Below are 84,358 nucleotides of genomic sequence, written 5' to 3' on the forward strand. Positions count from 1 at the left end.
AAACCTTCAAAATTCTTGCTGAGCGATATCGCAATCGAGGCAAAAGACTAGCATTAAGATTCAATCTAATTGCTGGAATTTATAACTTGGAGCTGAGTGAAAAATGACTTATGAAAGAAATCTATTTCATATTAGCAGAATAAATGCAAAAAACCGTATTTACCTGACCAAATACACACTTGCACAAAATTTAACTAAAATACTGTTTTAAATCAATTTAATAAAATATTTTTCATATTAAAAAATAATCAATCAATATCCTTTAGGAAATATAATAAAACTTTAAAAATGAATTTTATTTACTAAAAGATACAAATGAATTTAATATCAATCTTTCTAAATTTTTCACACACTTTATAGAGATATTTAAATTATTTATATATCCCCAGAATTGGGGATATGGCGTATATCATGTTTCATATTTAAGCAGAAAAACTAATTTAAAGCTGTAGATATGCAGCGCATAGTATGCGTCCTAAAGATATCAATTCAACACAGCAGGTTTTATGAACGGTGAGCATTCACATGAATATGCTTTAAAATTCTGCCGCGCAATGAATATGAACAGCTTGTTGGGTTAAGGGCTGGGTAAATGCCAGATCGCAAGCATGTAAAGCCATCCGTCCGAGTGAGCTCTGTTTGGCATTCGGGTGATACAGTTGATCCCCAGTAATTGGGTGCCCAATATGCATCATGTGTACACGTAGCTGATGAGAACGCCCAGTCACTGGTGTTAATAATACTCGGCTAATATCCTTGCTTGCGTCATAGCTGATGGCTTGATACAAGGTTTTTGAAGGTTTGCCCAATTCAAAATGCACCATCTGTCGTGGGCGATTTTCCCAGTCCGTAATGAGGGGCACTTCAACACTACCCTCACCTTCGAGTTTGCCTTGAACCAAAGCCACATATTGCTTTTGAACCGTCCTCGCTTGGAACATTTTACTCACCGCCACTTCTGCATCGCGGTGTTTCGCAAACATCAAAATGCCTGATGTTGCCATGTCTAAACGATGGGTAATTTTTGCAGCAGGATACTGCTCCAAAACACGAAGATAGGCACTGTCATGATGCTCAGGCAAACGTCCCGGAACCGACAGCAATTCCGCCGGTTTTTCGATGACAACCAAGTCTGCATCTTCATACAAAATACGTAGAGGACCTTGAGGCGGCGCATAGACAAAGTTGGGATCTAAAGGCATGGACAGACTGTGTACTGGGAGAATGTCGGCAAAATAACAACTGACTAATTCGCTGTCAATCGACTTTAACCGATCAGGTCTAACCCTAACGATTATTGGTACCCAATTTACCAAAGGCTGGTGCTAATGAATGAGACAAATCATCCTCCAGTAACTGTAAGATGCTTGCACTCGTGGTTAAAGGATACTGATGTAGTGTGATGCGATATTTGCCCTGAAACCACTGCGATAAATGCAATGCATAGGTTTGTTTAGGCCCAAGACCTAGATGTTGTTTTAAACGGCTCTTTATACCTGTCCGTGATGATCCGACATACAGAATGTGATTGGGTTGATTTAACTTGGCACAGGCATGGGTTTTCAATGCCTTAAATGCGGCGTAGTCTTGATATGTCTGCTGTATATCGCCACCGACTAGCTCTATCACGTAAATATAATGTGCGTGTTGAGCAAGATCATCAAAACTTGAAAACTCAAATATACATTCCGCTTTAGTCTGCTGTGCTTGCAGACAATCCTGTATCAATTGATCCAGATAATCCATAACAAAATTATTTAAAATTTAGATAGTTAAGCATAACAACTTTGTTGAAAAGGACAATCTGAAGCTTAGATTAAGTTTGATTTCTTCTGCGTGATATTTATTACATCAGCAATAATCAAAGTGTGTTGGGAATGAATGCGAAGTTTGGAATTTTGAAAAGATGGAATAATTTATTATTCGATTGAATTCTTAAAAATTTTTTAGGGTGTAAGAGAAAACAGTGTTGTTTACTTCAACTATCATCACTTTGTAAGTCATGATCTTATAGCCTATAAACTTCTGGTTTATAGCGTCCTAAGCTGAATCGAGACCTTTTGGGTGAGTACTGTACACGTGTTTTGCACCACTGACAGCATGCTACTCTTTTCAATCTCTGTAACACCCTTGAGATATATAGTAGTGATATCGAAGAGGGATTGTTTCCCTGAAAATTACTGTTTTCAGCTTATTTTAAAAATATTTTTCACATTTAAAGATATATTGAAAATATTTTTCCTAACTATGGTTTTTTATCACTTTTTTCATCTTATAAATGACTTTTCCCGAGAATTTCCGCCACAACTTAGTACTCAAACAACAATTATTTATGCTGTTCAAAGCCAACTATTGCTTCTTTTTACTCATTTCGGACAGCAAATCCAGCTGAATTTCCTGAATCTTGGCAAGACGATCCCATTGATGCATCAACAAATGATCTATCTTTTCATGTAAATGGCGAATTTCTAATTCAGCTTTTAAATTCACCTGATAATCATTCTCCGAACGCATGCGGTCTTTAGCTTCTTGACGGTTTTGGCTCATCATAATAATGGGCGCTTGTATGGCAGCGAGGCAAGACAACATCAAATTCAGCAAAATAAAAGGATAAGGATCAGCAGGATGCTTCACCATCACCACCGTATTGACTAAAATCCACACCGCTAAAAACAATGTAAAACAAATAAGAAATGCCCAGCTGCCGCCGAATGTTGCAATTTTATCCGCTAGCCTTTCGCCAAAACTCCACTGCTGATCCAGCTTTTCTTCAACATTTTTGCTAATCAGCTCATGCTGCTGCATGCTGTTCAGCACCTCATATTCTAAATTGGAGACTTCGCCTTGTTCGGAGTTCAGAATTGACTGCACATACTGCATACGGTATTTGGTTAAATCAGTTTGGCATATATAGTCCTGAGCACCAGATTCAGGAAAATCCTGTGCAATTTCTTCTGTAATGACTTTACGCACGGTTCCCATTGGAATCATATTTTTCAGTGGGAAACTTTTTTTGCACACCAAACAAGTACGGCATTCTACTTTCCCGTTCATTCTTGTCTTGCCCAATTGAGTTTTATGTTCTTTTGAGCATACTGTTTTGCCTAAATTTAATGCAAGCAGCTTGTGCTTTTACACCCAGTATTTTCTATGATTTGAGCCTATTTTAGATAGTGCAATGCAATGTAGGGGGTTAAATTCAAAAGTAAAATACCAATTTTATAGACAGCCATTCCACCATAATGAATAGCGTCAAACTGCTGATCGCTCAGCTTAAACCACTGCCCATGCAGGCGTTTCACCCAATCTTTAGCAAAGACAAATACCACAAACCAAATGATTAAAATCAGATAGTTAATCACTAGGCTATACAGCAAGAAATCGCTTAAATGACTCAAGTTCATGGCAAATCTCCTAAGCGTATTTTTATCCTTAGTTTATGCCCCTTTCGAGCAATTGAATATTGCTTTTAAAATTCCGCTTAGATTTGGACTATTTTATGAGAGATGCCTGACGATCTTTGAGCTTGTGCTGATTTCACTGGTGTGGTTTGTTTTGTGCGGATTAAAGGAGTAATTATTGTTTTTTATTTTGGCTTAAATTTTTGGGGTGCTATAAGAGAAAACAATGTTGTTTACTTCAACTATCATCACTTTGTAAGTCATGATCTTATAGCCTATAAACTTCTGGTTTATAGCGTCCTAAGCTGAATCGAGACCTTTTGGGTGAGTACTGTACGCGTGTTTTGCACCACTGACAGCATGCTACTCTTTTCAATCTCTATCACACCCTTGAGATATACTTTAACCAAAGGGCATCGGGATTAATTTCCTAAGTTTTTCTAATTTTCTGCAAATTCAGCAAATTTTTTCAGCCATTTTAGGTTTAGCAGGATATTTTATCTTTTCAGCTTATTTCAGCGTTTTTTATCTGCAGATTTGCCCAATTATAAGAAAATTTTCTTTTACAACAGACCAAACGTCCAAACACAGCGTCAAATTTAAAAATATATCGCCGCTGAACATTCCCCCTACGCTTCAATTATCTACGTTGATTATGACTCACAAAACACCGCTCAGTGAGTAACTAATGATCTAGATCTATCTTTGTTCTACTTATTGAACTGATGTTACGCAGTAACATCAGAAGCGCAATTTGCTTCAAATAAATGAACGATACGCGGCAACGTCATCCGCAAGTGTTTGAGACAGAGCTACTTTTAATCAAAAATGTTTTTGCGATACTGTGAATAATTTGACGGTAATGAGCGAGTTTTGCGGTGAGGAGCATTGCTCCGCAAGATGGTTTCCTTGCGAAGCTTCGTAAGAGTACCTCTAGCCGAAGGCTAATCCCTTTATTCAATCCCTAGATATAAGACACCGTCGAATAGAATTAAAAATCATTTTAAAAATGCAAAACTACTTTTAAGTGTGTAACATCAGTTATTTAATGGATGATCTATTCAATGCATTATTGGTCAATGAGCTAAATAGCTTTGTACCCACTGTGCGCTAAACCACCAACCACTACATGCCGCCATACCACAGAGTAAATTGGCCAAAATTTTATTCATTCGACTGAGGTCTGATGCATATATTTTGAGATTGATCAGATATGCAATCACGGCATATACCAGGCCAATCGCACCACCAATGATGATCAAGATCAAGGGCCATGCTGCATAGGCATGTGCCTGTGCTGGATATTTTGTAGAACGGATGGTTTCTGTGGTCATGCTGTATATCCTATTAATAACGCGATTACCTTTTTTAGTTAGCAATTTCTACGCCATTTTTCTTGGATATACAGCTTTATTTCAAGGTTAATGCATGTTGAATTTCTAGCTTTGACTACAGCATTTATCGCAACCGACAACTTTTTCTGTTGGCCAACTCATTCGTGCACGCTTATAGGCGAGTTCGAAATTGGCAAAATAACCAATCAATATTTGCTGGTCAAATTGCGGCATGTCTACACATCCTTGCGTACCATTGTGAATTAAATGCGAGCCATTCGTTAAGGCATTTTCATCGACTATAAATTTAATCATCTACCATTCCCCTCATTATTTTTTATAAAATTCAAAGATTAAATAAATCCATATAAAAAGTATGTGATTTATAATCACATACTAAAATTATGCCTTTATTGTTTAAAAATCAACCGAATTTTAAAGATTTTTTTAGCCGTCTCTTGGATGACTTAAACGCAGAATGATCTGCTCTTTTAGGACGGATAGGTGAAATTGCTCGATAGTATTTTTTGCGCTTAAGCCAAGTGCTTTGAATGTTGAGTAAAGGTATTTTTCACTCGAGCTGACATCAACAAATATGGCATCCAAATCAGACACCCCATAGTACTCGTCGCTAACTGTATGATGCTTTCTGTATCAGTAGCACTTCTTATAATTTTTTATAATCTTTATCAAACGCTGCCAAAAACTCAGTTTCGGATTTTTATTTCTATATTTATTAAGCAAACACGCAGATCACTCACTCTAAAAGATGGATTCATTTTAGAGTGAAATCTTGACTGGTTTATAAAGGGGTATCGACCTGTACAGTTCGTTTTTGGCGAATACGGCGAACCAACCAGATCACGATCGCAATCACTAAGATCACCACAAAAAATGGGACTAAAAAGGCCAATACTGACAAGACAGCCGCGCCAATCCATTCCCCTGTAGATAAGATCGGATTTGCAACGCCACCTGTGGTTGCGGTAGATACACCACGCGCAGCGACGGTACTCATTTGCACTGCTGTTGCTGTACCACCACCGACAATAATTGCTGCCGCCCAACTGGCAAACTGTGACATTTCACCTGAGCTTACTGCCATTGTGGCAATCGTCCCTGCAATCATAGCTGCGGGTGTTGAAATAGTGTCGAGGGCATTGTCTACCCAAGGGATATAGTACGCGGCGATTTCACAGACAGTCGCAATTGCTAAGCCAATACAAACCGCAGGCATAGACAACCATTCGAATCCTTTCATCGGTTCGAATAATCCTAAAATGGAAGCAACACTCATCACCAATAAAGGTACAAAGACACGGAAACCACAGGCAGCACTTAGGCCAATACCAATACACAGTCCTAATATTGTTTCCATGGGCTTCTCCGAACGGTTAAACGTACAATTTGTTTTTATAGATGCAGTGTTATACGTTAGCAAAAAGCCCTATCGTGTGATAGGGCTTTTCTTTCTAAACAGCGGATAACTGTTAGTGTTTTGCAGCTTAGGCATTCTTATTGTTAAATTGATTGCCTTGGCATTTGGTACACGGTGGTAAACGATCAGTACCAATTTCTAAGTAGACGCGGTGTCCGCATTGAACACAAAAATAGAAGCCTGTTCCGGGTTTTTGACCAGCAGTAACCATTTTTGTTCTCCATGTGTTTTTAGAAATGGTAGATTCAGTATAACCTTCTTGTGATGAATGTCTATTGGTCATTTCGACAATTGATAATGGCATTTAGGCAAAGCATAATTTCGTGTGGAAATTTTGGTGGGTTTACAGAGATTTGCTGAGCCAGTTTTCTACTTGCAGTTCGTCTACACGCAGAAATTCTTTTTCATTGTTTGTGACCATGACCCAATTATTTGATCGTGCATGAGCAGCTAGCCATAAATCGTTATTGCCAATTATTTGCCCCTGAAGCGCTAACTGTTTTCGAATTTGAGCATAGTGTACGGCGGTGTGTTCATCTAACTCTATAACAGGAATGATTGAAGTTAATTCATCAATCACTTTGAAAGCTTTGTCTTTCCATTGGCTTTTTTCCGCACCAAAGCGAAGTTCCCCCAAAGTAATCACTGAAATAAAAATATTGCCGTCAGGTAAATGTTTTTCAAAATGCTGACGGACAATTTCGGGTTGATGCTTGGTGATATAAATACAGATATTGGTATCTAATAAATATTGTGTTGGCATTAGAACTCTTCTCGTTCTTGCGGTAGTTCATCCACTCTTGTTTCTGCATAAAAGTCGTCTGGCATTTGCGCCAAAACTTTAAATAGTTGGTCTGCTGTAACTGGTTTTTCTCGCAGTATAACCTCATCACCACGGCGGAAGATTTCTACTTCTTTGCCTTCAAAGCGAAATTCTTTGGGTAAGCGAATAGCTTGGCTGCGACCTGTCATAAAAACTTTTGCTGTAGTCATAAAGCGACTCCATCAGTTTTGATATATACCTTATGATAGGTATTTATTGAGTATTTTTCAATCAACCAATATTTTTTCTAAGTAAAAAATACAATATCTAGGTGACTGCCATAACTCTGGGTATAAAAGTTGAATTGATTCTTCTGGAAAAACCTCTTCAAGCTCAGATATTTTGAAACCAGCCTTAGAAAATTTATTAATATAGTAGCTAATTGGTCTATGAATATACGGAACTTCAACCTCGTTTGTATTATCTTGAGAAATTTTAAAAAGAGTATTTTTTTTAATTTCTTCATGATAAGAATACTCATTTTTGCTAAAAATCTTTTTATAATCATTATAAAAAAATGGATGAGGCAATGAAATTACAAGTGTGGCGTTAGGTTTTAACCTTTTAAAACTTTCCTTCAACAAACTATCAATGTCTTCCACTACATGAAAAACTAAATGAGCTAGAATAATATCAACCTCAATCGAACTCTTTAAATCGCTTATATAAAAGTTATTTAACTCTAAATATTTACAGTTTTTTAAAGTATCTTTAGCTTTTTCATACATCCCTAAAGACGGCTCTAAAGCAATATAATGTTCAAACTTTATTAAGTTTGTTAATTCTTTTGCCAAATGTCCTGTACCACAGCCAATCTCAATAATTTTTTTTTCATTGAAGTTGGATAGTTTTTCTAAGTATTTAGGCACAAACACTTTTGAAAAAGTTAGGTCTTTATTACTTTCAATTTGGAATTTCCTGATTTCACTTAAATCACACCAACTCATTTTCTTGCTAGCTCTTTAGATTTACAAATAATATCCTTTGCCATAGCTATAATTTGTGGTCCTGAATTATGATCAAAAATAGTAATTTCATGTTCGGGATGAACACCTTTAGCAATAGCAAGTTTTTCGCATCCAGTTCTATCACCATTTATAAGAGTAAATCGTGCTTCCGGTGGCAAGTTTTCATTAGTAATGATAAATATTGCACCAGCTAAACTCGACTTAATCTGAGGACTCACTTCACTAGGTGTAATAATTTCAAGCTTAATTCCGTCTTCTATTTTTTGATTTAATATTTTTAATAAATCATCATTTTTAATAAGCCATGAAACCCTATTACTAACTATCGTTGCACTTGTCCCCATTCCTATAAACTCTTGCATAAAGGCTAAAGTTTCATCGATCTTAGAATTATTTTTAATCTGTGGAATATACTTAAAACCTTTTTTTACAAATAGTATGCTAATTCCTATTATTTCAATTAAACAAAGTGTTACTAATTCTTTTAGGTACGGTAAATTAAAAAACTGTACAACTTGATTTTCATCCGAATAAATTGTTGTCCAAGTATATATAATGCCACCTATAGCTAATAAAGCAGTAAAAACCGTAATTCCCAAGAAAAAATATAATGTAATTTTAATAATTGATTGCACTTTATATTCCATAAAAAACCCCACATAAATGTAGGGTCTTTTTACAACAATATCAATAACTTTTAGCTTAAAATCTTACGCCACATTCCCTTCTAAAAAGTCCTGCGCAAAGCGTTGCAACACACCACCCGCTTCATACACATGCACTTCTTCCTCAGTATCCAAACGGCAAGTCACAGGCACTTTAATGATTTCATTTTTGCCGTCTGCCGTCGAACGCTCAACCACCAAAGTTAAGTCAGAACGTGGCGCAATATTACCAATCACGCTATACAACTCTGTACCATCCAGCTTTAAGGTTTTACGGTCAGTACCCGCTTTAAACTCTAGCGGCAGCACACCCATACCTACAAGGTTAGTACGGTGAATACGCTCAAAACCTTCTGCCACAATCACTTCTACACCAGCAAGGCGCACACCTTTAGCAGCCCAGTCACGGCTCGAACCTTGACCGTAGTCTTTACCTGCAATAATGATCAAAGGTTGCTTACGGTTCATGTAAGTTTCAATCGCTTCCCACATACGCATCACTTCGCCTTCAGGCTCTACACGCGCTTTTGAACCTTGCTTGATCGTACCGTCAGAGCGAACCACCATTTCATTGAACAATTTCGGGTTGGCAAATGTTGCACGCTGTGCCGTCAAATGGTCACCGCGGTGGGTTGCGTATGAGTTAAAGTCTTCCTCAGGCACGCCCATTTTATGCAGATATTCACCTGCAGCCGAATCCATCATGATCGCATTCGATGGCGATAAATGGTCAGTGGTGATGTTGTCAGGCAGAATCGCAAGCGGACGCATATTTGCAAGTGTACGTGGTGCAGCCAAAGCCCCTTCCCAATACGGCGGACGGCGAATATAAGTACTTTGCGGACGCCAGTCGTATAGTGGGCTTGCCGCTTTTTCACGCTCACCCAAATCAAACATTGGGATATACACTTTCTTAAACTGTTCAGGTTTAACCGCTTCTTTCACCAATGCATCAATTTCAGCATCAGACGGCCAAATATCTTTTAAGTAAATTGGATTACCGTCTTTGTCATTGCCCAGTGAATCGATTTCGATATCAAAACGAATCGTCCCTGCAATTGCATACGCCACAACGAGTGGAGGCGAAGCCAAGAACGCTTGTTTTGCATAAGGATGGATACGTCCGTCAAAGTTACGGTTACCTGAAAGTACCGCAGTTGCGTACAAATCACGATCAATAATTTCTTGTTGGATTTTTGGATCTAAAGCACCTGACATACCATTACACGTGGTACATGCATATGCCACGATACCAAAGCCTAGTTTTTCTAAATCACCCAATACACCTGCTTCTTCTAGGTATAAAGCTGCTGCTTTAGAACCTGGTGCAAATGATGATTTCACCCAAGGTTTACGCACAAGTCCTAACTCATTAGCTTTACGTGCAAGTAAGCCTGCTGCCACGGTATTACGTGGGTTAGAAGTGTTTGTACATGAGGTGATTGCTGCAATGATGATTGCGCCATCAGGCATTAAACCTTCAGCTTCCTGAGCTTTAGCCGCTTCTAAGTTACCTGCAATGCCTTTGGCTTTTAAGTCAGCCGTCGATACACGCGCATGCGGGTTCGATGGACCTGCAATATTACGAGTGACTTGTGATAAATCAAAACGTAGTACACGCGGGTATTCTGCCGCTGTCATATCCGACGCCCAAAGACCAATTTCTTTGGCATAAGTTTCAACCAATTTCACTTGATCCGCTTCACGGCCTGTCAATGTCAGGTAATCAATGGTGTTTTGATCGATGTAGAACATCGCAGCCGTTGCACCATATTCAGGGGTCATGTTAGAGATCGTTGCACGGTCGCCTACAGACATACTGTCTGCACCTTCACCGAAGAACTCTAAATAAGCACCAACCACACGTTCTTTACGCAAGAATTCAGTTAAAGCCAATACGATGTCAGTTGCGGTAATGCCTGCTTTACGCTGACCGACAAGCTCTACACCAATGATGTCTGGCAGACGCATCCAAGATGCTCGGCCGAGCATCACGTTTTCAGCTTCTAGACCGCCGACACCGACAGAAATCACACCCAATGCATCAGTATGCGGCGTATGTGAGTCTGTACCCACGCAAGTGTCTGGGAATGCGACACCTTCACGGTTTTGAATTACTGGAGACATTTTCTCCAAGTTGATTTGATGCATGATACCGTTGCCCGCAGGGATCACATCAACATTTTCAAATGCTGTTTTGGTCCATTCAATGAAATGGAAACGGTCTTCGTTGCGACGGTCTTCAATTGCGCGGTTTTTCTCAAATGCGTCAGGGTCAAAACCGCCAAATTCTACAGCTAGAGAATGGTCAACAATCAGCTGCGTTGGAACAACAGGATTGACTTTTGACGGGTCGCCGCCTTGGTCAGCAATCGCATCACGTAAGCCTGCAAGGTCAACCAATGCGGTTTGACCGAGGATGTCATGGCACACCACACGTGCAGGGTACCAAGGGAAATCGTAGTCTTGTTTACGGTTAATCAGCTCTTTTAAAGATTGTTCTAAGATTGCAGGGTCGCATTTACGAACCAACTGCTCTGCAAGGACTTTAGATGTATATGGGAGTTTTGCGTATGCGCCTGGCTGAATATCTTCTACGGCTTGGCGTACATCGAAGTATTCTAGCTGGGTGCCTTGCAGCGGTTTACGGTAGTTGTTGTTCATAGCGTTCCTGCCCTCGGTCTTTCATTTTTTTGCGTTGTCTTTTTCATAGACAATTCATCTTTGTTCGATAGGCATACTACACTGCCGAAAACCCATTTCCCAAATCTCATATATTTCATATAGTTAAATATAAAAATAGGGGTTTTTGAAATATTTAGTTACACTAACTTTGGAATATTCGCTCTAAATATGAATTTTTTTGAAAAATAGCTGCAAATCCGCCTCATTCTTTAGTCTAAGGTAAATTGCACTGCATAATATTTAATCTAAATATCAACCAAATTGATTAAAAATCAGTCTTATCAATTTTAGTATTTAATAATCAAGGCATTAAATTACTTCATTAGCTCATTGCGCCTCAAAGTCATAATGTGAATCAAAACACGGTTTTATTATTTATTTTATCTTAATTCTCAATTTATCCCTATTTGCAGGGATAGCGTCGAATCACCCCTCTCTCAGATAATAAAAGCACGACATACAAGCACAGTAATTCGCTGTACTCGCCAAAATAATCACAATATTTACAAAACCTTAGCTAAATAAATCAGCGACTACTGTTCTACCGTCATTATGCTTTGGGGAAAGATCATGACAAAATTTAAAACCATCATTGGGGCTGGCTGCCTCTTAAGCTGTCTCAGCTTCATTGCCTGTGGCGACAACGACCAATCGACAACGGATTCGACGATTCAAGAAGAGGAAGTAGACTCACCGACTGTCGTCTCGAATCCACCACGTTTGAAAGCCAATGCACAAGGTCAACATGAACTACTGATAGCGTATAAACGCCAAGCCTTATACGACCCTGAAACCGGTGAAAATGACCTATTACAGGTCAGAGGCTATCTGACTAAACCTGAACTCTGGAACTCAAAAAATACTGATGGCAGTGTTTCGGATGTGTTGGTTGGCCCACAAATTCGTGCGAAACAAGGTGACAATTTAAAAATTCATCTGGTCAATCATCTTCCTGTTGAATCGACGGAGACCTGTCCAAGTCCAGTGACCAATATTAACCAAGGGAACTGTTTTAACACTACAAATTTACATACACATGGTCTTTGGGTTAGCCCGCAAGGAAATAGTGACAACGTATTTTTGAGCTTAAAACCTCAGCAAGATTTTCATTACGAATTTAAGATCGAACCGAATCATCCTGCGGGAACATTTTGGTATCACTCTCATGTACATGGTTCAACTGCGATTCAGGTCTCAAGCGGCATGGCTGGCCCTTTAATTATTGAGGGTGAGCGGAAACCCGTCATTCGTCAGGGGCAAATTCAGCAGACTGGTGATTTGGACATCTTATGGAAAAATCAAAAAACCCAGCAGTATGACCATGAAAAAATCATGCTGTTCCAGCAGATTCAATACAATGAAGATTGCGACAGCAATTTGAGCCAAGTAAATGGCACACCCTGCATCTATAGCTTAGAAGATTATTCAAAACTCGATATACCGACCTCCTGGGCGGATGAAAATCGTTTTACCAGTATCAATGGCAAAATGTTTGGTGAAATTAAGGTGGATCAGAACCAATACCACCGCTGGCGCATGATTCACGGCGGTATCCGTGACACCATTGCTTTGACCATCAAAGAACTGCCTGATTCTGCGCTCTTTACCGCAGAGCAAACCCTTAGTGAATGTCAAAAATATCAAAGCAAGTCGATGTCTTCACAGTTTAAAACGCTGAAAACATTACCATTATATACCCTTGCACAAGACGGCTTGACCATGGGAAAAATCCAAAAGCAAGGGATTGAAATTTTTCAGCCGGGTTATCGCTTTGATGCCATGCTCTCTTTCCCGACCACCAATAAATACTGTGTATACGATGCCAAGCTGAATCTAGAAGATGAAATTAATGCGCCTGAATCAAGTCCGCTACTGCGTCGCGCACCGGAAGAAAAACTCAATACGCAGCTCCTCGGTTGGGTCAATGTGCAAGCAACCCAACTACCGCAGCAAACGCCGTTTAACTTCTTAAAAAGTCAGGCCACCCAACTAAAACTGGCACCAGAAGTGATTGCACAGCTCGAACAGGGTGATTTATCAGCCTTTATCTCGCATGCGAGTTTAATGACTGCTGAAGTCGATGAAATGCTCAAAACGATGGCGAAGCAAATCACCAACTTTGACATTCTGTTCAATACAGATGGCAGCTTTAAATTTGGTATTCGTCATGCCGAAGAAGGTACCTTGATCAGCTTTGGCGATGCCTACCATGATGAAGACCATACCCACCATAGCTATGTCCGCAAGCTTCCAATCGGGCAAACCCAAGAGTGGGAGTTGAGCAGTAATGTTGCCAGTCATCCCTTCCATATTCATGTCAATCCATTCCAAGTCGTGAAAATATTGAATGAAAATGGTGTCGATGTCAGTGCGATCGGCAGCTCAGATAAAGATGGTGCAGGAAATATTGACTCGCAATATCATGGAATGAAAGGCGTTTGGAAAGATACGCTCTTCGTCAAACAGGGCTATAAAATCTTTGTGCGCAGCAAGTACGAAAAATTTGAAGGCGACTTCGTGCTGCACTGCCATATTTTAGACCATGAAGATCAAGGCATGATGGAAACCGTGCGTATTTGTGGCGACCAATATGATTGTAATAGTGAACCGCCTTCACATCATTCCACTATAGATATGACTGCAAGCGATATGCCGACACACAATCACTAAGACAGATCTCTGCTGTACAAAAGCCCATATCAATATGGGCTTTTTGTTTGCCTAACACTGCGGCTTGCTGCAAAATAACATGATTAATGATATCTAAAATTTATACTGAGGCTGGTCATGACAACGTCTATGGCATTCACATCTTTTTCTCTCAACGGTGTCGATGCACAAAAATTTCTACAAGGGCAAGTGACTTTGCATGTTGAACGCCTTGAAGAAAATGCAACACGTTATACTGCAATCTGCGACCTCAAAGGCCGTATTCACTTTGGTTTATGGCTCACCAAACACAGTGCTGAAAGTTTTTCTATTGTCACTACAGCAGATCAAGCCGAAGAATTTGCCAAACATATTAAAAAATTTGGTGCATTTTCTAAGATGAAACTTGAAGAAACTGGTGCAGTTTTTCCAAGTTTAGCCGGTGATGACACGACTTTTGCTTCGGCGCCGACGGATATTGCAGCATGGGAAGTTCAAGCCATTCAAGCGGGTCAGGCCTATATTGACCAAGCGCTTGAACATGTGTTCCAACCGCAAGAGCTACGTTTACATCAGCGTGAAGGTGTACACTATGACAAAGGCTGTTATTTGGGTCAGGAAGTGATTGCACGTTTATGGTTTAAAGCCAAACCCAAAGCTTGGTTGCATGCGATTTCAGGTACAGGCGCTGCTCCTGCACAAGGCGAACAGCTGAATAAAGGCGTGCAAGTGGTAAATAGCGCGGCTGTAGAAAATGGTTATGTAGCACTGGTTGTTGCTCGTCCTGAAGCCTTAGAAGAGTTAGACGTGACTGTTTTAGCCTTGCCTGAAGCATTGAATGGTGATGTGGCGCGTCCGCAGTCAGCTTAAATAAATTCAGAAGATAGCTACATTTAGCTATCTTCTTTTATAATAAATCTAAGTTTTAAATTTTAAAATTCATCATGTTAATTTGACTATTTTTAAACTAAAATGCACTCCGAATTTTAACAATAAACTATATAACGATGCATCAGACACAATTTCAAGACCCAAAGCACAAGATCATTGCCCTTTATTACGGAATTTTTGCCCTTCTAGGCATGGTCATACTCGGCAATCAATTGTTTTCAATTCAGCTATCTCTACTTGTTTTGATTATTATTCTTGTACTGTATGTCCAACTCTTTTTCATGCTAATGGGCGCTATCAAATATTGGAAAAGAGATGTTCTAGGCTTGAAAATACTGTTTTGGATCAGCTTAAGCCTTGTCCCGATTATTATCACACCCTTAGTCATTTACTATCCAAAAGTAACAACTGGCTTTTTTCTCTTTATGCAAAGCTCATTTGGCTTCAGTAGCACAGGCTTCGAGTTTCATGTTGCCTACGACACCCAACTCACCCTCTTAAATACATCTTTTTGGGGAATTGGAATCAATCTTATTGAATTTTTTCTATGGTTACGCTTTAAGAATATTGCAGCAAATAATCATATTTCGATTGCCCATTTCAAGAATGAAGACTTAGAACTGAAACGCTATGATTAGCCATTTTTGACCGTATATAAACTAGAATTCTGACATCTGGTCTGACCTTCTAAATCTTCTGACCATCCCTAAGCACTCAAAGCCAAAGCCTAAAAATTTTGGCTTTTTAATCACTCATTTTTTTCCCTCACATAATAAATCACCCCTGCCCGATCATCCGAAAAATAAAAAGATTTTTCATCGATCTTATAAATATCTGCAGGTCGCCCATACACCGTTTTACCGACTAAAAAACCATCCATAAAGGTTTCAAGTTTTTGTCCTTTACGCATCATTGCAATTTGATAGCCATGACCAATCGCCTCGTCGGTAGAGCCATGCAAAGCCACTAAAAAAGCATTTTTAATAGTGGCATCGGTATGAGGGTCATCAAAATAATCAAAACCCAATGCAGAGGAATGTGCAGGAAAATAAGCATAGGGCGATGGAACATTTTTACAGCCAGATGCACGTTTAAATTTAGAATCCGCCAAGACTTTGCCCTGCCATGAATAACATGCGGGCCAGCCATAATCGGCATCCCGCTTTAACGCATAAAAAGTTTCATCGGGCTTTTTACTTCCCAAATGATCGGAACCTTGATTGGTTGCAAATAGAAATTTTCCGATCCATTTTAATCCAACTGCGTTACGTAAACCTGTCGCATACATCCGTTGCTCTGAACCATCAGGATTCATCTCGATGACTGAGGCTCGCACTTTTTCTTTCTCTACACACGCATTACAACTCGAGCCAACCGACACATAAATCTTTCCATTTCCACCGACTGCAATCGTCCGCGTCAGATGCCAACCGCCGTATTTATAACTCAAACCATAATCAGGAAATGTCGCTAAAACTTCAGCCTTACTCGAAGGCTGAGTTTCTCCTTTGTTGAATTTTTGCCGTGTCAGTTGGTGCGTTTCTGCCAAATAGAGCCAATCCTGTCCTTGAGCATCGGTATAAAACTGAACTGAATTTGGATTTCTCAAACCAGTCAAATAAGGAATGATTTTGCCAAATTTACCTGTGTCAGCATTCCAATCATCCAATATATATACAGTACCTTTTTTATTATCTGTTAGATCATACATATCCGTGACAAGCATTCTGCGATCAGGTGCTTGCGCAAAAAAACGAACACATTTGAGACCTTCGGCAGCAGGAATAATTTCATACTGCGCAGGCAAATTTAATGAAAACTGCTTGCCATTTTTTAAATGGATTGGATGCGGTACAAGTTTGGGTTGTTGCGCCCAACTGGTCATTGAACAGACGAAACTAAAGATCAAGATGGCGCTTATTTTTATCATATTTAAATACATCTCAATGAATCATGTATATCTATATTCATCATAGATGCCTTGTATCTATTTTATTCAATTTATATTTTTAGAAAATATTATACTTTTGAAAAGAAAGGTTTTTTTTAATCACATATGCTGTTGCAGCACACAACAGTCAAAAATAAGGAGGAACTTTATTCCCCCTCACGTCTTCGTTTTTAAATCATGATTTTAATCAAAATCCATGAAACAACTTATTCATGTCTTTGCATACATATTCTTTAAAATGATAGGCGCGCGCATGTTTGGCATCAAATTTAGCTTCTAAATCGCCTTTTTTGAAAATATAAACCCGATCCTCTTTACTGACTAAAAACTCTGCACCCAGTTTCATCAAAAGCGCATCTATTTTATCTTCATCTGCAATCGATTCATCTGCATTGATTTTATCGTAATTGCGTTTAATGCCTTTAATAAACATCGCGCTGCCTCTGAGAAAATAACAATGCGCGATTAAATCAGAGTCCTGCTTTTTTGCAAAGGCTTTTGATGCAATAAAGTCATGGCATTTAAAGCGCTAAGGGCAATCAACATTATTTTATAAAAACGCTTTAAATCACAATTCCTCACTTTACATTTACGTAAATCTACCTATGATGTAAAAACCGACAAAAATAACCACCAAAACACATAAACGGAATTATGTGTATGATTTACAAAAGGTTTCAAGATGAAAAAAATCCTACTCGCAAGCATTATAGCAATGAGCGCTCAATTCGCTTTTGCTGAAACTAAAACAGATGCCGTCGATCCTGAATTTGCTAAAGTGGAAGCCATGGTCAAGGCCAAAGATATGAATGGCGCCTACCAAACACTGAGCAAGCTTGCAGCAAAAGGTAATGCTCAGGCCATTTATAATTTGGGCTATCTTACTCAAACAGGTCAAGGCGTAGCGAAGGATGAGAAAAAAGCCATCCAACTCTATGAACAGGCTGCAGCCAAAGGCTACCCTGTTGCTAACTATGTTTTAGGTAAAAATTATGCAACGGGCACACTGGGCTTAAAACAAGACACCAATAAGGCCAAACAATATTTAGAACGCGCATCTTCGGCAGGTTTTGACGATGCCTCCATCGACTATGCCATTTTACTTTTTGCAGAAAATAAACCTGAGTCAGATAAATTGGCACTCAGCAAACTTGTTCCGCTGATTAAAAAAGGCAACTACCCTGCGATTCATGCCAAAGCACTTTATGACATCAGTGCGGGCTTTAAAGCTAAAAATGAAAAGCCTATTCAGCAAGGTCTAAATAGCATTCAAGAGTTAGCAAAAAAAGGCTATGTCCCTGCATTGATGGCGGTGGGCAATATGTTTGTAAATGGCAATATCATCCCGCAAAATTTGCCTGAAGCTAAAAAAATATTTAGCGCATTAGCCAAAGAAAATATTCCGCAAGCCAAAGAATCTTTAGCAACCGTGGATAAAATGATTGCTGAACAAGCCAAAGCACCTAAAGCCAATGCGAAAAAGAGTTAATTAAGCATTAAAAAAAGCCCTGCATATGCAGGGCTTTTTTCATAGGTTAATGCAAATCTTGATCTGATCAAAATCACGCCCACCACAGACTAATTAATACGCCTGTTACGACAAAGCCCAAGATGGTACTCATCAACAAAGGCGTTAAGGTCTTTTCATTTAAGCCATAAACTTGCCCAAGCATGGCAAAAATCGTCGGCATCGGCAATGCGGCAATAATCGTCCCTGCATATAACATCTCTTGGCTGACATCGGTCAAATAACGTAAGCCTAAATAAGTCAGTAAAGGCATCACCAAGTTGCTTGAAATCACCAAATAGAAGCTCTGAGCATTCACATACTTTAAGCTCATACCGACAATCCCACCACCAATTGCAAACAGCGCCAATGGTGAAGCCGTTTGACCTAACATCGCCAGTACATCATTGATTTGATGAGGCAAACGGATTTGGAAAATTGCAAAACCAATCCCTAGCATTACCCCTGCAAAGAGTGGATTTTTTAACAGGATCAATAAGGTATTTTTGATGATGTCGCCAATATTGGCTTTTTGCTGTGAACTTCCTAATTGCGCAAGGACCAGCACCGTTGGAATCAGCAGCACACTTTCAATGATGACGATTAATGAGGTATAGGTCATCGCATTTTGACCGACCAATAAGCTTAGGACTGCAGTGCCAATTAAGCCTGTATTTGACATGCCAGCGCCTAATGACAGTACCGCTGTTTGCGACATATTATTTTTAAAATGTGTCGACAATAGCCAATAGGCCATGCCATACAATAAAAATGTGACTCCGGTATAAACAAAGAAATAGCCAGGATACCAAATTTGATGCAAATCTTTAGAAGCTAATGACTGAAAAAACAAAGCCGGCAGTGCAATTTTAATCACAAATGCACCAATGGTTCCGACCTGTTCTTTACTCAATAAACTGCATTTTACAGACAGATATCCCAAGGCCAAAAGAAAAAAGATTGGACCAATCACCTCAAAGACCATACGAAATATCCTGTGTAATAGACTCAGCCATCCACACCCTCAACCTGAGAGTGTAGATCGGACCGCTATAAATTTTGAAAATTAGAAAGCCGTAAATTGACTTCTTTGTGCATGCGGCTGACAGCGTAAATACTGCGGAGAAATTTTTAGGTTTTCACCGAGTTCAGCAGCGGCATGCCATGGCCAACGCGGGTCATATTGAATTGCACGAGCAAGACCAATCGCATCTGCCATGCCATATTGTAAGATGCCTTCGGCTTGCATTGCTTCGGTAATTAAACCCACAGCAATTACGGGAACCTGAACGGCTTGCTTAATGGCTTCAGCAAAAGGCACTTGATAACTGGCTTGTAATTGAATTTTTTGCGCAACATCTAAGCCGCCACTAGAAACATGAATATAGGCTGTGCCTAGTTGTGCAAGCGCTTTTGACAAACCAACAGCCGAGTCTAGATCCCAACTCGGTGCTTCAGTATATTCCATCCAGTCAGTTGCGGAAATACGTACCCCTATTGGATAATCTTCAGGCACGGCATTTTTCATGGCTTGGAACACTTCAAGGGTTAGACGAATGCGATTTTCCAAACTGCCACCATATTCATCGCTACGATGATTCGACAATGGTGACATAAATTGATGCAGTAAATAACCATGTGCAGCATGTAGCTCAATTAAGTCAAAGCCTGCATCTACCGCGCGTTTTGCTGAATCGGCAAAGTCTTGAATGATCTGCTGGATTTCATCTCGACTTAAAGCATGGGGTGCATGATCTGTGACATTAAAGGGCAACTCACTTGCTGAAACAGTTTGCCATCCTTGAGGATGATCTGGGGGTAATTGTCCACGTCCTGCCCATGGTTTATCTGTCGATGCCTTACGACCCGCATGTGCCAGTTGGATAGCAAATGGCATAGGTGAAAGTGATTTCACCTTGGCCAATAGTGCCTTCATCTGTGCGCGTTGCATATCATTCCAAAGACCGAGGTCTGCATAGCTAATGCGTCCCTCTGCCTGTACAGCCGTTGCCTCGACGATACAAAGTCCGGCACCTGACAAGGCATAATTCGCCCATTGTTGTTCATGCCAATAGCTTAACTCCCCTTGCTCATTGGCAGAATATTGACACATGGGTGCAATCACGATTCGATTAGTCAGCCCCAATGTTCCAAACTGAATTGGTTGAAATAACAACGCCACATTACTCTCCTTTTAGAAGGCTTTGGTCACACTTAATCCTGCACTCCAATTCACCCCATCCGCGGGTTCAAAGAAGCGTCCGTTTCCATCATTGACGATCACTGAACCGACATAGTTCTCATCAAACAAATTATCTGCACGTACATAGGTTTTAACTTTCCAATCAGCTTGTTTCCACACATAACCTGCGTTGGCAGAAACCACGGTATAGCTCGACGCGGCATCACTGTTGGCATCATCGACATAGACTTTATCCATATAGCGAACATCTAGGCCGGCATTAAAGCCAATATCTGGCTGCCAATTCAGTGCGGCAAACGCTTGGTTTTTGGCGATACCCGGTATATAAGTGCCTTTGACGACATCACTGTCAGGAATTGCGGCATCAAAAGTGGCATCGATATAACTGTAGCTTGCTTGCGCGCTTAAATCTCGCCATAGCTGTTTATTCCACGAAAGCTCAACACCTTCACGTAAGGTTTTATCGGCATTTTTATAGGTTGCACGACCATTGATACTTCCTGCAGAGACGATGTCATCTTGGGTTTTACTTTGGAACACTGCTGCAGTGAAATTCCCCCATGCATTTTGTGATTTAAGCCCAAGCTCGTAGTTATCGCTACTGGCCGGTTTTAAATCAAAATTCATGCCGTCATCTTTAGAATAGGCCATTTCTGTAAAGGTCGGTGTTTCAAAACCTTTGGCATAACTGACATAGGCATTCAGTTGAGGTGCAATATTCCAGCTTAACGCTGCTGAAGGTAAAACTTTGTCATAGTCAGTTTTACCGCTGTCGTCACCATTGTCTTTATCTGCTGCATATACTGCTTGCTGCTGATAATGATCTTTAGACTCATAGTGTACATTGCTATATCGTAGCCCTGTATCTAAAGTCCAATTGGGTAAAAAATTCCACGAAGCTTGTACATAGGGATCTAAATTCCACAAGGTATTATTTTCATCACGGCGTAAATCACCTTTCACGCCATAATTGTCATTGGCATCAAAATTTTCATAGCCCTTACGGTCTTCATCCATGTAATCAAAGGCAAGGCCTGCAGTTAAACGCGTATTCGGCAAGAGGTCTTTGCCTGTCCAGCGAATATCTGTTCCATAATAGTCACGGCTAAAATCAATCACACCGCCTGCATGGCGAGGGTTTCTTTGACTTGTTGATGATATTGGATTTCCATCTTCATCTAAGCCTAAATTGATTGAATACTCACCTTTAGGAATCGATTGATACTGGGTTACATCACGTTGCCCCATATATACCATTGCATTAAGTTCATGCTGATCATTCAATGGTTTTTTCCATGTTAAGCCCGTTTGAGTTTGGTTAATTTCTTTACGTACATCAAACTGCTTTAAAAATGCTACTTGCTGTTTCGGATTTTGACGCAATTTCTCCCGAGTCAACCCTTGTGGATCATCGGCATTGATATCCACATGATTCACAATCCAATTGACCTTGGAACCATCATCCAGATCCCAAGTCAGTTTTGCATTGCTAAGTACCTTATTTGCGGCACTATGATCACGGTACCCATCGGTTTCAAAATAAGAAGAACTGACAACATAGCTAGGTTCATTGGCCTGTTCTGAGCCACCTTGCAGCACAATATCAGCACGGCTTTTATTATGACTGCCGCCCGAATAGCCGAGTTCGATCGAGTCTTTTCCAGTACCTTGCTTGGTTGTTGTTAAGATTGCCCCACCCGAAGAGTTGCCATATAAAGAAGAAAATGGCCCGCCCAATACCTCGATATGATTTAAGCTACTCATATCGATGTTTGACGTCTGTCCTTGCCCATCCGGCATAGTCGCAGGGATTCCATCAACATATAAACGGATACCACGCACACCAAATGTTGAACGTGCGCCAAAGCCTCGCATAGACAGTTGCAAGTCTTGTGCATAGTTTTCACGGTTATTCAGTTGTAGTCCGGGCACACCTTTTAAGGTTTCAGACAGATTGACGCCCGTATTGTTATTATTTTCAGCCTGCTGTACACGGTATACCGATGCAGGTGTTTTTAACCACGTGGTATTGGTTCGTGGTGCTTCAATGGTAATCTCAGGAAGTAAAACAGGTTCCGTAGAACCTGTTTCTGCATACAGCTGTTGGCTAATACATGCCGTCAGGCAAAGTAAATGTGTCTTAAATGATGTGACGTTAAATTTACTTTGCATAGAGCACCTATTTTGACATTAGAAGATTACCTTAGAGCTTAAACCAATTAGGAAAGCATCATCAACTCGATTTGTTGAGCCTGGGTTAATCACATATTGTAAACTAGGGCGAATCATCAACCATTTCGTCGGGTTATGGCTATAGTTCAACTCGACATTATATTCTGCACTTGCATCAAATTTCTCAGCAGAAAGTCGATCATTGACATGCACACGGTTCACGCCCAAGCCGACCATATCGTTAGGTAAACGATCGGCCAATCCAATGTATTTCAAACCCAACTGCTGTGAGTTATCAACTTTTGTGGTGACACGATCATGCCAAGTAAAATTGGCAAAGCTATGCAAACCACGTTTGCCTTCACCTGTAGACGTCAATTGCTGTTCTACGGCTAACCAACCTGCAAAAGTACGGTTTTTAGCATCAGCTGGATTTGCAATGTCTTTTTGATTTTTGACATCATCAGCCGTGTTATATATACCGCCAACACGGTAACTGCCTGCTAAACCATTCACCAATGCTTTCGGTGTCCAAATGATTTCTACAGGAATAGTTACACCATCGGCATCATCGGTATCCAAATTCCAACCATGGCGTTCCAAAGCATTTTCAGGGTTGTATTCATACACACCCGCTTGTACAGCAAGTTCTGGGCTAAGCTCTTGCTTCACACGTGCGCCCCACTGTGAAACTGGGGTATTCATCCACATAGAACCTTGCCATTTACCCATTTGCGCAGCGCAAAACGCAGTACTGGCAAAGTCACAGCCCATCACGTTAAAGTCCATGCCCAAACCTAAACGGCCTGCTTTAATGCTTAAGCCTTGCTGTTTAAATTGCTTTTCAATAGACAGTTCAGATAAGCGAGTTTTCTGATTACCACGACCAAAATTGGCTTGTGCATTTGCCAATTGAGGAACATCTCCTTGCAAATCACGAACTGAGGTACTTTGACCTTGACGTGCAGTCATCACGGCACGCACAGTCACACCATCCCAACCTGCGAGTTTTTCCATATCAAGCTGTGTACCTAACCACAATTGGCTAGCTACCGTTGCTGAATGTCCCGGATTACGACCACCATCGGCAAGATAGGCTGCATCAGCAGCAAAATTGGCCTCAAACTTCACACCTTGTTGTGCAAGTTCGGTACGTTTACCATCCCAATCCCCGAGCATGTACTGACCTTTAGTATCGAATGCTTCTGCGGCGTGAACATGTGTCATGGCTGCTGCAACAAATGCAGGTAGAAGAGCTAGACTGTATTTTTTCATGGTAAAACCTAAATCTGGAGAGAGTCTCTAGACAAGCCACATGGCTTGAAATCTAATGTCACAAAAATTACATAATTTTTCACGTTCTATCTCAGCATTATTTTTATCATTCACAAAACTTTAATTTATCAATAAGTGACTTTAAATAAATCTATTGTTATGCAATATTTTTAGTGATTATTTTTCAATATCTTATATATCTATTAATTCAATTGTTTAACTTCTGATCGCTTTTTCAAACTCATTATTGTGACTTGTTGGTTTATTATTCTCACAATTAATAATCAATAACCTATTCATACACTCCCTTAGGCCGCGATGAAACTTGCATTATGTAGGGCTAGACCCAATAGTATGCATAACTTGAATGATCCATTGCTTCGACCTTTATGCCTGAATTACCAGAAGTAGAAACCACTAAAACCAGTTTATTGCCATTATTGAACGAAAAGGTTCTCAAAGTTGAGGTTTTTCAGTCGAGCCTGCGTTGGCCTATTCCTGACGACATTCAAAAACTCGTCGGACAAAAGCTGCTTCAGCTCAGCCGTCGATCAAAATATATTTTGGCTGAATTTGAACATGACTGCATGCTGTGGCATTTGGGCATGTCTGGCAGTTTTCGGATTTGTGAAGGTCATGAAGCATTACGAAAGCATGATCATCTGGTGATTCATTTTGAAGATATGCAATTACGCTATCATGATCCGCGCCGTTTTGGCTGTATTTTATGGTTAGATGCATCATCTCAAAGCAAACTGATTGACACGCTTGGCCCTGAACCGCTGAGTGATGCGTTTAATGCTGAATACTTATTCCAAAAATTTAAAAATAAGCAGACCTGTATCAAAGTATCGATCATGGACAATCATATCGTAGTCGGTGTGGGCAATATTTATGCAACGGAAAGCTTATTTAACTTAGGCATACACCCTGCGCAGCCTGCATCAAGTTTGAGTTTTGAACAAGTTGAAAAAATGGTCATCGAAATCAAACGTATTTTAAAACAGGCAATTGATTTAGGCGGTTCGACGTTACGTGATTACACCAATGCGATGGGCGAAAATGGTTATTTCCAACAAACTCTGCTCGCCTACGGACGTGCCGGTGAAATGTGCATCAACTGTGAAACCATCTTGCAAAATATCAAACTAGGGCAACGTGCATCGGTGTTTTGCCCAGAGTGTCAGCCTTTAAAAAAGGTTAAAATGCTGACTAAGAAAACCGTGAAAGGAAATAACGCATGAAGTCTGCGATTGTTCGCCACATATTAGTTAAAGATAAAGAACTATGTGAGCAACTGAAAAAGAAAATCAAAGGCGGTGCGGACTTTGCCAAAATTGCAAAGCAGCATTCGACATGCCCTTCGGGTAAAAAAGGCGGTGAGCTTGGCGACATTAAAAAAGGCCAACTGGTTGGTCCAATTGATAAGGCGGTTTTTACTTTGCCCGAACGTGAACTACATGGCCCAATCAAAAGCCAGTTTGGCTGGCATTTATTAGAAATTAAGTTTCGGATGTAACATAGCACCCACATTGAACATGCTATAACGAGTATATCGCGAATATGTGCTTTTCATCTTAAAGCACATAATCCCAGTATTTTTTTCAATCGTTCAGAACATTGGCTGGCGGTTTTCAATCATATAATATAAATCATAGCAACCAGATAACATTGCACTAAATCAATTCTACTTAATAATAAATAAAGGACATTCCATTGGGCTATTACAACTATTTTCGTCTTGGCACTGTCGATACAACAGATTTTACAATCATTCGAGGTGAACGAAAGCATGCACTTATCCAAGCATTATATGATGATCAAGATATGAACCCTCATGGTGAAGTCCAGTTGGCACTAGATTTAGATGGGAATCGTAACGATGAATCAAAATGGTATGATGCGATACAGCAAATTAGCAAATTATCCAAAAATCACCCTTTAGTCTTATTTATATTAGGTCAACAAGCCTGCGCACCCGAATCACCTGAAGAAGCAAATGAAGTATTTACAGGCATTCGAAATGGCATTGTTTTTTCGACATCAGAACCTAAGTTTATGAAAATGACGCCTCAACAAAATTCACAATAAAAAACGGCACTTCAAAGTGCCGTTTTAAATGCTAAAGGATTAACCTTTACGTTTTAATTCATCACGAATTTCACGAAGTAATTCGATATCTTCTGGAGTCGCCTCTGGAGCTGGCTCTTCAACTTTTTGACGGCGCAATTTGTTCATCAATTTCACTAACCAGAATACGACCCATGCCAAAAGCAAGAAGTTGATTAAGATAGTTAAGAAGTTACCGTAAGCCAAAACATTAAGGCCTGCATCCTGTGCTGCTTTTAGCGTGGTTAAATTGTTTGGGTTATCGCCCAATACTAAGAACCAATTTGAATAATCAACGTCACCACCAAGGATCCAAGAAATAAAAGGCATGATAATGTCTTTTACCATTGAATCGATGATTTTACCGAAAGCACCACCAATGATGACACCTACAGCCAAGTCCATCACGTTGCCTTTTACGGCAAATTCTCTAAATTCTTGAATAATACTCATGTGATCTCCAGAAATTTTTTCAGCTTTAATTTTGTGACGAAGTATACATTATATCTGTATAACTATTTCCACCTAATTTACTTGGTTTTTATTAGATTCTAAATGCCATGTATAAAAATTCACACAAAACATTTTTGATTTTGGTAATACATTCTATTAAAAAGGATTTATCAAAATTATACATGTCGAATGAAATGAATAAAGTCATTCAATTTTTGCATTTTTATTCAAAACGCCCATGCATAAAAAAACCGCTAACCTAAGTCAGCGGTTTTTTTGAAACTGTAAAATTAAACGTTACGGTTACGTTTACGTTCGTTTTCAGTCAACCAGCGTTTACGGATACGGATTGACTTAGGCGTTACTTCAACTAATTCGTCGTCTTCAATAAATTCAAGCGCTTGTTCAAGCGTAAATTCAATGTGCGGAACAAGAGTCAACGCATCATCAGTACCTGAAGCACGTACGTTAGTTAACTGTTTCGCTTTAGTTGGGTTAACAGTCATGTCGTCTGAACGTGAGTTAATACCTACGATCATACCTTCGTAAACTTCTAACTGAGGTTTAGCGAATAGACGACCACGGTCTTGTAAGCTGAACAATGCATAGCCCAAGCAAGTACCTTGAACCATAGAAATCAACACACCGTTTTGACGTTTCGCAACAGTACCTTGTTTCATAGGACCGTAGTGCGAGAAGCTTGAAGTCATGATACCTGTACCTGAAGTCATAGTTAAGAATTCAGAACGGAAACCAATCAAACCACGTGAAGGAACTGTTGCTTCAATACGGATACGGCCTTTACCGTCAACTTCCATATTGGTCATTTCACCTTTACGGTGACCCATTTGTTCCATTACAGCGCCTTGGTGCTGCTCTTCAACGTCAAACGTTACGTTTTCGTATGGCTCTTGTTTTTCACCATCAATTTCTTTGATGATTACTTGTGGACGAGATACGCCCATTTCGAAGCCTTCACGACGCATGTTTTCAATAAGAACTGAAAGGTGAAGCTCACCACGACCAGATACTTTGAAACGGTCAGGACTGTCAGTATCTTCAACACGTAATGCTACGTTGTGAATCAATTCGCGATCTAGACGTTCACGGATATTACGTGAAGTTACGAATTTACCTTCTTTACCAGCAAACGGTGAGTTGTTTACTTGGAAAGTCATCGATACTGTAGGTTCGTCTACAGAAAGTGCAGGTAAAGCTTCAACTGCTTTTGGATCACAGATTGTGTCAGAGATATGAAGTTCATCGATACCCGTTACACAAACGATGTCACCAGCAGAAGCTGATTCAACATCGATACGCTCTAAACCATGGTAACCCATGATTTTTAAGATACGACCGTTACGTGTTTTACCGTCTTTGTCGATTACAGTTACAGGAGTGTTTAATTTCACTGAACCACGTTGAATACGACCAACACCGATAACACCTACGAAGCTGTTATAGTCAAGTGAAGACACTTGCATTTGGAATGGACCGTCAACGTCAACCGCTGGTGGTTCAACGATGTCTACAATTGTTTCGAACAATGGAGTCATGTCTTCAGCAAGTTCTTCTGGAGATGGACCAGCCACACCACGAAGACCTGAAGCATATACAACTGGGAAGTCTAACTGTTCGTCAGAACCACCAAGGTTGTCGAACAAATCGAATACTTGGTCAATTACCCAGTCTGGACGAGCGTTTGGCTTGTCGACTTTGTTAATAATTACGATTGGTTTCAAACCACGTGCGAACGCTTTTTGCGTTACAAAACGAGTTTGTGGCATTGGGCCTTCTTGAGAGTCAACAAGAAGAAGTACGCAGTCAACCATTGACATTACACGTTCTACTTCACCACCGAAGTCGGCGTGTCCCGGGGTATCCACGATATTGATACGGTATTCAGTGTTAGTACGCTTGTCTAACCATTTGATTGCAGTGTTTTTTGCAAGAATGGTAATACCACGTTCACTTTCAATAGCGCCAGAATCCATTACACGTTCGATCTCGCCTGCGCGATCGCCAAGAGCACCTGATTGCTGTAAAAGTTTGTCTACAAGAGTAGTTTTACCATGGTCGACGTGCGCGATGATGGCAATGTTACGGAGAGTTTTAATATCTGACATGTGAATTCGATACGCCTAAAGTTTGAGGGCAAATTATACAGAAAAAATATAGATTTTAGTAGTGACAGTTTATTGACAATCGCATTTTTTTTGACGACTGGCACGCTTTTGGTTTTGTAAAGCTGTGTAAACAGATTAGAATAGCGCCACCTAGCCTTAATTTTCAGTGCCGCATGTCTGATTTAAACCAATCTCCCGAAGCAAAAGATCAACTCGATTTAGTCTATGGATTGAATGATCGACCAAAACCTTTTATTGCTTTTCTCGCTGCGTTTCAACATTTATTGGCCATTATTGTCCCAATTGTGACGCCGGGTCTGCTGATCTGTTTGGCACTTGGTGTGTCAAAAGAAGACACCAATATGATTCTGTCGATGTCATTGGTGATCTCTGGTATCGCAACCTTTTTACAATGTAAAAAAGTCGGTCCATTTGGTGCAGGTCTCCTGATTGTACAAGGAACCAGCTTTAACTTTATTGGTCCTATTATCGGTATTGGTTCTGCAATGGTTGCGGCAGGTACACCTGTAGAAGCAGTGATGGCATCTATCTTTGGTGTGGTGATCGCGGGTTCATTCATTGAAATGGGTGTGTCACGAATTTTACCGTGGGTGAAAAAACTGATCACTCCATTGGTAACAGGTATCGTGGTGTTATTGATTGGTCTGACTTTAATTAAAGAAGGCCTGATCAGCATGGGTGGTGGTTATCAAGCCATGGGCGATAAAACATTTGCCAATGCAGACAACCTCATCATGTCATGTACCGTTTTGGCACTGATCATTTTATTGAACCGTGTGCGTATTACATGGGTAAAAAGTTCTGCCATCCTAATTGCCTTAGTCGTGGGTTACATCCTTGCAGGCTTTATGGGTCATTTAAACTTTGATGGTTTAAAAGATGCGCCACTGGTTCAAATTCCAACACCGATGCACTTTGGCTTAAGCTTCTCTTGGAGCTTGTTTATTCCAATGGCATTTATCTACCTTGTGACATCTTTGGAAGCGATTGGCGATATTACCGCGACTTCTAAGCTTTCAAATCAAGCTGTAGATGGCCCTGAATGGATGAAGCGTATTAAAGGTGGTGTATTGGTGAATGGTGCAAACTCATTCCTTGCCGGTATCTTTAACACGTTCCCAAGTTCTGTATTTGCGCAAAACAACGGTGTTATTCAGTTAACAGGTGTTGCAAGCCGCTATGTAGGCATTTGGATTGCTGCCTTATTGGTTATTTTAGGCTTACTTCCTGCTGTAGCAGGTGTCATTCAAGCGGTTCCACAAGCCGTGCTTGGTGGTGCTGTGATGGTGATGTTCGGTGCTGTGGCTGCCTCTGGTATTAATATTTTGTCAGGCATTCATTTAGACCGCCGCGCACTATTAATCATTGCGATTTCATTGGCATTGGGTCTAGGTGTTGCACAAGTACCACAAATCCTTGAACATCTTCCTGAATTGTTCCGTAATATCTTCAGTTCAGGCGTTGCCACTGGTGGTATCGCTGCCCTTATTTTGAATATTGTTCTTCCTGAAGTGAAGAAGTAAGTTCATTTGTCAAAGAACACTGCCTAGGTTCCGCCCTAGGCAGTGTTTTTTATGATGGAGAAATCTATGGATCTCACAAGTGAAGTCGTTATACGACAGATCGATTTATTACAAGATCGCGTGCTTTTCGTAAATGCACCGACAGATGACTTACTCAGTCAATTGAATGACAATATTAAGCCATCGATTTGGTGCTGGAATTTTAATGATTTTCAGTACTTTCAAAATCAACAGTCAAACGTCCATTTTGGTGTCGATTTTCCTGAGGGTCAGTTTGATCAAGCGGTTATTTTTGTTCCAAAATCAAAAGAACTGCTAAATTATTTATTACACAATGTCGCAAGTCATCTTGCTCAAGGTGCTTCTATTTTCCTCGTGGGTGAGAAAAAAGGCGGTGTTGAACGCGCTGCAAAACAATTACAGCCCTTTGGTAAAACACTAAAAATTGATAGCGCGCGTCACTGTCAAATGTGGCAAACCCTATTGGAAAAAACTGTCACACTGAAGCCACTGCAAGATTGGGTGCAAAAATATTCAGTTGAAACCCCAAATGGTGAGCTTACGATTTGCGCACTGCCTGGCGTATTTAGCCAGAACCGTTTAGATGTGGGTACGGCTACCTTATTGCCTTATTTATCACAAGTCACTTCGGGCAAAATTGCAGATTTTGGCTGTGGTGCGGGTGTTATCAGTGCTTATTTAGCCAAACTGAATCCTAAAAATCGTATCTTTGCCATGGATGTAGATGCCTTTGCATTGGCGTCTACACAAATGACATTTGAACAAAATTTGCTTGAACCTGAACAACTTGAGATTAAAGCGGTCACAGGAATCGAGGATGCTCCATTATTTTTACATGCCATAGTCAGCAATCCACCCTTCCATCAAGGGATTCAAACCGACTACAATGCCAGTGAAAATCTATGCAAAACTTCGCGCAGACATTTGAAGTCTGGGGGTGAGCTTTGGATTGTTGCCAACCGATTCCTCAATTATCCGACTTTAATTGAGCAGCATTATGGTCAATGTACAATCAAAGCCGACCAACAAGGATTTAAAGTCTTGTTTGCGAGCACGCAAAAAAATCTTAAGGAACAATGATGAGCGAAATTCAAAAACCAGCTCAACTTCAACGTAAGTTGGGTGCTCGCCATCTCAACATGATTGCAATTGGTGGTTCAATTGGTACAGGCTTATTTCTAGCCTCTGGAGCAACCATTGCCAATGCAGGCCCGGGTGGCGCCCTGCTTGCATACTGCTTAATTGGTATCATGATTTACTTCTTGATGACCAGTCTAGGTGAGCTTGCAACACATAATCCAACTTCGGGTGCATTCTTTACCTACGGCACCAAATATGTCGAGGGTGGTTTCGGCTTCGCTTTGGGTTGGAACTATTGGTATAACTGGGCGATTACCGTGGCATTTGAATTGGTTGCAGTCCAATTCATTATGAAATTCTGGTTTCCAGATATTCCGGGCTTCTACTGGAGTGCGATTTTCCTCGCAATCGTCTTTGCTATTAATGCGCTGACCGTAAAAGGCTTTGGTGAATCAGAATTCTTCTTCTCCCTAGTTAAAGTGCTCGCAATTGTTGCCTTTATCATTATCGGTTTGTTTATGATTGGCAAAATCATGCTGACACCGGGCGTAGAAACATTTGCCAACTGGACCAAGGGTGAAGCCCCATTTGTCGGCGGTTTATCTGCCTTGATTGGTGTGGCCATGATTGCCGGTTTCTCTTTCCAAGGGACTGAAATGGTTGGTGTGGCTGCAGGTGAATCGAAAGATCCTGAAAAGACCATTCCTATTGCCATCAAGCAAATTTTCTGGCGTATCTTGTTGTTTTATATCGTGTGTATTTTCATTATCGGCACTCTTATTGCCTATGATGACCCACGTTTATTACAAGCAGCATCTACTGAAAATATTGCACTATCACCATTTACCTTACTGTATGAAAAAGCAGGTTTTGCCTTTGCTGCATCGGTGATGAATGCGGTGATCTTAACTGCGATTTTATCAGCGGGTAACTCTGGTATGTACTCCTCTACCCGTATGCTCTTTGATATGGCACGTAAAGGCAGTGCGCCGAAAGTCTTTGGTCGCTTAGATGCACGTGGCGTACCAATGAATGCACTTTATGCAACTACAGCGATTGCGGCACTGTGCTTCTTAACCACATTTATCGGTGAACAAGCGGTCTTTAACTGGTTACTGAACATGTCAGGTATGTGTGGCTTTATTGTGTGGCTCGGTATTGCAGTTTCACATTATCGCTTCCGTAAAGGCTACTTGGCTCAAGGCAATAAATTAGAAGATCTTGCTTACCGTGCAAAATTCTTCCCATTTGCACCGTGGTTTGCCTTTATTTTGTGTGCCATCGTGGTCCTTGGTCAGAACTATCAAGCCGTTTTAGATGGTGAATGGTTGGCCGTTGTTTCTACCTATATTGGTATTTTCTTATTCCTTGCTATTTGGTTCGGTTATAAGTGGAAACACAAAACCAAGTTGGTTCCATATCAAGAAATGGATGTAAAACCAATGAAAGTTGATCAAGAATAATCTGATCACTGAATAAAAAAAGCAGCCTAAGGGCTGCTTTTTTTATGGCTAAAATTGTGTCTCAATACATTCACGCTTTAACAAAATGCTTAGTGAGTAATGTTGAGGAATGCTGTCTGATTTATCACCAACAACTGACACGCTCACTCAATCATGTTAAGCAGCAAAATAAAAACGCCCAATGCAATGCATCAGGCGTTTGTTCAAAAGTCACAACCTTTTCAGGTTTGATTTTCAATACTTAAGAAGCATTATGCTGTTGTACAAAGGCAATGAACTCTTCTTCGCTCATCACAGGTACACCCAGCTTTTCAGCCTTTTCTAATTTAGAACCTGCCTTTTCACCCGCAACTACACATTTGGTTTTACCCGAAACGCTCCCACTAACACGTGCGCCTAAGGCTTGAAGCATTTGCGTCGCTTCATCACGACCCATGGTACTCAAGGTCCCTGTAATCACCCAACTCTCACCATTCAGTGGCTGACGACTTGGCGCAACGGGTGCATCCCAATGAATCCCTGCTGCCAACAAACGATCAACCACTTCGAGATTATGCGGCGCTTGGAAAAAGTCGACAATCCATTCTGCGGTAATATCACCAACGTCTGGTGTTTTCTTCAAGGATTCGAGATCTGCATGGCGAATCGCATCAAAGGTTTGGAAAGTATTGGCGAGCATGCGTGCCGTGGTTTCACCCACGCCTCGAATGCCGAGTGCATAAATAAATGCACCTAGTGTCGTTTTCTTACTATTTTCAATGGAATCGATAAGGTTTTGAACCGACTTCTCACCCATTTTTTCAATGGTCAGTAATTTTTCACGATGCTCATGCAAGCTATAAATATCAGCAACATCTTTGAGCAGATCCAAATGTAAAAGTGATTCCGCCCAACGGTCGCCTAAGCCCTCAATGTCCATAGCTTTACGCGATACAAAGTGACGAATCGCCTCAATACGCTGTGCAGCACAGTACAAACCACCTGAACAACGTGCCAAGGCTTCACCTTCTGGCATCACGACAGGAGATGCACAGACTGGGCAACATGCAGGTAACTGAACTTCTACCGTATCTACAGGGCGGAATTCAGGCCATACTTTTTCCACTTTTGGAATCACATCACCACTACGGTATACACTGACCGTGTCACCCACACGTACATCTAAACGATGAATTTCACCAATATTATGTAGGGTGACATTGGAAACTGTTACCCCACCGACTGCCACAGGGTTTAAACGCGCGACTGGGGTCAAAGTCCCTGTACGCCCCACTTGCCAATCAATATTTTCAACCGTCGTGAGCGCTGCGACTGCAGGGAATTTATATGCCGTTGCCCAGCGCGGTTCACGACTTAAAAAACCCAGTGTTTGCTGTTGCTTCAGGCTGTTTACCTTAATCACCATGCCATCAATTTCAACACTCAGGCTTGGACGATCAATAATCATTTGCTCATACGCAGCTTGTACGTCCTGAATGCTGTCACAAATAAAGTGACGTTCACCGACAGCAAAACCAAACTGTGTCAGCCATTCTAAGCTAGCAGACATGGTGGTTTGACCATGATGTGGTTCGCACTGTGCAATGCCATAGGCATAAAAAGCCAAAGGACGTGAAGCCGCAATTGCAGGGTCGAGTTGACGTAAGCTGCCTGCTGCTGCATTTCGTGGATTGGCAAAGGTTTTTTCACCTTTGGCTTCGTTTTCAGCATTGAGCTTTTCAAAGCCTGACTTTGGCATCAGGACTTCACCACGGACTTCTAGCAGACTTGGAATATCAGTCTGTGTAGAAGTCAGTACTTTAGGTAAATTACGAATGGTTTTTACATTTTGGGTAATGTCTTCCCCAGTTTCACCATCACCCCGTGTCACACCACGGACTAAAATGCCATTTTCATACCAGAGAGAAATCGCCAGTCCATCAAATTTTAATTCGACATCATATTCAATTTTTTGATTCGGTAAGCGCTCTTCCGCACGACGGGCAAAGGCAAATAAATCTTCTGCATTAAATACATTACCCAATGACAACATGGGTACTGCATGGGTTACAGATTCAAACTTAGACAAGGCCTTTCCACCCACTTTTGTGGTTGGTGTATCAGGTTGCACTAAATCAGGATGTTGCTCTTCTAAGGTTTTTAATTGGTGAAAAAGTTGATCATATTCACTGTCCTCAATTTCTGGCGTGTCCATGACATAGTAGGCATGGTTATGTTTCGCCAATAGTTGAATCAGTTGTCGCATCTGTGCAACGACAGTGGATTGTTGTGTCATACATTCACCATAAAAAAGGGCGGTTCATGCTCCGCCCTCAAATTTCATTATCTGTTGCTATTATAGAAACCCACTCGGTGAGTTTCAATCAAAGACGTTTAGACTTCGATAGCTTGACCTTGACGATAATCAATCGCTTGATGACGCCAATGTTCACGCATCTGCGGTGTAAATTCTTGGTTATTTTGATCATACACAGTACCGTCAATTTCACGGGCAATTAGACGTGAAATGCTATCCATGGTATCAAAGGCATTTTGTACATCGCTGTGTGGCAGCGCTAAGAAGAAAGCCAAACCTTTTACTTCTTCAGTCGATAAAGTTTCAAGATCAAAACCTTGCGCAGCGCCATCATTATTCATTTGCAATACAGAGAATAATAACTTTGTACCTTCTTCATCATAGCGATGGAAACAGGCCATTTCGCCAAAGCGTAAACCGTATTTCAGTAAAACTTTTAATGCTTTTTCACCCGACAAGGCACGGCTATCTGGGAACACATTTAAGGCGATATAAGTTTCCGCAGTTGCTAAAGCACTTTCTTCATCAACAATTTTTTGTTCATGTAAATGCGCATCCAAAATACTGCTTTCTTCATCAAAATCGCTGATTTCAGCTTTTTCAATTGCGCTATTTACACTAAATTCTGGCGCTTTTTCTACAGGAACAGCGTCTGCCTGAACGTTCGTCGCAGGAGTCGCGGCGTCATTGGCATCGGCGGCTACAGATGCAACCGTTGTAGATTCTGTTGCTTCGGTAGACAAAGTACTGTCTTCTGTTGCAGTTTGAGCTTTTTCAACTGAAACGGGATCCGTCGTAGTCGTCTCAGTCTTTGCAATAGCCTCAACGCTTTGCTCAGCTTGTTCTGTTGCCATTGCTTCTTGCGTTACATTCGCTTGAGCAGTTTCAATCGTTTCAACCGCTGTGACTTTTTCCTCAGCTAAGGTCGGCTCTACACGTTGCGTGGTTTCAGGTGTATTTAACTGATTTCGTACATGGCGCGGAATAACAGGTTGCTGACTATCAGGGTCAATATGTAATTCAGTGTCGAGTGATGGCGCTGCATCTGCAGGTTTACGAAACATCATTCGAATGCCCACAACCATGATAATTACAGCGATTACAATCCCAGCTATAGTGGTGATTTCCATGTTATGCCTCCGCAGCTAAACCGTATTCTTTGGCCTGCTCAATATTCACAGTCACTAATTTTGAAGTTCCTGGTTCTGGCATGGTCACACCAAGTAAGTCAGTTGCCATTGTCATTGCCAGTTTATTGTGTGTAATGTAGATAAATTGCACTTGTTCTGAAAGCTCTTTTACAAGATTACAAAATCTTCCTACATTTGCATCGTCTAAAGGTGCATCGACTTCGTCTAAAACGCAAAATGGTGCAGGATTTAGGCGGAAAATCGCAAAAACCAAAGCCAATGCGGTCAGTGCCTTTTCACCACCTGACAATAATGCCAAAGAGCTGTTTCGTTTACCCGGTGGTCGTGCCATCAGTTTTACACCCGATTGCCAACCATCTTCAAGGCTTAAACTTGCTTCACCACCATTAAATACTTTCGGAAATAACGCTTGAAGTTCTGTATTGACCTTATCAAAAGTGGTCATAAACAGCTTTCGCGTTTCCTGATCAATGCTTTTCATCGCAGCTTGCAGTTGTTCAACGGTCTTTTGCAAGTCATCAATTTGGTGGCTTAAATCATCAAAGCGTTTAGAAACTTCAGTATATTCTTCTGCCGCAGCCAAGTTGACTGCACCCAATTTATCAAACTGCTGCTGTGCTTTTTCTAGTTTTTGCTGATGGGATACCACATCAATGCTTAAACCTGTCAGCATTTCGCTGTTCATTTCTTTCAGCTGTTCAGAATAATGCTGCAAATCAGACTGCGCGGATTGCCAAGCCAAACGCTTTTCTTCCAATTGCGTACGCAATTTTTCATCTTGCTGTTGATGTGAATGGCGTTGTTCCGTCAATGTCTGTTGTTTGCTCTGAACATTATTGAGTTCAAGCTGCCAGTCATTCCAGGTTTTTTGTAAACGTTCAGTGACTTGAGCCTGCTCTGAATACTGTGACTCAAGCGCAGGCAATTCTAACTGTACCGGATCGACAAATTTCTTTGCCTGCTCCATCTGTCCAATAATTTGCTGAGTTTGCGCTTTCAAAAAGACCGTGTCTTTTTCTAATAATTCAATCTGTTGTTTTGTCTGTACAGACTGACGACGCACAATTTCCAATTCTTGCTGACTGTGTAATGCCACTTGCTGAGCACTTTCCAGTGCTAGACTCAACTCTTCAACTTGGAATTGCAAGGTTTTATAATTAGGCAAAGCTTGCTCAAGCTTCATCGTCAGCGCATGCAGATCTATTTCCAAATCATCTTTTTGCATGGCATCTTCTTCAAGCTGTGCTTCAAGTTGCTGCAATTGATCTTCTAACTGCTGCTTTTGTAAGGCAAAAGCCTGATGGGAACTTTGTACCTTCGCAATCGCAACATCAGCATTTTGAATGTCTTTTTGCCAATTTTTTAATTGGCTATGTTGCTGTTGCAGATTTTGCTGTAAAGCTTGTACGGCATTTTGTAACTCAGGCAATTGGCCTTCTAGTTGCGTCAGCTTTGGCTGCTGCTCTGCAAGTAATTCAGTCAATTCATCCAAACGAATACGGTGGCTCAATGCACCTTGCCCTGCTTGGCTGTCCTCATCATAGTCTAGACCAATAACCCAATCCGCACCGACATGATAACCATCGAGCGTGAGTATTGACTGACCTGCGGCCAGTTTAGCCTGATGGCTCAATGCCATCGTCAATGTTTCAGTAATCGCGACCTGCTGCCAGATCGAAAGTTGTGGTGCTTCAATCCACGTCGCCAAAGCGTCTAATCCAACGATTTGTGCTGCTGTGTGAAGACTGCCTTTGACCTGACGTGCAATACTGTCTTGAAAATTATCACTGTGTCCTAAGACTTGGGCACTCAGCCATTTAGACAAAAATTTCTCGACCAGTTGTGCATGCTGTTTACCTTGTGTGCTCAACTGCAACTGCTGCATTAAATGTTGACGCTGACTTTGCTGCTTTGGACTAGCTTTAATCATCAATTGATTTAGGTTTTTATGCTCTGACAACAGCACCTGTATCTCTGACTTTAGCTGCAACACCGTATTTTTGTGCTGTGCCTGCTGTTCTTGTGCAGCTGCAAGCTGTGCTTGAGTTTCGGCAATCACCAGCTCTTGTTGCACAATTTGCTGTTCGAGCTGCTGCTTATCTTGCTGATACTGCTCCAACTCATCTTGCTGCGCCTGATGCTGAATTTGACCTCGTTGCTGTTGCAGAGTCTCACGCTGTTGCTCAATACGACCAATATTTTTGGTCAATTGTTCACTCTGCGCCAACATCTGTAGCTTTTGCTGTTGCTGCTTTTCAACTTGCCCACGGCATTGTTCAAATTGTTGAACCGCTTGTTGATGCTGAGCTTTCAAATCGGCCAATTGTTGAGTCTGATCTTGACTACTGCTTTCTTGGCGCTGTAATTGCTCAACAAATCCATCTTGCTGTTCTTGCAGCGTTTCCAGTTGTAACTCTAATAGCTGTAAACGTTCTTTGGTTTGAGCTTTTTGCTTTTCAAGCTCCACCAAACTTGCCGAATTTTGTGCAAATAAACCCTGCTTTTGCTCCAGCGTCATTTTCAACTCAGACAGTTTCTTTTCCGCCTGTTGCCATTCACTTTGTAATGGCGTGGACTGTTGAATAAGCCGTTGAAATAAAGCACTGGTGGAAGATAAGTCATGCTCTAGAGTATTCAGCTCAGAACGAACCAGTTTGAAGGTTTCCCCGAGCTCATTCATCTGAAGCGTGTATTCTTGCTGTAAACGCGTGCTTTGTTCACATTGGAAAGACAACACTTCGATCTTAATGGTACGAATTTGGGTTTCTAATTCTTTGTATTGCACCGCCGTTTCAGACTGGCGTTTTAAGGTTTTCAGCTGAGATTTCAGTTCTGATGCAATGTCTTCGAGACGTTCTAAGTTTTGAGTGGTGTGTTCTAGATGCTGTAAAGTTTCACGACGACGAGCTTGATAGCGAGAAACCCCAGCGGCTTCTTCAATATACACACGCATTTCTTCAGGTTTGGCATCGACCAAACGGTTGATCATGCCCTGTTCAATAATCGCATACGAACGTGGACCTAAACCGGTACCTAAGAAAATATCGGTAATATCACGACGGCGGCATTTGGTGCCGTTGAGGAAATATTCGGATTTACCATCACGATTGACCTGACGACGAACTGCTAGTTCAGTATAGGCATTATAAGCGCCACCTAGCTTGCCATAGGTATTATCAAAACGCAGTTCAACACTCGCCATCCCGACTGGTTTACGCTTGGCCGTTCCGGTAAAAATAACATCTTGCATGGTGCCACCACGCAATTGACGGGCACTGGATTCACCCATAACCCAACGAATGGCATCAATCACATTGGATTTACCACAGCCGTTCGGTCCAACAACCGCACTACGGTTGCCTTCAAATTTTAGAGTTGTGCTATCGGCAAAAGATTTGAAGCCGGAAAGTTTTAAACTGCTTAAACGCATAATGTCCTGATCAGCGGCGTGAACGTCTCGCCCACGCTAATTCGATTTGTTTCATCCGTGTTAGTGATTCCAACACAAGGTTGCGTAAGTGTCGACAAAAATCTTCCATAAATAAAGTGGCTTGATGTGATTTTCTGATTAAAACTGCATCAGTCACTAATTTAAACAAATCAAAAGATTCTTGTATTTCACGTCGTGAAATATTCAGTGTCAGGAAATAACTGCGTCTGAGTGATGGCAACAATTCTTGGTAATAACGCATCAGGTAGGTATTTCCCACCATTTCATGCTGACGAGCCATGCCCTGAAAAATCAGATCATAAAACTTTTCAGTATTGCCTTGGCGAGTTTCCACGTCTAATTGTTCAAGTAATAACTGAATACGCTCAGCTTCATGGCTGCGCCACGTTTCCGCCATACGATGCACAATTTGACCCAACAATAATGCTGCAATATCAAATAATGAGCGCACTTGTAAAGCCGACATTTCAGAGACTAAGGCGCCACGGCGTGGGTAGATTTCAATGAGCTGGGTCCGTTCTAAAATCAATAAAGCTTCACGAACAGAGCCACGGCTCACATCCAATTCGGCCGCAATTCTGAGTTCCTGAATACGCTCGCCTTCGACCAACTCACCGCGAATGATTTGTTCACCGATGTGTTTGGCAATTTGTTCTGACAAACTGTCCGCTTCTTGTTGTTGCATACTGTTCCTATCTTTTTTTATAAGATGCAATGTTCAGATTTACACTCAATCTATTTGCATTAGAAACGATAAGCAACCTAATTGAACATGACATTGTCTGACAATCTTGTGTCAACAAAGCCAATTTTTTCAGTCAAAACGGACAATCATGCGCCAAAGGCTTGCATACCTTGGTAAATAAAATAGCAGCCGACTGTTGTTAATAAACATGCAAAACAACGCTTTAGCATAAATGGCGACAACATATGAGCCACTTTCGCACCCAATTTCGCAGTGATGAAGCTCATTACACTAATCCCGATAAATGCATAAATATGGATATAACCAATGGTATTGGGAACCACGATATCGGCTTGATGACCAAACCACATAAAGCCGAGTGCCCCAGCAATCGCAATCGGTAAACCACATGCAGCAGATGTCGCGACCGCTTTTTGCATAATGACGCCGTTTTTATTCAGATACGGGACGGTTAAGCTACCACCACCAATACCGAAGATCGCAGAAGCAATCCCAATACCACCGCCTGCTGCCATTTGCATGGCTTGTGAGGGTAAATGTTTATTCGGATCGACTGGTGTCGCTGCACCGCGAAACATTTTAAAGGCCACCCAGACCGCAAAAAAGCCAATTAACAGTTGCAAACCCTGCCCTGATAAATAATCTGCAATGCCTGCACCGAGAAATGAACCGATCACCAAACCCGGTGCCAAATTCCGAAAGACATTCCACAGCACGGCACCTTTTTTATGATGAGCCGAAACCGAGCTAAGTGAGGTCACAATAATCGTGGCCAAAGACGTGCCCACCGCCATGTGCATAATCACACTGGGGTCATACTGAAGTTGGGTAAAGACGATGAATAAAATCGGTACAATAATCAGGCCACCGCCAACACCAAATAGCCCCGCAGCAAAACCAGCGATTGCACCAATCAGTAAATATATGATTAACTCCATCAATATTATTCCACAACTCTCAGATTCAAATGGATTTAGAGACCAGACACTTACAGCAATTGCTGAGCACAGCACCTCAACCGCCTGAAGTTTTATTACTGAAGCCCATAACAACATCGACCAATGACGATGTCCGTGAGATTGCCAAAAAAGGCATTCAACATGTTTTGGTATGCAGTGAAGAGCAAACTCAGGGGCGTGGGCAACGCGATCATCAATGGGTCTCACCCGTTGGTAATATCTATTTAAGCACATTGCTGAATTTACAGACAGCGATAGATGGACGGCTTGCACTCGAAATTGCCTTAAATATCTTGCAAATGCCAAGTTTGCAAAATCTCGCATTACAAGTGAAATGGCCCAATGACCTATATAGCCCACAAGGCAAATGGGGCGGGATTTTGATTGAACCAATTTCGCCACATCAAGCGATTGTCGGCGTGGGCATGAACTTATTTCCGATTCCATCCAGAGGAATTGAGCAACGCGCAACGTCGTTATATGAACTCGGACTTCACTCGCCAAACCGTTTACAGTTAATCGCTGAACTCTATGCAGCGATTCAACTTGCAGGTGAATGGTTCGATCATAACTGCTATAACCTCGCTGCACGATTCAACCATTATGCTGCATTTATGCAACAGCCCGTTGAGCTTGAACACCTGCAAGGCAAAAGCCAAGGTCTCTTTCTCGGTATTGAAAATGATGGTTCGATCAACATCCAAACTTCGCAGCGCTTAGAAAATCATTTCCAAGGTCGCTTACGTTTAGCAGATCAATCATAAACAGGATTGCAAAGGCCTACTGATGAAAAAATTATGGCTCGATGTCGGTAATACCCGGCTGAAATACTGGATTACCGAACATGATCAAATTATAGAGCATACTGCGGAACTGCATTTACAGTCGCCTGCCGAACTCCTACTCGGTTTGATCCAGCACTTTAAAAGCTTGGACTTAGATCAGGTCGGGATTTCTTCAGTACTCGACAAGAAAAATAATGATCGGATTCAAAAAATTCTTAAATTTTTAGCGGTTCCTGTCACCATTGCCAAAGTTCATGCCGAATATGCGGGCTTACGCTGTGCTTATGAAGACACCAGTAAATTCGGGATCGACCGTTGGCTGCAAATGCTCGCAGTGGTCAAAGACCCTACTCAAAAATACTGTGTCATTAGTTGTGGAACGGCACTCACCATTGACTTAACGGATGGCTTACAACATTTAGGCGGTTATATTTTGCCAAATTTGTATTTGCAACGTGATTCGCTCATCCAAAACACCAAAGGCATTAAAATTCCAGATGCCACCTTTAACGAGCTGTCTCCTGGTAAAAATACCATCGACGCTGTTCATCATGGCATATTGCTCAGTTTGGTCAGCACCATTGAAAAGGTGCTTGATAAATATCCCAGTCGCTTAATTTTAACTGGGGGCGATGCTGCGCTATTTGCACGCTATTTAGAACAATATCAGCCAGCTGTCGAAGCAGATTTACTGCTTCGAGGCCTACAAAGTTATGTAAATGGTGTGTAATTTAGCTATTTATTTGATAGCAAACTGTGAAAGCGTGATGGCCAATGGTGATCACGCTTTTTTATTGAGGGTCATTTCATATAAGCGTGGTTACAAATTGTATCGCGATTCATGACCTTTTTTCGTCCAAGGAATTACAATAGCCTGCGATGATCGACAGATACATCAGCAACTTTATAATTTAAAAATGTCTTTCAAGATAGAATATAAGACGAAGAGTATAGATATGAAATTTAAAAATTTACTGGGTTTAAGCCTGCTCACCTCTACATTATTCTTCGGCGGTTGTACCACCACACAAAATCTAGCCAACTCTAAAATCCCTGCCGAAATCAAATCTCAGCTCAGCACCTCTGAAGCAGTTTTGGGCTATTTTGGAGATGAAGATAATCCTGATTACTGCGGCTGCGTATCGTATATTGACTCAAGCTATTACATGACCCCAGTCCAAGACGGCTATTACCGTGTACTTTTAGGTCGTAATGCCACAGGTGATTTTTTAGTCCAAGATTTTTACCAAGAAACCAAAACCCCTCAATCCTCACCTGCTTGGGTTAAAGATCCGATGAAATTATTTAGTTTCAGTGGCAGTGACATCGAAGGTCCGGTAACGCTTTATCGTAAAAACGGCAAAGTAGAATCTACCTTTGTAAACCAAGATGGCGTGAGCATCCAAGGCGAAGAATTTTATCCAACAGGACAACGTGGCGCAGCGTATAAAGTCGATGAAAATGGTAATGACGCCTATCGCTTATGGTATGCCTCAGGAAAAATTGCGGCTGAATATGTGGTCGATACCGACGGTGAATATGTTGGTGGCTATAAAGCTTGGCAGGAAGATGGTCGTGAAGCCAATGACGACATTGACGACATTCGTGAACGTGTTGCTTTAGAACTCGACTGATCTTTCAACAGTTCGAACAAACAAAAAAGGCGCAGATTGCGCCTTTTTTCTCTTCAATTGCACCAATTGCATGATTGCAATCTCAGTCTTCACTAAATATCTTATCTACAAAACACGCGATCTATTAAACACGCGCACAGAACCTAGCTAAGCCGTTAAAATCGGCTTTAACACGTGCCACAGTTGTGGAATCTCAGAAAAGCCATCCTGTGCTGTGAAATGCCCCGCTTCTTTCACCTCATAAATTTGTGCATTTATAAAATTGCCCAATTGGATCGCAACCGGCGGCGGCACGATAGGATCATTGGATGAAATCAAACTAATACAAATTGGCATATAGGTCTGTAAAACACCACTATCCATTTTTGCACGTTGAATAAATGCGGTTAATTCAGGTTGTGTCGGTAAACTACTTTTAAAACCCGATACAAAAACGCCCGCTTTAATCCGTGTGCCATGCTGTTCAAAATATTGATTGAGATAATGCAGCGTGGTTAAACACCCCAAACCATGTGCAATCACAATGGTATTTTCATCCAAATCAGGCATTTGCAACGCTAGAAATTTCTGCCAATGGTCAAAATCAGGTTGTGCCGCATTTGCCATCACGATGCGTCGAGAATAATGTCCTGCTTCTTGCAGCTTTCGTCCCAACCAAGGAAACCAATGATCATTCGGCGATGCATCATGACCATGAACAATATAGATCTTTTGGCTTTCTGGCGTATGCGGTGTATTCATGATTTGATTCTTATTTTAGGTGATTATTTTTAGTGAAGCTTTCAATTTGCAGTTCGGCAAATTTTCACCTCTGTTTTAAACCTGTCACCTACACGCTCTCAATGTCAATTTGGCATCTTTTTGTAATGATTTAGCTCAGTTCGGTATCTATCGGCTCGTATAGCCAGATTCCCTCATCCAGTACTTGCTATCAAATGCACTCGATCACTTTGCTTGAGCGTACAGTCTCGTTAAATTTCAGCCATAAAAAAAGGCGCTGAATGCGCCTTTTTTTAAGTCCAAATTACTTCGGATCTTTACTGCCGAACAATGGACCCATGCCACCGCCGCCAAATTGTTTTTGCATATTGCCCAATGATTTCATCATTTTTGCCATACCTGTTGGGTTGGCAAACTTCTTCATCATTTTCGCCATTTGCGCATGTTGCTTAATGAGTTTATTCACTTCCGCAACATCCATACCACAGCCTGCTGCAATACGTTTTTTACGGCTTGGATTCATCAAGTCTGGGTTACGACGTTCTTTAATGGTCATCGATTGAATAATCGCTTCCATTTTCTTCACTTGCTTTTCAGGATTTGCTTGTGCAATTGCATCTTGAATCCCTGAGTTGCTCATGCCTGGAAGTTTATCCAGGAAGCCCATCATGCCGCCCATTTTGTTCATTTGTTCAAACTGCATCAGCATATCTTCAAAGTTGAAGCTACCGCCTTTTTGCAGTTTTTTTGCCATTTTTTCGGCTTTTTCTTTGTCGATTTTACGTTCAACTTCTTCAACCAAAGAAAGTACGTCACCCATACCCAAAATACGCTGTGCGATACGTTCAGGATGGAATGGCTCTAGGGCGTCGAGTTTTTCACCCATACCCAAGAATTTAATCGGCTTGCCAGTAATAGCACGAACAGAAAGTGCCGCACCACCACGTGCATCACCATCTGTTTTTGTCAGGATCACACCCGTCAAAGGCAAGGCATCATTAAAGGCTTTTGCCGTATTCGCCGCATCCTGACCAGTCATGGCATCAACCACGAACAATGTTTCAGTTGGCTTAATTGCTGCATGTAGCTCTTTAATTTCATCCATCATTTCGTCGTCTACATGTAAACGACCTGCTGTATCGACAATCAAGACATCAGCAAATTGAATTTTTGCTTGCTCAATCGCACGATTTGCGATGGTAATCGGTTTTTCGTCTGCGCTTGATTCAAAGAAAATCGCGCCAACTTCACCTGCAACCGTTTGTAGCTGCTTAATCGCTGCTGGACGATAAACGTCGGCAGACACCATTGCTACTTTTTTCTTTTGACGTTCTTGTAAGAAACGTGCAAGTTTTGCCGCAGTGGTTGTTTTACCCGCACCTTGTAAACCTGCAAGAAGCACAACAACTGGTGGTTTTGCCGCTAGGTCTAGGCTTTCATTCGCCTCACCCATCATTTTGGTCAATTCGTCATGAACGATTTTGACGAAAGCCTGCCCCGGTGATAACTGAGTCATCACTTCTTGGCCCAATGCTTCTTCCTTAACTTTCGCGATGAATTCACGAGTTACAGGTAACGCAACATCGGCTTCAAGAAGTGCCATACGTACTTCGCGTAACGTATCTTTAATATTGTCTTCGGTTAGCTGCCCTGAGCCAGTAACATTTCTTAAACTCTGCGTGAGTCGTTCTGTTAAGGTATCAAACATTGCAAAATCCGCTTAAAATAGCCATGAGCAAAAAATTGTTTCTTAAAATAGAAAATTTATGCATAGAATGCTATAGGATACTTTAGTTCTCGCAGAATTTATATAAATGAATATTCAACATCCTGAAAAAGGTTTGACATGATCAGTCTCCCCTTGGTTTACACGATCCTAGCATTAATCGCTTATACCACGTCTTTTTGGTATTTATTCAGCCATTTAATGTCTAAACGTGCGCCGAACCATTGGTTTATTGGTGTTGTACTTGGTTTAGGCATGTTATTGCATGCAGGTGTTTTATATAACGATATGTTGACGCCTATGGGTGTGAACTATGATGTGTTCAACCTGATGTCATTTACTTCAGGTCTCATGCTATTACTCAGTGTGTTATTTAGTACCTATCGACCTGTGCTGGCAATGAACCTGTTGGGTATTCCTGTGGCAGCGACGGGATTGATTTTAGGCTTTGCATTTAGTCGACAAAATCAATTCATAGAGCAACATTCACTGGGTTTAGACATCCATATTATTTTGTCGCTTTCCGCGTATGCCGTCCTACTGATGGCAACTATTCAAGCGGTCATTTTGCGTTTACAAGACCGTGAACTGAAAAACAAGCAGAAAAAACGTGTATGGGTGAGCCTGCTTCCATCCTTCCAAGCCATGGAATCTTTACTATTTGATTTATTAATTGCTGGTTTTGCACTACTGACCGTGGCGCTTGGGTTTGGTTTCTTCACCATCGATAACTTCTTTGCACAGCATTTGGCGCATAAAACTGCATTTAGTATCATTTCATGGTTCGTCTACGGTGCTTTGCTCATTGGACACTATCGATTCGGTTGGCGTGGTCAAAAAGCCATTCGCTTTACCATTATTGGTTTTTGTCTCTTGGCAGTCGGCTTTATTGGTTCTAAGTTTATTTTAGAAATGGTTTTGGGTCGCTAAGTCGACGATGAAACGATTTAATATTTTATCAAAAAGTAAGTTTTATCAAGAAGGGAGCTACAGCTCTCTTTTTTATAGCTTGATTATTCACATAAAAACAACAGGCATAAAAAAAGCGCTATACAGCGCTTTTTTTTCATTACGTCTAAATTATAGAGCAACGATGTTTACAGCATTCGGGCCTTTTTGACCTTGAGCGATGCTGAAAGAAACCTTTTGGCCTTCTTGCAAAGTTTTGAAGCCAGAACCAGTGATTTCGCTGAAGTGAGCAAAAACGTCAGGACCGTTGTCTTGTGCAATAAAACCGAAACCTTTAGTTTCGTTGAACCATTTAACTGTACCAGTAACTGTATTAGACATAATAATACCTATTAATTTGTTGATTTAGCCATTGGATGATGACTGACTATAACTTGGAAAATAATAAAGAATTGAACTTCATTTCTGTAAAAAACGAAGGATTATGACTAACACTGCGATACTTAAAGAAAATTTACGAAACAATACTTTTTTTCTAGTTGCAGCCATCATACATGAAATCTTAAAAGATTCAAGCACAGTATATGTTGTTGATTCCATTAAAAAACAACAGTAAAAGCCATCTTCTTATTATTACTATCCATCTGTATTTACTCATTTTATTGTTTAAGTTTTATGTCAGTCAAGACATTACGACTTTGGTCCTAATTTCACCAAATAATTACATAAAATCTTGTGATTTCGTATTCCGCGTCACCAAAAGCACAAAACCTAGACATCCCTTTCAAAACCACGTATAACTCCGTTTTTCAATTTTTGGCTGTGTGACCGTGAAACTTGTTCTTGCGCCGATGGAAGGCTTAACCGACCCAATTATGCGAGATGTGTTGACGCATGTGGGGAGTTTTGACTGGTGTGTAACCGAGTTTATCCGTGTCACGGACTCTGTCCTGCCCGACCATATTTATCATAGCTATTGTCCCGAACTGAACAATGCAGGCAAAACTGCAGCAGGAACACCAGTTCATGTACAGTTCTTAGGTAACAATCCGACCATGCTCGCGGCAAATGCTGTACGCGCGGTAGAACTTGGTGCCCCTGCGATTGATATGAACTTTGGTTGCCCTGCAAAAACCGTCAACCGCCACCGTGGTGGTTCAGTTCTGCTAGATGAGCCAGAAGTGGTGTATGAGTTAGTCAAAGCTGTGCGTGATGCTGTTCCGAGTCATATTCCTGTATCGGCAAAAATGCGTTTGGGTTATATGGACCGTAACTTCACCATGGAAAATGCGCATGCCATCGAAGATGCAGGAGCTGCATGGGTTACAGTCCATGCGCGAACCAAAGCCGATGGTTATACCCCGCCTGCCTTTTGGGATCAGTTGCAACCCATTCGTGAAGCATTAAAAATTAACGTGATTGCCAACGGTGAAATTTGGAACAATGCCGATGCCAAACAGTGCCAACTCGAATCGGGTTGTGAAGACCTGATGATTGGTCGTGCTGCAGTGACCACCCCTGACATTACACAGTGTATCCGTCGTAATACCGATGAGCCGCTGATTACATGGCATGAACTACTTGGCTTACAAATTCGTTTCTTAAATGGTTCGTATAAGAAAGAAATGAATATGGTCGGTCGTTATAAACAATGGCTCGGCATGATGTCAAAACATTACCCAGAAGCCAAAGTCCTTTGGGATGAAGTAAAACGTGTCAAACCACTCGATGAAATCGTGGAAAAACTCAAAGCAGGTATGTAAGTTTTAAAACACATCGCTGAATGTGAAAAAGAAAAAGTGTGAAAACACATATCTCAGCGTGGACACAAAGCCTTTGTTCATACCCACAGTGTTCAAAGGCTTTGTTGTTTGGCAAACTCTAAAATTGCATCAATCTCATCTGCCAAAAACTCTTTTGGATGTTCCGAAGTCGGATTCATCACCAAGCTTGCGCCTTTGGTAATCGCAAATAATTTTTCAGCACTGATCATGACAAACTCTGCATCTGCACCAACATCCTGTTGAAGCATCGTAAGACTCAGAAAAAATGGAATGGCTTGCTCGCCCTGCTCCGTTTCCATCAATTGAAAATGTAAATGCTGCTCAGCATCACGCTCACCCAAACAATATACTTGGCTGGCTAAAAGTTGCTGATAAAAGTCTTGGTATTGCTCAGGATGATCTAAAGTCGATTCATAAAGATGTTGAAGCGTGTCGTTCATTGTTATTGTCCGTCTATTTTTATCAGTCAGATACTGTTCACAATCCATAGCATACAGGAAGTTTATGAATTATGCCGTTGATTTAAATCTTCAACGTGCTGTCGATTTGTTTTCCACGATTTTTCTAAAATTTATTTTTCTAAACGCAACTGTATTCGTTTAAGTTTCATTTCAGAGATCACCGGTTGCTGAAAAGTTTGAACATAGTCCACCCAAGCTGTACCCCCGAAAAACATTCGACGGCATCTCTGTTTTAAACACCGCTTCAGGCATAAAAACAATCACAGAATGCATATTGTCTTTATCCAGTATATCGTTCAACACCTGTTCTAACACTTTCATATGTTTATAATTTTGGTGAATCGGATTTTGAAATTTAAAACTTTTTTTATAAATCTTTTGCGTCCATTGTTTTTGTCTCTCGCTCCCAAAAATCCAACCCTTATAGTTTTTAGTTTCAATCACAAACACACCAAATGGGCTTAACAGAAGATGATCAATTTGTGTCGTAGCTCCCTCGCCATCTGGTAAGGTCAAATCATTTAACAATATATAATGGTCTTTCAAATAAAGTTTGACATGAACGGCGACAGCAAACTCCCCCATTTTCCCCTTTAAATAAGGTTTAAATGCTTTGATTGCCCCCACAATCAGTAACAATGGAATTAGCCACCAAAACGTCGAAATGAGGGGGGCAAAAATTTGAGAAAGATTCATTGATTTGATTCATTACTTTAAATTACTGATGTTACCCACATAAAAGTAATTTCGCATTTTTAAAATGATTTTTAAGCCTATTCGCCGGAGTCTTACATCTAGGGTTTAAATAAAGGGATTAGCCTTCGGCTGGAGGTACTTTTGTTTCGGCAAAATGAGAAGCGAAGCTTCGCAAGGAAACCATCTTGCGGAGCAATGCTCCTCACCGCAAAACTCGTTCACCACCGTCAAATTATTCAAAGCATCGCAAAAACATTTTTGATTAGGCGGCATCCTGTCTCAAACACTTGCGGATGACGTTAACGCGTATCGTTCTTTCTTTGAAGCGAATTGTGCTTTGATGTTACTGCGTAACATCAATTAAATAAGTATATTTTCTATTTTATTGTAATTTCTCAATTTTTAACAATATTTCTTTATTTTCTAGACCGCCTGCAAAACCCACTAATTTTCCATTTGCGCCCACGACACGATGACAGGGTGCAATAATTGAAATTGGATTTTTACCGTTGGCTGCACCCACAGCACGTACGGCTTTGACATTGCCGATCTGCTCTGCAATTTGTTTATAGCTGCGAGTTTCTCCGAAAGGAATCGTCAGTAAAGCTTGCCAAACCTGCTGCTGAAATGCGGTGCCTTCAAAGTCTAGCAGCAGGTCAAATTGCTGTCTTTTACCTGCAAAATATTCGTTTAATTGCTGTGCAGTTTTGAGCAAAATCGGATGTTTCAAATCTTCAACCAAAGCCGCCAATCGCACACGATTTGGATTTTCATTTTCCCAAAGGACAGCCACCAATGCGGTTTCATGTGCAACAAGTTTTAATTGTCCAACGGGTGAATCTAAAAACTGATAAGAAAGTTGCATGAGATACTCCAAGCTCAAAAGCGCAGCACTTCATTATTCATGAGGACGATAATTTCATCAAGACCAGTCCTGAAATAATCAGTACTGCAGCTAGCATGCGCATGCCATTGGCAGGCTCACCCAATACAACGATGCCGAGGATAAATGAACCCACTGCACCAATCCCTGTCCACACCGTATAGGCTGTACCCAGCGGTAAGGATTTCATTGCATAAGACAATAAAGCGAAACTTGCGATCATGAAAACGATGGTCAAAATACTTGGCGTCAGTTTGCTAAAGCCTTCAGAGACTTTCATACAATAGGCCCAAACCACCTCAAGCAATCCCGCTACAATTAATAAAACCCAAGCCATATTTTTACCCATAAAAAAAGCACAGAGGTCAATGACCGCTGTGCTTTAAAACATATTAACTTGAAGATAATTTCATCAAGATTAGACCAGAAATGATCAGTACTGTGGCTAACATCCGCATAGCAGTTGCAGGCTCACCGAGTATAAACACCCCCACGAGGAAAGAGCCAATCGCGCCGATTCCAGTCCAAATGGTATAAGCCATTCCTAGAGGCAACGTTTTCATGGCATAGGCCAATAAACCAAAGCTCAGGATCATAAAAAATAAAGTGACTAAACTTGGGCCAAGTTTTGTAAAGCCTTCTGAGAGCTTCATCGAATAGGCCCAAACGATTTCAAAAATACCAGCGAATACTAGAACAACCCAGACCATGATGCCTTCCTCCATATTAGTAGAGTCAGGTCGTCCTGACGATTTTTCTTACTGGCTTTGAACAAAGATGTAAGGGAGGTCGTTCCTCCGAGTATTGTCTTAGTATAGCAAACATGCTGAATTTTAGTGCAGTCTTTACATTTTTGACCAAATTCAGGGCGTTATTCAGTTAATGAAAAAACTTGCACAGATGAATTGCACCAAAACATGGCATGTCTGTTCAAAGGATAGATTCAGACATAAAAAAAGGCATCACCAAAACCTGTTGATGATGCCCTCTTTATTTGGTCTATTTGACTGTTAGAACTTCAGACGAAGTCCTGCGCCATACCACCATTGTTTTTCACTTCCAGTTTCAGCTTGCCATGCCGTATGCTGATTTCCTTTTTCATAGCTGTAAGCAACATCGATAAATGGCATCAACTTTTTATTGATTTCATAGCGTGTTTCTAGCCCTAGCCATACAGCACTGAGTCCTGTTTTTTGTGCATAGGCGGAATCATCACTCAGCACCACATCTAGGTTCAGATACGGTTTTAAAATCAATTTTTGCGTCAGCAGCAGATCACGTTCGGTTTCTAAAGAAAAACTGACCTGATTATCTGTACCAAGATATAGATAAGCATCAGTTTCAAAGAAATACGGTGCCAGACCATGCAGACCCACCGCAGCATCTAACTGTTCTTTGTCCGTCACTTGATGTTCATCGACCCGATAACGCGCACCAATTTGTGCATCCCAAAAGTCGGAGATCATACGGCTATACATCACTTGAGCCGCATAATCAGCGTCTTGAGATTCTGCTTTATCGGCATGTAGTTTGATGAATAGCTTATTTTCATCGGTCCCGATTCGACTCTCAATTTCGGTCTTTAAACTTCCTCGGCCATCGGCATTATTGAGCCATCGATTGTCTATTTCGGTCGCTTGATAAATCTGTCCACCATGTTCACGCTTATGATCAACAGGATGCTGCGCAAAATCAGCACGTGACGCAATAGATGATGCTTTTGCATGTTCTGCATGTTCTGCATGTTCTGCATGTTCTGCATGTTCTGCATGTTCTGCATGTTCTGCATGTTCTGCAGTATGCTCTATCTGGCTCGATTCAATCCCTGTTTGCAGCTCTTGATGCGACGAATCATGTGAGGAATGCGACTCATGTTGAGCTGACATCGGCATGCTGTGATGTGCATCTTGCGCCATGGTTATTTGAGTGACCGATGCCAAAGCTAAACTTAGAACCGTATATGTGCATGGTTTAATGATGCGCATGAGACACCTCCTTTTGCGGTACAGACGCCGTTTTCGTATTCTCCGCGACATTTGCGACCACGAGTTTATTCATCATCCCTGCGGACATGTGATACAGCAAGTGACAATGAATCGCCCATTCCCCTAATTCATTGGCCGTTAACAGAGCCGTCACTGTTTTCCCCGGCGGCACAATCACCGTATGTTTATTTGGCATTTCAGAAGACACTTGCCCATTTTCCAATTGCATAAACATGCCATGTAAATGCATCGGATGCGCCATCATGCTGTCATTGACAAATTTCAGTCGAATTCGCTCACCATATTTCACCCTTAGTGGTTCAGCTTCACTGAATTTTTTGCCATTCATGGTCCACATATAGCGTTCCATCGTTCCACCCAAATGAATGACCAAGTCTTGCGTCGCTTCACGTGTATCAGGCTGCGGGGTTAACGCTTTTAGATCACTATATTGCAGTGCCTTATCACCGACAGGTGTTGAAGCATTGGCCCAACCCATAACCGTTGCTGAATTTTCAACTACTTGCTTCTCCTCTTTAGACTGTGCATGCTCCATCGCTGCATGCGTATCATGTTTCATTGATGAATCCATTGAAGAGTGGTTCATAGAGGAATGATCCATCACGCTATGATCCATATTGGCATACGCTGAATCAGACATGTTCTGTTTATGCATATCTGGATGCTGCATAGTAGTATGCGCAGGCATTGGGGAATGGTCCATGTCATGCCCCATTGCAGCATGATCATGTGCTTGATTCGGCTGAATATTTGATGGAATGACAGTATGCGCGCTGTGCTCATGAGCATTCGCTTGCTGGCTTGCTGAAGTTTGGGTTGAACCTGTAGCAGTATGTCCCATGTTGCTATGGTCCATACCCGACATTGAACCATGGCCCATATCTTCCATGGTCAGCAAAGCGCGTGGCCGAGCTTTTGGCATGTGAATGCCTGAGTGCTGAGGCTGCGTTTCATCATGTAAAGTGCCTATCGCAAATCCTGTCCGATCGATCGACTCAGCCTCTATCTGATAGTGCGCAGATTTAGGCTCTACGATCACATCGTAGGTTTCCGCAGCACCAATGCGGAATTCATCAACATTGACTGGTTTGACCGCTTGGCCGTCTGCACTGACCACCGTCATTTTGAGCTGAGGAATGCGCACATCAAAAAACGACATAGCCGCAGCATTTACAAAACGAAGTCTGACTTTTTCATTGGGCTTAAACATCCCCGTCCAGTTCTGCTGTGGTGTTTTGCCGTTTACTAAAAACGTATAACCCGTGACATCAGACAAATCCGTTTTCAGCATACGCATCTGATTCCACATCGAACGGTCTTGCCACGTATTTTTAAAACCTGTTCGTTGAATCTGCGTCCATACATCTGAAACTGTTTCACGCTGATTTTGATAGTATTCGGCAGACTTTTTCAGATTTGCCATAATCTGAGCGCTAGATGATTCATGAAAATCCGACAGCATGACCACATAATCACGTTGCGTCTGTTCATGTGCTGCAAGTGCTTGTTTGCCTTTCGGATAAATCACTAAAGCGCCATACAATCCGTCTTGTTCTTGGCCTTTGGAATGCGCGTGATACCAATAGGTTCCGCTTTGACGGACTTTAAATTTATAAGTAAAGCTACCATCGGGCTGAATTTCATTGAAACCATTAAAACCGGGTACACCATCCATTAAGCCGGGCAGCAATAGACCATGCCAATGCACCGAGGTATTTTGTTTTTTGAGCTGATTATGTACATGGATGACCGCATCATCGCCTTCTTCAAACTCCAGTAAAGGCGCAGGAAACTGACCATTAACACTGATTTTTTTGACCGCTTTACCTGTCAAATTGATGGTCTTTTCATCAATATTCAGATGATATTCTTTAATGGCTGCAAACGCCCACGTTGGAGACAGCAGACACACCCCGAGCACGAGGCATGATTTAGATAAATTAGACATGACTTAACCTTTATAAAATAACGAAAAAACGTATTTAAAACTCAGGTTAAGCTTGCGGAGGTCTTAGAATTTCTTGCCAAAAGCCTTTTGAATGCTGTCCAGCAAAAATGAAACGAGGAGGTTCTGTATAGTGATGCACATGGACGGTCTGCAATGCGACCAAGGCGCTATCGACATAAGAGGTACTGATTTGGCAATGTGCGAGTGTACAGTCCTGACAGTCTGTGTTTTGTATCGTTGAATGATGCACCTGATCATCTTGCTGTGCAGATGTCGCATGACAATCCGTCATTGAAATGACTTCAGGTGTCGTCTGCTTGCCATGATGTGCTGCATGCTCAGGAACAGCTTGCCGCTGATTTTGATGGCAATTTGCCATATTTGAATGTGAAGGATCAGTATGTGCTGCATGAACTGATGCCTGATGGGCATTCGCAGTCATCATTTGTTGATGTTGAAAATTTTGCTGTGCACTGACCACACTGCTCCATCCCATGACAAACGCCATGAGCCAAGCAAAGCCAAGATGCTTACGCAAAAAATTGAACAATTTAGTATCCTAATTCAACCCAATGATGTACTGTGACAACATATCCCTATTAACACATCTTTAGAAACATCACGCGATCGGCTCAGCCGAAATCCGCATGAAACACCATGATGATGTTATTTATGATTCAACGCAATCACATGACATTCGTATCTACATGACATGCAGCTCGACCAATTTATCCATCATGAACGATACATATAGGAGTATCTAAAAGCACTATCCAGTGCGATCGATGATGTGTTTTGCCAGTCGCAGCTTATCTCAATACTTGCTAACAGCATAATTAATTGTGCAGTTATTCACAACAGTTTTAAATTTATTGCGCTGTCATAAAAATCAGCGCATATCGTCCAGTTAAAACATAAAAGTTATTTTTTAAACTGATTAATTATTTACCACAGATTAATAAATACACAGTATTTCAAATACTTTGACCCATATAAAAAGGACTCAATTGAGTCCTTTTTATACTTAATACGTCTAATTATTAAACCATTGATGCACAATCGTTTATAATTTATTCAAGTTATCCATATAGTTATCTACACAGATATCCATACGGTTATCCATATAGTTATCCACAAGCCATGAATAACTTATACCCAAAGGCTTAAGCCTCTTGAGCATGCACTTTTGCCAACTCAGAACGCATGTCATCAATCACAGCTTTATAATCAGGCTTACCAAAAATCGCTGAACCTGCAACGAACATGTCTGCACCGGCTTCAGCAATGTCACGGATATTGGCTGGGGTAACACCACCATCCACTTCTAAGCGAATATCACGGCCTGAAGCATCAATAATTTTTCGTGCTTGACGCAGCTTTTCCAAGGTCATTGGAATGAACTTTTGACCACCAAAACCTGGGTTCACACTCATCAACAAGACTTGGTCAACTTTATCTAAAACGTAGTCTAAATAATGCAGAGGTGTCGCAGGGTTAAACACCAAGCCCGCTTGCGCACCGCCAGATTTGATTAACTGTAAAGAGCGGTCAATGTGATCAGTCGCTTCTGGGTGGAAAGTGATGATATCTGCGCCAGCTTCCAAGAAATCACCAATCATACGGTCTACCGGTGAAACCATAAGATGAACATCAATTGGCGCTTTAATGCCGTATTTTTTCAATGCCTTACAAACGCCCGCACCAAAAGTTAAGTTCGGTACATAATGATTATCCATGACATCGAAATGAACAACATCTGCACCTGCTTCTAGAACATTTTCAACTTCTTCACCTAAGCGCGCAAAGTCTGCTGACAAAATTGAAGGTGCGATTAAGAATGGCTTGGACATGAAAAACCTAGCTTTGAAAAGGGAGTGATTGACGCATTATAGCAAATTGTCCCCCTATTCGCTGCCCACGCCCTCAGTCGTTTTTTCGATACTGATGATTGAGATCTCTATAATAAAAAAACCTAGGATTAACTGATGTTACGCAGTAATATCAGAAGCGAAATTTGATTCAAATAAAAAAACGATACGCGGTAACGTCATCCGCATTTGTTTGAGATAGCACGACTTCTCATCAAATTTTTTTTTGCAATACTCTAAATAAATAGACGCTAGAGAGCGAGTTTTGCGGTGAGGAGCATTGCTCCGCAAGATGGTTTCCTTGCGAAGCTTCGCATCTCATTTTGCCTAATGAGAAACATCGTTTCGTAAGAGTACCTCCAGCCGAAGGCTAATCCCTTTATTTAAGCCCTAGATGTAAGACTCCGTCGAATTGACTTAAATATCATTTTAAAAATGCAAAATTATTTTTTGCGTGCGTAACATCAGTGATTAATATGGATAAAGATCTCAGGGATAGAAACACAGCGTTGCATATTTAGACTTAACGAGCATCTATGTACTTTGCTAAGTTAAAGGACTGACGGCTTAATAATAAAATTGCATTTATGAAAAGTTCAACACAAATCACCACCGCCCAAGCAGCGCGTGTTGCTAAACGCCTAGTCAATCATTGGAAACATAAATTTGAAGTCAATGAACAGCTCATTGGAGAAAATACTGCATTCAAGATTCAACTACCCTCTGCAGAGGTCAGTCTTTTACCACAAGCTGCTTTTTTAGATGTAGTAATTTCAGCCCAAGATCCAAGTGCAAATCTAGATCAATTGGAACATGTGGTATTAGATCATTTGATCCGCATGGGGCAAGAAGAACTCAGTGCAATATGGCAACGCGAACCGTAGTCTACGTCGCCATATTGTCAAAGCCTTTCACTCAATGCTGATGTGATTGGTAATTTCTGACTGCATCAATACGGGCTTTCGTCGCTGGATGTGACTCAAAGAAGTCTGTCCAAGATCTCTGATCTTTGGCACTTTCATCCTTTGCACCTTTCTCTTTTGCTGTTTCACCATCAGCTTCATCTTCCATACGTTGTAAGAAGTTTGCAAAATGTGCCGTTGGAATTTGATGTTTTGAAAGTTGTTTTAGGGCATATAAATCTGCTTCAGATTCAAAATCTCGAGAGTAACTCGCACCCACCGCAGCCACCGGCAAACTGGTAAGAATGTCAGAGCCATCTCCTGTAATCATCAACAAAATAATACTGATGCCTAAACCTGACAAACTTTGCTGCAAACTATGGCGTTGAACTAAATGCCCCTGCTCATGTGCAAGTACACCAATTAACTCATAATCATTTTTCGCTAATTTAACCAACTCATCTGTCACGATAATGGTGTTATTGGGTATCGCCAATGCATTTGCACCGATGCTGCCACCACCGCGGAATAACAACTTCGCAGGTCGATTTTCAGCCACCAATTGTTGATACTCTTGCATCAACTTGTCTTGTCGTGCTTGTGGCAATTTTGTGGGTTCAGTCATATCGATAATATATTTTTCCGCCTGATCGCCCCAACTTTTTAAAGCTGTCTCAGGAAGTTGATTAGCCACCACATGCGACGCCGCAGGTATGCCCCATTTAATCAATACAAAAGCAAACGCCACCACGAAAATCACACTAAAAATGATTAAGGAGGGTGAACGCTCTAACTTCCAAATCGAATGCCAACGCGACTTTACGTCGAGATTAAACCACTCTGGCAAAGGTTGATGAAACTCTAAACGAGCATCATCCTTTAACTCAATCACTGGCTGAATATCACCTAAAGCACCGATCAGCGTCATATCTTGATAGGTGTAGTGCTGCGTTTGTTCTAGGTCTTGACCATAACGCACAATCACAGCATGTTCCCCATCTGCGCTGATTTGAGCAACAAAGGGTTTTGACACTTTCCCATCATAATAGGTTGCATTCACTACTGATGTTTTCATGTAATTCACCTACGTTATAAGGAAATATCTAGGTCAAAAATATCGGATAATTCTTCAGCAATTGCATTGTGATCTTGCTGCATTTGATTTTGTAATTGGTCTGGATCATCGACCAACATTAAGTGTAAGGATTCAGTCTGATATTTATATAGTCGCACAACTGCCCATGGTGTCAGTAAACCGAGGCTAATCACTTTAGCCAACCAATTACTCAAGACAATCCATGCATAGCGCCATTGATTACAGTCCGTATGAAACTGACTGCGGCTCAACGTGGTGTTATTCCAAGTGGTAATAAAAATACGTGCAGCGGTGAGTGGCCAAATAAACATATAGCCAATCAAATACATACCAAAAATAATGAAGACATAAGATGCGTCATTTAAACCATCTGAACTACCAAACAGTATTGCAAAGATCACTGCCAGCAATGCACCAAAGCCCATAAACAGAAATAAAGGCACATACATGGCACGCATATAATCGCCCCACGTATTATTCAGATTAAATTTCAACTGACCCAGATACAAATGATTCAGACATTCACGTTTATATAGCCAGACCGCAACTGGTGTAAACAAACCAAGGGTAAAGACAACCACCGCAAGACATTTAACAAAGCACCAATACGCGCTTTTATTTGTCCCAGAAAAAAAGAATCGGCTATTACTAAACTTACTGTTACGGGCGCGGAAACGAATCGTAGATCGAATGAGCCAAGGAACTGCGAAAAAGATCAGGACAAAGCCCGCTAAGAAAGCTTCCCAAGAATATTTTGCAGCAAAAGAGAAACCACCATAGACCACTAGCGCAATGATTCGTCCAACTAAAATTTTTGTAGGCAAACCAGTAAAGTCAAAACGACGCTGAAATACCCAAGTATTACCGTAAAAATAACGTAAACGGCGGACCTTTGCCCAAGGCGCATAAAGTCCAAGCGTGACAATTGTCAGTAAGATATTCACGATCCAAATACCGAAATATTCAGACGCATTACCTTTAAACCTAAAATGATAATTTCGTCCCAAAACTTCAGCCTGTTCTGTATCACCAAATAGACTCGGTGGATTCAGTACGGGCAGCTCTGGCGGAAGCGGCGTTTCCATTTGTGAATTTTGCATAAGTACCCTAAATTATTTTTTTTGGTATGTCGAATTTATTCATTTGCATGGCAATGCTCATCACCATGCATTATTTATACGTATATCAAAGCAAGCTATGCCTCAATATTTCTTAACCACTGGCTTTAGAATTAATGAACCGCTGTTTGCAATTGGACAGCGTGAAATTGCAAATGATCGTCCATAAAACTTTGAATAAAATAATACCCATGATCATAGCCAACATGTTCGCGCAGTTCGAGTGCCTGCCCGACTTGCTCACACGCTTGCTTAAACAACGCAAGATTTAACTGGCTATAAAATTGATCATCAATGCCTTGGTCAATCAAAATGGCTTTAAACAAAGCCCCTTTAGTTTGCACTAAAGCTGTAGCATCATGCGAAAGCCACTGCTGACGGTCTGAACCTAGATATTGACTAAACGCTTTTTCACCCCATGGACACTGACTCGGCGCACAAATCGGTGCAAAAGCAGAAACCGATTTAAACAGGTCAGGATGCTTCAACGCTAAAGTTAATGCACCATGGCCGCCCATACTATGTCCGAATATGCCAATCGCAGCTTTTTGTACCGGAAATTCAGTCTGTACCAGCGAATACAATTCTTCAGTAAGAAAACGTTCCATTTGATAATGCTCGGCCCACGGTTGTTCCGTTGCATTAATATAAAAGCCCGCACCCTGCCCAATATCCCAATGATCGCCTTGCGCTACCTGTTCCCCACGTGGAGAAGTATCAGGGCTGATTAAAATCAGGCCGAGCTGCGCAGCTAAACGCTGTGCATGCGCTTTAATGGCAAAGGTTTCTTCGGTACAGGTTAATCCAGCCAAATAAAACAATGCAGGACACGCTTGGCCTTGTAAGGCTGCTTCTGGCAGAAAAATACCAAACTTTGTCGTGGTCTTTAGACTTGAAGAATCCAATTGATAAATGCGCTGCTCACCCGCAAAACAGGTATTTCGTTGTACTAATTCCATGATCTTTATCCTAAACTTTTTAATCTTTTAAGGCGTAACCGTCGTAGCCGGTGCAGTAGTCGTCGGCGGGAACAATCGTTGTTCTAATTGAGGCAACATTAATGCCATGTTTTTCCCCATCGACCACTGAGGTTCAGAAGGTTCGAAACCCTGCGCTGCTTCCCATTTCGCAACAGTCGCTTTGGTTTCATTAAATGCCGCTTGAATACTGGTCTGTTCACGCATCGCCTGATCAAAGAACGCACGGCCAAAATAAGTGTATTCAGCTTCATTCGAACAGCCAAAAGACTGTCGATCAGCTGCCGATGCAGTAATAATTAAAGTATTATCATTTTGCAGTGCTGGAATAAAACTGCCTGAATAACATGAAGAAATCACAATTACACGCCAACGAATTCCGGATGCATCCAAGGCTTCTTTTAACCATTTAGGATCGACTTGCGCCAAATCCAAAGGTGCATTTTCCATTTCAAAGACATTAGGTAAACCGTGTGAGGTCATATATAAAAATAAGACGTCACTTTCTCGGTTCATCTGTTGACCAATACGACGCAGCGCCAACTCCATACTGGTTTTAGATGCCAGCGGAATTTCAGTACGCGTTGCGGGGTTATTGATAAGCTCAACCGAACGCCCATAGGTGCCAAAACGTGTATCAAACTGTTCTTTAATCCGTTCAATTTCCAGTTTAAAGACATCTTGATAACTCGCACCAGCCACCCCTAAGAAGTACCAATGGGATTGGGCAAATTCACCATATTCCACTGCGTCTAAAGATTTATTGAGCAAACGGCTTTGTGCATAGAAGGCATCTTCAGCAAAGCTTGGTGGAACTTCTTCCACTTTCCAAATCGGCTGATCTTTGACTGAGACTTGCCACACGACCAAAGTAAATAGCGTCGCACCCATAATCAGTGCTCGCTCCCACCATGGCCATTTCAGTTCACGTGAAAATACCCAAACGACAGCTAGACTTTGCCAAACAAATAGAATAATGAATAACGTTGGAATGTAGTCATATAGGAAGTATGGGAGAAAATCGAGATCTCCCATATATTGAATCAAACATTGAAACAACATGATGTGCGTATCAAGCACCAACCAGAGCAATGCTGGGACCAACATTAACCGTGGATTATTCACACGTTGTGACAGGAAAATCCCCACGATTAAAGCAATAAATGGCCACAATGCGTAGCTAATGAGACCTTGGGCATTAAATTCGCCAATACGCCCCGTGCTGAGCCAACTAAATAAACTGTTGGCACAACCACCTAAAATCCCCCAAAACACCAATTGTAAAATCGATGGTCGAACGATTTGTAAAGAACGACGAGACCCCAAAAATAACCACATCCCCGCAGTTTGGTTGCTTTTAAAATCATGCCAAAAATTGATGGAGGGTTTGAAATCAATCATAGAGTTCTGATGGTGGCCTTGGCTCGCTTAATTGCACAAATAATTTTATGCCTGATGTCGTTTTTAGCAATGCTATTTTTTAACTATATAACAAATCTTTGAACAATATTGAAGCAAATATCATTTTAAGTCACAAGATCATGTTGGAAATATGCATCAAAGCGACAAGCATCACCTTGCCACTGATGTTGCGGCTCTTGATTCGCTAAAAAAACCGCCAATCGTGGACGTTTAACCACGACACGTTTAGCAATTTTTTGTGCTAAATCCAGTAAATTATCACCTAAATCCATTTCACCATCTTCAGGTAACAGTAAATGCAATAATTGCATTTGTTTTTTGACCTGAGCTTGCTTTTTGACGGCTTGCTGGTTTTGGTCTCGCTGCGGAAACATCGGATCGAGATAAACCACATCAAAGATTTGATTGGTCGTCGATAAATGTTGCAAATAATCTGCCGAATCTGAAAAGACCAATTCAATTCGAGCCACAACCGAACTTAAAAATACATCTTGCTGCGCACGTTGATGTGAGTCTTCCAATAGGGTAAATAAAATCGGATGACGTTCCACAAGAATCACATGCGCACCCAAATGGGCCATCAATAAACTATCGTGCCCTAGCCCTGCGGTTGCATCCACAAGCAGTGGTTTTTCTGCCAAATTACACGCACGTGCAATCATCTCAGACTTTAAAGATGCTCGCTTTAAACGTCCAACTTCTGCTTTCCAATCGGGTTGCATCTTCATGCCATTGGTCGCTAACCACAAACCATCTGCATCGACACACAAACTGAGTTCAGAGTTTAAACGTAAAAAACGCGCGTTTAATTTTTCAATCAATTCAATATTTACAGATACACCACGTGAAGAAAGCACAGCAGAATACTGCTGTGCTTTCTCATGAAATTCTTGTTCTGTGTATAAGCGGATTTCGCTTACCATAATTTCCAGCCTGTAAATGCGAACAATAAAATCAATAATCCCGAAACAATTCGATACCACGCAAAAATCATGAAATCACGTTTTGCCACGTAAGCGACAAGCGCACGAATTAAAATCAATGCAGAGACAAATGAAACGATTAAACCAACGGCGATCACAGTCCAATCTTGAGTGCCTTGAAATACATCATAGCTTTGATATAAATCCAGTAAACCTGCACCGACAATAACAGGAATACCCAAAAAGAATGAAAACTCAGTGGCCGCTTTACGAGAAACCCCTAAGAACATAGCACCAATAATGGTCGCACCTGAACGTGAAGTCCCTGGAATTAAAGATAAAACTTGAATTAAACCAATCCAAATCGCATCTTTAATGGTTAAATCTTCTACTTCTTTGGCACGCACTTGCGGTGGATTTTTTTCGATCCAAATAATGATCAAACCACCGATAATCAACCCCATAGCAATCGCAATGTTATTGAACAGCAGCTCTTTCACCGTCTGACCAAACGTCAAACCAATCAACACGATTGGAATCGAAGCGAGAATTAAGCCAAAACCTAAACGGCGACCTTTTTCTTCACCAGTCACCATACCGGTTGCTGCGCCCCACAGGCGGCCCCAGTATTCATAAATCACCGCCGCAATCGCACCCATTTGAATTGCGATCACGAAAACATCACTTTTTTCTTTGGTCCAAAAGTTCATTAATTCTGAAGCCAGAATTAAATGCCCTGTACTTGAAATCGGTAAAAATTCGGTAATACCTTCAACAATACCCATGATTGCCGCTTTGAGCAGCAGTAGAAGATCCATATATAACCCTAATTATGGCTTGCCTTGTTCTGAAATTTTCTTCCAGGCGTTATCTCGTAAATAAACGGGCAATGCAAGTTCAGCACTCACCCATGCTTTTCTTTGCGCCGCTTCGCGGGCAATAGTAGCAATATCTTGTGCTGTTGCACTTAAGTCTTTGTATTGTGTTTGTTCTGATTGAATGAGCTCACTACCAGAACCCACGACGGTAAATTTGATCTGCGGTGTGGCATCGGCGTAGCTTAATAGTTGTTCTTCATCTACAGCCTGCATAATGCCATTGGCATCGAGTTGATAGCTAGCGATATACACTTCTTGCATGCGTGCATCAAGGACTGCCGTTACTTGGGTCAAACCATATAAACGATGCGCCGCTTGAGCCAAAGCTTGCAAAGTCGATACTGGAACAACAGGTACGTCATTGGCCCATGCCAAGGCTTGTGTTACCGCTGCATTAATACGAACACCACTAAATGAGCCAGGCCCACGACTAAAGGCAATCGCAGTTAAATTCGCTAACTCAATAGCAGTTTGATTAAGCCCTTGCTCAATCATTGGGAGAATGGTTTGCGTCTGCGCTTTTGCCCGTAAATCGAGTTGAAAATAAAGCTCTTGAGTTTCATCTACAATCGAGACGGAACACTGCTCATTGGCAGTTTCCAATGCCAGTAATTTCATGCGCAACCTTAATTAAATTTAATCTTAAAAAACGTTGAATATGATACTCCACTCCATCGCAGTTCGCGAGATGTTCCACCTCAGACTCAGCGCTTTCTGTATTTAAGCCATAAAAAAGCCTGGAAAAACGTCGAGGCTTTTTTGCTTACCATGTATAACGTTTTAAAGTTCAGCGACTTCGAGTTGAGTAAAATGTTTAAAATGAGCGGCATAGTGCATGGCACTCATTTTTAGACGTGCTTCGGCTTGCTCATCTAAAGTCTTGACGACTTTACCCGGTGAACCCATCACAACAGAATTATCCGGAATCACCTTCCCTTCTGGAATTAAAGCATTCGCACCAATGATGCAATTTTTACCAATCACAGCATGATTTAGAACCACGGCATTGATTCCAATCAGACTATTATCACCTACGGTACATCCGTGTAGCATGGCTTGATGCCCAATCGTGACATAATCACCAATGATCATTTCAATGCCCGCATCGGTATGCAGCACCGCATTTTCTTGTACATTGGTAAAATCACCCAGTTTGATACGACTGTTGTCCCCTCGAATGACGGCTCCGAACCAGACACTCACTTCTCGGCCTAATTCAACTTGCCCAATGACCGTTGCATTTTCTGCAACCCAACCATCCCAAGGTTGATGCGTGGCTTTCGGGCTATATCCTTGAAATTTGTACAACATGATCAAACATCCTATTTTGACTTTCTAAAAATGATTTATGGCTCACGGCCCAAATGAAATGAAGGAGAATTTAATAAAAAAGGCCATTCTTTTTGATAATTCAGACCATATTGAAATAAGGAAATCAGCATCCGTGCAGTCAAGCCCCATACGATTTCGTTTTCGATTCTTAAACTGGGAAAATAAAGCGATTGCTGGGCAAAACGAACTTCATATGGCGTTGGCGGTGTTTCTAAAAGCTGTCTTAATGATGCAAAAAAAATACGGTCAATTTCAGTGGGTTGAGGTATTAAATTTACGTCAGGCGGGATCAATCCCACGATCGGTTTAACCAACATCCCATTCCGTGCTTTTTGCATCGGTAAATCACCCAAAAGCTGCACATCAAATGGATTTAGAGCGGTTTCTTCTTGAGCTTCTCTTAACGCCACCACGATATTACTGGTGTCTTGGGCATCACGTTTGCCACCGGGAAAGGACACTTCACCGGCATGATTATTCATATAGAGCGAGCGGCGGGTCAATAAAATACGTGGATTATCTTCTTGGGTAATCGCAATCAATACAGCAGCATGCGCAGGTTGAATACGCTTAGAAAAACGTAAACTTTGCTGCAATCGCTGAGTCAATAAACCCTCATCCATCCACATTACATCCTTATAATTATCTTATTTTCATCATAGCTGAATTTCGGCCAAGCTGGTTAGAAATGATGCCAAAGTTTTATTTTTAAGTTATTCTGACGGTTCACACAATCCATGACGATGAATATGAACTTTTGCTCAAACTGCGGACAAAAAACAAAAGAAGCGATCCCGCTTGGAGATCATCAGATACGCCGTATTTGTACCGCATGTGGGTTTATTCATTATGTGAATCCTAAAGTTATTTGTGGTGCTTTAGCCGTTTGGGACAATCAAGTTTTACTTTGCCGTCGTGCGATTGAGCCACGTTATGGGCTATGGACATTACCCGCTGGCTATATGGAACTCTATGAGACAATGGAGCAAGGTGCAGCGCGTGAAACTCGCGAAGAAGCCGAAGCAGAAGTCAACATTGAGCAACTATATTGCATGTATAACATTCCCCGTATTGGGCAAATTTATGCCTTGTTCAAATCTGAACTAATCAATGGTGAATTTGGTGCGGGTGATGAAACCATTGAATCACGATTGTTTAGTGAAGAAGATATTCCTTGGGATGATTTAGCCTTTCCTAGTGTGGAAAGAACGCTGCGGCATTATTTTGCTGACCGCAGAACAGGTCAGTTTGAAATGCATCTCGAAACTCTCGGTACGCGACTCGATCACACAGGTTAGTTTGCAGATCTCTTAAATAAAAAAGCCCATCACGGATGGGCTTTTTTATTTTTCCAAGATTTAAATTTTTATTTTACCTTGATGGTGTAACACGGGGCCAATTCTAAAGAAATATCACCACCGCTTAACTTCGCTGTTTGAGCCGCAGCAGTATCATTTGGATTTTTTAAGCTATAAATATAACTAAAGCTGGCCAAACTATTCCCCCACTTCACCACTTTATTATCCGAATCCGACAAAGCAACGCCAGAGGGACGCGTGCCTGCATTGGCGTTAATCATATTGTGTAACTGCACTAAAGCACCGCCCACAACCATCGTGGTATCCGCTGAAGTTTTCACACTTGAGTTCATTCCAATCAACGCGCCATCAAGCGTATGGAAATATGGGTCAGCTAAAATCATACGAATCGAAATGGTATTTGGATTGATATTTCCTTCAGGCGTAAAGGTACGGGTTGTTGTTCCGATACGATATTGCTGTACACCTTTATCATCTTTCATTAACAGTGGGTCAAGCACATCTTTTCCGCTACAGCCTTCCGTCGCGTGTGTAGACAAGTCGACAATTTGGCTATCTTGACGAGTAAATACATCGTCTGGCACGCCAGATTTTATATTTGTGCGAATATCACCATTACGGTCAATCACCACACCCAATTTCACTGTTTTAATCGAAGTATCGGTAAATTTAAAGGTTAAATCTGCATACAAGGGGAAGATATAATTTTGTCCAGCAGCAACATTTTCAACAGACTTAAAGACTTTTTTGTCTAAATACGACAGCGGATAAAGCTTGTATAAATCCATCGTGCCTTTAAATTGCACTTGGTTAATATTTTGCTCCCAAAGACCTAATTTTTTCTTATCATCGGCCGTCAGAACATAATCATCTTTTTTAGCCGTTAACGTTTTATATAAACTTCCACCTGTACCGACCACCATTTTGTCGGCAAGTAGCGTCCCTTGTTTAATAATCAGTGGACCTGAGTTTGCTTCTTCTGCATCAAAACGGAAACCCAGTATGCCAGGTTTATCAATTTGCTTTGTAAGCGGATCAATCCAATTATCCTGTGGTGTTGCAGTTAAACGCGTTGGTCGTACCTGCGTCAAGAGCAAGACATTCACACCACCAATGGTACTCAACTGTTGATCAACTTTGCCCTTCCACTGTAAACCACTACCAAAAGTCATGCCTTGGCGGTCCGTCATTAACATGAAATGACCAAACAAATTGACTTTTGAACTATCGGTCGGCAAACATTCATTTTTGTCGCAGCCCACCAGTCCATTTGAACCGCTGGCATTGGTAATCACGCCATCCGTTGAAAACAACGCAAACTCAGGCTGATATACCGCAGCGGTTGAGATATTCATGAGTTTTGAAACTAAGGTAAATGCGTTTTCATTGCTGACTTCGGACAAGTCTAGCCAAGGTGTAAACAGGTCATTAAATTCCGTATCTGAACTGATACTGAAATCTGCTGTCGCGACATTTCGAGTGATTTGATCAATCAAAACTTTATCTGCATTGTTGATATAAACCGCTTGGATGTCTGTAGCTGTAACTGCGCTATTATTTTTCAAAGCCAAGGCTTGAATGATTTTGGCTAAACGCATGGCCACTTTAACTGTTGCGTCGGTATTTGAAATCGTTGCAGCAGGTTTACCCGAGATGCCAGCAGCCAAATCCAATAAGGTCAAACGAGGTGGTGTCGTGCCACTGGCTACATTTGAAATTTGCTTCAAATCTACTTTACCCAAATCAATTCGACGTGATTTTTCACCTTGGACAAAGAAAGTCACCGTATCGCCAATTTTACAGGCACCTGTCGAAACACCCTCTTTAAGATCGAACAAGGTAATGTAGGTATTTTTAACGTCGCTCGAACAATTAAAATTCAGACCTTCAATTGGATAATCTAAAACGAACTCAACACAGCCTTCGGTATTACTTTTACAAGTACCATTGGTCGTACTGGTATCATAAATTTCAGGATTCACATTTGCACTTTCACCGCCACAGCCACTGAGCGCTGCAACCAATGCCGTTAAAGCAAACGGTAATAAAATTTTATTTTTCATCCTAATTCTCTTTCTTTTGTCCTTAACGGATTGCTGTTAATTTAAGTTGGCCTTGATTAGTTAATACGCGGCCATCGACGTCAATTGCTGTTGCTAAAGGCGTTAAGAATAAATACTGGCTACCTTTAGGCACTTGAATCACGCCTTCTATTTTTTCATGGTAAAGATGATCCGCTTCACCTTGGTTATTTTTGAATCCACCTGCGCCTTCCATGACACATCCATTTTTGTCTAAAAATACCGCAAATGGCCAATAAAATGTAGGATTTTGTACTTTGGATGCAAATGAATGTATACGAATATTTTGTAATGGTGATTTTAGTTTTACGACTTCATAGTCAAATTCGTCAGACAACGGTGCTCGAGGCCATAAATTAATATCTTGAGCTAAGTCGAGCTCTTTGGCTTTCTTCATTTTTTTATTCGAAAAACATTGCTGACCTAAACCTTGAATGGTGTCAGCTTGTGAGACCCGATAATACGATGTGGCTAAAGTGATTGGGCCTGTATCTTCGGGTTGATTGCGTTTAAATAAATTATCAATGACGGAGCGACTGACACCTTTTTCACGTTCAATCGTTTGCATCCGCGTTTGCCCCATCTTGCTGTCAATAACGCCTTCGGGCATGGTGTAAAAGCGCTTTTTGCCTTCTAAGTTAAACTCTTTATCTTCCAGATATTCATTATTGACATACTTTTCACCGGCCATGGTCGAAAAACCTTGCTCTTGTTTTACCTGAGTCGATTGTTTTGAAGGATTATTTTCTAAGTTTTCACCTGAAGATTGTACGGATTGATCAGTGCTGACTACTTTCTCAGCAAGGATCTTTTTCTCGACGACAGGTTTATCTTTTTCAGCTAGAACTTTGGACTGATACGCTTCACGAGGTTGGGTTAGCTCTGATTGCTGTAACTTCTCTGTCCATGTTGTTGAAGGTAAGACTTTTGCTGAAGTATCTGACGCTTGTACTGACTTTTCAGATTTGGGAACTTTATCACCTGAGACGTTTTTAATTTTATCTACTGTGACAGCTTTATTATCATCCCGTTTTTCCGGCTCACGTGTACTTAAACTCTGAAACTTCACCGGTTCAGCAGCCTGTGCTGTTGGACTCGTTTGACGTGTCATCGGTGTCTTGGTTTGAGACGGACTAATGCTTACAGATGGTTGAGTAATTTGTTGTACAGGTTGAGAGTCTATCGTTTTAGCAGTTGGACTTTCTTTAGGTTTCTTTGCTGGTTTTTCTTGCACTTGTACCACCATTGGGCGCCCATCTGGCCCAATAATGGTATGAAACGCTCCAGCGTTGGCATACGACACTTGCACCACAGACAGTGCAAGTAACGTTTTCATGAATAAAATCCTTTTCATTCTGTTTGCTTATCCTACCAACGAGTTCTGTAATTTAATCCTAGGATAGTGATTTTCGTATCGGTTTTTACATTCAGTCCAGCATATGGGTTTAAAAGTAAATTATTCACACCGGTTAAGTTTGCAAGACTACTAGTATTCGCTGGAATGTTATCTTTACTGCGTAAAAAGCCGATTGATAAATCTAAATCCGTATCTGCATCAAAACGATATCCAATCCCCATACCAAAGAGCTGCGCACCATTAATCGGGACCATGGTATTTCGCTTACCATCAGGAATAGACGTACTCCTTGGTTCATAGCCTGCACGTAATTTCAAACGATCTGTTGCAGAATATTCAATACCAATACCCCAGTTCCAAGGCGATGTAAATTTCAAAGGTAAGGCCAAAGAATTATCAGTCACATTTTCAGATAATAATTTTGCAATTTTCAGCGCTGAAATTTGACGGTCGAATTCAAAACGGAATTTGTCCCAAGCACGATAATCGGTCCACCCCACATCAAAATTGATTTGTAAATCAGGCATAACCTTATATTTGATCCCGGCCTGTACGTGCTGTGGATATTCAAAATCCATCGAAACCAAACCCGACTCCGAGTTAGGCACGGCATTTGGGAAACCTAAAATTGCAGCTAAAATTTGACCTGTTGGTGATGACATTAATCCCTTAATCATCTCCTGAGGCGCTTTTGCATTATGAATGCGATAACGACCTTTCATGCGCATTTTCGCTGCACTTTGGTACACCATACCAAAACTAAAATCTTCGCGTGGCTCCCACAAAACCCCTAAGTTGTAACTTGGGCTCAGTGACTGCTCTAAAGCCAATTCCATCTGACCAAATTTGCCAAATGGATTCATCCCTTCTTCGGTATTACACATCCCCAATAGCAAGATGTCGGTAATAATGTCCGAATTTTCCTTAAATGGTGTACAGACGACTTCATCAATCATCCTTAACATGCCGATCAATTCATTGGGAAATCGCAGGTCAGATTTCAATCCAATGGCTTGATAGGACATCCCCACACCACCACCAATCGATAGCTCATCACTGACTTGATAGCCTACTGTTGGCGATAGATAAGTAATACGCTCTAGAGCAACTTGTTGTCCCATGAAATTACCTGGGTTACCATTTTCAGCACCAAAACCCGCAATCAAAGGTGCATAAACAGCTGATGCGAATGTTGCTTTAGAACCCGGTGGATTGTAGGCAATCCCCATCGTTGGCGCGGCAATGGGTTGTCCAGCACCAAAATCCACCATCTTTTTTAAGACAGGTACATATAGGGATGCATATTCAACATCACCAGAAACCTTATCTTTAAAGTCCGTACAAATATCAGCCGTCACTTCAGGACCATCATTACAGACTAATGGATCATCTGAATAACCAAAAACGTTATAACCCGCAGGAACGGTAAATTCACGTTGAATATCAAAGTTTGCAATGATGCCCTGCATATCTGTTTGCAAACCTTCAATCTTAGTTAATGCTGCAGGGTTAAAATGTACTGCACTAATTCCTGGAGGATCCGCAGTTACTGCATTACCTAATGCAAGTGACCGTACATCAACTGAAAGGTTGGTACCCAATTGTGCAAAAGCAGCACTAGAACAGCCCGTTAAAACGATCGCACTAACAAGTGGGCTGAGTCGAATTTTACGCATACGACAGCCCTCTTAACGAAGTTTTTTTCCAAAACCTAGAATATCCAACGGGAAAGACAACCCTAATGACACATCTGGTGCATCTTCAGTTAAACCTAACCCCACCGTACCATTCACAATGGTCTCTGGAGATACACGTACACCTAAAGAAATCGCGAGAGTTGAGCTGGTTTGGTCTGCAGGTGAATAGGATTCGCCACTGCTATAGGTAAATTCAGCGCCGGTATTGAAACTTTGTTGATATGACATGGTAAGGGAAACATCGTAGTTAAACGAGTATGCAAAACCGAATGCAAAACCGCCACTAATCCCCGGTTCAAACTCTTCAATGACTCGCGAACCACGACGTTGGTTTAAGTCAGTTTCTTTGAAGCCATAGTTTGCCGAGACGGATGCAAACAACACAACGGGATCAATATATTTACGTGTGCTGGCACCGATACCTGCAGAATAGTAACCTTTACCTGTTGCTAGATCATTTACAGCATTAATTTCGTATGGACTATCACCAGTTTTCGTGGACAAATTACCAAATAAAATAAGAGGCAAACGACCTTGCTTCAATGGGAAGGGTTCCCAACGTGCGCCTAAAGAAATATCCCCTAAACCTGCAGTTGAAGTATCTTTTAATAAATCAGTTTTCGCCACTAAAGGCAAAGATGCAGAGAATGTCAAATTATCCATTACACCGTATTGCACGGTAAATGTATTGGTCATCGAATGTGTTGCATTTTCTTGTACACGTAGTTGATAAAGCTGGCCTTGTGCCATTTCCATATCAAGCTGTGTATCACGGTAATAGGTGTAATCTATATCGTAAAAAGATGATATTTCACCTTTTTTAATCAATGAATACTGACGTTCATTCGAGCTAAATACTTCCTGTAAATTCGCTTCTTGGCTCGCATCACCTTCTTGTTGCTGAAGTGCTGTCGATGCTTTTTCATTGGCAGTAGCGACTTCGGATTGTGGCATTTCAGCTTGTACGGGCTCTTCTACAGATTCATACTGTCCAATTTCTGGCTCGGCAGTAGCTTCATGTGTAGTATCAGCTTGGGTTGCCGTAACAGGAGATGCCGACTCTTCAACAACTGTCTCTTGCTCAACCGGATCATACTCTCCTAGACTTGGCTCTTCAGCTGCATATGCAACCCCCATCACCACTTGAATACTCATGGCTAGTAGTGTTTTGTTCATCCATTTACGATTCATGTTCCTTCCCACCGTTTTTATTTTTTTAATCTTGACGCTTTGTTATACGCATTCATCTAATTATTTACTCTTATAGTAAAGCCTTAGAAAGTTGTAATTCGATTTACCATAAGACTCCGACTCTTCATTCATATTTTTATCAAGTCGTATCGTAGATGCTTTGTCCGCAATTTTTTCCATATAAAACTGCGGATATTGAATATCAACCAATGCATAACGGTTCACGGTTGCATCTTCAACATGTCGCAAGTCTGAATCTTGCAAAGCCAATAAATTTTTACGTTGCTCAGGCGCAACATTGATTAAGAATAATGTGTTGTTTTCCCATATTTCTTGGAATCGAACTTCATCGAAACTGATATTGCCCAGTGCTGGATCTGCAACATAAACACGCCCATCTTTATAGGCTTTAAAAACCACAAAATGTTTAAAACCAGCATATGAAATCGGAACAATCGCAGGTTGGCCTTGCTTAACTAGATCTGAAAACTCACCTTTGTAGCCCCCACTGTCTAGCCCGACAGCAGCGACAAAACGTTTCATGTCTAATAAGGAGAAACTTCGACGTTCGATAATTTTTTCAGTTTCACCAAATTTCAGCAAACCATTCATGGTCTGTTGCTCAGTCAGCTGTGTACCTACATAACCATTTAATAAAGTGGTTAAGGCTGCTGAACCACAACTGTAGTCGTAGGCTTGCCGAACGATGCCTCGAAATTGATCTTCTATGGCAGGTTTAATTTTTACAGATTCACGGTGCATCCGAGTAAAGGAATCATTTCGTGAATCCAATGTTTCGGTATAGTGAACTGTTCCGACTGGCTTTTCTTTTAATTCGAAGGACTCTTTGGCAAAGTAATACATCAATGCCGAGCCCACAGCTATCTCTAACATAAGTTCTAACTTTTAGTTATCGGCAATGATGTGCCTTTTTTCATTATTTTTTAGAGCTAATGCTCTACATCCATGTATTATGCAAGATACCTTTTTTTTTATAAAAAAACAGCATTTTTTTATGCTTTGTTGGGTCATTCCGCACTTTTTTGTAAAAAAAAGCGCGTGATCAACACGCGCCTTATTTTATTCTAAATTACTTACTAGAAATCGTAATCACAGAACCTGGATTATAAACACCTAAACTAGGGCTATAATATGTTTGCAAGCCTTGAACTTCGATATCACCAATTGAACCAGCAGTACGACTACCTAAATGAACACCTTTCACATAGTTATCAATTGGACCAGAGTTGCTCACCATTTGAATATATCCTTTTGATGTTCCTTCTGCACCATAAACACTAATATCTTGGTTAATGGTTAAGTCTGTTTTACCCGCATCAGCAACTTTTATGCTTTCAATAAAGATTTCACCAGCAGCACGTGTAGCGTTTTTAGTTGATGCATCCAGAATACCTAGATTTTGAATCTCTAAACCACCAATCATAGTTGTATTCAATTTGATCATTGCACCCTGTGGAGCTGCACCAAGTTGAATATTTGCAGCCATCTGACCTGTTTTCAAAGTTAAACCAGAAAGAATTGCATTGTAGTTGCTATCATCACCACCACGACGAATACCTGTTGTACCAGCCGTACCTGATGCAGTCACACCAATTTCACCAATTTTAATATCTAAGCCCGAAACTTGTGCTGCAATATTAACAAACGCTCCACCTTTTGCAGAATTACCAGCATCTGAGTCAATACGTAAATCAGCCAAATTATGACTTGCTAACAAAGCTTGTGAATTCGCAGTAATTACAAGACCATGCTTTTCATTAGCATCACCGGCTATCCCGTTCCCCTTAATTAAAAGAGCACCTGCTACACCTGTACCACCAACAATATTTGTTGAAGAAACTTCTGCATTTGCAGCAAAACCTGTTGGCGTAGGAGGAGTTGTAGTTGTATCAAAAGTAACTTTTGTACCTGTCACAACGTTTTTTGCATCAGTTGCTAAACCGTCATTATCGTGAATGTAAAGTTTCTCGATTGCAACTTTTGAAATACCAATCCCGATGTTAATACCATCTTGACCAGTGGTTGAACTAAGTGCAGCATCGTCCATTGCTTGCATAGCCATAGCATTCGCACTAAATGCGATTGAAGAAACTAGAGCTAATTTAGTGAAATTTTTCATACGGTACTCTCCCAAGAGTATTTATTTTTTTTGATTTTCAACCACTCGATTTATTCAGCTGTAATATTATTTTGTGACAACTGTTAAATCTTTCCTTGAGTTGTTTGCTCGCTCGATTAAATTATATCCAAGCTGAAATTTGTTCAACTGTCGTTGGTCGCAATCTAATTCTTACCGATAAACGGTATTTGCAAGCCAAATGAATTAGGAATGGTATAAAATTCATTTTAGTCTTTAAATTTAATTTCTCTGTTGATGCAAAAACCGATTTCTTTTAAAAAATTTATTCTCAAACAAAATGTTAGTGCTCAAAATATTTTGCAAGCGCTTGCACCCTTGTCACATGTGATTTTTTTAGAAGATCAAAACCAACCTGTTATTTGCTTTTTGGCAAATCAATATCAGCAATTTAAGAATGATGAACTTAAAACTTATGTCCGTACCAATTTAGATCAATATGAGGAATGTGATACTCAACCCTTGCCAGATATCGCCTTCCAAGATTTATGTTCAAAATTAGGCAGTGGGTTTTCTGGGGGCTGGTCTGGTTTTATTAGTTATGATTATGCAGCGCAGCAACAGATTTCCCTCCATGCCAAAGCGCAACCTCGCTTGTTTTTGGGGCAATTTTCTAGTTACTTAAGACTAGAAAATGATGGTTGGTATTTTTATAGTTCTGATCATTCTGCAGCTAAGATTTACGACTACATTGATCACCTAATTCAAACTAAGATCGCTCAGAATCAATTTAAATTAAGACAAAAATGTACTGCAAGATGGTCCAAGTCAGACTACACAAAAGCCTTTGATCAAGTTCAGGAATATATTACAGCGGGCGATTGCTATCAAATTAATTTAACACAAGAGTTCACAGCTCAAGCAAACGGTTCACTCTTAGATACTGCTCAAGAATTTTGGTCACTGACTGATGCACCATATTCAGGCTACTTACGTATTGATGATTTTGAAATTTTAAGTTGTTCTCCTGAGCTTTTTATAGATTTTAAGCCTGAACGCAAGATTATTACTAAGCCAATCAAGGGCACGATGCCTCGCTATGAAGATCCAGTGTTAGATGCGCAGTCAAAACAACGGTTAAAATCATCTGAAAAAGACATGGCTGAAAATGTCATGATTGTCGACTTACTGCGTAATGATTTGAGTGTTTATGCAGAAACAGGTTCTGTAAAAACACCTAAACTTTTTGATATTGAAAGTTTTAATCAGGTACATCACATGGTCAGTGAAGTTGAGGCCGTGCTGAAAACCGATGTACACCCTTTTGAGGTTCTGATGTCTGCCCTGCCAGGCGGTTCGATTACCGGCGCGCCTAAAATTCGCGCGATGCAAATCATTGATGAACTTGAAGGCGCCCCGCGCGGTGCCTATTGCGGCTCGATGGGTTATTTTAATCACGATGGCACGGGCTCTTGGAATATTTTGATCCGCTCTATTCAAAAATACCAAGATCAGGTTTCGCTGTGGGCAGGTGGCGGAATCACCATCGCGTCTGATTGCGATGCTGAATATCAAGAATGCTTTGATAAAGTCAAAGCGATGCTGGATTTGTTAAACACGTGGTATACGAAAGATTAAACAAAAAAAGCGATTCAATTGAATCGCTTTTTTATAACCCTCCCCTTGCGAAGCAGTGCTTCTCACCTTTTCGAAAGGAAGATTAGGGTAGATTTAAATTTATAGTAGCTTGCAGCAATCAAGCCAAAATATCGTTTTTAAGCGTATCCACAAGGCGCTGATTTTGTTCATCTGTACCAATGGTGATCCGCAGGAACTGATTAATCCGCGGCTTATTGAAGTAACGCACAATAATTCCGCGTTCGCGCAATTCAGCAGCTAATTCACCCGCGTCTTTCGTTGGCAATGATGCAAAAATAAAGTTTGCCGCAGAGGGTAATACTTTAAAGCCCAGCTCAGAAAGCTGCTCTACAAGTTTTTCACGGCTCACAATCACCTTGGCATTTTGCGCTTCAAAATACGCTTGATCCTCAAATGACGCCACGGCTGCTGCAATCGCAAAACGGTCCATCGGATAGGAGTTAAAGCTGTTTTTTACTGCCTCAAGCGCTGCGATTAAATGCGGCTGCGCAATCGCGAAACCAACGCGCAAACCGGCAAGTGAACGCGACTTAGACGTCGTTTGACAAACCACAAGGTTTTCATATTTCGCAACCAAAGCCACAGCAGATTCCGCACCGAAATCGACATACGCCTCATCAATCACAACCACTGAATTCGGATTGGCTTGCAACACTTCCTCAATTGCAGACAAACCTAAAGCAATACTCGTAGGCGCATTCGGATTGGTAATAATGATGCCACCATTAGGTTGTTTATAGTCATCCACCACAATTTCAAAGTCATCGTTCAGGGGCAAAATTTTAGTATTGGCAGCTATACCAAAAAATTGGCTATATACCGGATAAAAACTGTAGGTAATATCTGGATACAAAACCGGCAGCTCTTGCACAAAAAAGGCTTTAAAAATGTGCGCCAGAACTTCGTCCGAGCCATTGCCGACAAAGACCTGCTCAACAGGTACATGCTGCTGTTTTGCAATCGCTTGCTTTAACTCAGACGCATCTGGATCTGGATATAAACGTAAAACGTCAGCAGAATTTGCCAACACTTTTTGAACTGCTTCCACCACTTTTGGCGATGGCGGATACGGGTTTTCATTGGTATTGAGTTTTAAAATATTTTGGATTTTAGGCTGTTCACCCGGTGTGTACGGCTCTAATTCACGTACATCAGGACTCCAAAAACGCATTTGTTCAGCGGTAATATTTGGCATTTTATTTTGCTCTTTCTCACCCTCTCCTAACCTCTCTTGCACTTCGCTTTAAAGGAATCCTTAAAGCTCGTTCAGGGAGAGGAATATTCATTTTATGAGATTTCCCCTCTCCTTTCAGGAGAGGGTTAGGGAGAGGTTTATATTTTTGGAAAACTAAGTTTTTCACCTAGTCTATATTTTCTTACTGATAACGATAGCGTGCTGAACGCGCATGCGCATCTAAGTTTTCCTGCTCCGCTAATGTATCAGCCGTTTTCGCTAAACTTTTCACACCATCTTCAGAGCACATAATTAAACTTGAGCGCTTTTGGAAATCATAAACACCGAGCGGTGATGAAAAACGCGCTGTGCCCGAAGTAGGCAACACGTGGTTTGGACCTGCACAGTAATCACCAATCGCTTCAGGCGTATATCGACCCATAAAAATTGCACCGGCATGGCGGATATCTTCAGCCATTTCCTGCGCTTGATCCAAGCACAGCATCAAATGTTCAGGCGCAACCTGGTTAATCAATTCAGCGCCTTCAGCGCGGTCTTTGACTAAAACCAATGCACCACGGTTTTCGATTGAAGTGCGCGCGATATCTGCTTTAGGCAAAGCTTCTAAATGCTTTTCAATCCATAGTTCCACTTGATCTAAAAGTTCTGCATCTGGCGTAATGAACACCGCTTGAGCCACAGTGTCATGTTCCGCTTGAGACAACAAATCCATAGCCAGCCATTCAGCATTGTTTTGACCTTCTGCATAGACCAAAATTTCGGATGGCCCTGCAATCATATCAATGCCGACTTGACCAAATACTGCACGTTTTGCTGCAGCAACGAAACGGTTTCCCGGGCCAGTGATTTTATCTACAGATGGGATGGTTTCTGTGCCGTAAGCCAATGCTGCAACCGCTTGCGCGCCGCCAATGGTAAATACACGGTGTACGCCAGCCAAATAAGCTGCCGCCAAAACCAATGGATTTAAATCGCCATTCGGCGCAGGCACTACCATAATAATTTCAGGCACACCAGCAACATGCGCAGGTACAGCATTCATCAATACAGAAGACGGATAAGAAGCTAAACCGCCCGGCACATAGATACCCACACGGTCCAGCGGTGTGACTTTTTGACCAAGCGTATTTCCTAAAGCATCAACATAGGTCCAGCCGTCTTGCTTTTGCGCTTGGTGAAATTCACGAACACGGTTCGCAGCAAGTTCTAAGGCTTCACGCACTTCTGAACTTAAACCCTCAAACGCTGCTTTCAACTGTTCTTGTGTCAGCTCTAATTCTGAGAATTGATGCGCTGGATGTCGATCGAACTGCTGTGTCAATTTAAGAACATGAGCATCACCATGCTGACGAACATCAGCAATGATTTGGTCAACGGTTTTTAAAAGTTCTGGATCATTCACAGTTTCAAAAGCCAACAAGTCAGCAAAAGCTTGCTTGAAGTTTTGATCTTGAGTCGATAAACGTCGCATCAATTTACCCACAAGGTAATCTATTGGAAAAGATTAGTTTACCTGTTTTACAGCAGCTTGTGGACATCTATCGCATGTGTTCATGTGGAGTTTTATTGAAAATAACTTTCGTTAAAATTGGTGAAAATACAGTTTTATCATTATTTTTCAGTTTTCATAAAAAAAACCGCCCAAATTTGAGCGGTTTGATCAGCATAGCTAGAAGCTTAATAGCTTATGCTTTTTTTGCTTGCTCGCGTTCTTCCACGGCTTTTTCTAGCTGTGCAAGAATTGGATTCAACAAAGTTTGTTTACGTTTAAAGCTTGCTTTGTTCACGATTAAACGTGAAGACACTTTACAGATTTCTTCCAAAGGCTCTAAACCATTGGCACGTAAAGTATTCCCGGTATCCACAACATCGACAATGTAATCGCCTAAACCAACCAATGGTGCAAGTTCCATAGAACCATAAAGTTTGATCACATCAACTTGTTCGCCCAAGCTTGCATAATATTGACGGGTCAAATTGACATACTTGGTTGCAATCTTTAAACGACCGTTCGGACGAACCATGCCAACTTTACCTGCGGTCATTAACTTACAGTTGGCAATTTTTAAGTCCAATGGTTCATACACATTTTGTGCACCATGTTCCATCAGCACATCTTTACCTGCCACCCCAATATCTGCAGCACCATTTTCAACATAAGTTGGTACATCAGAAGCACGTAAAATTAAAATACGTACGTGCTTGTGGGTCGTTGGAAAAATTAACTTACGAGATTTATCCGGATCTTCCAATAGGTTAATACCAGCTGTTTCCAACAATGGCAAAGTTTCTTTTAAGATACGTCCCTTACTTAATGCTAAAGTTAAACCATGATCAAAATTGCCCATTACGTCAAAATTAGGATCATCGTTTCTCATATCGCTCATTAACTTACTCGCTTAATTTGGGCACCTAAACCTTGTAACTTCGCTTCAACATCTTCATAACCACGGTCAATATGATAGATACGGTCAATCAACGTTTCCCCATCAGCGGCAAGTGCTGCTAAAACCAATGAGAAAGAAGCTCGTAAATCAGTTGCCATCACTGGTGCAGCAGATAATTTCTCTACACCTGTAACAACAGCATCATTACCTTCAACCTGAATATTGGCACCCATACGTGCTAATTCAGGTACATGCATGAAACGGTTTTCGAAAATCGTTTCTGAAATTGTGGCAAAACCACGGCCAATTGCATTCACCGCCATGAGCTGTGCTTGCATATCGGTTGGAAATTCTGGATGTGGTAAAGTCTGGAAACTTACTGCTTTCGGGCGTTTACCCATCATATCCAGTTCAATCCAATCTTCACCGCGCGTAACTTCCGCACCCATTTCTTCAAATTTATCTAGCACAGACTCCAATAAATTTGGATCTGTATGCGTGGTTTTGATTTTACCGCCAGTTATTGCCGCCGCAGCAAGATAAGAACCTGTCTCGATACGATCTGCAACAACGGCATATTCACAGCCATGTAGGCTTTCAACACCTGTAACAACCAAAGTATCTGTGTCTAAACCTTCGATTTTTGCACCCATCTTGATTAACATATTAGCAAGATCGGTAATTTCAGGTTCACGAGCCGCGTTACGAATGGTCGTTACACCGTCTGCAAGAACCGCAGCAGTTAGAATATTTTCAGTACCACCAACTGTGACCATATCAAAGACAACTTCGCCACCTTTTAGACGACCATCCACTTTGGCATGCACATAACCTGCTTCAACTTCAATCTCTGCACCAAGTGCTTCTAAAGCTTTTAAATGTTGATCTACAGGGCGTGAACCAATTGCACACCCACCCGGCAAAGACACTTTTGCACTACCATAGCGCGCCAATAACGGGCCAAGCACCAAAATAGATGCACGCATGGTTTTCACGAGTTCATATGGTGCAAATTGATTATCTAAGCTAGAAGTATCAGCCTTAACCGTATCACCTTCATAACTGATTTGAACACCTAAACCTGCGATCAATTTCACTAAGGTGTTCACATCTTTTAGATTTGGAACATTGGTTAATGTAATAGGTGTATCCGCAAGGATAGTTGCAGCGAGTAATGGCAATGCAGCATTTTTCGCACCAGAAATACGAACTTCACCTTCGAGCTTAGTACCGCCCTGAATCAGAAATTTATCCATTAATTATTAAGCTCCGAATAAGCTTGCTTTGCGCCATTCTTCTTTGGTCATTGCACGAATTGTTACTGCATGTACTTCACCGCTGGCAATGTAGGAGTTCAAAGGTGCATAAACAGATTGTTGACGAGCAACAGGACGTTTGCCTTCAAATTGATCATCGACGATGCGTAGATCAAATTTGCCGCCTTGCCCACTAACTGCAACCTCAGCTTCTGGAAAAGCAGCTTTTAAAATTTCAGTGAGCTGTTCACTATTCATCACAAGACCCCATATAGGACTAACGGTGTAAAACCCGTCATTTTACTATAAATCTAAAAAATAATTCATTAGTCACATACATTATATATATAAAAAAAGAGGTTATAAAAAACCTCTTTTTGTACAATTTACAATCTAAACCGTTAAAGGCATATAAATGAGCTGCATTTTTCGATGTTTATGTAATTGTTTTTTTAATTTTTCAGACAATTTTTTGATCGAGGTATACATATCATCAGCGCACGCTTGCGCAAAAAGTTCTGTCCCAGGTAATCGTATAATCGCTTCCGCAATATGATTATCACTACCTTTTTTTGAACGTTTATCAACCTGATGATCTTTAGTCAGTTTGACTTGCATACTATTGACCTGATCTAAATGTTTGGTCATTTCCGCAAATTTAAGACGAATATTTTCTTCTATTGCTGGCGTAATTGTTAAATGATGGCCACGAATTGTAATCTGCATAATTCTATTCCTCACCTTCTTTCAGGACTGGAAAAGTTCAAGCCGAATCATCCAACTCAATATGCGAAGCATACATTTACACAATCAGATCATTTCGGCCATTCCTTATAAAAAAAGAGATTCATTATTTCGTCATAATGAACCTCTAGAATAGTCAGATTTTCAAATTTAGATCAACACTTTTCGCTCTGAAGATGATGGAATATGTAACGATTCACGATACTTCGCAACCGTACGACGAGCAACATCTATACCTTCTGCATTAAGCAAAACTGCAATTGCATTATCAGACAATGGCTTACGTGTATTTTCTTCTGCAATCAGCTTTTTAATTTTTGCACGAATCGCAGTCGAAGACGCTTCACCACCAGACGATGTCCCAACATGACTTGAGAAGAAATATTTCAACTCAAATAATCCACGTGGTGTGAGCATATATTTATTTGTGGTTACACGTGAAACTGTGGATTCATGGAGTTCAACTTCTTCCGCAATATCACGCAGTACCAAAGGCTTCATTGCCTCAGGCCCTTGTTCAAAGAACGCTCGTTGATGCTCCACAATACAGGTTGCTACTTTTAATAAAGTTTTATGTCGTTCATCAATACTTTTAATGAAATTCTTAGCTTCAAGCATTTGATTACGTAAATATTGATTGTCATCGCTTTGATCAGCACGCTTGATCATATTGGCATAAAAAGAATTTACCCGTAGTTTTGGCATTACATCAGGATTTAATTGAACCAACCAATGTTCATTCTTTTTTAACACCACAACATCTGGAATTTGATAGTCTGAATCTTTATCTTCAAATTCTTGCCCTGGATGCGCTTTTAAGGTTTTTAATAAAGAAATGGCAAGTTTAAGTTGTTCCGTATTTAAACCCGTTTGCTTAATCAACTTGGGTAATTCATTGGTAATCAGCAACTCATAATTTTTCAATAATAAAATAGCTTCATATCGATATTCAACATGTTCAGGAAGATTTTCAACTTGCACCATTAAACATTCGGCAAGATTGCGTGAGCCTACCCCCACAGGATCTAGACGCTGAATATGCTTTAAAACTACTAAAACTTCGTCATCTTCGACTTCTTCTTCATAATCCATAGAGTCTAAAAGATGCTGAACAGATTGGGTAATTTCATTTAAGTCACAATCTAAAAAACCTTTGTTATCTAGTGCATCGACAATACAGTGCGCAATTAATTTATCGATCATAGAAAAGTGTAAAAGATTAACTTGCTCAAGCATATGCGCTTGTAAACTTTGATGACCCTGCCGATTATCTTCGCGCTCTTCAAACTCAGCAGCACCTAAACTTGTGGGTTGATGCGTATAAACATCATCCCACTCTGTATCCACTGGTAATTCATCAGGCAAATGATCGGCATTTAATTCATTGGTTAAGTCTTTATTTTCCCTTTCTTGTTCTTGTAAGCCATTTAAACTTTCAACGGTATTTTGTTCTTCAACTTTCTCTAATAGAGGATTACTGTCAAGTTGGATTTGAATTTCTTGTTCCAATTCCAAACTTGAAAGCTGTAATAAACGAATGGCTTGTTGTAATTGAGGTGTTAATGATAAGGAATTGGCAACCTTTAACCCCATCGCTAATTTCATTAATAACACCCCCTATAATTAACCGCACTTTATAAGCAATTTTTATGCCGTTTTATTTTTTATAGCATAATTTTGAACAGAACGCCCGATTTTTTGTCTTTTTTAGACTCATTATTCAGCTAATTTATTCTTTTATTAGGAACAATTCGCCTTATAAATGAATTATTTAATTAGATATATTATTAATTTCACTCTAATTCCCTCTCCCTTTTTCTTTTTTCTCCACGCATAAAAAAACACCCCCTGCACTAGTCAGGGGGTGTTTCGAATAATGAGCTGGCGATGACTTACTCTCACATGGGTAACCCCACACTACCATCAGCGCTAAGAGGTTTCACTTCTGAGTTCGGGAAGGGATCAGGTGGTTCACTCTTGCTATT

At 41.0% G+C, this 84,358-nt stretch carries 78 protein-coding genes, 1 rRNA gene and 2 pseudogenes; 19 read left to right on the top strand and 62 right to left on the bottom strand.

Annotated features, from left to right (window positions below; translation table 11 throughout):
* Window positions 1-107: pseudogene (locus FTU06_RS12575) on the top strand (IS5/IS1182 family transposase); the annotation flags it as partial.
* Between the two features lie 429 nt (window positions 108-536).
* On the opposite strand, the gene FTU06_RS12580 reads toward FTU06_RS12575, so the two are convergent.
* From FTU06_RS12580 to acnD, 14 genes are all read right to left on the bottom strand, one after another.
* Window positions 537-1,202 carry a pseudouridine synthase gene (locus FTU06_RS12580; protein ID WP_078191125.1) on the bottom strand — a complete coding sequence of 222 codons (666 nt, stop codon included), beginning with the start codon at window positions 1,200-1,202 and terminating at the stop codon, window positions 537-539.
* Window positions 1,203-1,287: 85 nt separating this feature from the next.
* Window positions 1,288-1,746 carry a GIY-YIG nuclease family protein gene (locus FTU06_RS12585; RefSeq protein WP_180146955.1) on the bottom strand — a complete coding sequence of 153 codons (459 nt, stop codon included), beginning with the start codon at window positions 1,744-1,746 and terminating at the stop codon, window positions 1,288-1,290.
* A 603-nt stretch (window positions 1,747-2,349) separates the two neighbouring features.
* On the bottom strand, window positions 2,350-3,054 hold the full coding sequence (locus FTU06_RS12590; protein ID WP_180146957.1) for a DUF1003 domain-containing protein: 705 nt from the start codon (window positions 3,052-3,054) through the stop codon (window positions 2,350-2,352).
* 107 nt (window positions 3,055-3,161) lie between these two features.
* Window positions 3,162-3,404, bottom strand: coding sequence for a DUF6868 family protein (locus FTU06_RS12595; protein WP_180146960.1), 243 nt, complete (start codon window positions 3,402-3,404; stop codon window positions 3,162-3,164).
* Window positions 3,405-4,477: 1,073 nt separating this feature from the next.
* Complete coding sequence (locus FTU06_RS12600; protein WP_168378548.1) at window positions 4,478-4,735, bottom strand: hypothetical protein; 258 nt, start codon at window positions 4,733-4,735, stop codon at window positions 4,478-4,480.
* 105 nt (window positions 4,736-4,840) lie between these two features.
* Window positions 4,841-5,050, bottom strand: coding sequence for a hypothetical protein (locus FTU06_RS12605; protein ID WP_078191130.1), 210 nt, complete (start codon window positions 5,048-5,050; stop codon window positions 4,841-4,843).
* Between the two features lie 218 nt (window positions 5,051-5,268).
* A complete protein-coding gene (locus FTU06_RS17130; protein ID WP_180147050.1) occupies window positions 5,269-5,409 on the bottom strand; it encodes a DUF2569 family protein in 141 nt (46 codons plus the stop codon).
* Between the two features lie 128 nt (window positions 5,410-5,537).
* Window positions 5,538-6,113, bottom strand: a complete 576-nt coding sequence (locus tag FTU06_RS12615; protein ID WP_111884815.1) for a DUF4126 domain-containing protein — start codon at window positions 6,111-6,113, stop codon at window positions 5,538-5,540.
* Window positions 6,114-6,240: 127 nt separating this feature from the next.
* Window positions 6,241-6,477: a hypothetical protein gene (locus tag FTU06_RS12620; protein WP_143221616.1), complete on the bottom strand. Its 237-nt coding sequence runs from the start codon at window positions 6,475-6,477 to the stop codon at window positions 6,241-6,243.
* Window positions 6,478-6,516: 39 nt separating this feature from the next.
* On the bottom strand, window positions 6,517-6,936 hold the full coding sequence (locus FTU06_RS12625) for a type II toxin-antitoxin system VapC family toxin (protein WP_078192327.1): 420 nt from the start codon (window positions 6,934-6,936) through the stop codon (window positions 6,517-6,519).
* The gene (locus tag FTU06_RS12630) at window positions 6,936-7,166 is read right to left on the bottom strand and encodes an antitoxin (RefSeq protein WP_180114682.1); all 231 of its coding nucleotides are present in this window, start codon (window positions 7,164-7,166) and stop codon (window positions 6,936-6,938) included. Before FTU06_RS12630 ends, FTU06_RS12625 begins: the two co-directional genes overlap by 1 nt.
* A gap of 57 nt (window positions 7,167-7,223) precedes the next feature.
* The gene (locus tag FTU06_RS12635) at window positions 7,224-7,943 is read right to left on the bottom strand and encodes a bifunctional 2-polyprenyl-6-hydroxyphenol methylase/3-demethylubiquinol 3-O-methyltransferase UbiG (RefSeq protein WP_180114680.1); all 720 of its coding nucleotides are present in this window, start codon (window positions 7,941-7,943) and stop codon (window positions 7,224-7,226) included.
* The gene (locus FTU06_RS12640; RefSeq protein WP_218948294.1) at window positions 7,940-8,611 is read right to left on the bottom strand and encodes a hypothetical protein; all 672 of its coding nucleotides are present in this window, start codon (window positions 8,609-8,611) and stop codon (window positions 7,940-7,942) included. The genes FTU06_RS12635 and FTU06_RS12640 overlap by 4 nt, the downstream gene beginning before the upstream one ends.
* Window positions 8,612-8,674: 63 nt before the next feature.
* Window positions 8,675-11,293, bottom strand: a complete 2,619-nt coding sequence (gene acnD / locus FTU06_RS12645; protein WP_180146962.1) for a Fe/S-dependent 2-methylisocitrate dehydratase AcnD — start codon at window positions 11,291-11,293, stop codon at window positions 8,675-8,677.
* A gap of 591 nt (window positions 11,294-11,884) precedes the next feature.
* On the opposite strand from acnD, the gene FTU06_RS12650 reads away from it, so the two are divergent.
* The 3 genes from FTU06_RS12650 to FTU06_RS12660 all read left to right on the top strand — a co-directional run bounded on the left by FTU06_RS12650 (window position 11,885) and on the right by FTU06_RS12660 (window position 15,492).
* Window positions 11,885-13,984, top strand: a complete 2,100-nt coding sequence (locus FTU06_RS12650; protein WP_180146964.1) for a multicopper oxidase family protein — start codon at window positions 11,885-11,887, stop codon at window positions 13,982-13,984.
* 117 nt (window positions 13,985-14,101) lie between these two features.
* A complete protein-coding gene (locus tag FTU06_RS12655; protein WP_180146967.1) occupies window positions 14,102-14,833 on the top strand; it encodes a folate-binding Fe/S cluster repair protein in 732 nt (243 codons plus the stop codon).
* A 137-nt stretch (window positions 14,834-14,970) separates the two neighbouring features.
* Window positions 14,971-15,492 carry a hypothetical protein gene (locus FTU06_RS12660; protein WP_180146969.1) on the top strand — a complete coding sequence of 174 codons (522 nt, stop codon included), beginning with the start codon at window positions 14,971-14,973 and terminating at the stop codon, window positions 15,490-15,492.
* Window positions 15,493-15,602: 110 nt separating this feature from the next.
* On the opposite strand, the gene FTU06_RS12665 is transcribed toward FTU06_RS12660, so the two are convergent.
* Together FTU06_RS12665 and FTU06_RS12670 are read right to left on the bottom strand one after the other, a co-directional pair.
* Window positions 15,603-16,784: a sorbosone dehydrogenase family protein gene (locus tag FTU06_RS12665; protein WP_180146972.1), complete on the bottom strand. Its 1,182-nt coding sequence runs from the start codon at window positions 16,782-16,784 to the stop codon at window positions 15,603-15,605.
* A 208-nt stretch (window positions 16,785-16,992) separates the two neighbouring features.
* Window positions 16,993-17,238 (bottom strand): hypothetical protein, encoded by a 246-nt coding sequence (locus FTU06_RS12670; RefSeq protein ID WP_078191141.1) that lies wholly within the window; start codon window positions 17,236-17,238, stop codon window positions 16,993-16,995.
* A gap of 249 nt (window positions 17,239-17,487) precedes the next feature.
* On the opposite strand from FTU06_RS12670, the gene FTU06_RS12675 reads away from it, so the two are divergent.
* Window positions 17,488-18,294 carry a tetratricopeptide repeat protein gene (locus FTU06_RS12675; protein ID WP_180146975.1) on the top strand — a complete coding sequence of 269 codons (807 nt, stop codon included), beginning with the start codon at window positions 17,488-17,490 and terminating at the stop codon, window positions 18,292-18,294.
* Window positions 18,295-18,367: 73 nt separating this feature from the next.
* On the opposite strand, the gene FTU06_RS12680 is transcribed toward FTU06_RS12675, so the two are convergent.
* From FTU06_RS12680 to FTU06_RS12695, 4 genes are all read right to left on the bottom strand, one after another.
* A complete protein-coding gene (locus FTU06_RS12680) occupies window positions 18,368-19,297 on the bottom strand; it encodes an AEC family transporter (protein WP_180146978.1) in 930 nt (309 codons plus the stop codon).
* A gap of 81 nt (window positions 19,298-19,378) precedes the next feature.
* Window positions 19,379-20,494 (bottom strand): NADH:flavin oxidoreductase/NADH oxidase, encoded by a 1,116-nt coding sequence (locus FTU06_RS12685; RefSeq protein WP_168378535.1) that lies wholly within the window; start codon window positions 20,492-20,494, stop codon window positions 19,379-19,381.
* Between the two features lie 12 nt (window positions 20,495-20,506).
* Window positions 20,507-22,687 (bottom strand): TonB-dependent receptor, encoded by a 2,181-nt coding sequence (locus FTU06_RS12690; protein WP_180146981.1) that lies wholly within the window; start codon window positions 22,685-22,687, stop codon window positions 20,507-20,509.
* A gap of 18 nt (window positions 22,688-22,705) precedes the next feature.
* Window positions 22,706-23,962: a carbohydrate porin gene (locus FTU06_RS12695; protein WP_180146984.1), complete on the bottom strand. Its 1,257-nt coding sequence runs from the start codon at window positions 23,960-23,962 to the stop codon at window positions 22,706-22,708.
* A gap of 389 nt (window positions 23,963-24,351) precedes the next feature.
* On the opposite strand from FTU06_RS12695, the gene mutM reads away from it, so the two are divergent.
* The 3 genes from mutM to FTU06_RS12710 all read left to right on the top strand — a co-directional run bounded on the left by mutM (window position 24,352) and on the right by FTU06_RS12710 (window position 26,053).
* Window positions 24,352-25,206 (top strand): bifunctional DNA-formamidopyrimidine glycosylase/DNA-(apurinic or apyrimidinic site) lyase, encoded by an 855-nt coding sequence (gene mutM / locus FTU06_RS12700; RefSeq protein ID WP_180048981.1) that lies wholly within the window; start codon window positions 24,352-24,354, stop codon window positions 25,204-25,206.
* On the top strand, window positions 25,203-25,481 hold the full coding sequence (locus FTU06_RS12705) for a peptidylprolyl isomerase (RefSeq protein WP_078192338.1): 279 nt from the start codon (window positions 25,203-25,205) through the stop codon (window positions 25,479-25,481). Before mutM ends, FTU06_RS12705 begins: the two co-directional genes overlap by 4 nt.
* A gap of 197 nt (window positions 25,482-25,678) precedes the next feature.
* The gene (locus tag FTU06_RS12710) at window positions 25,679-26,053 is read left to right on the top strand and encodes a hypothetical protein (protein WP_005007840.1); all 375 of its coding nucleotides are present in this window, start codon (window positions 25,679-25,681) and stop codon (window positions 26,051-26,053) included.
* A gap of 39 nt (window positions 26,054-26,092) precedes the next feature.
* Here the strand turns inward: FTU06_RS12710 and mscL are convergent, their stop codons facing one another.
* Window positions 26,093-26,524 (bottom strand): large conductance mechanosensitive channel protein MscL, encoded by a 432-nt coding sequence (gene mscL, locus FTU06_RS12715; protein ID WP_078192339.1) that lies wholly within the window; start codon window positions 26,522-26,524, stop codon window positions 26,093-26,095.
* A gap of 290 nt (window positions 26,525-26,814) precedes the next feature.
* Complete coding sequence (gene typA / locus FTU06_RS12720; protein WP_078192340.1) at window positions 26,815-28,650, bottom strand: translational GTPase TypA; 1,836 nt, start codon at window positions 28,648-28,650, stop codon at window positions 26,815-26,817.
* Between the two features lie 173 nt (window positions 28,651-28,823).
* On the opposite strand from typA, the gene FTU06_RS12725 reads away from it, so the two are divergent.
* From FTU06_RS12725 to FTU06_RS12735, 3 genes are all read left to right on the top strand, one after another.
* On the top strand, window positions 28,824-30,194 hold the full coding sequence (locus tag FTU06_RS12725) for a uracil-xanthine permease family protein (protein ID WP_078191151.1): 1,371 nt from the start codon (window positions 28,824-28,826) through the stop codon (window positions 30,192-30,194).
* A 66-nt stretch (window positions 30,195-30,260) separates the two neighbouring features.
* Complete coding sequence (locus FTU06_RS12730; RefSeq protein WP_180094395.1) at window positions 30,261-31,295, top strand: methyltransferase; 1,035 nt, start codon at window positions 30,261-30,263, stop codon at window positions 31,293-31,295.
* Entirely contained in the window at window positions 31,295-32,758 is a 1,464-nt protein-coding gene (locus FTU06_RS12735; protein ID WP_180089177.1) for an amino acid permease, read from the top strand. Before FTU06_RS12730 ends, FTU06_RS12735 begins: the two co-directional genes overlap by 1 nt.
* A gap of 241 nt (window positions 32,759-32,999) precedes the next feature.
* On the opposite strand, the gene ligA is transcribed toward FTU06_RS12735, so the two are convergent.
* From ligA to FTU06_RS12760, 5 genes are all read right to left on the bottom strand, one after another.
* Window positions 33,000-35,033, bottom strand: a complete 2,034-nt coding sequence (ligA, locus tag FTU06_RS12740; RefSeq protein ID WP_180089176.1) for an NAD-dependent DNA ligase LigA — start codon at window positions 35,031-35,033, stop codon at window positions 33,000-33,002.
* Window positions 35,034-35,131: 98 nt separating this feature from the next.
* The gene (locus FTU06_RS12745) at window positions 35,132-36,184 is read right to left on the bottom strand and encodes a cell division protein ZipA C-terminal FtsZ-binding domain-containing protein (RefSeq protein WP_180089175.1); all 1,053 of its coding nucleotides are present in this window, start codon (window positions 36,182-36,184) and stop codon (window positions 35,132-35,134) included.
* Window position 36,185: 1 nt separating this feature from the next.
* Window positions 36,186-39,635 (bottom strand): chromosome segregation protein SMC, encoded by a 3,450-nt coding sequence (gene smc, locus FTU06_RS12750; RefSeq protein ID WP_180146988.1) that lies wholly within the window; start codon window positions 39,633-39,635, stop codon window positions 36,186-36,188.
* A 10-nt stretch (window positions 39,636-39,645) separates the two neighbouring features.
* Entirely contained in the window at window positions 39,646-40,341 is a 696-nt protein-coding gene (locus tag FTU06_RS12755; RefSeq protein ID WP_180021411.1) for a GntR family transcriptional regulator, read from the bottom strand.
* A 146-nt stretch (window positions 40,342-40,487) separates the two neighbouring features.
* Window positions 40,488-41,300, bottom strand: coding sequence for a sulfite exporter TauE/SafE family protein (locus FTU06_RS12760; protein ID WP_168378525.1), 813 nt, complete (start codon window positions 41,298-41,300; stop codon window positions 40,488-40,490).
* Window positions 41,301-41,329: 29 nt separating this feature from the next.
* On the opposite strand from FTU06_RS12760, the gene FTU06_RS12765 reads away from it, so the two are divergent.
* The 3 genes from FTU06_RS12765 (at window position 41,330) to FTU06_RS12775 (ending at window position 43,740) form a co-directional block, all read left to right on the top strand.
* Window positions 41,330-42,085, top strand: a complete 756-nt coding sequence (locus FTU06_RS12765; protein ID WP_180146991.1) for a biotin--[acetyl-CoA-carboxylase] ligase — start codon at window positions 41,330-41,332, stop codon at window positions 42,083-42,085.
* Window positions 42,086-42,107: 22 nt separating this feature from the next.
* Entirely contained in the window at window positions 42,108-42,836 is a 729-nt protein-coding gene (locus FTU06_RS12770; protein ID WP_180113829.1) for a type III pantothenate kinase, read from the top strand.
* Between the two features lie 226 nt (window positions 42,837-43,062).
* Complete coding sequence (locus FTU06_RS12775; protein WP_180146994.1) at window positions 43,063-43,740, top strand: hypothetical protein; 678 nt, start codon at window positions 43,063-43,065, stop codon at window positions 43,738-43,740.
* Window positions 43,741-43,887: 147 nt separating this feature from the next.
* On the opposite strand, the gene FTU06_RS12780 is transcribed toward FTU06_RS12775, so the two are convergent.
* Together FTU06_RS12780 and ffh are read right to left on the bottom strand one after the other, a co-directional pair.
* Window positions 43,888-44,481, bottom strand: coding sequence for an alpha/beta hydrolase (locus tag FTU06_RS12780; protein WP_180008529.1), 594 nt, complete (start codon window positions 44,479-44,481; stop codon window positions 43,888-43,890).
* A 283-nt stretch (window positions 44,482-44,764) separates the two neighbouring features.
* The gene (ffh, locus tag FTU06_RS12785) at window positions 44,765-46,168 is read right to left on the bottom strand and encodes a signal recognition particle protein (RefSeq protein ID WP_078191163.1); all 1,404 of its coding nucleotides are present in this window, start codon (window positions 46,166-46,168) and stop codon (window positions 44,765-44,767) included.
* Between the two features lie 138 nt (window positions 46,169-46,306).
* Between ffh and FTU06_RS12790 the strand changes: the two genes are divergently transcribed.
* On the top strand, window positions 46,307-47,116 hold the full coding sequence (locus FTU06_RS12790; protein WP_078191164.1) for an inner membrane protein YpjD: 810 nt from the start codon (window positions 46,307-46,309) through the stop codon (window positions 47,114-47,116).
* A gap of 150 nt (window positions 47,117-47,266) precedes the next feature.
* Here FTU06_RS12790 and FTU06_RS12795 read toward each other — a convergent pair whose 3' ends face one another.
* Window positions 47,267-47,476, bottom strand: a complete 210-nt coding sequence (locus FTU06_RS12795) for a cold-shock protein (RefSeq protein ID WP_067761877.1) — start codon at window positions 47,474-47,476, stop codon at window positions 47,267-47,269.
* A gap of 449 nt (window positions 47,477-47,925) precedes the next feature.
* Between FTU06_RS12795 and FTU06_RS12800 the strand changes: the two genes are divergently transcribed.
* Window positions 47,926-48,858: a tRNA-dihydrouridine synthase gene (locus tag FTU06_RS12800; protein ID WP_180078272.1), complete on the top strand. Its 933-nt coding sequence runs from the start codon at window positions 47,926-47,928 to the stop codon at window positions 48,856-48,858.
* Between the two features lie 92 nt (window positions 48,859-48,950).
* Here FTU06_RS12800 and FTU06_RS12805 read toward each other — a convergent pair whose 3' ends face one another.
* The 9 genes and pseudogenes from FTU06_RS12805 to rpe form a co-directional block, all read right to left on the bottom strand.
* Window positions 48,951-49,319, bottom strand: a complete 369-nt coding sequence (locus FTU06_RS12805; protein WP_180146997.1) for an SseB family protein — start codon at window positions 49,317-49,319, stop codon at window positions 48,951-48,953.
* A 62-nt stretch (window positions 49,320-49,381) separates the two neighbouring features.
* Window positions 49,382-50,036, bottom strand: a pseudogene (locus FTU06_RS12810) (NERD domain-containing protein).
* A gap of 382 nt (window positions 50,037-50,418) precedes the next feature.
* Entirely contained in the window at window positions 50,419-50,901 is a 483-nt protein-coding gene (locus FTU06_RS12815) for a methylated-DNA--[protein]-cysteine S-methyltransferase (protein ID WP_180147000.1), read from the bottom strand.
* A 37-nt stretch (window positions 50,902-50,938) separates the two neighbouring features.
* Window positions 50,939-51,256, bottom strand: a complete 318-nt coding sequence (sugE, locus tag FTU06_RS12820) for a quaternary ammonium compound efflux SMR transporter SugE (protein WP_180147003.1) — start codon at window positions 51,254-51,256, stop codon at window positions 50,939-50,941.
* Window positions 51,257-51,311: 55 nt separating this feature from the next.
* Entirely contained in the window at window positions 51,312-51,629 is a 318-nt protein-coding gene (locus FTU06_RS12825) for a multidrug efflux SMR transporter (protein WP_180147006.1), read from the bottom strand.
* Between the two features lie 300 nt (window positions 51,630-51,929).
* Window positions 51,930-52,904, bottom strand: coding sequence for a copper resistance protein B (locus tag FTU06_RS12830; RefSeq protein ID WP_180147009.1), 975 nt, complete (start codon window positions 52,902-52,904; stop codon window positions 51,930-51,932).
* Entirely contained in the window at window positions 52,891-54,873 is a 1,983-nt protein-coding gene (locus FTU06_RS12835) for a multicopper oxidase domain-containing protein (protein WP_180147012.1), read from the bottom strand. The genes FTU06_RS12830 and FTU06_RS12835 overlap by 14 nt, the downstream gene beginning before the upstream one ends.
* A 46-nt stretch (window positions 54,874-54,919) precedes the next feature.
* Entirely contained in the window at window positions 54,920-55,423 is a 504-nt protein-coding gene (locus FTU06_RS12840) for a hypothetical protein (RefSeq protein ID WP_180147015.1), read from the bottom strand.
* A 613-nt stretch (window positions 55,424-56,036) separates the two neighbouring features.
* The gene (rpe, locus tag FTU06_RS12845; RefSeq protein WP_078192356.1) at window positions 56,037-56,723 is read right to left on the bottom strand and encodes a ribulose-phosphate 3-epimerase; all 687 of its coding nucleotides are present in this window, start codon (window positions 56,721-56,723) and stop codon (window positions 56,037-56,039) included.
* A gap of 605 nt (window positions 56,724-57,328) precedes the next feature.
* Between rpe and FTU06_RS12850 the strand changes: the two genes are divergently transcribed.
* Window positions 57,329-57,625, top strand: a complete 297-nt coding sequence (locus tag FTU06_RS12850) for a DUF2218 domain-containing protein (RefSeq protein WP_180147018.1) — start codon at window positions 57,329-57,331, stop codon at window positions 57,623-57,625.
* 31 nt (window positions 57,626-57,656) lie between these two features.
* Here the strand turns inward: FTU06_RS12850 and FTU06_RS12855 are convergent, their stop codons facing one another.
* The 9 genes from FTU06_RS12855 to FTU06_RS12895 form a co-directional block, all read right to left on the bottom strand.
* Window positions 57,657-58,718 carry a M48 family metallopeptidase gene (locus FTU06_RS12855; protein ID WP_180147021.1) on the bottom strand — a complete coding sequence of 354 codons (1,062 nt, stop codon included), beginning with the start codon at window positions 58,716-58,718 and terminating at the stop codon, window positions 57,657-57,659.
* A 14-nt stretch (window positions 58,719-58,732) separates the two neighbouring features.
* Entirely contained in the window at window positions 58,733-59,839 is a 1,107-nt protein-coding gene (locus FTU06_RS12860) for a YjgN family protein (protein WP_180147024.1), read from the bottom strand.
* 131 nt (window positions 59,840-59,970) lie between these two features.
* A complete protein-coding gene (gene fghA, locus FTU06_RS12865) occupies window positions 59,971-60,816 on the bottom strand; it encodes an S-formylglutathione hydrolase (protein ID WP_180147027.1) in 846 nt (281 codons plus the stop codon).
* Between the two features lie 27 nt (window positions 60,817-60,843).
* On the bottom strand, window positions 60,844-62,235 hold the full coding sequence (locus FTU06_RS12870; protein ID WP_078192361.1) for a C13 family peptidase: 1,392 nt from the start codon (window positions 62,233-62,235) through the stop codon (window positions 60,844-60,846).
* Window positions 62,236-62,360: 125 nt separating this feature from the next.
* Window positions 62,361-63,179, bottom strand: a complete 819-nt coding sequence (locus FTU06_RS12875; protein WP_218954119.1) for a class I SAM-dependent methyltransferase — start codon at window positions 63,177-63,179, stop codon at window positions 62,361-62,363.
* Window positions 63,173-63,997 carry an undecaprenyl-diphosphate phosphatase gene (locus FTU06_RS12880; RefSeq protein ID WP_078191179.1) on the bottom strand — a complete coding sequence of 275 codons (825 nt, stop codon included), beginning with the start codon at window positions 63,995-63,997 and terminating at the stop codon, window positions 63,173-63,175. The genes FTU06_RS12875 and FTU06_RS12880 overlap by 7 nt, the downstream gene beginning before the upstream one ends.
* A gap of 12 nt (window positions 63,998-64,009) precedes the next feature.
* Complete coding sequence (gene tsaB / locus FTU06_RS12885; protein WP_078191180.1) at window positions 64,010-64,675, bottom strand: tRNA (adenosine(37)-N6)-threonylcarbamoyltransferase complex dimerization subunit type 1 TsaB; 666 nt, start codon at window positions 64,673-64,675, stop codon at window positions 64,010-64,012.
* A 162-nt stretch (window positions 64,676-64,837) separates the two neighbouring features.
* A complete protein-coding gene (locus FTU06_RS12890) occupies window positions 64,838-65,368 on the bottom strand; it encodes a gamma carbonic anhydrase family protein (protein WP_078192364.1) in 531 nt (176 codons plus the stop codon).
* 35 nt (window positions 65,369-65,403) lie between these two features.
* Complete coding sequence (locus tag FTU06_RS12895) at window positions 65,404-66,012, bottom strand: CoA pyrophosphatase (protein ID WP_078192365.1); 609 nt, start codon at window positions 66,010-66,012, stop codon at window positions 65,404-65,406.
* 126 nt (window positions 66,013-66,138) lie between these two features.
* On the opposite strand from FTU06_RS12895, the gene FTU06_RS12900 reads away from it, so the two are divergent.
* Entirely contained in the window at window positions 66,139-66,687 is a 549-nt protein-coding gene (locus tag FTU06_RS12900; RefSeq protein WP_180023250.1) for an NUDIX hydrolase, read from the top strand.
* Between the two features lie 68 nt (window positions 66,688-66,755).
* On the opposite strand, the gene FTU06_RS12905 is transcribed toward FTU06_RS12900, so the two are convergent.
* From FTU06_RS12905 to FTU06_RS12930, 6 genes are all read right to left on the bottom strand, one after another.
* Window positions 66,756-68,771: a hypothetical protein gene (locus FTU06_RS12905; protein WP_180147030.1), complete on the bottom strand. Its 2,016-nt coding sequence runs from the start codon at window positions 68,769-68,771 to the stop codon at window positions 66,756-66,758.
* A gap of 22 nt (window positions 68,772-68,793) precedes the next feature.
* Window positions 68,794-70,125: a putative pilus assembly protein FilE gene (filE, locus tag FTU06_RS12910; protein WP_257234437.1), complete on the bottom strand. Its 1,332-nt coding sequence runs from the start codon at window positions 70,123-70,125 to the stop codon at window positions 68,794-68,796.
* A 32-nt stretch (window positions 70,126-70,157) separates the two neighbouring features.
* Window positions 70,158-71,822, bottom strand: a complete 1,665-nt coding sequence (locus FTU06_RS12915; RefSeq protein WP_180113843.1) for an OmpP1/FadL family transporter — start codon at window positions 71,820-71,822, stop codon at window positions 70,158-70,160.
* 12 nt (window positions 71,823-71,834) lie between these two features.
* Window positions 71,835-73,034, bottom strand: a complete 1,200-nt coding sequence (locus FTU06_RS12920) for a hypothetical protein (protein WP_180009927.1) — start codon at window positions 73,032-73,034, stop codon at window positions 71,835-71,837.
* 60 nt (window positions 73,035-73,094) lie between these two features.
* The gene (locus tag FTU06_RS12925; protein WP_180147036.1) at window positions 73,095-73,928 is read right to left on the bottom strand and encodes a C39 family peptidase; all 834 of its coding nucleotides are present in this window, start codon (window positions 73,926-73,928) and stop codon (window positions 73,095-73,097) included.
* A gap of 196 nt (window positions 73,929-74,124) precedes the next feature.
* On the bottom strand, window positions 74,125-75,174 hold the full coding sequence (locus FTU06_RS12930) for a DUF6160 family protein (protein ID WP_168378499.1): 1,050 nt from the start codon (window positions 75,172-75,174) through the stop codon (window positions 74,125-74,127).
* A 255-nt stretch (window positions 75,175-75,429) separates the two neighbouring features.
* On the opposite strand from FTU06_RS12930, the gene pabB reads away from it, so the two are divergent.
* The gene (pabB, locus tag FTU06_RS12935; RefSeq protein WP_180147039.1) at window positions 75,430-76,770 is read left to right on the top strand and encodes an aminodeoxychorismate synthase component I; all 1,341 of its coding nucleotides are present in this window, start codon (window positions 75,430-75,432) and stop codon (window positions 76,768-76,770) included.
* Window positions 76,771-76,888: 118 nt separating this feature from the next.
* Here the strand turns inward: pabB and hisC are convergent, their stop codons facing one another.
* The 8 genes from hisC to rrf form a co-directional block, all read right to left on the bottom strand.
* On the bottom strand, window positions 76,889-77,986 hold the full coding sequence (gene hisC, locus FTU06_RS12940; protein ID WP_180147042.1) for a histidinol-phosphate transaminase: 1,098 nt from the start codon (window positions 77,984-77,986) through the stop codon (window positions 76,889-76,891).
* A 181-nt stretch (window positions 77,987-78,167) separates the two neighbouring features.
* A complete protein-coding gene (gene hisD / locus FTU06_RS12945) occupies window positions 78,168-79,469 on the bottom strand; it encodes a histidinol dehydrogenase (protein WP_180147045.1) in 1,302 nt (433 codons plus the stop codon).
* A gap of 202 nt (window positions 79,470-79,671) precedes the next feature.
* Window positions 79,672-80,373, bottom strand: a complete 702-nt coding sequence (gene hisG / locus FTU06_RS12950; RefSeq protein ID WP_078191192.1) for an ATP phosphoribosyltransferase — start codon at window positions 80,371-80,373, stop codon at window positions 79,672-79,674.
* The gene (gene murA, locus FTU06_RS12955) at window positions 80,373-81,629 is read right to left on the bottom strand and encodes a UDP-N-acetylglucosamine 1-carboxyvinyltransferase (RefSeq protein WP_078191193.1); all 1,257 of its coding nucleotides are present in this window, start codon (window positions 81,627-81,629) and stop codon (window positions 80,373-80,375) included. Before murA ends, hisG begins: the two co-directional genes overlap by 1 nt.
* 6 nt (window positions 81,630-81,635) lie before the next feature.
* On the bottom strand, window positions 81,636-81,887 hold the full coding sequence (ibaG, locus tag FTU06_RS12960) for a BolA family iron metabolism protein IbaG (protein WP_078191194.1): 252 nt from the start codon (window positions 81,885-81,887) through the stop codon (window positions 81,636-81,638).
* Window positions 81,888-82,022: 135 nt separating this feature from the next.
* A complete protein-coding gene (hpf, locus tag FTU06_RS12965) occupies window positions 82,023-82,355 on the bottom strand; it encodes a ribosome hibernation-promoting factor, HPF/YfiA family (protein WP_078191195.1) in 333 nt (110 codons plus the stop codon).
* 168 nt (window positions 82,356-82,523) lie between these two features.
* Window positions 82,524-83,978: an RNA polymerase factor sigma-54 gene (locus FTU06_RS12970; protein ID WP_180147048.1), complete on the bottom strand. Its 1,455-nt coding sequence runs from the start codon at window positions 83,976-83,978 to the stop codon at window positions 82,524-82,526.
* A gap of 274 nt (window positions 83,979-84,252) precedes the next feature.
* Window positions 84,253-84,358 (bottom strand): 5S ribosomal RNA (rrf, locus tag FTU06_RS12975); the annotation flags it as partial.

The organism is Acinetobacter sp. YH12052, assembly GCF_013419835.1.
Taxonomy (GTDB): Bacteria; Pseudomonadota; Gammaproteobacteria; order Pseudomonadales; family Moraxellaceae; genus Acinetobacter; species Acinetobacter amyesii.

Bases quoted from the DNA above. Each gene is read 5' to 3' on its own strand.
- FTU06_RS12825 (WP_180147006.1), bottom strand. From the start codon at position 51,629: ATGGTCTGGGTTGTTCTAGTATTCGCTGGTATTTTTGAAATCGTTTGG.
- FTU06_RS12690 (WP_180146981.1), bottom strand. From the start codon at position 22,687: ATGCAAAGTAAATTTAACGTCACATCATTTAAGACACATTTACTTTGC.
- fghA (WP_180147027.1), bottom strand. From the start codon at position 60,816: ATGGAATTAGTACAACGAAATACCTGTTTTGCGGGTGAGCAGCGCATT.
- FTU06_RS12770 (WP_180113829.1), top strand. From the start codon at position 42,108: ATGAAAAAATTATGGCTCGATGTCGGTAATACCCGGCTGAAATACTGG.
- FTU06_RS12585 (WP_180146955.1), bottom strand. From the start codon at position 1,746: ATGGATTATCTGGATCAATTGATACAGGATTGTCTGCAAGCACAGCAG.
- mscL (WP_078192339.1), bottom strand. From the start codon at position 26,524: ATGAGTATTATTCAAGAATTTAGAGAATTTGCCGTAAAAGGCAACGTG.
- FTU06_RS12580 (WP_078191125.1), bottom strand. From the start codon at position 1,202: ATGCCTTTAGATCCCAACTTTGTCTATGCGCCGCCTCAAGGTCCTCTA.
- FTU06_RS12860 (WP_180147024.1), bottom strand. From the start codon at position 59,839: ATGCAAAATTCACAAATGGAAACGCCGCTTCCGCCAGAGCTGCCCGTA.
- FTU06_RS12870 (WP_078192361.1), bottom strand. From the start codon at position 62,235: ATGATTGATTTCAAACCCTCCATCAATTTTTGGCATGATTTTAAAAGC.
- FTU06_RS12925 (WP_180147036.1), bottom strand. From the start codon at position 73,928: ATGTTAGAGATAGCTGTGGGCTCGGCATTGATGTATTACTTTGCCAAA.
- smc (WP_180146988.1), bottom strand. From the start codon at position 39,635: ATGCGTTTAAGCAGTTTAAAACTTTCCGGCTTCAAATCTTTTGCCGAT.
- FTU06_RS12880 (WP_078191179.1), bottom strand. From the start codon at position 63,997: ATGGATCTTCTACTGCTGCTCAAAGCGGCAATCATGGGTATTGTTGAA.
- tsaB (WP_078191180.1), bottom strand. From the start codon at position 64,675: ATGAAATTACTGGCATTGGAAACTGCCAATGAGCAGTGTTCCGTCTCG.
- FTU06_RS12930 (WP_168378499.1), bottom strand. From the start codon at position 75,174: ATGAAAAATTTCACTAAATTAGCTCTAGTTTCTTCAATCGCATTTAGT.
- FTU06_RS12790 (WP_078191164.1), top strand. From the start codon at position 46,307: ATGATCAGTCTCCCCTTGGTTTACACGATCCTAGCATTAATCGCTTAT.
- ibaG (WP_078191194.1), bottom strand. From the start codon at position 81,887: ATGAATAGTGAACAGCTCACTGAAATTTTAAAAGCTGCTTTTCCAGAA.
- typA (WP_078192340.1), bottom strand. From the start codon at position 28,650: ATGTCAGATATTAAAACTCTCCGTAACATTGCCATCATCGCGCACGTC.
- FTU06_RS12745 (WP_180089175.1), bottom strand. From the start codon at position 36,184: ATGGAAATCACCACTATAGCTGGGATTGTAATCGCTGTAATTATCATG.
- FTU06_RS12765 (WP_180146991.1), top strand. From the start codon at position 41,330: ATGGATTTAGAGACCAGACACTTACAGCAATTGCTGAGCACAGCACCT.
- FTU06_RS12920 (WP_180009927.1), bottom strand. From the start codon at position 73,034: ATGAATCGTAAATGGATGAACAAAACACTACTAGCCATGAGTATTCAA.
- FTU06_RS12675 (WP_180146975.1), top strand. From the start codon at position 17,488: ATGAAAAAAATCCTACTCGCAAGCATTATAGCAATGAGCGCTCAATTC.
- mutM (WP_180048981.1), top strand. From the start codon at position 24,352: ATGCCTGAATTACCAGAAGTAGAAACCACTAAAACCAGTTTATTGCCA.
- FTU06_RS12605 (WP_078191130.1), bottom strand. From the start codon at position 5,050: ATGATTAAATTTATAGTCGATGAAAATGCCTTAACGAATGGCTCGCAT.
- FTU06_RS12900 (WP_180023250.1), top strand. From the start codon at position 66,139: ATGAACTTTTGCTCAAACTGCGGACAAAAAACAAAAGAAGCGATCCCG.
- FTU06_RS12875 (WP_218954119.1), bottom strand. From the start codon at position 63,179: ATGGTAAGCGAAATCCGCTTATACACAGAACAAGAATTTCATGAGAAA.
- ffh (WP_078191163.1), bottom strand. From the start codon at position 46,168: ATGTTTGATACCTTAACAGAACGACTCACGCAGAGTTTAAGAAATGTT.
- FTU06_RS12635 (WP_180114680.1), bottom strand. From the start codon at position 7,943: ATGAGTTGGTGTGATTTAAGTGAAATCAGGAAATTCCAAATTGAAAGT.
- FTU06_RS12905 (WP_180147030.1), bottom strand. From the start codon at position 68,771: ATGAAAAATAAAATTTTATTACCGTTTGCTTTAACGGCATTGGTTGCA.
- FTU06_RS12695 (WP_180146984.1), bottom strand. From the start codon at position 23,962: ATGAAAAAATACAGTCTAGCTCTTCTACCTGCATTTGTTGCAGCAGCC.
- FTU06_RS12730 (WP_180094395.1), top strand. From the start codon at position 30,261: ATGGATCTCACAAGTGAAGTCGTTATACGACAGATCGATTTATTACAA.
- hisG (WP_078191192.1), bottom strand. From the start codon at position 80,373: ATGAGCGATATGAGAAACGATGATCCTAATTTTGACGTAATGGGCAAT.
- FTU06_RS12735 (WP_180089177.1), top strand. From the start codon at position 31,295: ATGAGCGAAATTCAAAAACCAGCTCAACTTCAACGTAAGTTGGGTGCT.
- FTU06_RS12855 (WP_180147021.1), bottom strand. From the start codon at position 58,718: ATGAAAACATCAGTAGTGAATGCAACCTATTATGATGGGAAAGTGTCA.
- FTU06_RS12620 (WP_143221616.1), bottom strand. From the start codon at position 6,477: ATGCCATTATCAATTGTCGAAATGACCAATAGACATTCATCACAAGAA.
- acnD (WP_180146962.1), bottom strand. From the start codon at position 11,293: ATGAACAACAACTACCGTAAACCGCTGCAAGGCACCCAGCTAGAATAC.
- FTU06_RS12775 (WP_180146994.1), top strand. From the start codon at position 43,063: ATGAAATTTAAAAATTTACTGGGTTTAAGCCTGCTCACCTCTACATTA.
- FTU06_RS12835 (WP_180147012.1), bottom strand. From the start codon at position 54,873: ATGTCTAATTTATCTAAATCATGCCTCGTGCTCGGGGTGTGTCTGCTG.
- FTU06_RS12970 (WP_180147048.1), bottom strand. From the start codon at position 83,978: ATGAAATTAGCGATGGGGTTAAAGGTTGCCAATTCCTTATCATTAACA.
- FTU06_RS12705 (WP_078192338.1), top strand. From the start codon at position 25,203: ATGAAGTCTGCGATTGTTCGCCACATATTAGTTAAAGATAAAGAACTA.
- FTU06_RS12915 (WP_180113843.1), bottom strand. From the start codon at position 71,822: ATGCGTAAAATTCGACTCAGCCCACTTGTTAGTGCGATCGTTTTAACG.
- filE (WP_257234437.1), bottom strand. From the start codon at position 70,125: ATGAAAACGTTACTTGCACTGTCTGTGGTGCAAGTGTCGTATGCCAAC.
- FTU06_RS12795 (WP_067761877.1), bottom strand. From the start codon at position 47,476: ATGTCTAATACAGTTACTGGTACAGTTAAATGGTTCAACGAAACTAAA.
- sugE (WP_180147003.1), bottom strand. From the start codon at position 51,256: ATGGCTTGGGTTTTATTAATTGTAGCGGGATTGCTTGAGGTGGTTTGG.
- FTU06_RS12815 (WP_180147000.1), bottom strand. From the start codon at position 50,901: ATGCAACTTTCTTATCAGTTTTTAGATTCACCCGTTGGACAATTAAAA.
- murA (WP_078191193.1), bottom strand. From the start codon at position 81,629: ATGGATAAATTTCTGATTCAGGGCGGTACTAAGCTCGAAGGTGAAGTT.
- FTU06_RS12650 (WP_180146964.1), top strand. From the start codon at position 11,885: ATGACAAAATTTAAAACCATCATTGGGGCTGGCTGCCTCTTAAGCTGT.
- FTU06_RS12600 (WP_168378548.1), bottom strand. From the start codon at position 4,735: ATGACCACAGAAACCATCCGTTCTACAAAATATCCAGCACAGGCACAT.
- FTU06_RS12805 (WP_180146997.1), bottom strand. From the start codon at position 49,319: ATGAACGACACGCTTCAACATCTTTATGAATCGACTTTAGATCATCCT.
- FTU06_RS12665 (WP_180146972.1), bottom strand. From the start codon at position 16,784: ATGATAAAAATAAGCGCCATCTTGATCTTTAGTTTCGTCTGTTCAATG.
- FTU06_RS12760 (WP_168378525.1), bottom strand. From the start codon at position 41,300: ATGGAGTTAATCATATATTTACTGATTGGTGCAATCGCTGGTTTTGCT.
- FTU06_RS12590 (WP_180146957.1), bottom strand. From the start codon at position 3,054: ATGAACGGGAAAGTAGAATGCCGTACTTGTTTGGTGTGCAAAAAAAGT.
- FTU06_RS12615 (WP_111884815.1), bottom strand. From the start codon at position 6,113: ATGGAAACAATATTAGGACTGTGTATTGGTATTGGCCTAAGTGCTGCC.
- FTU06_RS12595 (WP_180146960.1), bottom strand. From the start codon at position 3,404: ATGAACTTGAGTCATTTAAGCGATTTCTTGCTGTATAGCCTAGTGATT.
- FTU06_RS12640 (WP_218948294.1), bottom strand. From the start codon at position 8,611: ATGGAATATAAAGTGCAATCAATTATTAAAATTACATTATATTTTTTC.
- ligA (WP_180089176.1), bottom strand. From the start codon at position 35,033: ATGACACAACAATCCACTGTCGTTGCACAGATGCGACAACTGATTCAA.
- FTU06_RS12890 (WP_078192364.1), bottom strand. From the start codon at position 65,368: ATGTTGTACAAATTTCAAGGATATAGCCCGAAAGCCACGCATCAACCT.
- FTU06_RS12660 (WP_180146969.1), top strand. From the start codon at position 14,971: ATGCATCAGACACAATTTCAAGACCCAAAGCACAAGATCATTGCCCTT.
- FTU06_RS12830 (WP_180147009.1), bottom strand. From the start codon at position 52,904: ATGCGCATCATTAAACCATGCACATATACGGTTCTAAGTTTAGCTTTG.
- FTU06_RS12625 (WP_078192327.1), bottom strand. From the start codon at position 6,936: ATGCCAACACAATATTTATTAGATACCAATATCTGTATTTATATCACC.
- FTU06_RS12780 (WP_180008529.1), bottom strand. From the start codon at position 44,481: ATGAATACACCGCATACGCCAGAAAGCCAAAAGATCTATATTGTTCAT.
- FTU06_RS12895 (WP_078192365.1), bottom strand. From the start codon at position 66,012: ATGGATGAGGGTTTATTGACTCAGCGATTGCAGCAAAGTTTACGTTTT.
- FTU06_RS12725 (WP_078191151.1), top strand. From the start codon at position 28,824: ATGTCTGATTTAAACCAATCTCCCGAAGCAAAAGATCAACTCGATTTA.
- FTU06_RS12850 (WP_180147018.1), top strand. From the start codon at position 57,329: ATGAAAAGTTCAACACAAATCACCACCGCCCAAGCAGCGCGTGTTGCT.
- hpf (WP_078191195.1), bottom strand. From the start codon at position 82,355: ATGCAGATTACAATTCGTGGCCATCATTTAACAATTACGCCAGCAATA.
- FTU06_RS12655 (WP_180146967.1), top strand. From the start codon at position 14,102: ATGACAACGTCTATGGCATTCACATCTTTTTCTCTCAACGGTGTCGAT.
- rpe (WP_078192356.1), bottom strand. From the start codon at position 56,723: ATGTCCAAGCCATTCTTAATCGCACCTTCAATTTTGTCAGCAGACTTT.
- hisC (WP_180147042.1), bottom strand. From the start codon at position 77,986: ATGCCAAATATTACCGCTGAACAAATGCGTTTTTGGAGTCCTGATGTA.
- FTU06_RS12670 (WP_078191141.1), bottom strand. From the start codon at position 17,238: ATGTTTATTAAAGGCATTAAACGCAATTACGATAAAATCAATGCAGAT.
- FTU06_RS12680 (WP_180146978.1), bottom strand. From the start codon at position 19,297: ATGGTCTTTGAGGTGATTGGTCCAATCTTTTTTCTTTTGGCCTTGGGA.
- pabB (WP_180147039.1), top strand. From the start codon at position 75,430: ATGCAAAAACCGATTTCTTTTAAAAAATTTATTCTCAAACAAAATGTT.
- FTU06_RS12630 (WP_180114682.1), bottom strand. From the start codon at position 7,166: ATGACTACAGCAAAAGTTTTTATGACAGGTCGCAGCCAAGCTATTCGC.
- FTU06_RS12755 (WP_180021411.1), bottom strand. From the start codon at position 40,341: ATGCAACAACAAGAAGCGGACAGTTTGTCAGAACAAATTGCCAAACAC.